This is a genomic window from Streptomyces sp. NPDC033221, from assembly GCF_055577005.1.
The window spans coordinates 1-113,865 of record NZ_JBVIQN010000032.1 but is presented as its reverse complement, the minus strand read 5'-3'; the positions used below and the strand labels follow the sequence as shown (position 1 = coordinate 113,865).

The 113,865-nt window shown below is 71.4% G+C and carries 103 protein-coding genes and 4 pseudogenes (1 of these 107 only partly in view); 66 read left to right on the top strand and 41 right to left on the bottom strand.

What is annotated here, in order from left to right; translation table 11 throughout:
- Both dhbC and ACZ53K_RS32600 read right to left on the bottom strand, forming a co-directional pair.
- On the bottom strand, positions 1-1,046 hold the 5' portion of the coding sequence (gene dhbC, locus ACZ53K_RS32605; protein WP_468843779.1) for an isochorismate synthase DhbC. It extends 160 nt beyond the left edge of the window; the window shows 1,046 of its 1,206 coding nt (coding positions 1-1,046); the start codon lies at positions 1,044-1,046; the stop codon falls past the left edge of the window.
- Between the two features lie 140 nt (positions 1,047-1,186).
- Positions 1,187-1,975 (bottom strand): 2,3-dihydro-2,3-dihydroxybenzoate dehydrogenase, encoded by a 789-nt coding sequence (locus ACZ53K_RS32600; RefSeq protein WP_468843777.1) that lies wholly within the window; start codon positions 1,973-1,975, stop codon positions 1,187-1,189.
- A 109-nt stretch (positions 1,976-2,084) separates the two neighbouring features.
- Here ACZ53K_RS32600 and fhuB point away from each other — a divergent pair, with 109 nt between their 5' ends.
- Both fhuB and fes read left to right on the top strand, forming a co-directional pair.
- Positions 2,085-4,424 (top strand): Fe(3+)-hydroxamate ABC transporter permease FhuB, encoded by a 2,340-nt coding sequence (gene fhuB, locus ACZ53K_RS32595; protein ID WP_468843775.1) that lies wholly within the window; start codon positions 2,085-2,087, stop codon positions 4,422-4,424.
- A 51-nt stretch (positions 4,425-4,475) separates the two neighbouring features.
- Positions 4,476-5,693: an enterochelin esterase gene (gene fes, locus ACZ53K_RS32590; protein WP_468843774.1), complete on the top strand. Its 1,218-nt coding sequence runs from the start codon at positions 4,476-4,478 to the stop codon at positions 5,691-5,693.
- 73 nt (positions 5,694-5,766) lie between these two features.
- On the opposite strand, the gene ACZ53K_RS32585 is transcribed toward fes, so the two are convergent.
- Both ACZ53K_RS32585 and ACZ53K_RS32580 read right to left on the bottom strand, forming a co-directional pair.
- Entirely contained in the window at positions 5,767-7,191 is a 1,425-nt protein-coding gene (locus ACZ53K_RS32585) for a DHA2 family efflux MFS transporter permease subunit (protein WP_468843794.1), read from the bottom strand.
- A gap of 37 nt (positions 7,192-7,228) precedes the next feature.
- Positions 7,229-14,986 (bottom strand): amino acid adenylation domain-containing protein, encoded by a 7,758-nt coding sequence (locus tag ACZ53K_RS32580; protein WP_468843772.1) that lies wholly within the window; start codon positions 14,984-14,986, stop codon positions 7,229-7,231.
- 147 nt (positions 14,987-15,133) lie between these two features.
- On the opposite strand from ACZ53K_RS32580, the gene ACZ53K_RS32575 reads away from it, so the two are divergent.
- The gene (locus tag ACZ53K_RS32575) at positions 15,134-16,315 is read left to right on the top strand and encodes a M20 family metallopeptidase (protein ID WP_468843770.1); all 1,182 of its coding nucleotides are present in this window, start codon (positions 15,134-15,136) and stop codon (positions 16,313-16,315) included.
- 66 nt (positions 16,316-16,381) lie between these two features.
- Here the strand turns inward: ACZ53K_RS32575 and ACZ53K_RS32570 are convergent, their stop codons facing one another.
- Complete coding sequence (locus ACZ53K_RS32570; protein ID WP_468843769.1) at positions 16,382-17,380, bottom strand: ABC transporter substrate-binding protein; 999 nt, start codon at positions 17,378-17,380, stop codon at positions 16,382-16,384.
- A gap of 154 nt (positions 17,381-17,534) precedes the next feature.
- Between ACZ53K_RS32570 and ACZ53K_RS32565 the strand changes: the two genes are divergently transcribed.
- Positions 17,535-18,332 (top strand): ABC transporter ATP-binding protein, encoded by a 798-nt coding sequence (locus ACZ53K_RS32565; RefSeq protein ID WP_468843767.1) that lies wholly within the window; start codon positions 17,535-17,537, stop codon positions 18,330-18,332.
- 120 nt (positions 18,333-18,452) lie between these two features.
- Here ACZ53K_RS32565 and ACZ53K_RS32560 read toward each other — a convergent pair whose 3' ends face one another.
- Positions 18,453-19,658, bottom strand: coding sequence for a glycosyltransferase (locus ACZ53K_RS32560; RefSeq protein ID WP_468843765.1), 1,206 nt, complete (start codon positions 19,656-19,658; stop codon positions 18,453-18,455).
- Between the two features lie 263 nt (positions 19,659-19,921).
- On the opposite strand from ACZ53K_RS32560, the gene ACZ53K_RS32555 reads away from it, so the two are divergent.
- The 3 genes from ACZ53K_RS32555 (at position 19,922) to ACZ53K_RS32545 (ending at position 21,816) form a co-directional block, all read left to right on the top strand.
- Positions 19,922-20,689 carry a 2OG-Fe dioxygenase family protein gene (locus ACZ53K_RS32555; protein ID WP_468843763.1) on the top strand — a complete coding sequence of 256 codons (768 nt, stop codon included), beginning with the start codon at positions 19,922-19,924 and terminating at the stop codon, positions 20,687-20,689.
- A 157-nt stretch (positions 20,690-20,846) separates the two neighbouring features.
- A complete protein-coding gene (locus ACZ53K_RS32550; protein WP_468843762.1) occupies positions 20,847-21,509 on the top strand; it encodes a HemK2/MTQ2 family protein methyltransferase in 663 nt (220 codons plus the stop codon).
- A complete protein-coding gene (locus ACZ53K_RS32545; protein ID WP_468843760.1) occupies positions 21,490-21,816 on the top strand; it encodes a CDGSH iron-sulfur domain-containing protein in 327 nt (108 codons plus the stop codon). Before ACZ53K_RS32550 ends, ACZ53K_RS32545 begins: the two co-directional genes overlap by 20 nt.
- On the opposite strand, the gene ACZ53K_RS32540 is transcribed toward ACZ53K_RS32545, so the two are convergent.
- Both ACZ53K_RS32540 and ACZ53K_RS32535 read right to left on the bottom strand, forming a co-directional pair.
- Positions 21,796-22,773, bottom strand: coding sequence for an iron-containing redox enzyme family protein (locus ACZ53K_RS32540; RefSeq protein ID WP_468843759.1), 978 nt, complete (start codon positions 22,771-22,773; stop codon positions 21,796-21,798). The genes ACZ53K_RS32545 and ACZ53K_RS32540 overlap by 21 nt on opposite strands.
- Positions 22,774-22,927: 154 nt before the next feature.
- Complete coding sequence (locus ACZ53K_RS32535) at positions 22,928-24,223, bottom strand: FUSC family protein (protein ID WP_468843758.1); 1,296 nt, start codon at positions 24,221-24,223, stop codon at positions 22,928-22,930.
- A gap of 274 nt (positions 24,224-24,497) precedes the next feature.
- On the opposite strand from ACZ53K_RS32535, the gene ACZ53K_RS32530 reads away from it, so the two are divergent.
- Together ACZ53K_RS32530 and ACZ53K_RS32525 are read left to right on the top strand one after the other, a co-directional pair.
- Positions 24,498-24,758: a hypothetical protein gene (locus tag ACZ53K_RS32530; RefSeq protein WP_468843757.1), complete on the top strand. Its 261-nt coding sequence runs from the start codon at positions 24,498-24,500 to the stop codon at positions 24,756-24,758.
- Between the two features lie 147 nt (positions 24,759-24,905).
- Complete coding sequence (locus ACZ53K_RS32525) at positions 24,906-25,562, top strand: hypothetical protein (RefSeq protein WP_468843755.1); 657 nt, start codon at positions 24,906-24,908, stop codon at positions 25,560-25,562.
- Between the two features lie 10 nt (positions 25,563-25,572).
- On the opposite strand, the pseudogene ACZ53K_RS32520 reads toward ACZ53K_RS32525, so the two are convergent.
- From ACZ53K_RS32520 to ACZ53K_RS32500, 5 genes and pseudogenes are all read right to left on the bottom strand, one after another.
- Positions 25,573-26,403: pseudogene (locus tag ACZ53K_RS32520) on the bottom strand (cytochrome P450); the annotation flags it as partial.
- 190 nt (positions 26,404-26,593) lie between these two features.
- Positions 26,594-27,592 (bottom strand): DUF2637 domain-containing protein, encoded by a 999-nt coding sequence (locus ACZ53K_RS32515; RefSeq protein ID WP_468843754.1) that lies wholly within the window; start codon positions 27,590-27,592, stop codon positions 26,594-26,596.
- 88 nt (positions 27,593-27,680) lie between these two features.
- Positions 27,681-27,875 carry a hypothetical protein gene (locus tag ACZ53K_RS32510; protein WP_468843752.1) on the bottom strand — a complete coding sequence of 65 codons (195 nt, stop codon included), beginning with the start codon at positions 27,873-27,875 and terminating at the stop codon, positions 27,681-27,683.
- Between the two features lie 326 nt (positions 27,876-28,201).
- On the bottom strand, positions 28,202-29,026 hold the full coding sequence (locus ACZ53K_RS32505) for a helix-turn-helix domain-containing protein (RefSeq protein ID WP_468843750.1): 825 nt from the start codon (positions 29,024-29,026) through the stop codon (positions 28,202-28,204).
- Between the two features lie 52 nt (positions 29,027-29,078).
- Positions 29,079-30,080, bottom strand: coding sequence for an ABC transporter substrate-binding protein (locus ACZ53K_RS32500; protein WP_468843748.1), 1,002 nt, complete (start codon positions 30,078-30,080; stop codon positions 29,079-29,081).
- Positions 30,081-30,274: 194 nt separating this feature from the next.
- Between ACZ53K_RS32500 and ACZ53K_RS32495 the strand changes: the two genes are divergently transcribed.
- Genes ACZ53K_RS32495 through ACZ53K_RS32485 form a run of 3 tightly spaced genes read left to right on the top strand, consistent with a single transcriptional unit; the run spans position 30,275 to position 33,194 of the window.
- Entirely contained in the window at positions 30,275-31,219 is a 945-nt protein-coding gene (locus ACZ53K_RS32495; RefSeq protein ID WP_468843747.1) for a FecCD family ABC transporter permease, read from the top strand.
- A gap of 14 nt (positions 31,220-31,233) precedes the next feature.
- On the top strand, positions 31,234-32,316 hold the full coding sequence (locus ACZ53K_RS32490; protein ID WP_468843744.1) for a FecCD family ABC transporter permease: 1,083 nt from the start codon (positions 31,234-31,236) through the stop codon (positions 32,314-32,316).
- Positions 32,317-32,351: 35 nt separating this feature from the next.
- Positions 32,352-33,194, top strand: a complete 843-nt coding sequence (locus ACZ53K_RS32485; protein ID WP_468843743.1) for an ABC transporter ATP-binding protein — start codon at positions 32,352-32,354, stop codon at positions 33,192-33,194.
- Here ACZ53K_RS32485 and ACZ53K_RS32480 read toward each other — a convergent pair.
- The 6 genes from ACZ53K_RS32480 to ACZ53K_RS32455 all read right to left on the bottom strand — a co-directional run bounded on the left by ACZ53K_RS32480 (position 33,181) and on the right by ACZ53K_RS32455 (position 40,791).
- Positions 33,181-34,212, bottom strand: a complete 1,032-nt coding sequence (locus ACZ53K_RS32480) for a UDP-N-acetylmuramate dehydrogenase (protein WP_468843742.1) — start codon at positions 34,210-34,212, stop codon at positions 33,181-33,183. The two genes, ACZ53K_RS32485 and ACZ53K_RS32480, sit on opposite strands and share 14 nt — an antisense overlap.
- A gap of 245 nt (positions 34,213-34,457) precedes the next feature.
- The gene (locus ACZ53K_RS32475; protein WP_468843741.1) at positions 34,458-35,861 is read right to left on the bottom strand and encodes a hypothetical protein; all 1,404 of its coding nucleotides are present in this window, start codon (positions 35,859-35,861) and stop codon (positions 34,458-34,460) included.
- A 140-nt stretch (positions 35,862-36,001) separates the two neighbouring features.
- Entirely contained in the window at positions 36,002-37,267 is a 1,266-nt protein-coding gene (locus ACZ53K_RS32470) for an MFS transporter (protein WP_468843739.1), read from the bottom strand.
- A 229-nt stretch (positions 37,268-37,496) separates the two neighbouring features.
- Positions 37,497-38,132 carry a serine O-acetyltransferase EpsC gene (epsC, locus tag ACZ53K_RS32465; protein ID WP_468843737.1) on the bottom strand — a complete coding sequence of 212 codons (636 nt, stop codon included), beginning with the start codon at positions 38,130-38,132 and terminating at the stop codon, positions 37,497-37,499.
- A 3-nt stretch (positions 38,133-38,135) separates the two neighbouring features.
- Positions 38,136-39,161 carry a pyridoxal-phosphate dependent enzyme gene (locus ACZ53K_RS32460; RefSeq protein WP_468843735.1) on the bottom strand — a complete coding sequence of 342 codons (1,026 nt, stop codon included), beginning with the start codon at positions 39,159-39,161 and terminating at the stop codon, positions 38,136-38,138.
- 250 nt (positions 39,162-39,411) lie between these two features.
- Complete coding sequence (locus tag ACZ53K_RS32455) at positions 39,412-40,791, bottom strand: MFS transporter (protein ID WP_468843734.1); 1,380 nt, start codon at positions 40,789-40,791, stop codon at positions 39,412-39,414.
- A 58-nt stretch (positions 40,792-40,849) separates the two neighbouring features.
- On the opposite strand from ACZ53K_RS32455, the gene ACZ53K_RS32450 reads away from it, so the two are divergent.
- Entirely contained in the window at positions 40,850-41,377 is a 528-nt protein-coding gene (locus ACZ53K_RS32450) for a CGNR zinc finger domain-containing protein (RefSeq protein WP_468843732.1), read from the top strand.
- Positions 41,378-41,425: 48 nt separating this feature from the next.
- Here the strand turns inward: ACZ53K_RS32450 and ACZ53K_RS32445 are convergent, their stop codons facing one another.
- The 13 genes from ACZ53K_RS32445 to ACZ53K_RS32385 all read right to left on the bottom strand — a co-directional run bounded on the left by ACZ53K_RS32445 (position 41,426) and on the right by ACZ53K_RS32385 (position 58,454).
- Positions 41,426-44,497, bottom strand: a complete 3,072-nt coding sequence (locus tag ACZ53K_RS32445; protein ID WP_468843730.1) for a type I polyketide synthase — start codon at positions 44,495-44,497, stop codon at positions 41,426-41,428.
- Positions 44,494-45,693 carry an FAD-dependent oxidoreductase gene (locus ACZ53K_RS32440; protein ID WP_468843728.1) on the bottom strand — a complete coding sequence of 400 codons (1,200 nt, stop codon included), beginning with the start codon at positions 45,691-45,693 and terminating at the stop codon, positions 44,494-44,496. Before ACZ53K_RS32440 ends, ACZ53K_RS32445 begins: the two co-directional genes overlap by 4 nt.
- Positions 45,694-45,744: 51 nt before the next feature.
- Positions 45,745-46,503, bottom strand: a complete 759-nt coding sequence (locus ACZ53K_RS32435) for a thioesterase II family protein (protein ID WP_468843727.1) — start codon at positions 46,501-46,503, stop codon at positions 45,745-45,747.
- Positions 46,504-46,586: 83 nt separating this feature from the next.
- On the bottom strand, positions 46,587-48,281 hold the full coding sequence (locus ACZ53K_RS32430) for a (2,3-dihydroxybenzoyl)adenylate synthase (protein ID WP_468843726.1): 1,695 nt from the start codon (positions 48,279-48,281) through the stop codon (positions 46,587-46,589).
- Entirely contained in the window at positions 48,278-48,538 is a 261-nt protein-coding gene (locus tag ACZ53K_RS32425) for an acyl carrier protein (RefSeq protein WP_468843724.1), read from the bottom strand. The genes ACZ53K_RS32430 and ACZ53K_RS32425 overlap by 4 nt, the downstream gene beginning before the upstream one ends.
- 101 nt (positions 48,539-48,639) lie before the next feature.
- Positions 48,640-49,779, bottom strand: coding sequence for a ParB/RepB/Spo0J family partition protein (locus ACZ53K_RS32420; RefSeq protein ID WP_468843723.1), 1,140 nt, complete (start codon positions 49,777-49,779; stop codon positions 48,640-48,642).
- Positions 49,780-49,794: 15 nt separating this feature from the next.
- Complete coding sequence (locus tag ACZ53K_RS32415; protein WP_468843721.1) at positions 49,795-51,045, bottom strand: DegT/DnrJ/EryC1/StrS family aminotransferase; 1,251 nt, start codon at positions 51,043-51,045, stop codon at positions 49,795-49,797.
- 253 nt (positions 51,046-51,298) lie between these two features.
- Entirely contained in the window at positions 51,299-53,125 is a 1,827-nt protein-coding gene (gene asnB, locus ACZ53K_RS32410; protein ID WP_468843720.1) for an asparagine synthase (glutamine-hydrolyzing), read from the bottom strand.
- A 109-nt stretch (positions 53,126-53,234) separates the two neighbouring features.
- A complete protein-coding gene (locus ACZ53K_RS32405; protein WP_468843719.1) occupies positions 53,235-54,455 on the bottom strand; it encodes a cytochrome P450 in 1,221 nt (406 codons plus the stop codon).
- A 45-nt stretch (positions 54,456-54,500) separates the two neighbouring features.
- A complete protein-coding gene (locus ACZ53K_RS32400) occupies positions 54,501-55,736 on the bottom strand; it encodes a multidrug effflux MFS transporter (protein WP_468843717.1) in 1,236 nt (411 codons plus the stop codon).
- 234 nt (positions 55,737-55,970) lie between these two features.
- Positions 55,971-56,984: a helix-turn-helix domain-containing protein gene (locus tag ACZ53K_RS32395; RefSeq protein ID WP_468843716.1), complete on the bottom strand. Its 1,014-nt coding sequence runs from the start codon at positions 56,982-56,984 to the stop codon at positions 55,971-55,973.
- A gap of 4 nt (positions 56,985-56,988) precedes the next feature.
- A complete protein-coding gene (locus ACZ53K_RS32390) occupies positions 56,989-57,381 on the bottom strand; it encodes a hypothetical protein (RefSeq protein ID WP_468843715.1) in 393 nt (130 codons plus the stop codon).
- 161 nt (positions 57,382-57,542) lie between these two features.
- Positions 57,543-58,454 carry an EamA family transporter gene (locus ACZ53K_RS32385; protein ID WP_468843712.1) on the bottom strand — a complete coding sequence of 304 codons (912 nt, stop codon included), beginning with the start codon at positions 58,452-58,454 and terminating at the stop codon, positions 57,543-57,545.
- Positions 58,455-58,558: 104 nt separating this feature from the next.
- Here ACZ53K_RS32385 and ACZ53K_RS32380 point away from each other — a divergent pair, with 104 nt between their 5' ends.
- The 9 genes from ACZ53K_RS32380 (at position 58,559) to ACZ53K_RS32340 (ending at position 69,476) form a co-directional block, all read left to right on the top strand.
- Positions 58,559-59,488 carry a LysR family transcriptional regulator gene (locus tag ACZ53K_RS32380; protein WP_468843710.1) on the top strand — a complete coding sequence of 310 codons (930 nt, stop codon included), beginning with the start codon at positions 58,559-58,561 and terminating at the stop codon, positions 59,486-59,488.
- Positions 59,489-59,924: 436 nt separating this feature from the next.
- Positions 59,925-61,451 (top strand): PqqD family protein, encoded by a 1,527-nt coding sequence (locus ACZ53K_RS32375; protein ID WP_468843707.1) that lies wholly within the window; start codon positions 59,925-59,927, stop codon positions 61,449-61,451.
- Positions 61,448-62,800 (top strand): ATP-grasp domain-containing protein, encoded by a 1,353-nt coding sequence (locus tag ACZ53K_RS32370; RefSeq protein WP_468843705.1) that lies wholly within the window; start codon positions 61,448-61,450, stop codon positions 62,798-62,800. Before ACZ53K_RS32375 ends, ACZ53K_RS32370 begins: the two co-directional genes overlap by 4 nt.
- A 6-nt stretch (positions 62,801-62,806) precedes the next feature.
- Positions 62,807-63,577, top strand: a complete 771-nt coding sequence (locus ACZ53K_RS32365; RefSeq protein WP_468843702.1) for a class II glutamine amidotransferase — start codon at positions 62,807-62,809, stop codon at positions 63,575-63,577.
- On the top strand, positions 63,564-64,373 hold the full coding sequence (locus tag ACZ53K_RS32360) for a 2OG-Fe(II)-dependent halogenase WelO5 family protein (protein WP_468843700.1): 810 nt from the start codon (positions 63,564-63,566) through the stop codon (positions 64,371-64,373). The genes ACZ53K_RS32365 and ACZ53K_RS32360 overlap by 14 nt, the downstream gene beginning before the upstream one ends.
- Complete coding sequence (locus tag ACZ53K_RS32355) at positions 64,370-64,942, top strand: YbaK/EbsC family protein (RefSeq protein ID WP_468843697.1); 573 nt, start codon at positions 64,370-64,372, stop codon at positions 64,940-64,942. Before ACZ53K_RS32360 ends, ACZ53K_RS32355 begins: the two co-directional genes overlap by 4 nt.
- An 859-nt stretch (positions 64,943-65,801) precedes the next feature.
- The gene (locus ACZ53K_RS32350; RefSeq protein WP_468843695.1) at positions 65,802-66,164 is read left to right on the top strand and encodes a hypothetical protein; all 363 of its coding nucleotides are present in this window, start codon (positions 65,802-65,804) and stop codon (positions 66,162-66,164) included.
- Positions 66,165-66,445: 281 nt separating this feature from the next.
- The gene (locus ACZ53K_RS32345; RefSeq protein WP_468843692.1) at positions 66,446-68,449 is read left to right on the top strand and encodes a hypothetical protein; all 2,004 of its coding nucleotides are present in this window, start codon (positions 66,446-66,448) and stop codon (positions 68,447-68,449) included.
- A 382-nt stretch (positions 68,450-68,831) separates the two neighbouring features.
- Positions 68,832-69,476: a DUF6461 domain-containing protein gene (locus tag ACZ53K_RS32340; RefSeq protein WP_468843689.1), complete on the top strand. Its 645-nt coding sequence runs from the start codon at positions 68,832-68,834 to the stop codon at positions 69,474-69,476.
- Between the two features lie 752 nt (positions 69,477-70,228).
- On the opposite strand, the gene ACZ53K_RS32335 is transcribed toward ACZ53K_RS32340, so the two are convergent.
- The 3 genes and pseudogenes from ACZ53K_RS32335 to ACZ53K_RS32325 form a co-directional block, all read right to left on the bottom strand.
- Positions 70,229-71,317, bottom strand: coding sequence for a tyrosine-type recombinase/integrase (locus ACZ53K_RS32335; RefSeq protein ID WP_468843791.1), 1,089 nt, complete (start codon positions 71,315-71,317; stop codon positions 70,229-70,231).
- A gap of 60 nt (positions 71,318-71,377) precedes the next feature.
- Positions 71,378-71,590 (bottom strand): annotated as a pseudogene (locus ACZ53K_RS32330) (helix-turn-helix domain-containing protein); the annotation flags it as partial.
- 227 nt (positions 71,591-71,817) lie between these two features.
- Positions 71,818-72,447, bottom strand: coding sequence for a tyrosine-type recombinase/integrase (locus ACZ53K_RS32325; protein ID WP_468843687.1), 630 nt, complete (start codon positions 72,445-72,447; stop codon positions 71,818-71,820).
- 586 nt (positions 72,448-73,033) lie between these two features.
- On the opposite strand from ACZ53K_RS32325, the gene ACZ53K_RS32320 reads away from it, so the two are divergent.
- Both ACZ53K_RS32320 and ACZ53K_RS32315 read left to right on the top strand, forming a co-directional pair.
- Entirely contained in the window at positions 73,034-73,357 is a 324-nt protein-coding gene (locus ACZ53K_RS32320) for a hypothetical protein (RefSeq protein ID WP_468843685.1), read from the top strand.
- Positions 73,358-73,383: 26 nt separating this feature from the next.
- Entirely contained in the window at positions 73,384-74,130 is a 747-nt protein-coding gene (locus tag ACZ53K_RS32315; RefSeq protein WP_468843682.1) for a 2'-5' RNA ligase family protein, read from the top strand.
- Between the two features lie 368 nt (positions 74,131-74,498).
- Here ACZ53K_RS32315 and ACZ53K_RS32310 read toward each other — a convergent pair whose 3' ends face one another.
- On the bottom strand, positions 74,499-75,896 hold the full coding sequence (locus ACZ53K_RS32310; protein ID WP_468843680.1) for a helix-turn-helix domain-containing protein: 1,398 nt from the start codon (positions 75,894-75,896) through the stop codon (positions 74,499-74,501).
- 211 nt (positions 75,897-76,107) lie between these two features.
- Between ACZ53K_RS32310 and ACZ53K_RS32305 the strand changes: the two genes are divergently transcribed.
- Genes ACZ53K_RS32305 through ACZ53K_RS32295 form a run of 3 tightly spaced genes read left to right on the top strand, consistent with a single transcriptional unit; the run spans position 76,108 to position 79,630 of the window.
- Complete coding sequence (locus tag ACZ53K_RS32305; protein WP_468843677.1) at positions 76,108-76,797, top strand: PIG-L deacetylase family protein; 690 nt, start codon at positions 76,108-76,110, stop codon at positions 76,795-76,797.
- Positions 76,794-78,344 (top strand): glycosyltransferase family 2 protein, encoded by a 1,551-nt coding sequence (locus tag ACZ53K_RS32300; RefSeq protein ID WP_468843674.1) that lies wholly within the window; start codon positions 76,794-76,796, stop codon positions 78,342-78,344. The genes ACZ53K_RS32305 and ACZ53K_RS32300 overlap by 4 nt, the downstream gene beginning before the upstream one ends.
- Before the next feature lie 14 nt (positions 78,345-78,358).
- Entirely contained in the window at positions 78,359-79,630 is a 1,272-nt protein-coding gene (locus tag ACZ53K_RS32295; protein WP_468843671.1) for a glycosyltransferase family A protein, read from the top strand.
- Here ACZ53K_RS32295 and ACZ53K_RS32290 read toward each other — a convergent pair.
- On the bottom strand, positions 79,617-80,633 hold the full coding sequence (locus tag ACZ53K_RS32290) for a phosphotransferase (RefSeq protein ID WP_468843669.1): 1,017 nt from the start codon (positions 80,631-80,633) through the stop codon (positions 79,617-79,619). The two genes, ACZ53K_RS32295 and ACZ53K_RS32290, sit on opposite strands and share 14 nt — an antisense overlap.
- Before the next feature lie 89 nt (positions 80,634-80,722).
- On the opposite strand from ACZ53K_RS32290, the gene ACZ53K_RS32285 reads away from it, so the two are divergent.
- The 5 genes from ACZ53K_RS32285 to ACZ53K_RS32265 all read left to right on the top strand — a co-directional run bounded on the left by ACZ53K_RS32285 (position 80,723) and on the right by ACZ53K_RS32265 (position 84,399).
- Positions 80,723-81,382 carry a nucleoside/nucleotide kinase family protein gene (locus tag ACZ53K_RS32285; RefSeq protein ID WP_468843667.1) on the top strand — a complete coding sequence of 220 codons (660 nt, stop codon included), beginning with the start codon at positions 80,723-80,725 and terminating at the stop codon, positions 81,380-81,382.
- Complete coding sequence (locus tag ACZ53K_RS32280) at positions 81,379-82,275, top strand: phosphotransferase (protein ID WP_468843665.1); 897 nt, start codon at positions 81,379-81,381, stop codon at positions 82,273-82,275. The genes ACZ53K_RS32285 and ACZ53K_RS32280 overlap by 4 nt, the downstream gene beginning before the upstream one ends.
- On the top strand, positions 82,272-82,910 hold the full coding sequence (locus tag ACZ53K_RS32275; RefSeq protein WP_468843662.1) for a methyltransferase domain-containing protein: 639 nt from the start codon (positions 82,272-82,274) through the stop codon (positions 82,908-82,910). Before ACZ53K_RS32280 ends, ACZ53K_RS32275 begins: the two co-directional genes overlap by 4 nt.
- 34 nt (positions 82,911-82,944) lie before the next feature.
- Positions 82,945-83,637, top strand: a complete 693-nt coding sequence (locus ACZ53K_RS32270; protein WP_468843660.1) for an HAD family hydrolase — start codon at positions 82,945-82,947, stop codon at positions 83,635-83,637.
- An 87-nt stretch (positions 83,638-83,724) separates the two neighbouring features.
- A complete protein-coding gene (locus ACZ53K_RS32265) occupies positions 83,725-84,399 on the top strand; it encodes an HAD family hydrolase (RefSeq protein ID WP_468843657.1) in 675 nt (224 codons plus the stop codon).
- Between the two features lie 100 nt (positions 84,400-84,499).
- Here the strand turns inward: ACZ53K_RS32265 and ACZ53K_RS32260 are convergent, their stop codons facing one another.
- A complete protein-coding gene (locus tag ACZ53K_RS32260) occupies positions 84,500-85,117 on the bottom strand; it encodes an HAD family hydrolase (RefSeq protein ID WP_468843655.1) in 618 nt (205 codons plus the stop codon).
- A 166-nt stretch (positions 85,118-85,283) separates the two neighbouring features.
- Between ACZ53K_RS32260 and ACZ53K_RS32255 the strand changes: the two genes are divergently transcribed.
- From ACZ53K_RS32255 to ACZ53K_RS32235, 5 genes and pseudogenes are all read left to right on the top strand, one after another.
- The gene (locus ACZ53K_RS32255) at positions 85,284-86,516 is read left to right on the top strand and encodes a helix-turn-helix domain-containing protein (RefSeq protein ID WP_468843653.1); all 1,233 of its coding nucleotides are present in this window, start codon (positions 85,284-85,286) and stop codon (positions 86,514-86,516) included.
- Between the two features lie 77 nt (positions 86,517-86,593).
- Positions 86,594-86,833, top strand: a complete 240-nt coding sequence (locus ACZ53K_RS32250; RefSeq protein WP_468843651.1) for a hypothetical protein — start codon at positions 86,594-86,596, stop codon at positions 86,831-86,833.
- Positions 86,830-87,489 (top strand): ATP-binding protein, encoded by a 660-nt coding sequence (locus ACZ53K_RS32245; RefSeq protein ID WP_468843649.1) that lies wholly within the window; start codon positions 86,830-86,832, stop codon positions 87,487-87,489. Before ACZ53K_RS32250 ends, ACZ53K_RS32245 begins: the two co-directional genes overlap by 4 nt.
- Positions 87,489-87,776: pseudogene (locus ACZ53K_RS32240) on the top strand (DUF6302 family protein); the annotation flags it as partial. The gene ACZ53K_RS32245 and the pseudogene ACZ53K_RS32240, both read left to right, overlap by 1 nt.
- 232 nt (positions 87,777-88,008) lie before the next feature.
- The gene (locus ACZ53K_RS32235) at positions 88,009-88,725 is read left to right on the top strand and encodes a hypothetical protein (protein ID WP_468843646.1); all 717 of its coding nucleotides are present in this window, start codon (positions 88,009-88,011) and stop codon (positions 88,723-88,725) included.
- Positions 88,726-88,777: 52 nt separating this feature from the next.
- On the opposite strand, the pseudogene ACZ53K_RS32230 reads toward ACZ53K_RS32235, so the two are convergent.
- Positions 88,778-89,023, bottom strand: a pseudogene (locus tag ACZ53K_RS32230) (IS110 family transposase); the annotation flags it as partial.
- Positions 89,024-89,314: 291 nt separating this feature from the next.
- Between ACZ53K_RS32230 and ACZ53K_RS32225 the strand changes: the two are divergent.
- Positions 89,315-89,827, top strand: a complete 513-nt coding sequence (locus tag ACZ53K_RS32225) for an STAS domain-containing protein (RefSeq protein ID WP_468843643.1) — start codon at positions 89,315-89,317, stop codon at positions 89,825-89,827.
- 162 nt (positions 89,828-89,989) lie between these two features.
- Here the strand turns inward: ACZ53K_RS32225 and ACZ53K_RS32220 are convergent, their stop codons facing one another.
- The gene (locus tag ACZ53K_RS32220; protein WP_468843640.1) at positions 89,990-90,145 is read right to left on the bottom strand and encodes a hypothetical protein; all 156 of its coding nucleotides are present in this window, start codon (positions 90,143-90,145) and stop codon (positions 89,990-89,992) included.
- 292 nt (positions 90,146-90,437) lie between these two features.
- Here ACZ53K_RS32220 and ACZ53K_RS32215 point away from each other — a divergent pair, with 292 nt between their 5' ends.
- From ACZ53K_RS32215 to ACZ53K_RS32095, 25 genes are all read left to right on the top strand, one after another.
- A complete protein-coding gene (locus ACZ53K_RS32215; RefSeq protein ID WP_468843638.1) occupies positions 90,438-91,949 on the top strand; it encodes a sensor histidine kinase in 1,512 nt (503 codons plus the stop codon).
- The gene (locus tag ACZ53K_RS32210; protein ID WP_468843635.1) at positions 91,946-92,347 is read left to right on the top strand and encodes a roadblock/LC7 domain-containing protein; all 402 of its coding nucleotides are present in this window, start codon (positions 91,946-91,948) and stop codon (positions 92,345-92,347) included. The genes ACZ53K_RS32215 and ACZ53K_RS32210 overlap by 4 nt, the downstream gene beginning before the upstream one ends.
- Positions 92,344-92,688, top strand: a complete 345-nt coding sequence (locus ACZ53K_RS32205) for a DUF742 domain-containing protein (RefSeq protein WP_468843632.1) — start codon at positions 92,344-92,346, stop codon at positions 92,686-92,688. The genes ACZ53K_RS32210 and ACZ53K_RS32205 overlap by 4 nt, the downstream gene beginning before the upstream one ends.
- Before the next feature lie 16 nt (positions 92,689-92,704).
- Positions 92,705-93,295: a GTP-binding protein gene (locus tag ACZ53K_RS32200; RefSeq protein ID WP_468843789.1), complete on the top strand. Its 591-nt coding sequence runs from the start codon at positions 92,705-92,707 to the stop codon at positions 93,293-93,295.
- Positions 93,288-94,544, top strand: a complete 1,257-nt coding sequence (locus ACZ53K_RS32195) for a cytochrome P450 family protein (RefSeq protein ID WP_468843630.1) — start codon at positions 93,288-93,290, stop codon at positions 94,542-94,544. The genes ACZ53K_RS32200 and ACZ53K_RS32195 overlap by 8 nt, the downstream gene beginning before the upstream one ends.
- Positions 94,545-94,566: 22 nt before the next feature.
- Positions 94,567-95,862: a cytochrome P450 family protein gene (locus ACZ53K_RS32190; RefSeq protein ID WP_468843628.1), complete on the top strand. Its 1,296-nt coding sequence runs from the start codon at positions 94,567-94,569 to the stop codon at positions 95,860-95,862.
- A gap of 2 nt (positions 95,863-95,864) precedes the next feature.
- On the top strand, positions 95,865-96,458 hold the full coding sequence (locus tag ACZ53K_RS32185; protein ID WP_468843625.1) for a hypothetical protein: 594 nt from the start codon (positions 95,865-95,867) through the stop codon (positions 96,456-96,458).
- A 1,011-nt stretch (positions 96,459-97,469) separates the two neighbouring features.
- Positions 97,470-98,033: a hypothetical protein gene (locus ACZ53K_RS32180; RefSeq protein WP_468843622.1), complete on the top strand. Its 564-nt coding sequence runs from the start codon at positions 97,470-97,472 to the stop codon at positions 98,031-98,033.
- 237 nt (positions 98,034-98,270) lie between these two features.
- On the top strand, positions 98,271-98,843 hold the full coding sequence (locus tag ACZ53K_RS32175; RefSeq protein ID WP_468843620.1) for a DUF6624 domain-containing protein: 573 nt from the start codon (positions 98,271-98,273) through the stop codon (positions 98,841-98,843).
- A 50-nt stretch (positions 98,844-98,893) separates the two neighbouring features.
- On the top strand, positions 98,894-99,385 hold the full coding sequence (locus ACZ53K_RS32170) for an NUDIX domain-containing protein (RefSeq protein ID WP_468843617.1): 492 nt from the start codon (positions 98,894-98,896) through the stop codon (positions 99,383-99,385).
- A 14-nt stretch (positions 99,386-99,399) separates the two neighbouring features.
- Positions 99,400-99,855, top strand: coding sequence for a hypothetical protein (locus tag ACZ53K_RS32165; RefSeq protein WP_468843615.1), 456 nt, complete (start codon positions 99,400-99,402; stop codon positions 99,853-99,855).
- A gap of 320 nt (positions 99,856-100,175) precedes the next feature.
- On the top strand, positions 100,176-100,370 hold the full coding sequence (locus ACZ53K_RS32160; protein WP_468843613.1) for a hypothetical protein: 195 nt from the start codon (positions 100,176-100,178) through the stop codon (positions 100,368-100,370).
- A gap of 176 nt (positions 100,371-100,546) precedes the next feature.
- The gene (locus ACZ53K_RS32155; RefSeq protein ID WP_468843611.1) at positions 100,547-101,239 is read left to right on the top strand and encodes a hypothetical protein; all 693 of its coding nucleotides are present in this window, start codon (positions 100,547-100,549) and stop codon (positions 101,237-101,239) included.
- 49 nt (positions 101,240-101,288) lie between these two features.
- The gene (locus tag ACZ53K_RS32150) at positions 101,289-101,765 is read left to right on the top strand and encodes a LuxR C-terminal-related transcriptional regulator (RefSeq protein ID WP_468843608.1); all 477 of its coding nucleotides are present in this window, start codon (positions 101,289-101,291) and stop codon (positions 101,763-101,765) included.
- A 113-nt stretch (positions 101,766-101,878) separates the two neighbouring features.
- Positions 101,879-102,868 (top strand): hypothetical protein, encoded by a 990-nt coding sequence (locus ACZ53K_RS32145; protein WP_468843606.1) that lies wholly within the window; start codon positions 101,879-101,881, stop codon positions 102,866-102,868.
- Positions 102,869-103,011: 143 nt separating this feature from the next.
- Positions 103,012-103,254, top strand: a complete 243-nt coding sequence (locus ACZ53K_RS32140) for a hypothetical protein (protein ID WP_468843604.1) — start codon at positions 103,012-103,014, stop codon at positions 103,252-103,254.
- On the top strand, positions 103,226-103,750 hold the full coding sequence (locus ACZ53K_RS32135; protein WP_468843602.1) for a DUF6879 family protein: 525 nt from the start codon (positions 103,226-103,228) through the stop codon (positions 103,748-103,750). Before ACZ53K_RS32140 ends, ACZ53K_RS32135 begins: the two co-directional genes overlap by 29 nt.
- Before the next feature lie 33 nt (positions 103,751-103,783).
- Positions 103,784-104,632, top strand: a complete 849-nt coding sequence (locus ACZ53K_RS32130) for a helix-turn-helix domain-containing protein (protein WP_468843599.1) — start codon at positions 103,784-103,786, stop codon at positions 104,630-104,632.
- Positions 104,633-104,694: 62 nt separating this feature from the next.
- The gene (locus ACZ53K_RS32125; RefSeq protein ID WP_468843597.1) at positions 104,695-105,096 is read left to right on the top strand and encodes a DUF6415 family natural product biosynthesis protein; all 402 of its coding nucleotides are present in this window, start codon (positions 104,695-104,697) and stop codon (positions 105,094-105,096) included.
- Positions 105,093-105,260, top strand: a complete 168-nt coding sequence (locus ACZ53K_RS32120) for a hypothetical protein (RefSeq protein ID WP_468843594.1) — start codon at positions 105,093-105,095, stop codon at positions 105,258-105,260. Before ACZ53K_RS32125 ends, ACZ53K_RS32120 begins: the two co-directional genes overlap by 4 nt.
- Positions 105,261-105,330: 70 nt before the next feature.
- The gene (locus ACZ53K_RS32115; RefSeq protein ID WP_468843592.1) at positions 105,331-106,905 is read left to right on the top strand and encodes an asparagine synthase; all 1,575 of its coding nucleotides are present in this window, start codon (positions 105,331-105,333) and stop codon (positions 106,903-106,905) included.
- A gap of 25 nt (positions 106,906-106,930) precedes the next feature.
- On the top strand, positions 106,931-107,485 hold the full coding sequence (locus ACZ53K_RS32110) for a GNAT family N-acetyltransferase (RefSeq protein ID WP_468843787.1): 555 nt from the start codon (positions 106,931-106,933) through the stop codon (positions 107,483-107,485).
- Positions 107,482-107,793, top strand: a complete 312-nt coding sequence (locus tag ACZ53K_RS32105) for a DUF6087 family protein (protein ID WP_468843589.1) — start codon at positions 107,482-107,484, stop codon at positions 107,791-107,793. Before ACZ53K_RS32110 ends, ACZ53K_RS32105 begins: the two co-directional genes overlap by 4 nt.
- Before the next feature lie 48 nt (positions 107,794-107,841).
- Entirely contained in the window at positions 107,842-108,120 is a 279-nt protein-coding gene (locus tag ACZ53K_RS32100) for a hypothetical protein (RefSeq protein WP_468843587.1), read from the top strand.
- Entirely contained in the window at positions 108,117-110,105 is a 1,989-nt protein-coding gene (locus tag ACZ53K_RS32095) for an ABC transporter ATP-binding protein (RefSeq protein ID WP_468843585.1), read from the top strand. Before ACZ53K_RS32100 ends, ACZ53K_RS32095 begins: the two co-directional genes overlap by 4 nt.
- 14 nt (positions 110,106-110,119) lie before the next feature.
- On the opposite strand, the gene ACZ53K_RS32090 is transcribed toward ACZ53K_RS32095, so the two are convergent.
- Positions 110,120-110,812, bottom strand: a complete 693-nt coding sequence (locus ACZ53K_RS32090) for an MmyB family transcriptional regulator (RefSeq protein ID WP_468843582.1) — start codon at positions 110,810-110,812, stop codon at positions 110,120-110,122.
- Between the two features lie 371 nt (positions 110,813-111,183).
- On the opposite strand from ACZ53K_RS32090, the gene ACZ53K_RS32085 reads away from it, so the two are divergent.
- The 3 genes from ACZ53K_RS32085 to ACZ53K_RS32075 all read left to right on the top strand — a co-directional run bounded on the left by ACZ53K_RS32085 (position 111,184) and on the right by ACZ53K_RS32075 (position 113,803).
- Positions 111,184-111,921, top strand: a complete 738-nt coding sequence (locus tag ACZ53K_RS32085; RefSeq protein WP_468843580.1) for an SDR family oxidoreductase — start codon at positions 111,184-111,186, stop codon at positions 111,919-111,921.
- Between the two features lie 512 nt (positions 111,922-112,433).
- Positions 112,434-113,447, top strand: coding sequence for a hypothetical protein (locus tag ACZ53K_RS32080; protein WP_468843578.1), 1,014 nt, complete (start codon positions 112,434-112,436; stop codon positions 113,445-113,447).
- Positions 113,444-113,803 carry a hypothetical protein gene (locus ACZ53K_RS32075; protein ID WP_468843576.1) on the top strand — a complete coding sequence of 120 codons (360 nt, stop codon included), beginning with the start codon at positions 113,444-113,446 and terminating at the stop codon, positions 113,801-113,803. Before ACZ53K_RS32080 ends, ACZ53K_RS32075 begins: the two co-directional genes overlap by 4 nt.
- Positions 113,804-113,865 lie beyond the last annotated feature (62 nt).

Sequence of the window (113,865 nt, the reverse complement as noted above, 5' to 3'; positions counted from 1 at the left end):
CCGTCGCCGGACGCGTCGCCCCAGCCGATCATGCCGGTGAAGAAGCCGCGGTCGAACGGTTCGGTGTCGGCTATCACCTGGCGGGCGGTGTCGGTGGGGGTACCGCAGACCGCCGGGGTGGGGTGCAGGGCGCAGGCCAGCTCCAGGGCGGAGGTGTCCGGTGCGGCGAGGGTGGCGGTGACGGTGGTGGACAGGTGCCACATGGTGGCGGTGCGCAGCAGGGTGGGCCGGTCGGGGACGTCGAGGTCGGTGCAGTACGGGGCGAGTGCCCGGTGGACGGCGTCCACGACGACGGCGTGCTCGTGCAGGTCCTTGGCGGACTCCAGGAGCGCGGCGGCCCGGCGGACGTCCTCGGCCAGGTCGTCGCTGCGGGGGATCGAGCCGGCCAGCGGGTTGGCGACGACGCGTTGGCCGCGCCGCGAGACCAGCAGTTCGGGGCTGGCGCCGAGGAGGGTGCGGCCGGGCGCGGTGGGCAGCGCGAAGGTGTAGCCGGAGGGGTCGCGGCGGGCCAGGCGCTGGAGCATGGCGGGGATGTCGAGCGCGTCCGGGGTGGTCAGTTCGAGGGTGCGGGCGAGGACGACCTTGCTGAACTCGCCGCGCCACATGCGCTCGACCGCGGCGGCCACGCCGGCGCCGTAGACCTCGGGGGCCGGTACGGGTCTGATGTCCCAGTGGGCCACGGCGGGCGGGTCGGCGGGCAGTGCGATGAGCGGGTCGGCGGTGAGCGGCGGCGCGGTCCGCACGGTGGCGGGCACGGTGAGCGCGGCGGGCGCCGTCTGGTCGAAGGGCACGGCGCCGACGACCAGGGGCGCGCCGTGTCCGGCGGCCTGGGCGGCGCCGAGGGTGGCGGCGACGCGCTGCGGCAGGGGGCGTTCGTCGTGCGGGACTTCGCTGTGGGTGCCCTGTGCGAGGAGGGTGCGCGTGGGCGTGCCGAGGAAGCGGGCGCCGGGGGTGTAGGCGCCCAGGAGTGAGGTCGCTGCTCCTACGGCGGGGTGGGCCGTCTCGGCGAGGGGGACGTGCGTGGCGACTTCGGGTGCCGTCGGCACGGGAGCTCCAATTCTCGGAAGGCTGCGAGGTTCCGGGGGATGACTGATACGGGTGGTGGTGCGGAGGGGGCGTTCGGTGAGCGGGTGTGCGGTGGTGCGCGCGGGTCCGGCGGCCGGTGGGCGGCGGGGCGCGGCGCGGGTCACCGCAGGGTGGCGCCGCCGTCGACGTACAGCTCCTGCATGGTGATGTGCCGGGCGCGGTCGGAGGCGAGGAAGACGACCGCGTCGGCGATGTCGGACGGGTCGGCGATCCGGCCGAGGGGGATGCCGGTGCGGTACGTCTGCGGGTCGCCGGCGATCACGCGGCGGGGTGCGTCGTCGTCGGTCCACAGCGCGCGTTGCATGGCGGTGTCGGTGGAGCCGGGCGCGACGATGTTGCAGCGCACACCGCTGCGGGCGAGTTCGAGCCCGAGGCATTTGGTGTACATGGCCGCCGCGGCCTTGGAGGCGGCGTACGCGGCCATTCCGGTACGGGGGATGCCGGCGGCGTTGGAGCCGACGGTGACGATGCTTCCGGAGCCCCGTTTGACCATGTGCGGTGCGACGGCGCGGGACGTGTGGAAGACGCCGGTGGTGTTCACGGCGAAGGTGTCGGCCCAGTCCGCGTCGGACAGCTCGGCGGCGGCTCCGGGGCGCAGGACGCCGGCCACGTTCACCAGGATGGAGATCGGCCCGAGTTCGCGTTCGACGCGTTCGACGGTGGCGTCGACGGCGGTGCGGTCGGTGACGTCCATGGCCGCGGTGGTGACCGTTCCCGCGACGCCGTCCTCGGCGGGCGGGTTGGCGGGTGCGGTGCGGTCGGTGGCCACGACGTGGGCGCCCTGTCGCGCCAGGGCGGCGGCGACCGCGGCGCCGATGCCCTGCCCGGCGCCGGTCACCAGCGCGATGCGGCCGGTGAATTCGGCGCGGCCCGGTATGTGCTCAGGCATGAGCAACCTCCCCATTTGTTAGGCAAGCCTAACCTAATATAGGACAGGTGCCCAGCCACTCCGCCATTCCGCCCGTACGCTGCAGTAATGGTTAGGCTAGCCTCACCTTATGCAAAAGCAGCGTACGGGTATAGCCGCCCCGCCCTCCGAACACGGCACCGAAGGCGTCGCGTTGCCGGGCGCGGTGGCGGAAAAGGATGCCCGACCCCCTGCGGATGACCCGCGCTTTGCCTCTGGGCAGCCCGCGCCGGACCCCGGCGGCGAGCGCCCCGCGGGCACCACGAGGCGCACCGTCGCGCTCGCCGTGGCGGGCTTCGCCGCCGCCGTCCTCGTGCTGGCCGCCGTATCCCTGTGCGTGGGCGCCGGCGAGGTCGGCGCGAGCGGCGTCCTGGACTATCTGCTCGACCGCGGCGGCGCGCGCAGCGACCCGCGCCTCGCCCTCGTCGTCGGCGACCTGCGGCTGCCCCGTACGCTCACCGCCCTGCTCGTCGGCGGCGCGCTCGGCGTCGCCGGGTGCCTGCTCCAGGCCGTCACCCGCAACCCGCTCGCCGAGACCGGCCTGCTCGGCGTCAACGCCGGGGCCTCGCTCGGTGTCGTCGCGGGTATCGCGCTGCTGGGCCTGGACAGCGGCTACGCCTACCTCGTGTGCGCGTTCGCGGGCGCGGTCGTGGCCAGTGGCCTGGTGCTGCTCATCGCGGGGCGCAGGGGCGGCGGTTCGCCGATGCGGCTGGTGCTGGCCGGGTCCGCGCTGGGCGCCACCTTCGGCGGGCTGACCAGCGTGATCGTGGTGAACTCCGCCGAGACCTACGACCGGTTCCGGTTCTGGGTGCTCGGCTCGCTGGCCGGGGTCGAAGGCTTCGGCGAACTCGGCCGCCTCGCGCCCGTCCTCGTCGTCGGCTTCCTGGTGGCGCTGCTGGTCGCCCGGCCGCTGTCCGCGCTGGCGCTCGGCGACGACCTGGCCCGCAGCCTCGGCCACCGGCCGCCGGTGATCCGTACCGTGGTCGCGGTCGGGGTGACGCTGCTGACCGCTGCGGCGGTGGCGCTGGCCGGTCCCATCTCGTTCCTCGGGCTGCTGGCGGGCTTCCTGGCCCGGGCGGTCGCCGGGACCCGGCTCGCCGCCCGGCTGCTGCTGGCCGGGCTGATCGGCGCCGCCGTCCTGGTCCTCGCGGATGTGGCGGCCCGGGTGGTCTCCCGCCCGTTCGAGGCGCCCGTCTCCGTCATCGTGGCGCTGATCGGCGCGCCCGTGCTCATCGGCATCGTCCGGTCCCGGCAGCTCAGCGCGATGGGCATGACCGAACCGGCCACCGAGGAGCGCGCTTCGGGCAAGGCGGCGCGCGGTGTGCTGCGCGCGCTGCGGGAGCGCCTGACGCGCCGTACCCCGGAGCGCCGTGCGCCGAAGCCCGGCCGGGTGCGCCCCGCCGACACGTTCGTGCTGCGCCGCGGCCCGCTCTCCTTCCTCGTCGCCCGGCGTGCCACGTTCGCGGCGCTGCTGCTGGCCGCGCTGCTCCTGCTGGCCGTGGTGCTCTCCGCGTACGCCGGGCAGAGCGACATGGGCGTGACCCGCACCTTCCAGGCCATCTTCGGTCAGGGCGACCGGTTCGACGTCCTGCTGGTGCAGAAGTTCCGCCTCGGCCGGATCGTGGCGGGGCTGGCGGCGGGCGCCGCGCTGGGTCTGGCCGGCTGCCTCACCCAGACGCTGGCCCGCAACCGGCTCGCCACCCCCGAACTGCTCGGCGTCAACGACGGCGCCACCGCCGCCGTCCTGCTGTCCGTCACGCTCAGCGCGACCGGCACGTTCGGCGCCTGGTGGGCGGGTCCGCTGGGCGCGCTGGTCGCGGCGGTCGTGGTGACGGTCGTCTCCGGCGGCCTCGGCCAGCGGGGCTACCGCGTGCTGGTCGTGGGCCTGGCGATGTCCGCGCTGGCCTCCGCCGCCACCCAGGTCGCGCTCTCCCGGCGCTCGCTCAACTCGGCGAGTTCGCTGTACGTGTGGACCTCGGGCAGCCTCAACGGGCGCAGCTACGCCGTCGCCGTACCCGTCCTCATCGGCCTGGCCGTGCTGGTGCCGCTGAGCCTCGCGGTCGCCCGCCACCTGGGCGTGCTGCGCTTCGACGATGCCACCGCCTCCTCACTGGGCTCCGCTCCGGGCCGGACCCGCGCGGTGTGCCTGCTGCTGGCGGTGGCGCTGGCGGGCCTTGCCGTCGGGATCTGCGGGCCGGTCGGGTTCGTGGCGCTGGCGTCGCCGGTCATCGCGTCGCGGCTGGCGGGGCCGCTGCGGGTGCCGCTGGTCGGCACGATGCTGACGGGTGCGCTCCTGGTGGTGGCGGCCGACACGATCGGGCGGATCGTTTTCGCGGGCACGGAGGTGCCGGTGGGCGTCGTGACGACCGTGCTGGGCGGGCCCTTCCTGCTGTGGGTGCTGCTGGGCCGCTCGGCGGCAACCCGTGTCTGACGAACGCGACGAACGCGCCGTGCTGACGACGCTCCCGGAAGGAGTACGCAAGTGACCGCTGTCCGAAGTCCCCTGCTGTGCGGGCTGGCCGCCGAGGTGCGGGCCGGGCGGCCCAGCGCCGAGGAGGAGTTCTGGCGCCACGCCGCGGCGGCCGGTACGCCCCTCGTGGAACCGGACCCGGACGGCGTCCCCGGCCACGTCCTGGTCACCTTCGTGTGGCGGGACGACCCGGCGTCCCCGGCCACGGGCGTGCTGGCGCTCCTGCACACCGTCACCGACCGGGACCGGCACGCGGGCGACCTGACGCCGCACCTGATGACCCGTATCGAGGGCACCGCGGTCTGGGCCCTCAGCCACCGGCTGCGGGCCGACCACCGCGCCTCCTACCAGTTCCTCCCCGGCACCGGGCCGCGTGAGGAGCTGCTGCGTACGGACCGGGCGGCGTGGCTGAAGGTCCTGGACAGCGCCGTACCCGACCCGTTGAGCACCGCACCCGTCCTGCCGTCCCGGGACGGCCGCCACCCCGCCTCCGTCATGGAGCTGCCCGGCGCGCCGGCGCAGCCGTGCACCGGACGCAGGCCCGGCGTGGCACGCGGCACGTCCGTGAGCACCGAGGTGGACGGCAGGAACGTCACGGTGCACCTGCCGCCCGGCCACCGCGCCGACGGCGGCCCGTACGCCGTGGCCGTGCTGCTGGACGGCGAGATGTGGGGCCCGGTCCTCGGCGCCGGCGACCTGTTCGACAATCTGCACGCCGACGCCTCCGTACCGCCCACCGTCGCGCTGCTCGTGGACACGATGGGGCGGCGGATGGAGGACCTCAGCTGCAACGGGGAGTTCGTCGACTGGCTGGCGGACACGCTGCTGCCGTGGGCGGACGCCGCGTACGGGACCGATCCGCACCCGGAGCGCACGGTCGTGGCGGGGCAGAGCGCGGGCGGGCTGACCGCGGCGTACGCCGCCTTCCGCCGGCCGGACCGGTTCGGGCTGGCGCTCTCGCAGTCCGGCTCCTTCTGGTGGCCGGACGACGAGCGCGGCACCGAGTGGCTGACCCGCCAGTACGCCACCGCCGAACGCCGCCCGGTCCGGCTGCGGCTGGAGGTCGGCCTCCAGGAGTGGATGCTGCTCGCGGAGAACCGCCGCCTGCGCAACGTCCTGCGGGCGCGCGGCTACGACGTGGCGTACGAGGAGTTCAACGGCGGCCACGATTACGCCTGCTGGCGCGGTGGCCTGGCGACCGGGCTGGGGGCGCTGCTGTCCGGCAGCTGACTCCTCGCCGACGCACTGCGCCCCGGACCCGAGTGCGGGCCCGGGGCGCGGCCGTTTCCGGCGGGGCGGCTGATCAGCCCGCCGCCGGGGCTTCGGCCCCCTCCCCCGCCTTCTCGTCCCCGTCGAAGTCGTCGTCGAACGGCGGCGGCTGCGGCGGGTCCTTCGGCAGCCGTACGGCGATGAGTGCGCCCACGGCGACCAGTGCTGCCGTCACCCACACCGCGACCCGGTACGGGCCCGGGCCGGTGCTGCCGGTGCCGTGCACGCCGATCACGCCCGCGCAGACGGCGATGCCGAGGGCGCCGCCCAGGGTGCGCACGATCTGGAAGAGGCCCATCGCGCGGCCCATGTCGGGCGGCGCCACGTTCTCGAAGCCGGCGAGCTGGACGGTGAGCACGGCCGTGCCGAGCACCAGGCCGATGGCGAACATCAGGCCGCGTACCAGCCAGGCGTTGTCCGCCGCGCCCGGCACGGCGAGGGCGGCGAAGACCACCGCGGCGAGCAGCAGCGCGGGCACCACGAGCCGTCGCGGGCCGATGCGCGGCAGCAGCCGGTCGACGACCTGGGAGGCGAGCATCAGGCCGATCGCCTCGGGGAAGACGCTCAGGCCCGCGTCCAGGGCGGAGGCGCCCAGTGCCGCCTGGTAGAGCAGCGGGAAGACGAACAGGACGCCCATCAGTCCGGCGGCGGTGAGCACGGCGAGCGCGGTGCTCGTGCCGTACGCGCGGTCCGCCAGCAGCCGCAGCTTCAGCAGCGGCTCCGGAGCACGGAGCTGGTGGACCACGGCGGCCACCGCCAGCACCACGCCGAGTACGGCGGCGGCCGCGACGGCGGGCTGCGTCCAGCCGTGTGACGGGCCGAATCCGAGCGCGTACGTGAGCAGTCCGAGGCCCGGGGTGGCGAGCCAGAACCCGGCCCGGTCGAACGGCCCCGGTACGCCCTCGACGTGCTCGCGCAGCCCGAGGACGCCGAGCAGGACGGCGGCGATGCCGATCGGCACGTTCACGAAGAACAGCCAGTGCCAGGACAGGTGCTGGGTGAGGAAGCCGCCCAGCGGCGGTCCCAGCGCGGGCATCAGGGCCGTGGGCACGATCAGGACCTTGCCCAGCTTGGCCCGTTCGTGCGGCGGGAACGCGCGGAACAGCAGGGTCATGCCGACCGGGGTCAGCAGGCCGCCCGCCAGCCCCTGCACCGCCCGCGCCACGACCAGCGCGGACAGGCCGGGGGCCAGGCCGCAGGCGGCCGAGGCGGCGGTGAAGACGGCGAGCGCGCCGAGGAAGACGCGCTTGGTGCCGTAGCGGTCGCCGAGCCAGCCGGCGACCGGCAGGGCCAGCGCGAGGGCGACGAGGAAGGCCGTCTCCACGGTGTTGGCGGCGGAGACGGGCTGCCCGAAGTCGCCCGCGATGGTGAACAGGGCCGGGTTGACGATGGTCGAGTCGAGGCCGTTCATGCACATGGCGGCCGTGTAGACGAGGACCACGACGGTCCTCGGATTCATCCGGGGCCGGGTTCTCGGTTCGGTGGTGGTCACCGGGTCACCCCTCCAGTTCGGTGAGGCGGTCGGCCACCACACGCGCGATGTGCGCGATGGGCTCGGGCAGGGTCATGTCCTTGTGGGAGCACGCGACGTCGGTGTTGTCGATGCGGCCGGTGACGTAGGGCGTCCAGGTGTCGGGGGTGAGGGTGTCGTCGATGGTGTCCACGACGGCCCGGAAGAAGAGCACATCGCCCCGGAAGACGCGGTGGTCGTAGGCGCGTACGAGGTCGTTGGTGTTGAGGTAGATGGCGCCGAGCGCCTTGATGGTGTCCGTGGACAGGGTGGACAGCGGGCTGCCTTCCCGCTGGAGGACCGCCACCACGTTGACGGTGGTCAGCGGCTTGCCCGCCAGGCTGTCCGGCCCGTAGCCGCCCATGGTGAGCAGCGATTCGAGGGCTTCGGCCTCGTCGGGTACGGGCAGGCCGCGGAAGCCCTCGGCCGGGTAGGCGTCGAGGATGGCGAGGAGTTCGACCTCGTGGCCCTCGTCCTGGAGGTGGGTGGCCATGGCGTGCGCGATGATGCCGCCGGTGGACCAGCCGAGCAGCCGGTACGGGCCTTCGGGCTGCACCTCGCGGACGCGGGCGGCGTAGTGGGCGGCCAGCTCTTCCAGGGTGGCGGGCAGCGGCTGGTCGGCGGTGGCGGCGCCGACGCCCTGTGCCTGGAGTCCGTAGATCGGTACGTCGGCGGGCAGGTGGCGGATGAGTCCGGCGTAGCACCAGCTCAGGCCGCCTGCCGGGTGGACGCAGTGGACGGGGGCGCGGCCGCTGCCGGTGCCCTCGGCGGCGGGGCGCAGCGGCAGCAGGACGTCGAGCGGGTCGTCGTGGCGTACGGCGTCCAGGGCGGCGTCGAGCGCCGCGACGGTCGGCGACTGGAAGACCGTACCGATGGACACCTCGGTGCCGAGTACGGCCTTGACGCGGCCGGCCAGCCGGACCGCGAGCAGCGAGTGCCCGCCGAGGTCGAAGAAGTTGTCCTCGACGCCGACCCGGTCCAGGCCCAGCACCTCGGCGAAGACCGAGCAGAGCAGTTCCTCGCGGGGAGTCCGGGGCGCGCGTCCGGTGGCGGCCGGGCGGTCCGGTGCGGGCAGTGCTGTGCGGTCCAGCTTGCCGTTGTTCGTCAGCGGCAGCCGGTCGAGCAGGACGACGGCGGACGGGACCATGTGGACGGGCAGTCCGGCGGCGGCGTGGTCGCGCAGGGCGGCGGGGTCGGGAGCCTGCCCGGCGGCGGGGACGGCGTAGCCGACGAGCCGCTTGTCTCCGGGGGTGTCCTCGCGGACGACGACGGCCGTGTCCGCGACGGCGGGGTGCGCGGCGAGCACCGCCTCGATCTCGCCCAGCTCGATGCGGAAGCCGCGCAGCTTGACCTGCTGGTCGGCGCGGCCGAAGTACTCCAGGGCGCCGTCGGTACGGCGCCGGGCGAGGTCACCGGAGCGGTACATGCGGCTGCCCTGCTCACCGAACAGGTGGGCGTACGGGTCGGCGACGAAGCGGGTGGCGGTCAGGTCCTCGCGTCCCAGATAGCCGCGGGCCAGGCCCTCGCCCGCGACGTACATCTCGCCGGTGACGCCCGGCGGTACGGGCTGGAGGCGGTCGTCGAGGACGTAGACGCGCAGGTCGGGGATGTTGACGCCGATGGTGCTGGAGGTGGCGCCGGCGGCGGTGGCGCGGTCGAGGGGGAAGTACGAGACGTGCACGGTGGTCTCGGTGATGCCGTACATGTTGACCAGGACCGGCGCGTCGTCGACGTGCCGCTCGTACCAGTCGTCGAGCCGCCCCAGCTCCAGCGCCTCGCCGCCGAACACCACGTACCGCAGCGCCAGTCCGGAGCCGTCGCTCTCCCGGTCGGCGGCGGCGAGCTGGTAGAACGCGGACGGCGTCTGGTTCAGGACGGTGACCCGTTCGGCAGCCAGCAGCTGCCGGAAGGCGTGCGGGTCGCGGCTGGTCAGATGCGGTACGACGACGACCTTGCCGCCGTACAGCAGCGCGCCCCACAGCTCCCAGACGGAGAAGTCGAAGGCGTAGGAGTGGAACAGCGTCCACACGTCGTCGGGGCCGAAGCCGAACCAGTGGTCGGTGGCGGTGAACAGGCGGGTCACGTTGTGGTGGGTGACGACGACGCCCTTGGGGCGGCCGGTGGAGCCCGAGGTGTAGATGACGTACGCGGCGTCGTCGAGGCGCAGCGGCCGGGTGCGGTCGGCCTGGGTGAGCGGCGCCGCGTCGTACGCGTCGGCCGCGCCGCCGTCCACGGTGATCAGCGGCAGGGTGTGGGCCGGGAGCCGGGGCGCGGTCACGCTGTCGGTGATCAGTGCGGCCGGGGCGGCGTCGCCGAGCATGTAGGCGAGGCGGTCCGCCGGGTAGTCCGGGTCGAGCGGCAGGTAGGCGGCTCCGGCGAGGGAGACCGCGAGCAGGCCGGTGACCAGGTCGACGGAGCGCGGCAGGGCGAGCGCGACGATGGAGCCGGGGCCGATGCCGCGGGCGGCGAGCAGCCGGGCCAGGCGGTGGGCGCGGCCGGACAGTTCGGCGTAGGTGAGGGACTGCCCGTCGCAGCTGACGGCGGTACGGCCGGGGTGGCTGCGGGCGGCGGCCTCGTAGACCTCGGGAAGCGTGGCCGCGGGCCGTACGGCGAGAGGCTCGGCGGGCGTGTTCCACTCGACGAGGGCGCGGTGGCGTTCCTCGTCGCCGAGCAGCGGCAGCAGGCCGAGCGGGGTGTCCGGGGCGTCGGCTGCCGCGATGAGCAGCCGGGTCAGCCGGTCGGCGAGGCCCTGTACGGTCGCGCGGTCGAAGAGGTCCGTACGGAACTCGAAGAAGCCGCCGATACCGCCGCCGGGCAGTTCGCCCGCGTTGAGGGTGAGGTCGAACTTGGCCGTACCGGACGGCACCGCGGTCAGCCGGGCGGTGGCCTGCGGGCCCAGCGCGAACGCGGCGTCCGGCACGGACTGCCAGGCCAGCATCGCCTGGAACAGGGGGTGCCGGGCGAGCGAACGCCGCGGGTTCAGCTCCTCGACGAGGTGGTCGAAGGGCAGCGTGTCGTGCTCGTACGCGGCGAGGGTGGTCGCCCGTACCCGCTCCAGCAGCGTACGGAACGCGGGGTCGCCGGACGTGTCGGTGCGCAGCACGATCGTGTTGGTGAAGAAGCCGACGAGGGCGGCGGTGACGTCGTCGGCACGGCCGGCGACGGGGGTGCCGAGGGGGATGTCGGTGCCGCAGCCATGCCGGGTCAGGAGGACGGCCAGACCCGCCTGCACGGTCATGAAGACGCTGGTGCCGGTGGCCCGGGCGAGGTGCTGGAGGGCGGCGTGGGCCGCGGCGTCGAGGGCGAACGGGACGGTGTCGCCCGCGTGCGAGGCGACGGCCGGGCGGGGCCGGTCGGTGGGCAGTTCGAGCTGGTCGGGCAGCCCGGCGAGCGCCTGCTTCCAGTGCGCGAGCTGCGCGGCGGCGAGCGGGGTGGGCTCGGCGGGCGTGCCGAGGAGCTGCTGCTGCCGCGCGGCGTGGTCGGCGTACTGGAGGGGCAGCGGGGCGAACTCCGGTTTTCGGCCCGCGTGTCTGGCGGTGTAGGCGGTGGCGAGGTCGCGGGCGAGGGGCGTGGTGGAGGCGCCGTCACCGGCTATGTGGTGCAGCAGCAGGAGCAGGGTGTGGCGGTCCGGGCCGTCGCTGAACAGCGTGGCGCGGAGCGGGGGTTCGGCGGCCAGGTCGAAGCAGTGGCGTACGGCCTCGGTGAGGTCGTCGCCACCGGGCTCGGCGAGGTGCACCTCCGGCCGGGCCAGCGGGTGGCCGGCGGGCAGAATCCGCTGGCAGGGCTGCTCCTCACCGCCGTTGTCAGTGGTCGGATATACCGTTCTGAGTGTCTCGTGGCGGGCGGTCAGGTCGCACAGGGCGAGCTGGAGCGCGCCACGGTCGACCGGTCCGTCGATGCGCAGCACGAGCGGGATGTTGTAGGTGGGGCTGGGGCCTTCGAGCCGGTGGAGGAACCAGAGCCGCTGCTGGGCGGGCGAGAGGGGGAGGTGTCCGGTGCGAGGTACGGGGGACGCGGGCAGGGCCGCGGACGGATCGGCGGTGTCGTCCGCCGCAGCCGCGGCGTGGACGAGTGCGGCGAGCGCGGCCGGGGTGGGGTTGCGGAAGACGTCCGCGGTGCTGACGGGCGCCTGGAAGATCTCCCGCATACGCGCGGCCAGCCGGGCCGCCAGCAGCGAGTGACCACCCAGGTCGAAGAACCCGGCGTCCGCCGGGGGGCTCGTGTCCAGTGAGAGGAGATCGGCCAGGAGACCGCGGATGATGTCGGTGTGCGGGCTGTCGGAGACGGTGGTGTCCGTACCGCCCAGGCTGATGCTGAAGCCGGTACCGGAGCCGGTACCGAGGCCGATGCCGGTATCGGGGCCGCTGCCGGTATCGGGGCCGCTGCCGGTGTGCGGACCGGTGCCGTTGGCGCCGCCGTAGCCGCCGTGGCCGGGGACGCCCGGCTCGGGGTCCGGCAGGGCGCGGTGGTCCAGCTTGTCGTTGGCGGTGCGCGGCAGTTCGGCAAGCAGCGTCACCGTGGCCGGGACCATGTGCGCGGGCAGCGCCGCGGCGAGGTGTGCGCGCAGGACGGCGGGGGTGGGAGCGGGGGCGGGTGGGGCGGGGGCGGGGGCCCCGGGGGAAGAGGCGGAGACCGTGCCCCCGGCCTCCTCGCCACCGCGCCCGGCACCCGCGCCGGTCCCGGCAGCGCCATCGGCTCCGGCCGTGCCATCGGTCCCGGCAGCGCCATCAGCCCAGGCAGCCTCCTCGGCCTTCACACCATGGCCACCCGCCCGCAGCACCGCGTACGCCTGCAGTCGCTTGCCGTGCGGGGTGTCGCGGGCGATGACCGCGGCCTGGGTGACGTCGGGGTGTTCGGCCAGCTTGGCCTGGATCTCGCCGAGTTCGATGCGGAAGCCGCGGATCTTGACCTGGTCGTCGCTGCGGCCCAGGAATTCGACCGTGCCGTCCGCCCGGCGCCGTACGAGGTCCCCGGTGCGGTACATCCGGCTGCCGGGTGCGCCGTGCAGCGCTCCGTACGGGTCGGCGACGAAGCGTTCGGCGCTCAGGTCGGGGCGCCCGAGGTAGCCGCGGGCCAGGCAGGCGCCCGCCACGTACAGTTCGCCGGTCACGCCGTCCGGCGCGGGCCGCAGGCAGGAGTCGAGGACGTAGGCCCGGGAGCCGCGCACCGGCCGCCCCTCGGGGGCCGCGGTGCCGGTGTCCCTGCCGCCCGCCGCCGGAGCGGTCCAGTAGTACGCGTCGACGGTCGTCTCCGTCGGCCCGTAGAGGTTGACCGCGTGCAGCCCCTCGGTGCTGGTCAGCCGCTCCCACAGCGGTACGGGTACGGCCTCACCGCCGACGACGATCACGGCCGGGCGGTGCCGTCCGTCGTCCAGCAGCCCCTCGGCGAGCAGGGCTTCGGCGTAGGACGGGGTGACGTCGAGGTAGTCGATGCGGTGCTCGTCCACGTACCGGGCGAGGGCGGCGGGGTCGCGGTACGACGCGTCGTCGAGGAGGTGCAGTTCGTGCCCGTGGACCATCCACAGCACCGGGTCCCAGGACGCGTCGAAGGCGAACGACGCGCTGTGGGCGACCCGCAGCCGTTCCCGGCCGGTGCGGGCGACGGCGGGTGCGACGTGGTCGCTGCCGTGCCCGGCGTACAGGTTCGCGAGCGAGGCGTGGGGAACGACGACGCCTTTGGGGCGTCCGGTGGAGCCGGAGGTGTGGATGACGTAGGCGGCCTGGCCGGGCGCGGGCGGCGCGGCGGGCGCCCCCGTGGGCTGCGCGGCGAGCGCTTCGGCGGTGGCGGTGTCGTCCAGCGCGACGGTGGGCAGGCCGTGCGGAGGGAGTCCGGTCAGTGTCGCGGTGGTGCCGATGACGCAGGCCGGGCGGGCGTCTTCGAGGACGGCCAGCGTCCTGGCCGCCGGGTGGCCGAGGTCGAGGGGCTGGCAGACGCCGCCCGCTTTGAGGACGGCGAGCAGCGACACCATCATGTCGGTGCCGCGCGGCAGAGCGAGGGCGACGGCGCGTTCGGGGCCCGCGCCCAGGCCGGTCAGGTGGTGGGCCAGCCGGTCGGCGGCGGCGTCCAGTTCGGCGAAGGTCAGCGCGGTGTCGCCGGTGCGGACGGCCACGGCGTGCGGGGTGCGGCCGGCCTGTTCGGCGAAGTAGGCGGGCAGGGTGCGGCCGGTGTGCGGCTCGTCCCGCCCGGTGGTGGCCCGGCGTATCGCGTCGGCATCCAGCAGGTCGATGGTGCCGATGGGGCGGTGCGGGTCGGTCAGCAGCAGTTCGGCGAGCCCGTCGAGGTAGCGCAGGAACGATTCGCGATGCCGGGCGATCTCGTCTCCGGCGTACCGTGCGGCGTGTGCGTCGAGGCTGATGCGCAGCCCGCCGTCCGCGTCGGGCGAGGCGGTGACGGCGAGGTCCTCGACGGGGCCCGCGGCGAGGTTGTGGACCGTGCCGGGCAGGTCCGCGAAGCCGAGGTCGCCGTCGAACGGCTTGATGTTGACCATGGGTCCGGTCAGTGGCACGGCGGCCGAGGAGAGCGCGAGATCGCGGCGGATGTCGGCCTGCGGGTAGCGCTGGTGGCGGCGTACCGCGCGCATTTCGAGGACGATGCGGCGCAGCAGTCCGGCGCCGGTGTCCTGAGGGCGTACGGCGATGCGCAGGGGCAGGACGTTGACGGTCATGGCCGGGGTGCGCAGGGCGGCGGGGCCGCGGCGATTGGTCACCGGTAGGCCGAGTACGACGTCCTCGGTGCCGGTGACACGGTGCAGGTGGCCGGCGGTCGCGGCGATGACCAGTTCCGCCCAGGTCGCCTTGACCGCTTCGGCGGCCCGGGTCAGCCGGTCCAGCGCCGCGGCGGGCAGGTCGGTACGGGTGCGGAGGACGTCGCCGGAGGCGATGGCGTCGGCGAGCGAGGCGGCAGAGGCGGGGGCCCCGGTGCTTTCCATACGAGCCCCGGTGTCCCCCATGCAGGCCCCGGGAACACCGGTGTCCGTGGCACGGTCTTCCAGGCCGGTCGCCGTCCCACTCGCCATCCCACTCACCGACCCACTCGCCAGGGTCACCGGCTCCGGCCGTCCCGCCATCCGGCCGGCCCAGAACTCCCGGTCGGCCGTGTACTGCTCGCTCTGCAGGTACCGCGTCTCGTCCTCGACCAGGTCGCGCAGCGGCGCGAAGCGGGCGGGCGCGGGCTCCTGTCCGGTGGCGAGGGCGGTGTACAGCTCGGCGACGCGGCTGCCGACGAGTTGGAGGGCGTACGCGTCGACCGCGATGTGGTGCACCCGCTGGTACCACCAGTACCGGTCGTCGGCGACGCGGAAGAGTGCCTGGGTGGTGACCTGTCCGGCTTCGCCGAGGTCGGCGGCCCGGGTGAGGTCGGTGCGCATCCAGTCGCGTGCCGCCTCTTCGGCGGGCCGGCCGGTGCCGCGCAGGTCGATGCGGTGCAGCAGCCGTTCCGCGTCCGGTGGTGTCACGTGCTGCCGCGGAACGCCGTCCGTCTCGCTCACACAGACGCCGAGCGTCTCGGCCTCGGTGACCGTACGCAGCAGGGCGCGCTCGAACAGCGCCTCGTCCAGGGCGCCCTGGATCTCGACGACGTCGGCCGTGTTGAGTGCCGGGCTCTTGGGATCCAGTTGACTCGCGTAAAGGATACCGGCCTGTGCGGTGAGCAGGGGGAACGCAGCGGGCTCCGTGGGCCGCGGCGAAGGAGTGCCGGGGCGTGACAGTGCCGCGGGGACAGCCTGGTCGACCGGACGCTGATGCATGTGTGTGACAACTCCCAGGGAGGAATCCGACCTTCGCGGACCGGCCGGCAGCCCGCGCACAAACTTAGGGAAGCCTAAGTTATTTTTACTCTTCTGCGGTGCCGCCGACCGCCATCGGCACCGGCCACCGACCCCGAAGAGGAGACGATGACGTCCGCCCCCAGCCCCGCCCCCGGTCCCGCCGCCCCGCTCGCCGCCCTCAAGGACGCCGTGCGGCTGCACATCACGGGTAAAGAAGCGGCTCTGACCGGCCTCAGCCGCCGCATCCACGGCCATCCGGAGACGGCCTTTACCGAGCGGAAAGCCGCCGCCTGGTGCGCCGGACTGCTGCGCGAGCACGGCTTCGAGGTGACCGCGCCCGCGTACGGGCTGGACACCGCGTTCGTCGCGACCGCCGGGTCGGGCCCGGTCACGGTGGCCATCGCCTGCGAGTACGACGCCCTGCCGGACCTCGGCCACGCCTGCGGCCACAACCTGATCGCCGCGGCCGGGGTGGGCGCGGCGCTGGGCCTGGCCCCGTACGCGGCGGAACTGGGCCTGACGGTCCGGGTCGTGGGCACACCGGCCGAGGAGCGCGGTGCCGGCAAGGCGCTGCTGCTGGAGGCCGGTGCGTTCGACGGGGTGGACGCGGCGATGATGGTGCACCCGTGCCCGTTCGAGATGTCCGACTTCCGGTCGTTCGCGCTCGGCACCCTGTCCGTCGCGTACACCGGCCGTACCGCCCATCCCAGCCTCAATCCGCACGAGGGCCGCAACGCGGCCGACGCGCTGACCGTGGCCCAGGTCGCCCTGGGCCTGCTGCGTCAGCAACTGCCGCCGCAGTGGCGGGTGCACGGCGTCACGACCTCTGCGGGTTCCGCGCCGAACGCGATACCGGATCGTGCGACGGCCGAGTACGAGATCCGCGCCGAGGCCGCCGAGGATCTGCGCGAGCTGCGGGAGCGTGTCGAGGCGTGTTTCCGGGCCGGTGCGCTGGCGACCGGCTGCGAGGTGACCCTGGAGCGCCCGGAGCCCGACTATCTGGACTTCCGCGGCGACCCGGGACTGATCGGCCTGTGGGAGGCCAACGCGCGCGCCCTGGGCCGTCCCGAGCCGGTCGAGCGCGGGCCCTTCGCCTGTACGGACATGGGCAACGTGTCCCATGTGGTACCCGCCATCCACCCGGTGCTGGACATCAGCGGGGGTGTCTGCGGGCCGCACGAGCCGGAGTTCGCGGAGGCGGCGGTGTCACCGCGGGCCATGCGAGCCCTGCTCGACGGCGCGGTGGGCCTGGCCTGGACGGCCGCGGACTTCGCGTACGCCAAGAGCGGCGGCGCGGCCGGGGCATGACACGGTGCCGGTGGCGCCCCGAGGGGGTGCCACCGGCACCGCAGCGGCCGTGCGGGCCGCGCCGGCTCAGGACTTGCTCAGCGCCTTGCTGATGTCGTTCATGACGACATCGCTGGCCAGCGGGCCGCCGCGGGTGGACCAGACGGATCCGTTGACCGTCACGACGTGGTCCTTCTTCACCGCGCCCAGCTCCTTGTAGGCGGGCTTGGTCTGCACGTCCTTGAGGGCCTTCTCGCCGTCGGAGGTCAGGGTGGACAGGAAGAGCCAGTCGCCGTCGATCTCGTTGATCTTTTCCAGGCTGAGCGACGGGGCGTGCGCGTTGCCGTCCTTGTTCTGGTTGTCGGGCCGCTTGAGGCCCATTTCCAGGGCGACGCCGCTGGCGAACTGCTTCTTCTCCATCCAGCTCGGCCCGTCCGGGTTCCAGCGCACGATGGAGACGGCGGCGCCCTTGTTGTCGCCCAGCTGCTCGCCGGCCTTCTTGGCGGCGGCCTCGTGGCCGGCGATGACCTTGTTGGCGTCGTTCAGCTTGTTGACGGCGTTGCCGATGCCGCGGAAGGAGATCTTCCAGTCGTCGGTGGGCGCCATGGTCACCAGGGTGGCGGGGGTGATCTCGCGCAGCTGCTTGAGCACCTGCTCGTCCTGCATGTCCCCGGCGAGGATCAGGTCGGGCTTGGCCGCGACGACCTTGTCCATGACGGGCTTGAGCAGTCCGCCGACGATGTCGATGCCCTTGACCTTGTCCTTGAGGTAGGCCGGCGGCTCGTCCAGTCCCTGCCCGTTGGTGATGCCCACCGGCTTGATGTCCAGGGCGAGGACCGCGTCCAGGTCTTCCTGGGTCAGCGTGACGATGCGCTGGGGGTGCGCGGGCACCTCGACGACCTTGCCGGTGGCGTCCTTGACCGTACGGGTGCCGGAGGCCGCGGTGTCCTTGCCGTCCTTGTCCTTGGCGTCCGCGCCGGCGTCCGAGCCGCAGCCGGTCAGCAGGAGCGCCGCGGCACCGAGGGCGGCGACGGCCGATGCGGTACGGCGTCGGGCGGTGAGAAGGGGGCGGCGGGACACGGTCATCGAGAACTCCGGGTTCAATGGGACATGACGTGACGAGGCGTGCGTACGGCTGCCGGGGCAGCCACACTTCCGCCGATTAGCGTTAAGGTTAGCCTTACCTTATGACAAATGGGCAAGAGGTGTGACCTCTGGCCCCGGGGAAAGGCCGGCCTCAGTGGAACTCCGCGTCGAGCAGCTCACCGCCGGATACGCCGGGCACCCGGTCGTCGACCAGGTCGATCTGACGGTGGAGTCGGGTCAGGTGGTGGCGGTGGTCGGGCCCAACGGCTGCGGCAAGTCCACCCTGCTGCGCTGCATGGCCCGCCTGCACGAGCCCGCTTCGGGCCGGGTGTTCGCGGGCGACGCCGACGTGTGGCGGCTCAAGCAGCGGGAGGCGGCCCACCGCATCGCCCTGCTCCCCCAGTCCCCGCAGGCCCCCGAAGCGGTCACCGTGGCCGGCCTCGTACGGTACGGACGCCACCCGCACCAGGGCCTGTTCCGCCAGTGGTCCCGCGAGGACGAACGGGCCGTGACCCGCGCCCTGGAGGCGACCGGCACCACCGGCCTGGCCGGCCGCCGCCTCGACCAGCTCTCCGGCGGCCAGCGCCAGCGCTGCTGGCTGGCCATGGCCCTCGCCCAGGAAACCCCCGTCGTCCTGCTCGACGAGCCGACCAGCGCCCTCGACATCGGCCACGCCGTGGAGGTGCTGGACCTGGTCCGCGAGGTCGCGGCGGCCGGGCGGACCATCGTCATGGTGGTGCACGACCTCGCGGCGGCAGCCCGTTACGCGGACACCGTCATCGCCATGCGGGCGGGCCGCGTGGTCGCCGCGGGGCCGCCGCGCGAGATCATCGACGCGGCGCTGGTGAAGGAGCTGTACGGCGTCGACGCGGAGATCCTCTCCGCACCCTCCGACGGCGCTCCGGTGGTCGTGCCGACGGCCCGCGCGACGGCGGGCTCCGTACGGTCCTGACGCGGTGGGCCCGCGAGCCCCGTGTCCCCGTACGGCCGGAACACCACCGGGCACACAGCCGAAAGCGCGGCGCGCCCGCCCGATGACGGACCCGCCGCGCTCCCGGCCTGTGCCGCCGTCTCAGGCGATGAGCTTCTCCAGGTCGTCCACGACCTGGCCGACGTCCGGCAGGGCGAGGCTCGCGAGCTGGGCCCGCCGGATCCGGGCGGCGATGCCCCGGTCGTCCAGGATCTCTTGGCACACGGCGGCCACGGCCTCCGGCGCGGTGTCGGTCACGTACCGGCCGAGGCCCAGCTCCTGCACACGCTCGGCGTTGGGCAGCTGGTCACCGAAGTTCGGCAGCACCGCCATGGGCGTGCCGGTGCGTACCGCTTCCCGGATGCTGTTGTAACCACCGTGGGTCAGGAACAGGTCGGCGCACTCCAGCAGCAGCGGCTGCGCGAGCCGGTCGGTCAGGTGGACGTGCGGAGCGGGCTCCGCGCCGGCCGGTTCGATGCCGCCGGTCGCCACCACGGCCGTGCAGTCCAGCCGGGACAGGCCCTCGATGATGATGCCCAGCTGCTCCGCCGGGTCGGTCATCCCCACCGGCAGCGGAGCACCCTCCGGCAGCACCTCGCGGAACATCGGCAGCGCGGTGCCCACCGCGGCGAACACCAGCGGCCGGTCGGTGGGAAGTTCGGCGACCCAGCCGGGCAGCCCCGCGGTGCGGTCCACGACGGTGGTCTGGCGGTAGGCCAGGACCGTCGCCGGGAACTGGGCGAAGGACAACTCGGCGGGCAGGTAGTCGAAGCGGCCGTGCGGGTAGAGCGACCCGGGCGACTCCTGTACGGGCAGGCCCAGTTGCTCACGCAGCCGGTTCATCTCGGGGAGCAGGGTCGCGGGATCGAGGGTGTTGACCGTGCCCGCGGGGATGGGCAGCTGGGGCACGCCGAGCTGCTCGGCGAGCAGGCACGCGCCGAAGTCCATACCGTCCCGGATGATGACGTCCGGGCGTACGGTACGGGCCAGTTCGGCCAGCACGCCGTGGGTCTCGATGGCCAGGTCCCCGCCGAGCCGCTCGATCATGACCCGCAGCAGCGCGTCCTTGCCGGGAGCAGCCTCCGCGTCACCCGGCGCGCCGTCACCGGCGTCCTGCCAGCCCGCCGACCCGAAGTCGATCCGCGGCAGGCAGGTCTCCACCATGACCGGGTCGGCGGCGAAGACGGGCGCCACCTCGGGCGTCGTGACCACGGTGACCTCGTGTCCGGCCCCGGCCAGCGCGCGGGCCAGGGGCAGCAGGGCTCTGCCGTGCGACGGTGAGCCGGTCGCGGTGCACAGGACGCGCATGGTTCCTCATTTCTGGGCGGGGGGCGGTGCGATCACCGTAGGAAGCGCCGAAAAGGCATGTCAAAGCAAGGTGACGACATACGGCGACATTGAGTCATCCCGCATGAAAGAGCGTTCGGAAGGGCAGTGCCCGGCCCGTGCCCCGCGACGGCGCCGCGTACCGCGTACCGGGTGCGCGCAAGATGCGATCAGCGGCGGGCCGCCACACGATGGGACCACGCAGGCGCTGCGGCGCACGCCCGGCAGGAAGGCGGACAACCGACGTGGAGCACATCGACGACCGCTCGGCGCCCTCCGGCACCGGCGGCGCGGCCGGGGCCGGCTCCCCGGTCGAGGCCGCCCGCTCGTGCCTGACCCGCTCCGCCGTCTGTCTGATGTCCCCGGCCTCGGTCCTGGGGCAACTGGGCGCCGACGACGACGCGTGGGCGCGCTTCGCCGCGCACTGGGACGAGCTGGGCGAGGACCGGTACGCGGCCGAACAGGGCACCCGCAGACTGCGCCGATACGGCCGGTTCTCCCTCACCCCGGCCACCGGCGAAATCGTCCAGCTGCCCCACACACCGTTCGTCCAGCCGAAGGACACCAACCCGCTGTACGAGACGGTGGACCGGCACTTCGACCCGCTGACCGAGGCGTTCGTCTCCGACCCGCTGCTGCACCCGCTGTTCGGCCTGCTGGGGCAGGCGGCGGCCGCCCTGGACGACGCCGGACGGTGGATCGTCAAGGTGCACCCCTTCCGGGTCGTAGCGACGGCCGACGACGCGGGCGACCCGACCCCGGAGGGCCGCCACAAGGACGGCGTCACGCTGGTGTCCTCGCTGCTCGTCTGCCGCGAGAACGCCACCGGCGGCCAGAGCAGCGTCTACACCCACGACGGGCGGGAACTGCTGTCCACCACCCTGTACCGGCCGGGCAGCCTGCTGCTGTCCGACGACCGGGACTCGCTGCACTGCGTCTCCCCGATCCGGCCGATGGACGTCTCGCAGCCCGCGTACCGCGACGTACTGGTGACCACCCTCACCGCCGCGTGACACGCACCCGCCGACGTCGAGGACGGCGTGGGCGGCTCGTGCGCCGTTGTCACCGCCGTCCCCGTTGTCCGAGGCTGTACAGCAGGCCGGGCACCGCGCTGAACAGCTGATGTCGTCCGTCGTGAAAAGAACGATGTTTCCGGGGTACTCGTGCCGCGTGTTCTTCATCAAACCCCCTGGCGTGTACGCGCCCCAGGAAGACACCGGGATGCTCGCCGCGGCCCTCCGGCGCGAGCAGCTGCGGCCCGGTGCCGAGGTGCTGGACGTGGGCGCGGGCAGCGGTGCCCTGGCGGTCGCCGCGGCGCGGCACGGGGCCGGGCGGGTCACCGCGACGGACGCCGCGTTCGCCGCGGTCCTCACCACCCGGCTGAACGCCTGGTTCGCCGGGCACGGGGACCGGGTGCGCGCGCACCGCGGCGATCTGCTGCGGCCCGTGGCCGGACGCCGCTTCGACCTGGTCATGGCGAATCCGCCGTACGTGCCCTGCCCGGCGTCCGTGCCGCCGCGCGGTGGCCGGGCGCGGGCGTGGGACGCCGGGCCGGACGGCCGGGCCGTGCTGGACCGGCTGTGCGCGCAGGTGCCCGCGCTGCTCGCCCCGGACGGTGTGCTGCTGCTCGTGCATTCGCAGCTCTGCGCCCCGGACCGGACCGTGGAGCTGCTGACGGGCGCCGGGCTGGAAACCTCGGTCACCGACCGGAGGTTCATCCCTTTCGGGCCGGTGATGCGGCAGCGCGCCCCGTGGCTGGAGGCCCAGGGGCTGATCGCCCCGGGCCAGGACAAGGAAGAGCTGGTGGTGGTCCGTGCGCAGCGACCCGCGTGAGCAGGAGCCCGTAGATCGACAGCGGCCCGTACCCGGGCGCGAGGAGACCGTACGCAGGGAGGCGCGCCGGGTCGTCCAGGACCCCGGAGGGCCGGTGCTCATCGAAGGTCCGGTCGAGGTGGAGCTGGACGACGGGACGACGGCCCGTTCGGACCGGCCGTTCGTGGCGCTGTGCATGTGCCGCCGCAGCCGGACCTTCCCGTGGTGCGACACCAGTCACCGCGGCCGCCGGCGGCCCCCGGCCGCGCGTACGGCCAACGATGCCGCGCCGCGGGACGGCGGAGCGTCACAGCGGGGCGAACAGTGAGGACTCGCCCGCCTGCCAGGCACTGAGCAGGTGCTCGCCCAGCCGGTCCTCCAGCAGTTCGGTGGCCGCGATGCCGAACGCGACGTCCGGGGCGAGCGCGGGCTCCTCCCGCAGCAGTCCCCGCACGAGCTGGTGGCGCACCACCTGTTCGTGCACGGCGTCCGCCTCGACGTGCTCGGCGTAGAAGTGCACGGCCGCCGGTCCGGCCTCCAGCCGCTCCAGCGCCTGCGCGAGGCGGCGTGAGCCGGGGGACGAGGTGACCTCGACCCAGGCGAAGTGCCCGACCAGGGCGCCGCGATGCACGCGGTGCAGCCCGAAGAGCGACATCAGGTTGTTGACGGCGAGCATCTGCCGCGGACAGACGCCCAGGTAGCGGCCGTACCCGGTGTCCAGGCCGAGGTCGGCCATCAGGTCGGCGAAGAGCTGTGCGTGTACCCGTTCGGCGCGGCCCGCGCCGAATTCGTCGTACTCCACCGCCATCATCGCGGCCTTGGCCTGGCCCCACAGGCGCGGCACGACCCACAGGTGGGGGTCGGCCTCCTTGAGGTGGTAGAGGGACCGCTGGGCCGCGTACTCGCGCAGCTGCCAGAGTTCGCCCTTGTCGCGCAGGAAGTGCGAGACGCCGTCGCCGTCCGCGGGCTCCACCTGGAGGCCGTCGAGGAGCGTGTCCACGTCGTCCGGTCCGGGGACGTCGGCGCGCAGCGCGCCGAGGAAGGCGTGCTCCAGGGCGGCGCGGAAGCGCAGCAGTTCCGGGTCCCACTCCCAGGTGTCGGGGACGGCGTCGAAGCCGCGGTAGTGCAGTTCGTAGCAGAGGGCGAGGGCGAGGTGCAGATCGTCGCCGTACGGGTCCGACGCCGCCGCCGTACGGCTGTCCGGCAGCCGGACGGTGCCGGGTGGCTGCTCCAGCGCGGAGACGACCGCCGCCGACAGGTCTCCGCGGGCCGGGGGGCGTTTCACGTCGCGGACCTTCCCTTCACCCGTTCGGGGCACGGTGTGCCAGGTGGCTCACGAGTGCCCCCGGGGTCCTCGGGGAAACGCACCGCGGTGGCCTGCCCGTACGCTGCCAGCATCCGGCCCGGATGCTGCCCGTACGCGGATGACGCGGGCGGGGTCAGCCGGCGTCCGACGGCCGGGCGGGGGCATCGACTGGGGCGCCGGTGGCACGCTCCCGGCCCCACGGCTTTCCCGGCCTGCCCTGCCGCGCCGGCCTGTCCCGCTTGTCCTGCTTCCCCGTGTGCTCCGGCGCGTCCGGCTCCGCGAAGTGGGTCAGCTCGTGCAGCAACTGCTTCATCTCGACGAGCAGCTCACCGCTCGCCGCGGCCGCCGGCGGGTCGCGCTGCTCCCGGAAGTCGTCCGCGAGCCCGTCGTACAGCTGCTGCGCGCGCTCGCGGGCCTTTCGGTAGCGTTCCCCCGCTTCCGCCCGCTCGCCGTCCGCGATCAGGTCCGCCTCGGCCTGGCACAGTGTCGCCGCCTCGTCCGCGAGGTCGGCGTACCGCCGCAGGAAGGCGGCGCCGGGCGCGGTCAGGCGGGCCTTGTCCCCGGTGGTGCCGGCCAGCGTGCGGGTGATGGCCGCGAGGTGGGCGGCGGCCCGCTCCCACACGGCGTCGGCCTTCTCGGGCGGTGGCGGAGGCGGCCCGGTACGGCGCAGCCGGAAGCCGGGGTTGAAGCGTGAACTCTCGGCGTTCCATTCGCGGGCGCTGGCCAGTGCCCGCAGCACCTGGCCCAGGCGGCGCGCCCGGTCGTGCCAGGCGGCGGCGTCGGTGGCGCTCCACTCCTCGCCGCGCAGTCCCTCGGCCATGATCTGCAGCAGTTCGGCGCTCTCCCGGGGCAGCCGCCGGAGCTGGTCGTGCACATTGCGCAAGTGCACCGGCGGGAGGACCAGCGCGTTGACGGCGATGCCGATGACCGCCCCGATCATCGTCTCCATGAGCCGGTGCCCGACCTCGGTCAGCGAGTAGGCGCCGTAGGTGATGACGAACAGGGCGGTGGTCGCGCCGTAGATGCCCTGGGCGCCCAGTCTGCGGTGGGTGCCGATCAGGGTCATCACCGGCAGCACGATCAGCATGGCGCCCAGTGTGCTGCCGTCGGTCGCGGCCATCGCCGCGGAGGCCAGCAGGGCGCCGAGCACGATCACCACGAGCTGCTGGAGGCCGGAGCGCAGCGAGCGGTAGACGGTGGCGTCGACCAGCGCCAGCGCGGTCCAGGGCGCCATCAGGGCCAGCGGCGCGTTCAGCCACCAGCCCGTCAGCGCCCAGGCCAGGACCGCGGCGCCGGCCGCTTTGAGCGACTGGACGACGGTGTCCCGCTCGGGCCCGGAGTGCCGCACCGCGTCGCGCACCGTCCGGCCGACCGCGGCCACTTCCCACCACAGCCACCGCCAGCCGACCGCGCCCCTCGCCTCCGCCAACTCCGCCTCCCGGGCTCACTCCTGTACGGGCCGTCCCGGCTGCGATCTTCGGTGGCCCGGCGCGCTGGGTACCCATGATCGACCGGGCTAGTCGCGGCGGCCTCGAACACGTCTGCCGGACCATCGGCCGACCGGGTGATCCCGGGCACCCGTTGGAGTGGTCACGCGCATCACGGCGCTTCGTCGGCACGCCTGCCTGCCTTGACTGGGTGCGGTCCCCGCCCTGCCCCGCCCCTTTCGATGCCCTATTTCCGATCTTCGATCTCCGATTCCCGTGGAAGTTCTGAACCTGATGCGTATCCGTTCCGCAGTCGTCACAGCGCTCGCCGCGGCCGGCGCGGTCTCCCTGGTCCCGCAGCCCGCCGCCGCCGACTCGGCATCGAGTCCGGCGATCGCCGCCCTCACCGAGTCCAAGGCCGTCAAAGTGCTGCGCATCCCGCTGAGCGAGTCCAACGTCAAGGCGGTCCTGAACATCGCCGAGCTGGCCGCGCGGCCGCTCAACATGGAGCAGGGCGCCTCGCTCACCGGAAAGTGACGGCCACGAGGGCGGCGCCCGCAGGGCGCACGCACGTACGAGCCATCACGCGCGTGTGCGCCCCCGTCTGCGCCTGCCCGCCCCCTCGCCGCGGCGGCACCGTGGAGTACCGGACCGGTACCCCGGGCCTTCGACGAGGAGAGCGAAGTGATCCACATCAGCGAGACGCTCATGCTGCAGACGGTCGAGGAATTCCTCACCTCCGAGGAGATCTCCCGGCTGGTCAAGATCATGGACAGCGAGGCGGCCGGCTGGCGGCCCCGCCACCAGGCCGAGGTGCTCCCGGTCCCGGCGACCGCCCAGGACGTGCTGTCCGACGCCACACGGCGGGCGCTGCCCGCGATCCGGCGCAGCATGCCGTCCATCGCCGGGTCCGGTCACTGGGGCTACACCGAACTCGCCGTGGGCCAGGGCGTGCCCACCCACCTCGACGGAATCAGCAGCCCCCGGACGCCGCCCCGGCGCATCGGCCGGATCGGGGTGACGATCGCGGACGCGGCGGAAGGCGGCCGGTTCTACATCGAGACGACGTCGGACTCCGCTCCCTGGACCGACACGATGCTGGGCGCGGCCGACGGGTACGAGCCGGGCACACCGCTGAGCCGCAGCCTGCCGCACGGCCCCGCCGCCCACGAGGAATCCCCGCAGTGGCTGAGCGCGCCGCGCAAGAGCCGGTGGCTGACCGACGCGGGGCCGGGGGTGGCCGTCGCGTACGGAGCGCAGGTCATCCACGGTGTCACGCCGGTGCTCCGCGGGCGGGTCCGCAAGTTCGTCACCGACCTCGTGGACACGGCGGCGGCCTGAGACCGCCGGTTCAGCGCCGTACGACCTGTATCCGCGACACCCCGAGCAGGCCGGCCAGTGGCACCTCCGCCGACGTCTGCTCCGGGCTCACCGCGAGGCCCTGCTCGCGTACCAGGTCCAGGAGGCGTTCGGCCAGCGGCATGACCATGTGCCGTCCCCAGCACCGCTCGTTGGCGTGCCCGAAGGGGAGGTAGCCGGGCTGGTCGTCGGGGTCCAGCGCCTCCCAGCGCTCTGGGCGGAACTCGTCGGGCGCGTCCCACAGGGCCGGGTCGCGGTGGCTGAGCAGCGGGAGCAGCAGGATGTCGTCGGCCGGGCCGATCCGGTCGTCGAGAGCCGCGAACTCCGGGGACGCCCCCCGCAGCAGATTCCACGACGGCGGGCCCATGGCGTACCGCCGGTCACCGTAGCCCGCCGCGGCGGCGGTGAGCCCCGCCAGCCGGGAGACCGGCGCACCGGCTCCGGGGCACCCCGGCAGTGCGGCTCCCGCCGCGATGACCGTCCAGGTCAGTTTGGGGGTCCATTCCAGTTTGCGGTCCACCAGCACCTGGAGCCGGAAAGGGTCGGACCCGAAAACCCGGTCACGCAAATACGGATGTCCCGCCCGCGGCCATTCCCCGGAAAGGTCGGCCGTGTTTCCGGCGGGGTTTTCCGGCTTTTCCAGCGCCGCGCGGACGTCCAGCGAGACGGCCCGCATGACGGCGGATGACTCGGGGCGGCTGATGTCCCTGCCCTGCAAGGGTTTGAAGGTCGGCCGCTCGGCCGCGTTGGCCGGCCTGCGGCGCAGCACGGCGTCGATCAGGGCGGGTCCGGCGACGCCGACGGTGTCGGGTTCCAGCCGGAAGTCGCGCGGAGGGCCCGCGGGGCGGAAGCCGGCCGCGCGTACCGCCGTGCGAAATCGACAATGCAGGAGGCCGGGCCGGTCTGTCGACCATGGTGGAGGGGATGGCGATGAAATCGCCGCACATTGTCGGGGGGCGTCCCGGTACCGGGACGCCCCCCGACGGGTGGAATGCGGCCCGGGACGCGGGCCGTCATCCGCCGGAACGGTGGCGGTGCTGGCCCCGGTTGCTCTGCGCGTGCCGGGCGACGGACTGCGGCGCGGTGGCCAGGTCGAGTTGGCGTACGAACTGGTGGAAGCAGAGCAGGACGGTCAGCGGCGGCAGCCCCGCCACGGCGATGCCCGCCGGGGAGGGGTGCACACGGGCGATGCACAGCAGCGTGGCCACCGCGGCGAAGAAGATCACGACGGCCCAGGAGTGCAGGGTGCGGCGCCGGTAGGCACGGGCGCGCAGGATGGACAGGGTGGCCACGACCCAGGGCCCGTAGATCAGCAGCGGCCACAGTTCCGCGATGTCCGCCGGGGCGACGCCGTCCGCGATCGCACGCAGGGACGGGTAGGAGGCCACCGCGCCCAGCGCCGCGACGGCGACCGCGATCACCCCCGTCATCAGGACGGACGTCACGCTCAGCAGACGCTTCCAGGACCAGCTGTCCGGCTCGGCACCGGCGTCCGCGCAGACGTCGTCGGCGGCTCGCGGAACGCGGTCGTCGGCGGCGGCACCGACGGGGCAAAAAGCGGTCTCGTCCGGAGGGAAGACGCTTCCGGAGAGGTGGAAAGAGGCTTCCCCGGGGTGATAGACGACCTCGTCGGGGTGGTAGACGGCCTCGTCGGGCTGAAAGACGGCCTCATCGGGGTGCCGGACTGTCTCGCCGAGGTGCCGGACGGCCTCCCCGGTGTGAAAGGCGGCCTCTCCGGGGTGGAACACGTAGGCGCCGCCCGGGAACGCGGCTTCCGGGCCGCCGGGCAGGGGGTACTGCTCGGCCGTGTCCCACAGCTCCGCCAGTTCGGGGCCGAGTTCCTGCATGACGGCGGCGTCCCACCCGTCGTCGGCCAGCTCCTGGCCCATGGGCCCGTCGTACGGGTACGGGACGCCGACGCCGGGAAAGGCGAAGGGCTCCTCCGTACTCTGGCGTGGCAGCCGGTGCCGGCCGGTACCGGGTGGCACGGGGGCCCGCGGGTTGTCGTTCACAACAGCTCTCACAGGAATCGGTGGTGGCCGGTGGGGAAGGGGCCGGCCGACGCGCCGCCCCGCGGGGCGGCGGGCGCCGGTGGGGCCGTTACCGGTCGTCCGTGCTGCCGTCGAGGGTGGCCAGCAGCTGTTCCAGCAGGTCACCGGTGTATTCCAGCCGGACGCGCTGGCCGGGGCGCAGCAGGTGGACGTCGGGCCGGACGTCGGGCGCGCTGCGGGGCACGGTCGAGCTCAGCTGCCAGGCGCCGAGCCGGCGCGTGGGGGAAACGATCGTCTCAGTCATACGTCGTCAACGAATGCGCCTCACAGCGGGTGACTGCGGCATACGGGCGAATGAGAATTAAGATAACTAATTCCTCATAACGGTCCTTCACCGGCGGAACCGGAAGCAGCCGCACCGGCACGAGTCGAGCAGACCGGGCGCCGTACGGACCCCTCTTCGTTCCGTCACAGCATGACGCGTCGCTGACCAGCGACAACACCATAAAGGGAGAGTCGTGGACAAAGAGTTAGAATTCCCGGCGAATCCGGCAAATTCTTCTCGCTCCTCGGTCTCCCCCGTCCACTCCCCCAGCGGCTGCACCCTGCGGGCCGGCAACGACCCGCCGGTTACGCGGCGTTCACCCGGCCTCCGCACTCGGCGCGCTCACGCAGGACGCGCGCGGTGTGCTGATCCATCGGGAAGAACAGCTCGATCGCCAGCTCCGAGAGGGTGACGTCGGCCGGTGCGCCGAAGGTGGCGATGGTGCTGAACATCGCCAGTTCGCCGTGCGGGGTGCGGAACCGCATCGGCACCACCGCTTCGCGCGGGCCGCGGTCCTGCGGCGGCGACGGCTCCTCGTGCGCGGGCACCTCGTAGGCACTGACCTCGTCGTACAGCGCCCGCAGCGCGGGGGCGCCGGTGCTGTGCGCCTGCTGCGACAGCCCGCCGAGCAGGTACGCGCGCACCGGCCCGTAGTCGACCGCGTGCGCCGGGAAGCCCGTGGGGTGCAGGGCCAGCCGCATCACGTTCGGGGTGGGCTCCCGCAGCTCCGCCGGTGCCACGTCGAGCATGACGTTCATCGCCCGGTTCGCGCGCACCACGTTCCACAGCCGGTCGACGACGACCGCCGGGTACGGCTCATGGCCTTCCAGCAGCATGTCCACCGCCGAGCGCACCGCGGCCATGTCCTCGCCCTCAAGGGGCCGCTCCCGGTACACGGGCGCATAGCCGGCGGCCATCAGCAGGCTGTTGCGCTCGCGCAGCGGTACGTCCAGGTGGTGGGCCAGGCGCAGCACCATCTTCTGGCTGGGCCGGGCGCGCCCGGTCTCCACGCAGGACAGGTGCCGCGACGAGGTGTCGGCGCGCAGGGCCAGCTCCAGCTGGCTGAGCTTGCGCCGCAGCCGCCATTCGCGCAACAGCGCACCGGCCCCCGGCAGTTGTTCGGCTTCCATGCGGCCGACCCTAACCGGCCCGCCGAAGCCCGGCCATGAGGGGTTCACACGGTCATGCGACACCCGCCCGGGCCCCCGCCAGCGTCTTGACGAAAGCGTCGTAGACCTTCTTCATGCCGTGGTGGCTGAGGCTCGGCTCGGGGTACCACGGGCCGAGCTGTCCGGCGCGGACGGCGGGGAGGCTGCGCCACAGGCCGTTGTTGCGGAGGCCCGCCGGCTGGAGGCTGCTGGCGCGTACGTCGAAGAGGATGAGGTCGGCCGGGTAACGGTCGACCAGTTCCCAGGAGAGCTTCTCGACGTAGAGGTTGCCGCCGGTGGGTTTGACGATGTCCAGGCCGAGGCTTTCGAAGTCGCCGATGGAGGACCACCCATTCTTGCTGACCCGGATGCCGTCCTGGTCGGCGGAGGCGAACATCACCCGCAGTCCGGGCTTGCCGCTGATGGTCCGGCGCACCTCGTCACGGGCGGCGGAGTAAGCGGCCTTCCGGTGCCGTAACTCCGGTGCGGTGAAGTCCGCTCCGAGGGCGGCGGCCAAGTCGGCGTAGCGCTGTACGGCGGTGTCGACCTTGGCTCCGTACACCTCTATGGACACCATGGGGGCCAGCCGCTGGACGAGTTCGAGACCCGCCGGGATCATCTGCTGCGATCCGTACTGGAGCGGGTCGACGACGAGGTCCGGGTGCAGCTTGCCCATCCGCTCGATGCTCACATGGCCCCAGGTGCTGCCGACCACGGTCAGCCGGTCGAGGTCCACCTCGCCGAGCACGGTGAAGTCCTTGCCGCCGCCCTGCTTCTGCAGCGAGCCGTACACACCGACCGGGCGGATTCCGTAGTCCCACAGGGCCGCGGCGGCGGTGGAGTGCGCCACGATGCGGCGCGGGCGGCGGTCCAGCCGGACCGTGCGCCGGGCGTCGTCGGTGAAGCTCCAGGCGGCCCGGCCGCGCGCGGTCTGCCGGCGGTCGGCCTCCGGGAGTGAGCAGCCCGCCGCGCCGAGCGCGAAGAGTCCGAGGGCACCGGTGGTCAGGACCTGTCGGCGGCCGGGCAGGGGTGGCATGTGTCTCCTCGGTGTCACAGGGGTGTTCGGGATGCGAATATCGACACGAGCGATAAGTAAGGTTAGCCTTACAGAAGTTGAAGCCACCATGCACGTCGCACTGCGCCGTCAGCGGGAACGGGGAAGTCAGAGTGAGAAGCAGCCGCGGGAAGCTGCTGTCCGGCTTAGGTGCCACGGCGTGCGCCCTTGTCGTGGTGGCGGCCGTCAGCATGGGCCTCGGCGCGCGGACCGTCCCGCTCGGCACGGTCGCCGACTCGCTGTTCCACTTCGACCCGGACGACGTGGACCACTTGGCCATCTGGGAGTTACGGCTCCCCCGCACCGCCCTGGGGATACTGGCGGGCGCGGCACTGGGCATGGCCGGCGCGGTGATGCAGGGAGTGACCCGCAACCCGCTGGCCGACCCCGGCATCCTGGGGGTGAACGCCGGCGCCGCGCTCTTCATCGTCGTCGGCATCGACGTCTTCGGCATCACCGCGCTGACCGGCTATGTGTGGTTCGGCCTGGTCGGTGCCGCACTGGCGGCCTGCCTGGTCTACGCGGTGAGTTCGCTGGGCCGCGGCGGCGCCACCCCCGTCAAACTCGCGCTCTCCGGAGCCGCGGTGAGCGCCGCGCTGACCTCGCTGACCACCGCGGTCCTGCTGCTCGACGCGAACGCCTTCGACCAGTTCCGGTTCTGGCAGGTGGGCTCGCTGGCCGGCCGGGACGGTACGGTCGTCGGCCAGGCGCTGCCCTTCCTGGCCGTCGGCGCCGTACTGGCCCTGTTCTCCGGACGGATGCTCAACGCGCTCGCGCTCGGCGAGGACACCGCGCGTTCCCTGGGCCGGCGCACCGGCCGGGACCGGGTGGCGGCGGCACTGTCGGTGGTCCTGCTGTGCGGTGCCGCCACCGCGATGTGCGGTCCGATCGCCTTCGTCGGCCTGGCCGTACCGCACCTGGCCCGTCTGCTCACCGGCCCGGACTACCGCTGGATACTGCCCTATTCGATGCTGCTCGCCCCCGTGCTGGTGCTCGTGGCGGACATCGTGGGCCGGCTGGCGATCCGGCCCACCGAGCTGCAGGTCGGGCTGATGACCCCGCTCATGGGCGCCCCGGTGTTCATCCTGCTGGTACGCCGCCGCAAGCTCGCGGAGCTGTGATGGGCGGCCGGAGCATGAGCGAACGGACGGTTGCGGCCGAGACGGCGGCCGTGGACACCGCGCGGCAGATCGTGGCCGCGGCACGCCGCCGCGGCAGGAGGCGCACGTACGCGGTGACCGGCGCGCTGGCGCTCGTCGTCCTCGTGGCGTTCACCGCCGCCCTGACGCTGGGCGACTACGACCTGTCGCTGCCGGACGTGATCCGGTCGCTCACCGGCTCGCTCTTCGGCGACGCCTCCTGGGAGAGCGACTTCTTCGTCCTCGACGTACGGCTGCCGCGGGTGCTGACGGCCATGCTGGCCGGCGCCGCGTTCGCGCTGTCCGGCGCGCTCTTCCAGAGCCTGATCCGCAACCCGCTGGCCAGCCCGGACGTCATCGGCATCACCTCCGGCGCGAGCGCGGCGGCCGTCGTGTGCGTCCTGGTCCTCGGACTGGGCGGGCTGGCGGTCTCCTTCGGGGCGCTGGTGGGCGCGCTGGTCACGGCCACCCTCATCTACCTGCTCGCCTGGCGCAACGGCGTCAGCGGATACCGCCTCGTCCTCGTCGGCATCGGGATCGCGGCGGTACTGTCCAGCCTGATCTCCTACCTGATGACCACCGCACGCGTCGTCGACGCGCAGCGGGCACTGGAGTGGCTGACGGGAAGCCTGGACAGCCGCACCTGGCTGCACGCCGGCACGCTCGCGCTGTGTCTGGTCCCGCTGCTGCCCGCCGCGGCGGTGCTGGCGCGTTCGCTGAGGGCGCTGCAGTTCGGCGACGACACCGCGACCGGGCTCGGAGTACGGGTGGCGCCCCGCCGGCTGGCGCTGCTGGCGGTGGCGGTGGGGCTGGCCGCGGTGGCGACCGCGGCGGCCGGCCCGGTCCCGTTCGTGGCCCTGGTCGGCGCGCCGATCGCGCGCGGGCTGCTGCGCGGGCGCGGGCCCGCGCTGACGGCGGCGGCACTGGTCGGCGCGGTCCTGATGCCCGTGTCCGACTTCATCGGGCAGCATCTCTTCGCCGCCACGGAGTTGCCGGTGGGCGTGGTGACCGGTGTCGTGGGGGCCCCGTACCTGCTGTTCCTGCTGGCAAGCACCAACCGCTCGGGGCGTGTCGGATGACCAACACCGGAGCGGGAGACGGAGGACCGGGACGGATGACCGCATCGCACGTGCTGCGTGCCGAGGAGGTCCGGCTGGGGTACGACGGGCGGCAGGTCATCGACGGCCTGTCGTTCGAGGTCCCTCCGGGCGAGGTCACGATGGTGGTGGGCCCGAACGGCTGCGGCAAATCCACCCTGCTGCGCGCGCTGGCGCGGCTGCTGCGCCCCGCTTCGGGCACGGTGTGCCTGGACGGGCAGGACATCCGCACGATGTCGACCCGGCAGGTCGCCGCCGTCCTCGGCATCCTGCCGCAGTCCCCCGTCGCGCCGGACGGCATCCGCGTCGGCGAGCTGGTGGGGCAGGGCCGCCACCCGCACCAGAAGCTGCTGCGGCGGTGGGGTGCCGAGGACGACGAGGCGGTCGCGCAGGCCCTGCTCGCCACCGACACCCTGGGGCTGGCCGAGCGCCCGGTGGACGAGCTGTCCGGCGGGCAGCGGCAGCGGGTGTGGATCGCGATGGCGCTCGCGCAGCGCACCGGGCTGCTCCTGCTGGACGAGCCGACGACCTTCCTCGACGTACCGCATCAGGTCGAGGTGCTGGACCTGCTGACCGACCTCAACCGCAAGGACGGCACCACCGTCGTCGCGGTGCTGCACGACCTCAACCTCGCCTGCCGCTATGCCGATCACATCGTGGTGATGCAGGACGGCGCGATCGCCGCCGCGGGCCCGCCGTCGCGGATCGTGACCGAGGAGGTGATGCGGACGGTCTTCGGCATGGACTGCCGGGTCATCCCCGACCCGGTCTCGGGCACCCCGCTGATCGTGCCCATCGGGCGGCACTACTGCACGGCGGCGGGCACCGGGCCGGCGGCCGGCGCGGTCAGTCCCCGATGAAGTCGATCTCCGGCGTGAGGAGGACACCGGTGCGGTCGTGCACCTGTCGCAGCACGATGCCGACCGCCTCGCGGAAGCCGGCCGCGCTGGCTCCGTCGTCGGCGACGAGGGTGTGGTGCACGGAGGAGATCCGTACGCCGCGGGTGAGGGGGTGGTTGAGATCGAAGCCCGCCTGACGGATCAGCCAGCTGGCGCTCACCCGCGTGGAGCCGTCCGGGAAGCGGGCCACCGGCGCGCCGAGTCCCCGCAGTTCCGCGGCCGTCGCACCGCCGACCTCCGGGCTGAAGAAGACGCTGCCGATGGAACGCCGGTCCTTCGCGCAGGAGTCCAGCACCATGCCCTTTCTGCGGCGCACCGCCAGGACCGCCTCGGCGACCTGGGCGGGGGGCACGCTGCTGCCCAGCGGTACGTCCAGCTCGTCGGCCACGCTGCGGTAGGTCACCGGAGCGCTCAGCCCGGCGCGTCTGAGCGTGAAGCGGAGGGACAGGACGGTCCAGCGACGCGATCCCTTGAAGATGCTGGTGCGGTGGCCCAGTGCGCACTGGGACGCGTCCAGGGTGACCCGGCGGCCCAGCTCCCAGTCCCACGCCTCCACGCTGTGCAGGGTGTCGGACACTTCCTGCCCGTACGCCCCGACGTTCTGCACCGGCGTCGCGCCGGTGGTGCCGGGGATGCCGGCCAGCATCTCCATGCCGACCAGGCCTTCGGCGATCAGCGTCGCGACCAGTTCCCGCAGCGGGTGCCCGGCCTGCACCTCGACCCGTACGTGCCGGCCGTCCACTTCTCGCACCCGATATCCTCGGGTGGCGATCCGTAGGACCGGAAAGGTGCAGCCCCGGTCGTCGACGAGGACGTTGCTGCCTTCTCCCAGACATATCGGCGGGGCGGGCCGGTGGCGCATCTCCTGGACGAAGTCGGGGAAATCGGAGAGTGCCTGCAATTCGACCAGGGACGTGGCCTGTCCGCCGATACCGAGGGTCGTCAACGGGGCGAGTGGCACCCCGAAACTGACGCGCATGGTGGGCTCCTCATAAGCAGTCCGGGACATCACGAAATGCAGTCGATCTTATACAGGGAGCCCGATTCCCTCGACCGGTCGGGAGTTTCCCGGCGGCGCGCGTCAGTATCGCTCGCCGTGGGGGTGTTCGGCCACGCGTGAATGGCTCGGCGACGCGTGAATGTTCAGCGTCGCGTCATTGGCCGGCCACCGGCCCGGGGCAGTATTCTCCTCCGACCGGGCGGGACCTCATCCCCGGCGCTACCTCATCGGCGGGTACGGCCCAGTACGTCGTCGGTCCGCTGGACGATCCGGCGGGCGTCGGCGGCGTCATGGCGCTGGAGCTGCCGGCGCAGCCCGGACAGGCGGGCACGGCCGCGCGCCGAGGCCGACCGGCCCGCGAGGTCCAGTGCCGCCTCGGCGGCCTCCGCTGCACCGTCGATCTCCCCCAGTGCCAGCCGCGCCTCGGCCAATGATGCGTGGTGCAGCAGGCGGTTGCGGGGCTGGCTGCCGTCGAACAGCTCCAGGCCGCGCGCGAGGTCGCGGGCGGCCTGTCCGGGCCGGCCGCCCTCCAGCCGGGCCCGGCCGGCGTCGCCCACCAGCACGGCGGGGGTGACCCAGTAGGCCCAGGGCTCCTGGCCGCGGAACTCGGTCACCCGCTGGGCGCCCCCGACGGCCTCACGGATGGCCTGCGCCTCCTCCAGCGCGCGCTCGCAGCCGGCCAGGTCCCCGAGGCTGGCGTGTGCCCTGGCCTGACGGCTGGCCAGCAGTGCCTGGCCAGGGCTCGGGGCCAGGCCGACGGTGCCCTTGCGGGCGATCTGGATGAGCCGCAGTGCCTCCTCGCCCCGGCCGTGCCAGACGGCCTGGTAGCTCAGGCAGGAGATGATGTGCGCGGCCAGTCCGCGGTCGCCCGCCAGGCGTGCGGAGCGCAGGGCATGCAGCAGATAGTGCCTGCTGTGGGCTTCGTCGCCGAGGTCGCCGGCCATCCAGCCGACGATCTGGCCGAGTTCGGCGACGAGCCGGTGCAGCCGGATGCCGGTGTCCTGGTCGTAGGAGCAGGAGTCGACGAGCATGACGGCCCACCGCAGGTCCTGGGCGGCCCAGTCGAGGAGCAGCCGGCCGCCGCGGTCGTCGTCGAGCAGGCGGAACTGGTTGACGCGCTCGCCGATCAGACTCAGTGCCGCGGCGTCGATCTCCTCGCCGCGCCGCTGGGCGGGCGGCGGGGTGTCGGTGTTGAGCAGCCAGTCCACGGCCGCGGTGATCAGGTCCGGTTCGCTGACCGCGGTGGCCGGCGGGGCCGGGCGGCGCTGTACCGGCGGGACCGCCCACCCGGGGTCGTGGTGCGCCGACGGCCCCGGCAGGGGCTCCTGGCCGGGTGCCGGCGCCGGGGGCGGGAACCGGTCGGGCCACAGCGAGTGGACCGGCACCGGCTCGCCGAGCCGGGCGCCCAGGATTTCGGAGACCACACGGGGCAGGTCGCGGCGCGGACACGAGCCGTTCAGCCAGTTGTACGGCGCCTTGGCGCTTATGGTGCCCGCGCCGCACACCCTGTTGATCTCCCGGGCCAGCCGGTCCGGGGACCAGGACAGCCGGCGCAGGCAGGCGGCTAATACTGAGCTGTTGTTCATCCGCTTACGACGCCCCGTCTCGATGTGAACAGCCTTCGCCACTGGAGTACTCCGGCCCGTGGTGCTACCGAGAAGGCCGATACCCAATCGCCGTGCACATGGACCGCATTACCCAGGTGACTCCAGACACATAGAGGGACGACGGGTAATGACCATGGAATGTCCGAGAACTGCCGTAGATTTTACTTGAACGCCTTACTTGTTTCCGCCGGGGCGGCCGCGGATGTACGGTTCGTCCGCAGTACCGGCCAGTAGAACAAACCGCCGACAAACAGCACCAGGACGGCACACAGGAAGGGCGCGCCGAACGACCCGGTGACGTCGGCCAGCCGGCCGGTCAGCAGCACCCCGCCGGTGGTGGCCGCCGTATTGGCGAAATTCATCAGGCCGCCGACCGCGCCCACCGAGCCCGGCGGGGCCAGCAGCCCGGGCAGGCTCCACGCCACGGGCGCGGCCACCGCGAGGCCGCCGAGGGACAGGGACATCCAGAAGACCGCGCCGAGGGGCGTTTCGGCCCACCCCACACAGCCGATGGTGGCGCCCAGCGCGAGTCCGCACAGCAGCACCGGCCTGCGGCCGCCCACGGCGTCCCCGCCACCACGCACCCTGCGGTCGACCAGCCAGCCCCCGAAGACGACCTCGGCCACGGTCGCCACCAGCCACGGCACCATGGCGTACAGGCCGGCCGAGCCCAGCGCCACGCCGAACTGCCGCTGGAAGAACACCGGCATCCAGGTGAGCACCACATTGATGGTGTAGCCGTAACAGGCGAACCCCAGGGACATGGCCCAGATCCGGCGGGAGCGCAGTACGTCGCGCAGGGCGCCGGCCGTGCCGCCGCGCACGCGGTCATCCTCCGCCCCGGTAGGCCCGGAGTGCTCGGCCGGGTCGCGGTATCCCCACCACCACACCACGGCGAACAGCAGGCTGAGTACGGCGGTGAACAGGAATCCCGACCGCCAGCCCCAGGTGCTGATCACCCAGGCCAGCAGCGGGAAGGCCAGTACGTTGGCGAACTTCGTGGCGCCGTCGAACAGCGCGGTGGCCCGGCCCCGTTCGACGGTGGGGAACCACGCCGCGGTCGCCTTCGCGGCGCCGACCATCGACGGTCCTTCGGACACCCCCAGCAGCACCCGGGCCAGGACGACCGGCCCCAGGCCGGAGGCCACCGCCGTCAGCAGGCTCGCCAGCGCCCACAACGGGACCGCGATCCGGTTCAGCCACTTCACGCCGATCCGGTCGGCCAGCAGGCCGGAGGGCAGCTGGACCAGGCAGTAGGACCAGCTGAAGGCGGCCAGCACCACGCCGAGTTGGCTGAGGCTGAGCCCGAACTCCGCGGCGAGCGGGGTGCTGGCCACCGACAGCACCGTACGGTCGAAGAAGTTGACGAGGATGCCGCCGGTCAGCAGCGAGCCGATGGCCCAGCGGGTGCGTCCAGGGGAGGTCATGGAACGTGGTCGGTCTTTCGTCGGGACGGTGGGGACCACCGTGACGCCGGGTGACTCCGATCAAGATCCACGCTAACCATGTCCGGACCGCCCCCGCCGCGGACCGGTGCGTTACCGGCCAACCCCCGTTCGGTCGGTGCCTCCTGCACCGCTCCGGCCCCGGCCGCCGCCGGCGGGGAACCGGCTCGGGCAACGGCCGCTCGCCGGAGCACGGACGGCCGGGCACCGCTCAGGCCCGGTCGGCCCGGTGCTCCGCCATCTTCCGGGGGCGGGCGACGGTGGGCTCGCCCATGATGCGGCTCCCGGCCGCCACATCACCCAGCACCAGCGCGTGCGCGCCGATCAGCGCGTCGTCGCCGATGACCAGCGGGCCGAGGACGGTCGCGTTGACGCCGAGCGTGACCCGGTCGCCGACTTCCGGGTGCCGCCGGTCGCCGCTCGGCCGCAGTTTGTCCCGCCACCACCCGACAGCCCCGAGTGTCACCTGCTGGTAGATGGTGACGTCGTCCCCGAGCACCGCGGTCTCACCGATCACCACGCCGGTGCCGTGGTCGATGAAGAGCCGCCGGCCGATCCGCGCCCCCGGATGGATCTCGATGCCGGTCAGCACCCGTGCGCAGCTGGTCAGTACGCGGGCGGCGATCCGGTGCCGGCGCCCGTACAACCGGTGTGCGACACGGTGGATCCACAGCGCGGGCAGCGTGGAGTGGAACACCGCTTCCGCCCGGGAGGTGATCGAGGGGTCCCGGGCCAGCGTCGTGTCGATGTCTTCGAGCATCCGGGACAGCGGTCCGTCCCCGGCGCGCCGGCCGCCGAACGGCACGGCGGCCGCTCTCGGTTTCCGGTCGGGCTGCGGCTGGAGCATGGCTCAGTTCCCCATGCTTTCTGCCCTCTCCCAGTCCTCCTTCGACCCGGAGTCCGCGAAGACCGTGACGACGGTGTCGTCGGGGCCCAGGTTCTTCGCCTTCTCACGCGCGATCAGCCAGCTCGCGCCGGCCGACGAGCCGATCCTGGTGCCGGTCTCCTGCCAGAAATCGTACATCGCCGTGAGCGCTTCGCGGTGCGAGACCTGGGCGCTCTCGAACTCCGGCAGCAGCTTGTCCACGAAGGGCTGGCGCATCCCGTACGTCAGCCCGCCCGCCCCGGCGAACTTCGGTTCCCCGTTCGGTGGCTCGGGCGTTCCGTAGGGCAGCTCTGCGGGGGTCACGCCGATGACGGCGAGCCCGGGGGCGATGCCCCGCAGCGCGCGGGCCACGCCGGCGAGCATGCCTCCGCTGCCGACCGCCGCCACCACGGCGGCGGGGCGGGCGCCGTCGAGCTGGCCGACGATCTCCCGGCCGGTGGAGAACTGGTGCGCGGCGACGTTCGCCATGTTCCGGTGCTGTGCCAGCAGCGTCCAGCTGGGGTCCTCCTCGGCGATCTCGGAGGCGCGCCGCATGATGGCGAGCGGGAACTCGGACGCCGGCACCAGGTCGATGGCGGTGCCGCCCTCGGACAGGTGGGTCAGCAGGCTCTGCGGTACGGAGTCCGGCATCACGGCCCGCATGGGGATTCCGGTGACCTTGTTGAGTCCGGTCAGCGCGCGGGCCATGTTGCCGCCCGAGCAGTCCACGAGCTTCAACGGCGTGCTGCTGCCCGCGTGTTCGTTGATGGCGCGGCAGAGCATGGAGTACGCGGGGCGGTCCTTGGCGGAGCCGGACGGGTTGCGGAGTTCGTACTTGGCCATGATCCTCGCCCCGCCGGGCGGACCGGGCACCTCGACGAGCGGCGTGCCGCCCAGGGTGGCCCGGAATTCGCGCAGCCCCGGGTACTGGGCCAGCGCGGTGGTCTCGTCGACTGCCGTATCCAGCGGCTCGGTCACGGAGAGGTCGATCTGGGGCGGTTGTGTCGCCATCGGGCTCACGGTCCCTTCACCAATTCGCGGTCTGCTCGGCCGGTTCCGCGCCGCCTTCGGGCGCTGCGCGCAAACGTTCGGCCGGGTAGATGGTCAGCGAGCCCGGCAGAAGGTGTCAACGAAACCCAGGTGTTCAAGCACGCTTCCCAACAGCCGTGCCGTAAGGGGTGGTTAGGCACTGGGGCTCGTTCCCGGGGGAGCCGTACATCAGCCCCCCCCCGGGTGAACCGCCCGCCGCGACGAGCGGAAGTCAGGCCGGCTGGGCGACGGGACGCCGTGCCTTGAGAAGCCACAGCGCCAGCAGTCCGCTGCCCAGCCCGACCACGGCGGCGACGGCGAAGACCGCGGACAGCCCGTGGGCGTACGCCTCCCGCAGGCCGGTGCCGCCGCCGGACGAGAACTGGTGGAACACGGAACCGAGCACCGCGATGCCCAGCGCCAGCCCGAGCTGACGCGCGCAGTTGGCCGCCGCGGCGGCGACCCCGCTCTGCGACTCGGGCGCGGCGGACATGGCGATGGCGGGCAGCACGGGCGAGACGACGCCCGCGCCGATGCCGGTGATGACCAGTCCGGGTATCAGTGCCGTCCAGGACGATCCCGCGTCGACCGTCAGCATCAGGACGTTGCCCACCCCGACGGCGACCGTGCCGCCGCCGAGCGTCCAGTACGCGGGAAGCCGGTGCAGCGCGCTGCCGACCAGGGCGGAGGTGGCGAAGAACGCCACCGGCTGCACCGTGATGACCAGCGCCGTGGGCAGTGAGGTGAGCCCCATGCTGTCCTGCAGCCAGATCGACATGACCGGCAGCGCGCCGAACGCGGCGAGGTAGTAGCCCATGGCCGCGACCAGCGTTCCGTTGAACTCCCGCTTGCGGAACAGGTCCAGCGAGATCATCGGCTTGCTGCCGGACCGCTCGACGAGGATGAACGCGACGAGCATCACCACGCCGACGGCGAAGCCGAGCAGCGCCGAGGTGGCTCCCCAGCCCTGTTCGCCGCCGCGGATGATGCCGAAGGTGATGCCGATCGCGGACAGGGTGAAGGTGACGATGCCCAGGTAGTCGATGCGGGTCGAGGTGGTGGTGTCGTCGATCAGCACCACGGCGGACAGCGCCAGCGTGACCGCGCAGAGCGGGACCCCGCCGAAGAAGATCCACTGCCAGGAGAGGAACTGGGTGAGCACGCCTCCCGCGACGTTGCCGATACCGGCGGCCGCACCGGCCACCGCGCCCCAGACCGCGAAGGCCACCCCCTTGTCGCGTCCGGTGTAGGTGAGGGCGATCAGCGGCAGCAGGGTGGAGAACATCGCGGCACCGGCCAGGCCCTGCACCGCCCGTGCGGCAATCAGTACGCCGACGTCGCCGGCCAGTCCGCAGACCAGCGTGGAGACGCCGAAGGCGCCCAGGCCGGCCAGGTAGAGGCGTTTGCGTCCGAGGTTGTCGCCGAGTGAGCCCATGCCGAGCAGCAGCCCCGCGAGGGCGAGGGTGTAGACGTCGACGATCCACTGCAGGGAGCCGAAGTCCGCGTGCAGGTCGTGGGCCATGCTGGGGAGCGCCACCGTCACGATCGTCGAGTAGACGAGGAGCATGAACGTTCCCAAGCAGGTGGCGGCCAGCGGCAGCCATTTGCGCATGACAGTGTTTCCTTCCGGGGGCCGAGCGCCTTCCGGATCATGCTGATGTAATACCCTTGTGCAACAGAACCCTTACGGTGAAGATCCCGTACGGCTGATCCTCGATCTCGCGGCCACACCGCCGCGCTCCCCCGGGGAATTCGCCGAACGCTGCGTCGCCGCGGGCATGGCGATCGACCGCCCGGTGGACGACGAGGACCTGGCGGAGATCCTCCGCTTCATCCCGCGCTGGCTCGCGGTGGTCGACGCGGACACCGACGAGCGGCGGGCCGCCCTGCTCAACGACCTGCTGACGGCTTCGTCCACGCACCCCCGGCTGACCGACCACGCCGACGGCGGCTGGCACATCCACTACCGCGCCGACGACCTGGGGCTGGCCGGTGTGGTGCGGGCGGTGGTCAGTGTGGGCACCGCCCTGCACCTGACGGGCCGCGGCATGGACCGCCTCGGCCGCTGTGCTCTGGCCGAGTGCGGCCGGGCGTACGGCGACTTCACCCGGGGCGGCCGTCAGCGTTACTGCTCCCACGCCTGCGCGAACCGTGACGCCGTACGCCGCTTCCGCGCCCGGCAGACGCAAAAGCCGTGAGGCCGGCGGGAGGGGGAGCCGCCGGCCTCACGGTCATCACAGTGGCTTCTACGGCGTCGTCGCCTCCCCTGCCGCCGGGGCCGCCGAGGCGGCGACCAGCGCGGCGAGCTTCGCCGGTGACGGGTGGGACAGCAGTTCCCGCAGGGACACCGTCGCACCCAGCTCGTCCTGTATCCGGTTCACCAGCTGGGTGCCGAGCAGCGAATGCCCGCCCAGCTCATAGAAGTCGTCGTCGACCCCGATGCCCTCGAAGCCGAGGAACTCCTCCCACAGCGCCACGATCCGCTTCTCGGTCTCGTCGCGCGGGGCGGTGTAGCCGGAGCGCAGCCCGGGGGGCCGCGTCGGCCGCTCCCGCGACCCGCTCTCCTTCGGTTCCGCAAGGGTGGCCCGTACGTCGGCGGCTTGCGCGGGCGCGCCGGCGCCCTGCTCCCCGCTCGGCCCGATCCAGTGCCGCTCCCGTTCGAACGGATAGCCGGGCAGCGGGACCTTGTGCCGCGGCCCGTCGTGCAGCGCGCTCCACCGCACCTCGCCGCCCGCCAGCCACAGGTCCCCGACCCCGAGCAGCAGCGTCTCCAGGTCGTCGCCGGCCTCCCCGGGACGGCGCATCGTCCGGACCGTGGAGATGCCCCGCCGTCCGGCCAGCGTCGCCTTGGCCAGGGTGGACAGCGTGGTGCCCGGCCCGACTTCGACCAGCACGGTACGGCCCTTGGCCGCCGCCGTGCCGACCGCGTCGGCGAAGCGCACCGGCCGCCGGGCATGGCCGCCCCAGTACGCGGGGTCCGTGGCCTGCTCGGTGGTGATCGGCCGCCCGGTCACACCGGAGACGAAGGGCCGCTCGTACGGAGCCGGAGCGGCGCCGCGTACGGCCTCGGTCAGCGGGCCGACCACCGGGTCCATCATCGCCGAGTGGAAGGCGTGCGAGGTGTGCAGACGCCGCGCGGTCACCCCCGCGCCGGCCAGCACCCGCTCCAGCGCGGCCACGCCCTCTTCCGGGCCGGCCGCCACGCACAAGGCGGGCGCGTTGACCGCGGCGACGGTCACCCCCGGCGGCAGCAGCGGCACCACCGCGTCCTCGGCTGCCTCGACCGACAGCATCGCCCCGGGCGGCTGCTCGCGCATCAGCCTGCCGCGCAGCGCGACCAGGTGCAGCGCGTCCTCCAGCCGCAGCACCCCGGCCACACACGCCGCGGTCAGCTCGCCGACGCTGTGACCCACCATGTCGTCCGGCGTCACGCCCCAGCGCATCAGCAGCCGCGCGAGCGCGTACTCGGTGGCGAACAGCGCGGGCTGGGCCACCTCCGTCGACGTGAGCCGTTCCGCCGTCCCGGCGTCCGCGCCGTACAGCACCTCGCGCAGGTCGAAACCGAGCTCGGCGCGCAGCAGCTGGGCCGAGCGGTCGATGTCGGCGGCGAACCCCCGGTCCGCCGTGTACAGGCCATGGCCCATTCCGGGGAACTGCGTGCCCTGGCCGGGGAAGAGGAACACCGTGCGCGGTGAGCCGGTGCCCGCGTCCCCCTGGCGTGCGCGGCCGGGGTCGGCGCCGCCGAGGAGCGAGGCCACCGGCACCGGGCCGGGCGGGACCAGGACCGCCCGGCGGTGACGCATCGGCCGCCTGCCGGTCTGCAGGGTGTACGCGGCGTCAGCGGTCTCCGGGGTGTCCGGCGCGGCGAACCGTCCGGCCAGCCGGTCCGTCGCCGCCTGGAGTGCCTGCGGTGTCTTGGCGGACAGCAGGAGGAGCTGTGGCCGGCCCCCGCCCCGGCCGCCGTCCGCCGGCCCGTCGGACGGGCGTGCGGCCGGGGCCTCTTCGAGGATCACATGGGCATTGGTGCCGCCGATGCCGAAGGAGCTGACACCGATGCGGCGCGGGCCGCCGTCCGGCTCCCAGGCGGTCCGCCGGGTGTTCACCCGGAAGGGCGTCGCGTCGAAGTCGATCCGCGGGTTGGGCGTACGGAAGTGCAGGCTGGGCGCCAGCTCGCGGTGCTGCAGCTGGAGTACGGCCTTGATCAGGGCGGCGATGCCGGCCGCGGTCTCCAGGTGACCGATGTTGGACTTCACCGAGCCGAGGGCGCAGTAGCCGGTGTCCTCGGTGAAGTGCCGGTGGGCGCGGGTCAGCGCGTTGATCTCGATGGGGTCGCCGATGGGGGTGGCGGTGCCGTGCGCCTCGACGGCGGTGACGGTACGGGCGTCCACGCCGCTCGCGCGGAGCGCCCGGTGGATCACCCGCTCCTGCCCGGCGACTCCGGGTGAGGTGTAACCGACCTTGTCCGACCCGTCGTTGTTGACCGCGGAGCCCTTGAGCACGGCCAGCACCCGGTCGCCGTCCCGTACCGCGTCCGTCAGCCGCTTGAGGACCACCACGCCCACACCGCTGCCGAAGACGGTGCCCCGGGCCTCGGCGTCGAAGGGGCGGCAGTGGCCGTCCGGCGAGTAGATGAGTCCGCGTTCGTAGCGGTACCCCACCCGGTGCGGCACCCGTACGCACACGCCGCCGGCCAGGGCGATGTCGCAGGCCCCGGTGTGCAGGGACTGGGCGGCCTCGTGCACCGCGACGAGCGAGGTGGAACAGGCCGTCTGCACCGACAGTGCGGGTCCGGTGAAGCCGAGCTGATGGGCGGTGCGGGTCGCCAGGTAGTCCTTGTCGTTGTGGATCTGCAGTTCGAAGACGGCCGAGTCGAGGACGATCCGGCGGCCGCCCAGCAGGTTCGACATCAGGTAGGCGGGCATGTTGGCGCCCGCGAAGACCCCTCCGGAGCGCGCTGCCGCCGGATCGATGCCGGCGTGTTCCAGGGCGTGCCACGCGCACTCCAGGAACAGGCGCTGCTGGGGGTCCAGCAGCGCCGCTTCCCGCGCGCTGAAGCCGAAGAACCGTGCGTCGAAGAGGTCCACACCGTCCAGGAGCGGGGCTGCCGGGACGTACTCGGGGTGGCCGAACTCCGCCCGCCCGATGCCTTCGGCGAGCAGTTCCTCCTCTTCCAGGCGGGTGATGGACTCGACGCCGTCCCGCAGGTTGCGCCAGAAGGCGTCGATGTCCTCCGCACCGGGGAACCGCCCCGCCATCCCGACGACCGCGATGCCGCCGGGGTCCGGGGCCGCGGTGAGGCCGCCGTCGTGCAGGGTCATTCGATGATCCCGGACGGTCCGGCGGGCGTGAGGGCGTGCCGGCCGATGTCGTACCCGGTGGTCCCGTCGAGGGCCAGGTCGGCGCAGATCTTGCCCCACAGCGGGGTGAACTTGAAGCCCCAGCCCGCCACCGACACCACGACGTTCTCACCGCCGTCCACCAGGGCGCCGGCGTCTCCGAGGAAGAACTGCCGGGCGGAGTTGGCGGGCAGCATCGCCAGGCAGGTGGACAGCTCGGCCGGCTGCGGGTCGGCCCAGGGCATGTGCGCGCCGGCCCAGTCGGTCACCCGCTGCACCGGCCGCGCGGCCGGCAGCCCCTTCGCGTCGTCGGCGTGCTCCAGCGGGTCGGTCTCGAAGACCGGGCCGAGCCGGATGTCGTGGCTGGTCGACCAGGGGTTGGGCGGGAAGCCGTAGAAGAGGTTGGTGTCCTCTTCCGTGGGCTGCTGGAAGGCGAACCAGAACGGCCTGCCGGGTTCGGCGCGACGCTGGCGGAGGGTGACCAGCGGCAGCTCGTACAGACCGACGCCCAGCCGTGCGCCCCACGCTCCCACCAGGTCGTTGGCGTGGCCGCCGTTCGCCAGGACGACCTTGTCCGCACGGTAGGTCGCCTCCGCCGTCCGTACGGTGACGCCGTCGGGGTCCGGTTCCACCGCGAGCACCTGCTCGTTCCCGCGCAGCACCGCGCCGTGCTGCTGGGAGAGCTGGAAGACCGCGCCGAGCGTGCCGCGTACGTCGATGGCGCCACCGTCCCGCTGGAGGAAGCCCTCGTAGTGGCCGGGCAGGCCGGTGAAGCCGTAGCGTCGTTCGATCTCCGCGCCCGTCAGCCACTCGTAGGGCACGTCCAGCTCCTCCATGGCCCGCGCGGTGCCGGAGATCTGGCCCTCGTTGGTCTCCACCTCGGTGTCGCCGAACCACAGGCTGCCCACCGCGTGCAGGAGCTTGCGGCCGGTCAGCGACTCCAGTTCGCGCCACATCGGGAGGGCTTCGAGGGTCAGCGCGAAGATGTCCCGCTCGGTGTACTGCAGACGCCAGTGCCGCTCGGCGCCGCTCGTCCCGCCCCGCTCGTTCATGAAGCCGTACCGCTCCAGGACGAGGACCTTGCGTCCGCCGCGCCGGGCGGCCTGCCATGCCGTGGACAGGCCGATCGGCCCGCCGCCTATCACGATGAGGTCGTAGTGCTGATTGCTGTCGCTCACGGGTGTCTCTTTCTCTTCTTCACGGGAGGGGGCGGGCAGGCGGGGAGGGCGTCAGCGGACGGGCAGCGTGAGCAGTCCGGTGACCGCGGCCACGGTCTCGGCGAGCCGTTCGCGGAGGTAGAAATGTCCGCCGTCGAAGATCCGGTCGGTGAAGCCGGCCCGGGTGAAGTCCGACCATTCGCGCACGTCCCGCGGTGTCACCGCCTGATCGTCCGCGCCGCCGAACGCGGTGATGGGCAGGCTCAGCGCCGGGGCGTCGGGGCCGAACCGGCAGGAGTCCACCACCTGGTAGTCACTGCGTACGACCGACACGATCAGCCGTGCCAGTTCCGGGCTGTCCCGGACGCTCGCGGGGATGCCGCCCAGCCGGACCAGCTCGTCGAGGACCCCGTCGTCGTCGTGCCCGAGGAGGTCACCGGCATCGATGCGGGGCGGGGCGAACTGGCTGGAGACGATCAGCCGGTCCGGGACCGGGAAGCCCGACTCCTCCCACCGGCGGGCGATCTCGTACCCCACCGCGGCGCCCATGCTGTGGCCGAAGAACGTGAACGGCAGGTCCAGCGCCGGGGCGAGCTGGGTGGCGACCAGATCGGCCAGCTCGCCCATGTCGTCGATCAGCGGGTCGTCGATGCGTTCCTCGCGGCCGGGGTACTGCACCGCCAGCAGGTCGACGTCCGGCGGGAGTTCGTCGCGCCAGGGGCGGTAGGAGGACGCGCCGCCGCCGGCGTACGGGAAGCAGACGAGCTGGTGGCGGGGTGGTGCGGCGCCGGCGGCGTGTTTGATCAGCGGACTCGTGCGTCCCGGGTACATGGATTCACCTCATGACGGTGTGCGAGAGGGCGGGCCGTGGCGCACGGCACGGACGTGGGGGCGCGTGGGGCCGACACGCGGGGTCATTTCGCCTCGGCTGCCTGCCGGCCGGCGATGTCCTCCCGCAGGGCCTTCTTGTCGATCTTCCCGATGCCGGTCAGCGGCAGGGCGTCCACGATCTCCAGCCGCTCGGGGAACTTGAAGGCGGCCAGGCCCTGCTGCTCCAGGAAGCGGCGCAGCTCCCGCAGTCCGACGGCCCCCTGGCCGTCGAGGACGGCGTAGAGGCACACCGCCTCGCCGTAGAGTTCGTGCGGCATGGCCACTCCGGCCGCCTGGACGATGCGCGGGTGGCGCTGGGCCATGGTCTCCAGTTCCTCCGCGGAGATCTTCTCGCCGCCGCGGTTTATGGAGTCCCGTACCCGGCCTTCCAGTACGACGTTGCCGTCGGGGTCCACGCGTACCAGGTCACCGGTCCGGTAGAACCCATCGGAGGTGAACGCCCCCGCGGTGGCTTCGGGATTGTTGTAGTAACCGGCCACGGTGTACGGGCCGCGGGTCAGCAGCTCGCCCATGGAGCCCTGGGGCACCGGCTGCCCGTCGGCGTCCACCACCCGGAGTTCGTCCACCGCGCTGGCCGGGCTGCCCTGGGTGGTGTGGATGACCTCGCCCGCCGCGTCGAGGCGGGTGAAGCACAGGAGTCCCTCGCTCATGCCGTAGCACTGCTGGAGCGTGGCGCCCAGTTCCGTCCGGACCCGGGCGGCCGCTTCGGCGCCGGGCCGGGCGCCGCCGACCTGGATCACCTCCAGGCTGCTCAGATCGGCTGCGGAGCCCGGCGCGGCGGCCAGCCACTGGAGCATCAGGGTGGGGACGAGCGTGCAGTGGGTCACCCGCTCCCGCTCGATCAGTTCGAAGGCGGCGCGGGGGCTGTTGGGGTTCGCGAGGACCACCCGGCCGCCCGCGATGAGGGTGCCGAGCACGCCCGGGCAGTTCATGACGAATCCGTGGGCGGCGGGCATGACCGCCAGGTTGACCGTCTCCGGGGTGACACCCGCGATGTCCATGGCGGTACGGATCATGTAGCCGTACCCCTCGTGGGCCCGCGGTATCGCCTTCGGCAGTCCGGTGGTGCCGCCGGAGAGGAGGAAGACGGCGGCGTCCCGCGGCGAGGCGCCGGGGGCTGCCGCGGCGGTGCCGTGGTCCTGCGGCGCCGGGCCGGCGGTCCCGGGCCGGCACAGCTGTCCCAGGTCCCTCTCGCCCTCGGTGAGCTGGTCCGCTCCCCGTACGAGCAGCAGGCGCAGGCTCTCGTGCCGCTCGCGCAGCCTGCGGGCCAGCCCGAGCCGGTCGGCGCGGCGGGTTCCGCTGTCCACGGCGAGGGCGACGGGCCGGGTGACCGACACGATGTGGTTCAGCTCGTGCTCGCGGAACGCCGGCAGGATCAGCACCGGCGGCGCCCCGACGTGCAGCAGCGCCAGCACCAGGACGACATACTCCAGGCAGTTGGGCAGCTGTACGCAGACCCGGTCGCCGGGGTTGATGCCTTCGGCGCGCAGCCGGCCGGCCGCCTCGTGCACCGCCCGCGCCAGTTCCCCGTACGTCATCCTGCGGTCACCGTCGACGACCGCGCACCGGTCCGGTAGCGCGCGGCACCGGTCGAGGATCAGATCGCTCACCAGCTCCGGCCGCCACAGTCCCGCGTCGCGGTACGCCGCAGCGCGGTCGGGGGCGATGACCGGAACCGCCGGGTCCAGCGCGGAGCGCTCGCGCACCGGCGCCGTCATGACCCGCTCCGCTGCTCGGCGATCAGCTCGGCCAGCCGTCCCAGCGTGTAGTCGTCCTGGTCCCACAGGTCGACCGTCACACCGAACCGCTGTTTGAGCGCGAGCTGCAGCTCGGTGGTCTCCACCGAACTGAGTCCGAGCTCGGTACGGAGCGTCCAGTCCGCGGTGGCGTCCGCCAGGTCCGTTTCTTCGAGCCCGATCTCGGCCAGCGTCTCGGTGACCGCGCTCAGCGGGCCGGCTGTCTCTTGAGTCGACAAGGGGAAATCCCTCCCACATCCGTTGTCAGTCAGGGGGCGCCGGGGCGCCTGAAGGTTCCAGGGGTGACGGTGTCCGGGGCGGGGCCGTCCGGCCCGCGAGGTCAGGACTCCGGGGCGCGTCCGGCCATCTCGCGCGCGAACTCCTGCCAGATGCGCGCGCATTGACTGGCGATGTCGGCCACCGTTCTGGCGCAGTGCGGCGGGACCCCGTCGACGAGGGCCTGCCAATGGGCGAGCGGGACCTCGTGCGAGCTGAGCAGCCGCAGCAGTGCGCGCCCGGTGTCGGTGGAGCGCAGCGCGGGGTCCTGCCGCAGCGGCCGCAGCCGCTCCGGCAGCGACGGAAGCCGCACGTCCGGGCTGGTGCGGTGCTGCCCGGCCCCAGCCCCTTCCCTGCCGGAGCCGTCCGGGCTGGCCGCTCCGCCTTCGGCGCGCCAGGAGACGACCGGCGGGCGGTGCGCCGTCCCGACCGCCCGGTGCGCCCCGCCGCGGGGCGCGGGCAAGGGCCCCTGGCCGTTCTCCAGACGTTTGCGCACGTCCTGGGCGGTGCCCAGGGAGATCCCGGCGGAGCTGGCGATCTCCCGCAGCGAGGCGTGCGGCCGCTCGCCGATCAGCTTGCCGGCGTAGAGCCGCCCCTCGGTCACGCTGGACGGACGCGTACGGCCGTCCCGGCCCAGCCGGCCCGTACCGTTCAACCGAGGATCTTCCTCGGCTGAACGGCGCCGGACGGCGGCCACGGTCTTCGGGGACAGCCCCGACGCCTCGCCGATCGCCCGGTCCGACCACTGCGGGTAGGCGCGCAGGATGCGGGCGGCCGCCGTCTTGCGGTCGGCCAGTGACAGCGGCAGTCCGTGCCCGACGTTCGAGCGGACCGCCAGGACGAAGCACTCCTCCTCCGTGCCCTCGAAGAACGCCGCACGGATCTGCGTACCGCCGCGCAGGAGTTCGGCCCGCACCCGGTGCACACCGTCGAGCACCCGCATCGTCGGGTGGTGCACCAGGATGGGCGGCAGCAGCGAGGTGTCCAGCGCGGCCAGCGTCCTGACGTGCTCCGGGTCCGGCCCGCCGCTACGCAGCGGGCCGGAGACGTCCAGTGCGCCGATCGGCAGCGTGACGGTCCGGTCGAACCGCGCGGCGCCGGGTACGGGGGTCGTCTCCGGCGCCCGTAAGGCCGTGCCAGGGGCCGTCCCGGGTGCCGGGTCCGGCGTCCGTAAGGCCGTCCCGGCGGTCATGCCCTCACTCATGGTCACCCCTGGACGTCAGCCGGCCGCCAGCACGACGCCCCGCGCGGGTGCCGCCGTACCGTCGGTCATCGCCTGCACCTCGGCCAGTGACTCGTCCAGCGCCTCGACGAGGTAGTCCACCTGCGAGGGCCGCAGCCCTGGGTGGCAGGGGAGGTTGAGGTGCTGGTCGAACCACATGCTCTCGGCGACGGGGCACTCGCCGCGGCCGTGGCCGCGGTGCCGCCACTCCGGGGTCAGGTGCAGCGGGAAGTAGCGCAGCTGGATCTCCACGCCCCGCCGGTCCAGGGCCAGCAGGAGCTGGTCCCGCAGCTCGCGGCGGGCCGCGAAGCAGGTGTAGAGGTGGTGGGCGTGGGTGCTGTGCGCGGGCGCCTGCTGGGGCCGTACCCACGGGTAGCGTTCCAGCACCGCGTCGAGCCGGGCCGCGATCGAACGGCGGGTCGCCTGGAGGCCGTCCAGCTTTCCGAGCTGTGCCAGGCCGACGGCCGCGGCGGCCTCAGACAGGGTGGCGTTGGTGCCGGCCCGCCGGATCCGGGTGACCCGGTCGCTGTACACCGCGGCGGAGTACTTCATCCACGGCAGCACCAGCGGCTCGTCGGGGTCGATCCGGGTCTCCGACTCGATCTGCGCGTCGACGTCGTTGCCGCGCAGCCGTTCCAGGCGGTCGGCCCAGTCGTCATGGTCGAAGGTGACCATGCCGCCCTCGCCGAGGGTGGTGATGTTCTTGGCGTTCTGGAAGCTGAAGCAGCCGATGTCGGCCAGCGAGCCCGGCCGGCGCCCGCGGTACTCGGCGCCCAGCGCGTGCGCGCAGTCCTCGACGACGAGGATGCCGTGCCGGCGGGCGATCGCCATGATCTCGTCCATCTCGGCCGGGCAGCCGCCGTAGTGCACCAGCAGCAGGGCCTTGGTGCGCGGCGTGATCAGGGCCTCGGCCGCGGCCGGGTCGATGGCGAGCGTGGTGGGGTCGATGTCACAGAAGCGGACCGTCACATCGCGGTCCAGCAGTGGCATCACGGTGGCCTGATAAGTCTGGGGCGTGGCGATGACCTCGTCGCCGGGCCGCAGGTCGAGGAGCTGGATCGCCAGCTCCAGTGCGACGGTTCCGCTGGTGGCCGTCATCGCGTGCCGTGCGCCGACCAGTTGGGCGAAGGCCTGCTCGAAGCGGTCGCGCCAGGTGCCCATCGACAGCGGGTCCTGGCCCCGCACCAGTTCGGTGAGCGCCGTGACCTCGGTCTCTCCCAGTACACTGCCCCGTTTCGCACAGGGCACTACGTAGCTCCTGTCCAACATGCGTCCCATCAAAGCCGTACGCCGCATACGACCCCAAGGGCCGGCGGCGGTCAGCTGGGTCAGGACACGGTCAGAATGGTCATCTGACACTGACCACGTTCTGACGGTCGGCGGTCCGCCCGCCGTGCGGGCCGCGGACCGGTGCTCACGGGACCGGTGCTCACGGGACCGGTGCTCACCCGGGTGCCCGCGCCGGGCCGTCCGATGCCGGCCGGCCGGCGCGGGCCCGGCGTCAGAGCTTGAGTTCGTGGTGCTCCAGCCAGCTGTTGAGCTGCACCATGAACTCCAGTCCGGTACGGGACGGCCAGCCGTCCGCACGTTTCCCGGGGGCACCACCGCGGTCGACGAAGGCGTGCACCGGCGCGCCGGGGTCGGCGGCGAGCCGGTCGAACTCGGCGCGCAGCGCACTGTCGTAGCGCGGGTCGTGGCTGATCGGGTACGCGCTCTTCTTGCGCTCCACGATGCTCTCCGGGAGCAGGTCGCGGGTGGCCGCCCGCAGCAGGCTCTTCTCCTTCCCGTCGAAGAACTTCATCGACCAGGGGACGTTGAAGGCGTACTCGACCAGCCGGTGGTCGCAGAACGGCACCCGCACCTCCAGGCCGACCGCCATGCTCATCCGGTCCTTCCGGTCGAGCATGAACGGCACGAAGCGGGTGACGGCGAGGTAGTGCAGCTCGCGCATCCGCCGTGCCGCCGCGTCCTCACCGGGCAGTACGGGCACTTCGGCCAGCGCTTCGGCGTACCGCTGGGCGCGGTACTCAGCGACGTCCAGCTCGGCGATCAGGTCCGGGTCCATCAGTCCGGAGAGCGTCGGGATCAGGTCGTACCCGGCGGCCACCCAGGGGAAGGTGTCCGCATCCCGCAGCTCGGGGGCGTGGAACCACCCGTAGCCGCCGAACAGTTCATCGGCCGCCTCCCCGGACAGGGCCACGGTCGAGCGTTCGCGGATGGCCCGGAACAGCAGATACAGCGAGGCGCAGCCGTCGCCGAGCAGCGCGGCGGGAGCGTCGTGCGCCTTGGGCACCATGGCGCGGGTGCGCGGGTCGGTGAGTTCGTCCAGGCCGATCACCAGGTTGGTGTGGTCGGCGGCCACGTGCCGGGCCATCTCGGCGGCGAACGGGGCGTCCGGGGAGTGGTGCACCACGTTCGCGGTGAAATCACGCTCGTTGTCGGCGAAGTCGACGGAGAAGGAGCGCACCGGACCGGCTCCGCGCGCGGCGAGCGAACGGGCGGCCAGGGCGGTCACCACGCTGGAGTCGAGCCCGCCGGAGAGCAGGGTGCACAGCGGGACATCGGCGATGAGCTGGCGCTCGACGATGTCTTCGAGCAGCTCGCGCACCGTCCGTACGGTCGTGTCCAGATCATCGGTGTGGTCGCGGGCTTCGAGCGCCCAGTACCGCCGGATACGCAGTCCCGTGCGGCCGAAGCGGAGCAGATGGCCGGGGCGGAGTTCGTACATGCCCTGGAAGATCGCGTGCTCCGGCGTCTTGACGCCCGACAGCAGTTCGCGCAGACCGTCCTGGTCCACGACCGGACGCACGTCGGGATGCGCGAGGATCGCTTTGGCCTCCGAGCCGAACAGCAGCCCGCGCTCGGTCGGGTAGTAGTACAGCGGTTTGATGCCGAGCCGGTCGCGTACGAGTACCAGTTCCTCGCTGCGGGCGTCCCAGACCGCGAACGCGAACATCCCGTTCAGCTTGTCCACCATGGCCGCGCCCCACTGCAGGTAGGCGCGCAGGACGACTTCGGTATCGCTTTCGGTGCGGAACCGGTGCCCGAGTGTGCCCAGCTCCGCGCGCAGCTCGCGGTAGTTGTACACCTCGCCGCTGTACGTGATGGCCGCCGCGGTCCGGCCGTCCTGCTCAGCGGTCATCGGCTGGGCACCGCCCGGGAGGTCGATCACCGCGAGGCGCCGGTGGCCGAAGCCGGCCCTGGTGTCCGTCCAGTACCCCTGCGCGTCCGGCCCGCGGCAGGCCATCGTGTCGGCCATGTCCCGCAGCACGCCCCGCGCGCCGCTCATGTCCCGTTCGAAATCCACCCAGCCCGTGATGCCACACATGAAATCGTCACTCTCCTCGGTAAAAGTTGAGTTGGTCACCATGTTCTGTGCAGGTATGCGCGTGGGGGGGTACGGAAATACAAGGTCGGGGCGGCTGGGCGCCCGCGCATCACCAGGTGACGGGGAATTCGTGAATTCCGTAGATGTCCGCGTCGTGCTTGAACGGCAGTTCCGCGGTCGGTATCGCGGAGCGCAGGGTGGGGATGCGCCGCAGCAGCGTCGAGTAGACGATCTCCAGCTCCATCCGGGCGAGGTTCTGCCCGAGGCACTGGTGTGCGCCGAACCCGAAGGCCAGTTGGTGACGGGCACCGCGCGTCAGGTCCAGTTCGTCCCCACCGGGAAACACCTCGGGGTCGCGGTTGGCCACATTGCAGAGCGCGACCAGGACGTCCCCTGCCTTGATGAGGGAACCGCCGAGTTCGACATCCTCGGTCGCCACCCGCGTGGGAATGAACTCGGCGATGGTGAAGTAGCGCAGCAGCTCCTCCACGGCGACCGGAATCCGGCTCGGGTCCGCGCGCAGGGCGTCCGCGTCGGCCGGGCGGTCGACCAGCACCATGGCGCCCAGCGAGATCATGTTCGCGGTGGTCTCGTGCCCGGCGACCAGGAGCAGGAACGCCATACGGGCCAGGTCCTCGTGCCGGTATGTGCCCTCTGCGCGCAGCCGCACGATCTGGCGGCCGAGCAGATCGTCGGTCGGGTCGGCCTCCTTCTTCGAGATGAGGTCTCCGAGGAATTCCAGGAGTTCGTCGAGCGCCCGCAGCCGTTCTTCGGCCGAAGCGCCGCGCAGCAGCAGCGTGTGCGAACGGGACTGGAAGAACTCGTGCCCGTCGTACGGCACACCGAGCTGCTCGCAGATCACCAGAGAGGGAACGGGCAGCGACAGCGCACTGACCAGATCCGCCGGTTTCGGGCCGGCCAGCATCGCGTCGATACAGCCGTCCACGATCTGCTGAATGCGCGGCTGCAGGGCCCGCATGCGCTTCAAGGTGAATTCCCCGGTCACCGCGCGGCGCGCGTCCCGGTGCTCCGGGCCGTCCATGGAAATCATCGTCCGGCGGAAATTGCCCGGCTGCCCGTCGACCTGGAACGGGAAACCCTGCTGCTGCCGGTCGGCGCTGAACCGTTCGTCGATCAGCATGGTGCGGATATCGGCGTGGCTGCTCACCGCCCAGACCGGCGCGCCGGGCGGCAAGGACGCCAGCGTGACCTTGACGGGGCGGCCCTGCTGCTGGAATGCGAGGTGCTGTGCGTTCGGTGCGTAGGGACAGCCACGGGCGATTTCCAGCTTCTGCGCCTGGGCCGTCGGGACACTTTCCGTACTGGTCACGGGACTTCCCTTCTCGGGTACGTCGTGGGACACGGTGCCGAACACTCAGGACTGGCGGGCCGGCTCACCGTGGCCCTGCCACGGCCGGGCGAGCACGACCAGGGCGATCGCGGAGAGGACCACACACCCCAGCACCACGACGGCCGTCGACATGGCGGTGGTGTTGCCCAGCGCCCCGGGCAGCGGCGCGGCCGCGGCACCGAGCACGAACTGGGCGCCGCCGAGCAGCCCGGAAGCGGCTCCGGGGGAATCGCCGCCGACCGCGAGGGTGATGGTGGTCGCCGCGGGCAGCAGCAGCCCGAAGCCGGACGTCAGGCCGAACAGGCAGGCCCACGTGGTGGGGAACGTGTCGACGCCGAGGGCGAGCAGCGCCACCAGCGTGGCCAGGGACAGCACGGTGATGACCACGCCGAGGGCCAGCAGGGAGTTCAGCCGTACCCGCCCGGCCAGCCGTCCGAAGATCGTGCCGGTCACCACGGTGCCGACGGCGTTGGTGGCGAAGACGAGGCTGTACTGCGTGGGCGACAAGCCGTAGGTGCCCTCGAAAACGAACGGCGAGCCGGTGATGTAGGCGAACAGGGCGCCCAGTCCGAGGCCCATGACGAGGAGGTAGCCGACCATTTCGCGGCGGCGCAGCAGGCCGCCCATCGCGGCGAACGCGGGCCGCAGGCCACCGGTCCGGCGCTGTTCGACGGGCAGCGATTCGGGGACCCACGCCCGGATCGCGGTCATCAGCAGTAGCCCGGTCGCGGCCAGCGCCACGAACACCAGCCGCCACGAGGCGACGCCGAGGATGAGGCCGCCGGCCACCGGCGCCAGCACCGGCGCGGTCGATCCGATGACGCTCAGCGTGGTCAGCTGGCGGGCCGCGTGGGCGCCGGTGAACAGGTCGCTGACGACCGCCCGTCCGATGACGATCCCCGCGCTGCCGGCGATCCCCTGCAGCAGCCGGGCCGCGTCGAACACGGCGATGGTCGGGGCGATCGCGCAGACCAGGGAGAACACGGTGAACAGCCCGGAGCCGGCCAGGAGCAGGCGTCGCCGCCCCATCGCGTCGCTGACCGGGCCGAGCACGATCTGGCCGACGGCGAGCCCGATGAGGCAGGCCGTCAGGGAGGCCTGGACGGCCGTTTTAGAGGTGCCGAAGGCGGTGACGATCTCGGGGAAGCCGGGCGCGTACATGTCGATGGCGAACGGCGACACCGCCGAGAGTCCGCCGAGGACGATGATGAGTCGCGCCGCTCCGGTCCGCGGGGGCGCGGATTCGATGCTGACGGTCATCGCTCTCCATCCGAGGATTCCTGAAGGATGCCGGGGAAGTTAGGCAAGGCTACCCTTACTTTTTTTGCTGATGGCATGGCCGCACGACGGGAGCATCGGAGGTCCGCCGGGCGGCGACAGGTCGGCCGGTGCGACCGCTACCTGCACCATCTTCGGCAACGGAGCCGCTCAGCGGTGTGGAGCGCCGGGCCCGCCGATGTGGAGCGCGGTGCCGGCCACCCGCGCGTCCACGGGTCAGGAGTGCGCCCGCCTGAACCGTGCGGGCGTGGTGCCCCGGTCGCGCCGGAACGCGTAGCCGAAATTGCTGGGCGAGGCATAACCGACCTCGTGCCCGATCCGGGCCACCGGCCAGTCGGTCTCGACGAGCAGGGCCGCCGCCCGGTCGAGGCAGCGACGCCGGTGGTACTCCATCACCGAAGTGCCGTACAGCACACGGAAACCGGTGGTGAGGCGCCGGACCGACATCGACGACGCGCGGGCCAGCTCGGCCAGCGACGGCGGCGCGTGCCGTGCCCGCCAGAGCAGCTCGGGGACACGGCGCAACGCGTCCACCTCATGCTCCTCCAGGGCGGGTTCGCGCGCGTCCGTGGGCGGCACAGTGGCCGTGAGCCCGTCGATCAGCGCGCCCAGCGCCGCCACCAGCCGCGACTCCATGAACAACAGGCGCCCCGGGGACGAACGCCGGTGCAGGAAGATCTCCTCCAGCGGCCCGGCCGCCGGGCGCAACGCGACGGACCGGCCCAAATACCGCTCACGCGCGACCTTCTCCGGCCCGATGGCCGGCAGCACACCGGCACCGAGCCCGCCGAGGTAGGACTCCAGCCCGGTCCAGGTCCCGGTGACCGACACCGCGCGGTACCGCTCACCGTCCCCGTGCTCGACCACGCCGTCGGTGGGGCACCGGGGGCTCAGCGACACCGAACGGGCTTGCAGGGCACCGGCGCCGGTGCTGTTCTCGCTGATGCGCATCCGCCCGTCGACGCAGTGCTCCAGCTCGAAGTGGTCGTCCGGGAAGGCGAAATTGACCTGGTGCCCTCCGGCGAACGCGACGTCGTAGCGGACGATGTGGAACCCGCTCCGCAACGCCGTCACCTCGATCGTGCCGTCTCCGATCTCCGGCCGGAGCCGGTGCCGGACGGTACCGTCGCGGCCCTCCTCGGCCTGCGCGATCGACGCGAAGTAGGCCGCGTGGGTCGCGTCGAATGCGGAGGTACCGGCCGAGCCGGCAAGCTGGTGAACCCGGGTCACATGATCAGGTTAGCTCCGCCGCGCCGCCTTGCACACGCGCTGCGGGTGTACGCGCGGCAGCGAAGAAGAGGGGGTACCGCTCCACGGAGAGGGAGTTGGGGATCAACAGGACGTCACCGTAGTTCTCGGTGTTCATCCGGATCTTGGTTTCCCCCTCATAGTCGGTCAGCCCTTCGAACTCGACCTTGACTCGCGGGTACACCGTGCCGAACTCGGCCGCGTACTTCTCCAGCGTGCCGTCGGCCAGCTGATCGGTGCGATTGGTCAGCACCGTGATCTCCCCCGACACCTGCGCCGGATCACTCGGAGCAGCCGCGGTCTCGCCGTTCCCCCCGCCACCCCGGGCCGTGGCCACCACTATGACCCAGGCCGCCACAACCACCCAGCTTCGCCGCATCCGTCACCCCTCGCTCCGCGCTGTCGCCGGCGCTCGACGTAGACGCGCGTTCGCGGGGATGCGCATAGACCGGTCCACAGGGATTTCCTACACAAGCAACACTCTGACCAGCGCCTTTTACTAAACCTTGACTAAACCGGAGAGGGGCTCGGCGCCGGACCTCAGGGCGCCGCGGCCGGTACGGCCGATCGCTCGGACTCGGACACGACCGGATTCTCCGTACGGCGCCGGCGCAGCATTCCGACCGCGATGCCGGCGATGACCAGCGCCGTGGCCCAGGACGTCAGTACGGTCATGCGCTCACCCTGGAACACCCAGGCGGACGCCAGGCCGAAGACCGGGACGAGCAACGAGAACGGGGCGACGGTGGGCGCGTCATAGGTCCGCAGGAGGTATCCCCAGGCGGCGAATCCGAACAGCGTCGCTCCCCACGCCACGTACAGCGCGGCGCCCACTCCGCTGAGGTTCAGGTTCTGCAGAGCCCGCAGGTCCGCGTCCCAGCCTTCGAAGGGGATGGAGATGAGCGCGAGCGGGATGGGCGGTACGACGCTCACCCAGACCATGAACCGGAAGGTGTCCGGCGGACTCGCCTTGCGCATCGCGATGTTCGACAGTCCCCAGCACGCCGCCGCACCCACGACCAGCAGGAAACCGGCCAGTGTGCCGGCTGTCGAGTCCAGCCCGGCCAGCACGATGCCCACCGCGGCGATGGCCATGCCGACGACCTGGGCCCGCCGGGCGCGCTCCTTCAGCAGTACCGCGGCGAACAGCACGGTGAACACCGCCTGCCCCTGGAGCACCAGAGAGGCCAGCCCCGGAGGCAGCCCCGCGTGCATTCCGACGAACAGCATCCCGAATTTCATGATGCCGAGTGCGACGCCGACCGCAATCACCCAGCGCCAGGCGACTCTCGGCCGCCCGACGAAGAAGACCGCGGGCAGCGCGGCGAGGAGAAATCGTACGGCGGAGAAGAGAAGCGGCGGGAAATCGCGCAGCCCCACGTCGATCACGACAAAGTTCGCGCCCCATACGGCGGCGACGATCACCGCCAAGACGACGTGTGCGGGCTTCATGCCAATGGCTCCTGGGCAGCGCTCCTTCGGGATGTTCCATCACAGCAGTCGCCGTCCACAACGGCCAGCGAAGGTTTCTGAAGGTGGGGTATTAGCATCGCTTCATGTTCGACCTCAATCGCCTGCGGGCGCTGCGCGCCGTGGCCACCCACGGTTCGGTGACGGGTGCGGCCGCCGCCCTGGGCTACACGCCGTCCGCCGTCTCCCAGCAGATCGCCAAGCTGGAGCGCGAGACCGGCTCCGAACTGCTCGACCGGCAGGGCGGCAAGGTGGAGCTCACGCCCGCGGCCTGGCTGCTGGCGGAGGCGACGGACGAGGTCGTGGCCGTACTGGAGCGGACCCGTTCACGCCTGGAGGAACAGCGCGACCAGCCCACGGGGCGGCTGGTGCTCGCCGCGTTCCCCACGGCCTGCCGCGGCTTCGCGGCCGCCGCGCTCGCCGACCTGGTCGGACGCCACCCGGCCCTGGCCTGCCGGTTGGTGGAGTCCGACCCCAACCGCGCCATCAGCCTGGTGGTACGGGGTGAGGCGGATCTCGCGGTGGTGCACGACTGGCACAACACTCCGCTGACGCTGCCCGCCTCGCTGTCCGTCGCCGAACTGGGTGAGGACATCGCCGACGTCGCCCTGCCCGCCGGGCACCCGCTCGCCGACCGGGACGCGGTGACCCCGTACGACCTGCGGAAAGAGCGGTGGATCGGGCAGGCCTCCGGGGCCATGTGCCATGAGTGGCTGATGCGTTCCTATGCCGACCTGGGCATCGAACCAGACATTCCCTATCAAATAGAGGAATACGAGTCCCAAATAGCGCTGCTGGCCGCCGGTTTGGGTGTCACGATGCTGCCGCGACTCGGCCGCGGAGTCCTGCCGCCCACCGTCCGCGTCGTCCCGATGCGGCCCACGCCCGCCCGCCGCCTCTCGGCCGTCTGGCGCTCCCAGGCCGACCGCAGGCCCGCCGTCCACGTCGCGCTGGCGGCGCTGCGCGGGCGCTTCCCGGGCCGGGAAACCGCCCGGGAGGCCCGCGAAACCGTGTGAACGCCGGGCCGGTCACGCCATGATGTTCAGGATTTGACGACCGGCCGGCTGGCCCACTTTTTGGAACCAGTTGATTGACAACGCTATTAACGGTGATCAAGAGTATCCCCGGACAGCGAAGTCCGTAGGCGCTGAAGTTTCCGGGCGGGGGGAAGTTCCGGATGGGTTTTCCTTTCTCATGTACGGCTGATCGGATGCCTCCACAACACACCGGCGGATCCGTCGGCACACCGTCGGGCATTTCCCGCACGGACACCCGGCCGCGCTGAGTTGAATTCCCTTCTTCCGGAGTACTGACCACCGGCCGGGGCAGCCCGCCCGCTGCCCTTTCCCTGTCTTCCTGCGCACCCCGGGCCCACCGGCCCCGTCTCCGCGCGCCGCGCGCCTCTCCGGCACCGGCCCACCCCTGTTCGGTTGAAAGAGGTACTTGTCTGCCATGGCAATTGACGCGTCCATGTCTAAACGCTCGGCGGGCCCCGACCACGCCTCGGCCCTCCATGAGCTGCGAACCGTCCTGTCCGCGGAGAACTACGAAGGCGCCGTCCGCTGCGCGGGACGCCTGTACGAAGCCCTCCCCGACAAGGAGCAGCTCTCCCGGAACGTCGTCCTGGTGGCCTACGGCGGCGGCAAGGACAGCTCGTACACGCTCGCCTTCGTCCGGACGATGCAGCTCATCCTCTCCCAGGAGCACGGCGCGACGTTCCGGATGCGGGTCGCCACCAACCGGCACGCGGGCATGCCGCAGGCCGTGATGGACAACATCGACCGCGCCTACCGCGCCCTGCGCCTGCTGAACGACCCCGACTGCGAGCTGCTGCTGATCGACGGGCAGCAGGTGCGGACCTTCGACGCCACGCTGCCGCAGACGGACGACGTCGTGGGCCGCAACCGCCTCGACATCCTGATGACCGGCCACCGCACGGCCGCCGACGCCCGCCCGACGTTCTGCAACGCCTGCAACCTGAGCATGGTCAACTCCTTCGGCCTGGCGGCGGGGTACGGCGGCGGCGTCGACCTGATCATCACCGGCGACTCCCAGCGGGAACAGCGGGACTACTACCTGTGGGTCACCCGGCTCGCCCGCCAGTTCGGGCTGCAGCCGCCGCGCGACATGCGCACCGGCTTCCAGGGCTTCCTCGCCTCGCTCAACAACATCTCGCAGGCGTACTTCGCCGACATCCACGGCCCCGACGCGCCGGACGTCGTCGCCGAGCACGCGATCACCACCGACGTCCGCACCGGCCTGCAGTTCTTCTCGATCTACGACGACACGGCGTACGCCTCCGGCGACCACTGGGAGCTGCTCACGGACCACCTGGGCTTCCGCTTCGACGACATCGCCTTCAGCTTCACCGAGTCCGACTGCGGCAACCCCGCGCTGATGGCGCACCTGCGCGCCCTCAAGTGCGAGCACCGTTACGGCCAGACGTACGCCGAAGGCCTGGCCGGCTACGTCGAGTTCGCCATCTCCCTCATGCACAAGAAGGAGTTCCCGCCGCAGCTCGTGGAGATGATGCGGGAGCGCTACGAGGGCCGGGCCGACCGGATGCGGGCGGCCATGGACGCCTATGCCGCACAGGCGTACGGCTTCACCGAAGAGCAGCTCGTCGCCATGGTCCACGCGCCGTTCACGGAGAAGGGCACGAACCTGGAGACGTACCTCGCCGCCGAGCAGCCGGACCTCCTCCCCCACATCCAGCTCGTGCACGGGCTCCTGGACGGTACGGTCCCGGCGACGGACGGGGAGGCCGCCCCGGTCGCCGAACGCCTGGAGAAGAGCAGCGGTTTAACGCTGCCGCAACTCCAGGTGCTGTACACCAGCTCGCTCCGGCTCCCGAGCCTCACCCCCGCCGGCGGCGAACTCATCGACGCCATCCTCGAAGGCGACCCGCACAAGCAAGTGGTGCACACCCGGCACAGTGCCGACGGCCCCGTGGTGCCCGAGCTGCTCTCCGGCCGGTGACCGTGACGGCCGGCAGCCCCCCGGGGGACTTCGTACAAGTAGGCGCCACCCGCGACGGCCTGGACCCGTACCTCGACTGCGCCCGCCGCCGCGGCATGCGGGCGGTGCTGGTGGAGACACCCGCGTACCTGCGCTGGCGCAGGCTGCTCGGGCGGCGGGAATTCGATGTCGAGGTGGCGGTGGACCGCCCGCAGGACCCGGACGCCATCCGCGCGGCGCTAACCACCGCCGCGGTCGCACCCGCACTCGTTCTGACCGGGTTCGAACGCTATGTGTACGCCGGGTTCGCCCTGGCCCGCGCACTGCGCGTGGCACCGTGGCCGGACGCCGGCGCCGATTTCCGGCCACTGGACAAGCGCGAACAGCGCGAGGCCCTGCTGCGCAACGCTCCGCAGGTGGCCCAGCCCCGCTTCCTGTCCCTGACCCCCGACGACGGGGACGCGGCGGACCAGCTCGGCTTCCCGCAGGTGGTCAAGCCGGCGGACGGTGGCGGTGGGCTCGGCGTACTGCTCGTGGACGGTGCCGCAGAGCGCCGCCGCGCCGTGGAGCGAGTCCGCGCTCTCGACAATTACGGGGGTGGCGCGTTCTCGGGCATCGTGGCGGAGGAGTTCGTCAAGGGCCCCGAACTGTCCCTTCAGGGCGTCGCCCACGAGGGCAGCGCCGTGCTGCTGAGCGTGTGCGAGAAGCTCACCTGCCTGGAAGAGGTACCCGGCGAGTCCGGCCTGTCGGGCTTCCGCGAGGTGGGCCATGTGGCCAGGCCCGGCGACAGCGCCCCACCCGCGCTGCACGAACTCGCACAAGCCTGCCTGAACGCCACCGGCTACCGCGCAGGGCCCTTCCACGTCGACATCATCCAGGGCCCGGCCGGCCCGGCCTTCGTGGAGATGGGCTTCCGGCTCTCCGGAGGAGGCCTGGTGGCACTGGTCGCCAAGGCCACCGGTGCCGACTGGGCGGACCTGGCCTTCCGTACCCACCTGGGCGAGGCGACACCGGCACGGCCGTCGGCCCCGTGCGCCCCGAAGCCCACGACCACAGACAACACAACCTCCCCGAACATCACAAACGCCACCACCCCCACTGGCATCGCAGCAGCCGGCCAGGTCTCAGCCGTGTCGGAGCACGAACTGACGGCAGCCGAAGCCCTCCGGGAACCGGGAGTAACGGTCGAGATCCAACGCGCCGCGGCACCGCCGGACCCCGCCGCGCTCCCCGCGGAAGATCTGCCCGTACTCGCTTCCGACCTCGCCCGGCACACCGGCGCGGCCGGCCGGGTCGTCATCAGCGGCAGCCCCGGCGACCGGATCCCCGCACTGCTTCATTCACTCGTTGCCCACCGATTGCGAGGCTGACCTTCCATGTGCCGACTCATCGTTGCCGCAGGGGACTTCCGCGCCATGGACATCCTTGCCGCAGCCGAGGCGATGAGCTGTGGCCGTACCGCCGACCACGACGGTCCCACCGATGTGCATCCCAACGGTTGGGGCGCGGTGTGGCGCCAGGACGACGCGCCGTACGGCCTGGGGCGACATCGGGACGTACGCCCGCTCACGGAGAGTCTCCACGAATCGCCGCTACCCGGCATCTCCACCGACTTCCTGGCCGTGCACGCGCGCCACGCCACCCTGGCCAAGAACCACGGCCCGCACTTCACCCACCCCCTGGAACGCGGCGGCGGTCCCTTCCCCTGGCTGTTCATGCACAACGGCTTCCTGCCGACGGTGCACCGTCTCCTCGGCATGGAGGAATCGGAGTTCGACTCCCAGGAGTACTTCGACTACATCGTGCCCGAAGGCGCCCGCCGACTGGACGAGGCGAAGACCCTCGAACGGCTCAACGCCATCCCCAGGGGCGGGAGTTCGGGCAACGCCATCGCGGTGAACCCCTACTCCGCCTACGTCATCCACTGGACCTCTCCGGACACCGTCTCACCGCGGTACTTCGGCATGTTCCGGCTGCGGACCGAGCGCTGCACGGTGATCGCCTCGGAGGTGATCCCGGACCTCGCCCCCGCGGTCCACTGGGAGCCGCTGAAGCCGGACACCGTCACGGAGATCCCGTGGACCACGGGCCTGACCCCCCGCAACCGTTATGACCTCGAAGGAGCCCCGGCCCATGCCCACGACTGACACCTGGACCCGCGTCGTCGTCGACGCCGCCACCGAGCGCCCGGACGCCGATCTGCTGCGCCGGCTGGCCCACGGCGAGACCGCCGTGGTCGTGCTGCGCAACCTGCTGTCCGCCGAGACCTTCGCCGACAACCGGACCCGCATCGGCAAGCTCTTCGCCAACGCCTCCACCACGAGCTACGCCAACGGCGCCCTCACCACCATCGGCCCCTACCTGGCGAAGTACCTGCAGGACCTGGACGGCTACTTCCAGGCCGCCGGCGAGGCCAAGGACATGCTGGACACCGCCGGCTTCGACCTCGCCGACCGGGTGCGCGCCGGGCTGCGGGACGCCTTCGGCCTCGACGCGGTGTCGGTGGCACAGGAACCGGACGGCCGCGAGTACGCGGCGTCGGTCGTACGCATCCACGCCGACGGCGTCCGCAACCCGCTGCACAACGACAACATCATGCGGGACGCCCAGGGCACCGGCATCGCCCTCACCGACCTCGCATACCAGCTGAGCTGCGTGGTCTGCCTGCAGGAGTGCGACGAGGGCGGCGAACTGCGGATGTACCGCAAGCCCTGGGAGCCCGCCGACGAGACGTACAAGATCCAGAACGGCCTCGGGTACGACGAGGCCGTGGTCGACGGCACCCCCTGCCACGCGTTCAAGCCGCAGACCGGGGACGTCTACCTGATCAACCCGATGCAGTACCACTCCATCGAGCGGGTCAGCGGCAACGACCGGCTCACCATGGGCTTCTTCATGGGCTTCGGCGACGACGCGTTCCGGTCCGCGGCGGTGTGGGGATGACGGCACCGACACCGCCGCTCGACACCCCCGTACAGACTGTTTCCTCCCCGCAACCGGCCGGCACACCCGGCACGGTAACGGACCGCCTGCTGACCCTTCTCCAAGACGCACAAGCACGCCACCGACTACTCGAACACGCCCCGGAGGGCCGTACCGACGTGGTCAGCACGCTGCGCGGAAACGCCTTGAACCAGGCGGCGAAGTGCATCGTCATACGCATCAAGGTCACCAAGAAGACCTCCCGCTACGCCCTGGCCGTCGTCCCCGGCGACCGGCGAGTCAACCTGGACCGCCTCAAAGAACTGTACGAAGCCCGCCACGTCTCCTTCGCCGACCCACCCACCGCAGAACGCCTGACCGGCTGCGTCAGCGGCTCCATCGTCCCGTTCTCCTTCGACCCCACACTGGAACTGGTCGTCGACCCGGACTTGTTGGAGCACCGTGAAATCTTCTTCAACGCGGGCGAACTGCACCTGTCCCTGTCCCTGGATACGGAGGACTACCAGCGCCTCGCCCAGCCACGGGTGACATCCATCGCGGAGCCTTTGCCGGAGGTGGCATCCGCCTGAGCCAGGTGAAGGCCGGCCTGTGGGCGGCAGGAGCGCTCCTGCCGCCCGTGGGTCCGTCGCGAGGCCCGCGTTGTGCCTCACACACACGCGTGGAACCGCAGTTCAGGCTCCCCTGGCAGCCTTCTCCAAGGTCATCACGCACTCCACATGATGCGTAACCGGAATCGTGTCGCCTCGGCCAACGGCCAGGAAAGGTGCAGGTCAGGTGCCGTTTCTTGGCCCATGAGGCAGGTTGCCGAAGGTCCGGAGCGTCAAACGAGCGTCACGGCCGCCGTACGCCTTCGAAACCGCCTCGCTTCACACCGTGTCGTCTGCCATGGAGATGGCAGTTGACTCTGCCACGAGACGTGAGCGGTTCTGCACTGAGATGTGTCAGTAGGTAGTCGTCTGGGCGGAGTCGATGAGGTATGGCCTTGTCGGCGCGGACGGCCGTGTCTCTATCAGTGCCCACCAGGAGGTTGGAGACGACGAGCCCCGCGATGGCGGCGGCCCACTCAGGCGGGCCCCCTGTCGCGCGGGGGACGGTTCCAGCGTGGTGCGCGTGGAAGTGCACTGAGACATCGATGCCCGTGAGGACTTCGCGCTCCAGGGGCCGGCGGGGTTGCGCCAGGCCGACTTGCTACTCGTCGAAGGACGCTGCCGCGGGGTCGTGCACACGCGGCCACCCACGGACACAGGGCCGGGGCCCAGCCGGGGATGTAACTCCATTTCGGCCCGCCGCTCCATATGCGCGTCCACGGACGGCGTGCAGTCGAGCACCGCCCTGCTTCCGTTTGCACAGCCAGTCGGTCAAGGCCGCGGAGACCGTGGGCCGGGCCTCGCGCGGGTTCGATCCGGGCAAACGGATCATCGGCCGCAGGTGCCAGCTCGACTGCGCCCCCTCGGCCTGCTGCTGGCCGTGCTGGGCACCGCGGCCAGCGTGTCCGACACCGCGGCCGAGGTGACCCTGCTGTCCCAGGTCTCCGCCGCCCATACACGCGTGACCAAGGCGTGGGTGGACGCCGGCTACCGCACCACCGCCGTCGACCACGGCGCCCGGCTCGGCAACGACGTCGAGCCTGTCTCCCGCCCACCGGGCAGCCGCTCCCACCCGCACCACTCCGAAGCCATGATCCAGCTCGCGATGATCGACCTCATGACCCGCCGTCTCACCGGCGAAGCCACCCCAAAATGGCGCGAGTCCAAGTGCCCAGTTAAGGCGAGTGGGCCTTCATCACCATAAGAGATGCCTTCTACCCGGCCCTGCCGGGCGCAGTTCCGAGGCGTCCACCCTTCGTGTGCATGCTCCGGCCGCCAGATTCCCTGCGCTCTTTACACTTCGAGTCACTTCAGTTCCAGTGGTAACCGGACAAGCATCGGACGACCTTCGGTCAATACGTGCTGCTGTTGCTGAGGTCCGGCCCGTCCCCACCGTAAGATCCTCGCCTTGAGCGCGATTCGCACAGAGGTTTGAAGGATCCTACGAGAAGGATGCGAGTCTTCGTGCATAGAACCAGACAGTGGATGACTGGCTCCCGTTTCATATCTCGCGCCGCCATCGGCGTGGCGCTCCTGGCCATCGTCCCCTTCGCCACACCAACGAACGCTTCCGCCACCTCAACTACGGTAGATCCGCATCCGGGGATCACCGCGCCGCCATCGGCGACTCCCGCAGCGGGACCGGAAGCCAACGCGCTTGCCGCTCCAGGCGGGGGCAGCCGACCGGTGTCGGGCAAGAATCTCCAGGCCGGTCCCACGTTCACCAAGGACTCTGCCGGCATCTGGCAGGCCAACCGCACTAACGTCACCCTGCGCAACACCGTGACCGACGCGGACGGCGACGCGGCTAACCTGTCCTTCCAGGTCTACACCACCGACGCCAGCGGCAACCCGAAAACCCAGGTCCAGCTCACCAACCCCGACACCGGCAAACCCGCCGCCTACGGCGTGGTGGTGTCCGACTTCGTGGCGTCCGGCGGAACGGCGAACGTCACCATCAGGTACGGGGACCTGAAGCCGAACACCACCTACGCCTTCCGCACCAGCGCCTACGACGGTGCCCTGTACGAGACCCAATGGTCGTCCTGGGCGAAGTTCCACACCCGCGGCCGGGCGGTGGACATCAAGCTGCCCGAGCCGAACAAGAATGCTCCAGTCGTCAATCAGGACGACTTCCAAGAGCCCCAGAAGATCCCTCAGCCGACCATGACATCGGTGCCCCCGGCAGAACCGCCCACCGGTCTCAGCCCCCAATCAGACTGGGACTGCGGCAAAATCAACCCGAAGACCGGGATCCAGCCGTGCTCACGGATCGTGCCCGGCGTCAGCAAGAGCGCGCGCCAGTCGCTCGCCGAGCAGGCGCGTTCAAGTCTGCCCCATCTGGTCGACTGGTGCGAGCGCTACAGCTCGCACATCAAGCGGTACGAGGCATGCATATCGGGCTTCACATACGAGTACAAAGGCATCGTTGTGAAGGACGGCAAGCCCACCGGGGAGATCCTGAACGCCTCATGGGCCGTCGGCCAGGAGATAAAGCTTTCTGGAAACGCCGGGACGTTCACGCAGCAGCTCATCCTCGTGCCGGTGGAAGTCGACCCGAAATTCGTCTCGGTCACGCTCGACGTGCAGTTCGACTGCCTCACGGCCGACAAATGCTCGAACGGCCCGCAGGCTTGGGACGGCGCTTTGGAGTGGACAGGTGCGGACCCGATCTCACACAACGCGATCGGAAAGGTCAATCACACCTGGACTCCGGCAGACAGCGTCGACCTGCTTGACCTGTCCACGAAGATCACGGCCTACTCGCCGGTGGCGAACCCGGCCGCAACCCGCTGGCAGGCCGCCGGCGCGCAGATCCGCTGCGAAACGATCGCCTCCACCACGCCGGGCTGCGCCTTCTACAAGTACATCCCCACGTGGGTGATGAACTTCGCCAAGACTCCGCCGGCCGTCGCGCACGCGTGGCTGATCCAGTCCAAGCTGCCCAACCACCCCGGCAGCAAGGCCGCCAACAAGCCGATGTTCTTCCTGCCCGCCAAGGACAAGAACGCCCCCGGCCGCAACCCTGACGACAACCGCAAGGTGATCTGCCCCGACGGCTGGGCAGCCACCTACGGCAACCCTGACGCCACCGCCGTCCCCGAGATCATCACCGGCGACACAGCATCCTGCGACGAGTTCGCCTACGCGTCCAGCTACAACTCCGGCGGCATGCCCTCCGGCATCGGCGGCATGAACGAGGTCGACACCGGCAACGACTGCGCACAAACCTATGCCACCCGCGTCAAGCAAGGCGAATGGCACCTGTACGACGACATCCGTCAAGCTGCTCCGACCTGGAAGGAAGTATGCGGCCGCTCGGCCATGTCGGGCTGGATCAACTCCACCTCGATGGGCGGGGCCTTCAGCTCGGGCTTCTCAGGCAAGTACCGGCTGCTGGACAAGGACCCGTACTGGGTGGACTTCCCGCAGTTCACGCACTGCAACGCATCCAAGGCGACCGTAGCCTGCACGATTCCCAAGCCCTGACTGGCTCTGTCGATGACGAGAAGCAGCGTTTCTCGGGCAGTTCGGGAGGCGCTGCCCGCGTCGACTATCGATGGCTACGGGCAGCAGCTCGGTGCCGACCGGTGAGACGCCGTGTGCCGCTCGTCCGGTGCCCGGGACAAAAGCGCTGGCTACGGGCGTAGGTGGCGGCCGTCGTCCCGCCGTTGCCGAGTGCCAGCGGGTGCCTCCCGTTCTCGTCCACATCGAGATTCGGGCGCGGTGAGCGCCTCCCGAGGTCTTCGACAACTGCTGTCGTGTGACGTCGATAGAGCCACCCTGACCGATTACTGACCGCCGGCGGGGCACAGCACACGTTCTACGCTGTGCCCCACCCGCTCTACGTCACGAACAGAGGGAACCAGCAGTGCCCGAAGATCTTGCCTGGATCGCCGACGCCTGGCACGGCACCCACCTGAACGCCCGCGACCTCTACATCACCTGCGCCCGCGGCCTCAGCCCCCAGCAGCTCGCCGAACGCATATCCGACCACGAACCTGTCGAGATCGGTGCCGCCCTCTCCGGCCGGGAAGCATCCGCCCTGGTCGACCTTGCACAGATCTACTGCGTCGGCCGCCTCGGCCAAAGCGGCGATTGGTCGTTCATCGTGGAGTCCGGAGGCAGCGAAGGGTGGGCTCTCGATCCAGCAGTCTCCCGATACGGTGCCGAGATCCTGATCTTCGACCCGCGGCCGGACGACCCGCCCTCCTTCTTCCGCTACCTCGCCGATGGCGAGCTGCAGCTGCACTTCGAGCTGGGCGCCGGCTACTACCCCAGCGGCGCCCAGCCCGACCTGCTGCGCCCGGCCCTGGAAGCCGTCGGGGCCATCGCGCCGGAAGACTCCCTCGAAGACCTGCTCGGCGACGACGAGGAACTATCGCCTCACGAAGCCAAGCGCAGGGCTCTGCAGGCCATTGGTGAGCATTTCGGTCTGGCCCTGTCGCGGCAGGTGCTCGAAAGCGGGCAACTTCCTTCCGTCGTCACCCGCACCTCGCCCCCCTCATCTTGGTAAGCCTGAATGGGCCTGTCCGGAGGGATGGACCCGATGCGGTCCGATCGCCCACCCCACCGCGGGCGTGCCCCAGCCTGATCACCGCCCGTATGCCGCAGCTGGACACCGACGGGGATCACACCTCCGGTCGCAGACGTGCTCACACAGCGGCTGTCGTCGCGCAGTCTGGGATAGCGCGGTAGTGGCCGGCACCGAAACAGGAGCCCACCGAGCGGGGCATGCTCGACCAAGGCGTGACCGTACGGCTCGGCCAGGGCTACCCCCTGCGCGTCGCCACCGCCGATACGCCCATGGCGACCACACAGGGTGACTTCATAACCGACCGCAACGAGGAATACGCCAGCCGCAACACGCGAGCCCGGCGTCATAAGGCCATGCTCGGCTGGGCGTGGCCCAGGTGGCCAAGGCGCGGCTGCGTCGGCCGTAGTTGGTACGGTCGGGGGCGGCCTCCGGGCGGTCGGCGATCTGGCCGGTGGGGCCTTCGAAGCCGGGTCACGGCGCGGCCAACTGCAGACTGGGGCCGAGGCGGGTCAGAGCCTTGGAGGCGATGCTGGGCGTGGAGCCGAGGGCGGGGGTGCAGGTGCCCCAGGGGCTGCCGGTGGCGAGCTGGGCCAGGCGCGAGGAGACCCCACGAGCGGGCGATCTACTCGCCGCTCCTACGGGCGCGAGTACACCTGTCTCCGCCCCGCCCCGCCCCGCCCGCGGGTGCGGGGCCGGGGGCCGGGCCGGGACGGGACGGGACGGAGAAACGCTTATGCGGCGATGGTCAGTGGCGCTTCCAGGCGCTGCCAGGCACTGAGGACGGCCTTGTGCGCGTCCGGCTGCAGGTGCGCGTAGCGCTGTGTGGTCTGGAAGCTCTCGTGGCCGAGGAGGTGCTGGACCTCGTAGAGGGAGACGCCCTGCTGGACCAGCCACGAGGCACAGGTGTGGCGCATGGAGTGCGGCGGGTAGAGCGGGACGGGTTGCTGTTCGCCGTCGGTGTCGAAGTAGTAGGCGTTGCCGACGGCCGGCCACCAGGTCTGGCGTCGCCAATTGCCGTCGTCGAGGCGACGTCCGGCACGTCCCTTGGTGATGGTGGTGAACACCAGCGCGTCACGGTCGAGGCGGTGGATGAAACGTGCGAGGGCCTCCAGGACGTGGGGCGGCAGCGGGACTTCCCGACGGCTCTTGGAGCTCTTGGGGTACTCCTTGATGCCGCTTTTGGTGTTGACCTCCACCACGAACAGCCGTGAGCGGCGCTCGTCGATGCGGTGGCGGTGCAGGCCGGAAAGCTCGCCCCAGCGCAGGCCGGTGTAGAACCCGAGCAGGCACATCGTCCGCCATTCGGTGGGAAGTTCGTCGAGGATGTTCTGGGCCTGGTCGAACGTGAACCACTGGGGCGGCTTGACCGCGACCGGAGGCAGATCGATTCTGCGGCACGGGCTCACCGCCAGCACATCGTCGTCGACAGCCGCGCGCATGATGGACGACGTCAGGTTGTAGGCCCGCTGGATCGCGGCGGCTCCGGTGCCGTTTTCGACCAGGGTGCGGATCCAGGTTTGGATGTCCATGCGGGTGATGGCCCGCATCTCCCAGTCGGACCAGTAGGGCAGCACATGGTTCTTGATGCTGGAGGCGTCGCCACGCAGGGTGGTGGGCTCCACGATGCGCGCCTTCCACCAGCGGTCGTGCCATTCACGGAATGACGTGGCGCTGGCCCGGGGGTCGCGTAGGGCGCCCCGGGAGAGCTGTGTTTCCGTCTCGGTGCCCCAGGCGCGCGCCTGCGCCTTGAGGGGAAAGGTCTCGCTGAACCGGTCTCCGGTCCGGTTGCGTACGGTCGCCTGCCACTTGCCGGACTTCAGCTTGCGGAGGTACAGGTTCTACTCCTTGTTCGGTGATGACGGAGGCCGCGAGGGCCGGGGTCAGCGGCGGGCGGTCGGCTGTGCGACGGTGCGGCGGCTGATGAACTCATCGAGGCCAGCCGCTGGAACCCGTACACGGGACCGGCCTGGTCCAGTACGGAGGTCGATAACAGGCAGGTCGCCGGCCGCGATGAAGCGATAGACGGTGCGGCGGTCGACGTCCAGGGCCGCGGCGACGGCGGGGACGGACAGCAAGCGTGCAGGCATGAAGAAGACCTCGAGGCGAAGTTAATGGGCGCCCAGCGAGTCGGCAGCTGGACCACCGGCGGTCCAAGGCGGTCAACTAGCCCCGTCATGAGCAGTTGACCGCGCTCCGCGCGTCATCGACCAGGCGGGCATTGATCACGCGGCGTCGCATTTGAGTGGGAACCACCGGCGCAGAAAGAGATGAGCTGAGTGGCGGCTGGGCTCTGGCCGTCAACCAGAGCCCGGGCCGGGGATCACGAGGGAAGCGAGCCTGGGAGCGCTGTCACCTTCGTCAGGTGCTCCGAGCCGACTTCGGCCTCCTCCGTGCGGAAGCAGTACGGGTAACGCAGCGCAAGCCACTTCGGGCTCACGCCAGCCCACTCGGCAACCGTGACCGGTGAGATGCCCAACTTCAGCCACATCACCAGGCACGACTCACGAAGAATGGCGATGGGCTCCCCCAGGCGCCACGTGTACAGCTCGTCGCGCGGTAGAGCGGCTTCCTGAGCCTGCTCCCAGATCCGCATGTACGTGGAAGCCGTGAGCGGGCGGTCATGCACGCCCGGGAACAGCAGTTCGTCTTCCTGGAGACCGGCCTCGTTGATCCACTCGCGCAGGAACTCAACGATCTGCGGCTGAAGGGGAACCTTCCGCTCAGTCCCCTTATGGCGGGCCGTCAAGCTTGCCTCGCCGCCCTCCGAGAGAACCACGTCACTCACTCGCAGAGCGTGAGCCTCACTCGGACGCAGAGCCAGGTCGGCGACGGTGCGCATGAAGGGGTACACCGAGTGATGGCCACCCATGTTTCCACGGATCGCCTTGAGCAACGAACAAATCTGCTCTGCGGAAAGCAGCCATTCTTCGTCCATGACGTCGACAGGCACAGCTATGAACTCCGAACTCCTCGGCGGAATACCTCAATGAGCCACACGGAGAACCGCGCGACAGATTCAATGATCCGCGGAATCACCGGTTTGGCTAACCGGCGATCGTCGGCTATGTTGCCCCGCCTACCCAACGCTTAGGTGCACGCAAAAACAGCAGGGCATTACCGCGCTTCTCCGGACTGTTCTAGGTTTGCTTGCTTCGCCGCCCTGTTCCAGTCCGTTGCCGACTCGATGTGTCTGCCGTCGGCGAATCACCACGGCTGCAGCGTCACAAAGCTCCCCGTCGGCAGGTTCGCCCGTTGGCGCCGAGGAATCGGGCAGGTGCCTTCAAAGCACTTGGCCGCAGGTTCGAGTCCTGCCGGGGGCGCCATCGACCTGCCGTCGTGCGCGCGACGTTTCTGCAGGTCAAACGGGGTGCGGCCGACGTATCGGGGCGACGGGCTGCGGCGCTGCCGCTTCCCCTTCAGTCCGGGTGGCACCGGCCGCATCCGGGATTCTACGGGTATCTGTCCCCCAAGGGGTGTAGCGCAGACCGGTGCCGCACCATGAGGATGGGTAGGACACGCGTGAGGGAAGGACGTAGATGGAAGCGCAGTACGAGGTGCGGGCAGCAGGCACGGCGGACTATATCGACAGCCAAGCAGGGTACTTCTCCCGTGTGCAGGTGAGCTGCCGTGAGTGCGATGCCCGCACCGGACTGACCCTGACCGCGCGGGGCGACGACACGCAGATCACGTGCCCGGCCGGGCACGTGACCCGCGACTGGAGGCTGGGCTCCGAGGCCGTACGCGACGTCGCCGCTGCGGTCGCCGACGCCGGTGTCGAGGTGGTGCCGGCCGACGCCGAGATCCGGCTCCGGGTTCCGACCCGGACGGAAATCCTGCCCGACTACGAGGACATCATCTGATCATCGGCTCGGTAGGTTGATCGGCTATGAAACCGATCGCCTTCCGGCAGGGGCAAGACCTATGGGCAGAAGGGGACACCCCGTCCCTTCTGCACGCCTACGTGGTCGTTGACCTCGGACGTCACCCGGACCTCGCCGACCTCATCCGCGGTGTCCGTACCGCGACCAAGGACGACCCGCTCGCCCACGTCGGCGACTTGTGGTTCCACATCACCCTGTACCAGCTGAGCCAGAAGCCCGCCGCGGCGGTTTCCGCGGCCGAACGGCATGCGCTCATCGAGGCCCTGGCCGCGGAGATGCGCTCCATCGAGCCCTTCACCATCACGGTGGGCAGTGCGCTCCCGTACGGCTCGGGGATCATTTTCGATCTCAGCCCCGACGAGCCCCTGAATGCTCTGCGCGCTGCCACCACGCGCGCCTTCGAGGCCGTGCTGGGCGCCGACGCCACTTCCTATGACACCGCCGTCCTCCACCTCACCGAGTCGTACGCCACCGCCGAGGTCGCCCTGACCCACTTCCACCAGATCCACCGACGGGTACGCCGCGTGCGTCCCAGTCACGCACCCCTACACATCGACACCGTCGACCTGGTCGACGTCACCGCCGACACCGAGGCGAAGACCATCACCTGGGTGCCTGTCGCCGCACCGATCCCTCTCGGACAAGCCCATGGGCTGTCAGCCCCGTCTGCCATCCGCCCTGCGGGCATCCACTACCCGCGGCACCGGCCAGGCAGCGGTGCGTGCTTGTGCCACTCGCATCATGGTCGCTGAGGCCCCGATCAACGTAAGCCAAGCCGGACCCGATCACCCGCCACGATGCAGCGGCCCGGAACGGTGCGCACTATCCAAGTGCACGCTAGAGGCTGGTGGATGGAGTGCGCCCGACGTCCCGGCCTCGTTGTTGCGCGCCGGTGCGGCACCCCGCGCAGTGCCGTTGCCGTCGGCTTTCGACTTGGTCGGCAGGTCGACTGCATAGCCCGCGGCTTTCGAAAGTCCTCCGAGGCCGTGCCGGGCCTCGGCCGCTGAGGAGTCGCGCTGCTGTGGAGGCAGGTGCGCGAACCGGGCCTGGAACGGAGCGGGGTGGCGGTAGTAGACCGATCGAACTGTTCGAACTTCGGTAGCGTGCGCCGCGGTACTGCCTAAGAAGCAACGGCTCCGGTGCGCCGTGCGAACTCCTTGAGCCCGGGGAGAGCGCGAGGGCTGTACAGAAGATCAGCTGTCAGGGCCTGGATCGCCGGACGCCGGGCTTCTTCGGGGGCTTCTCGTTCGACGGCGCGCAGTGCGGTGTAGGCGCGGTGGGAGTCGCCGATCTGGTGCCACATGCGGGCGGTGTCGGTGAAGTAGCGGGCGCGGCGTTCGGCGGTGGGCAGTTGTGCGGGGATGACGCTGGTGACGTGAGGTACGCCTTCGTCGGGGGTGTGCAGGGCGTTGTGGGTGCTGATGGAGTACATCGCGCATTCGGCGGGGCTGGCCTGGATGGTGAACAGCCCGAGCGGTCGGCCGGTGGGGAGGCGTGCGGAGGTTTCGGTGGCCTCTTGGAGGAGGTCGAGGGCGGTGCCGCGCTGGCTGGTGGAGGCAGCGGTATAGGCGGCGGTGAGCATCAGGCAGGTGCGGGCGGCCAGGGCCTCGGGGGCGGGGGTGCCGCGTTCGGCGCCGAGGGAGGTCGCGGTGTTGGTCAGGAAGTCGACGGCGGCGGGGCTACGGCCGGCCCGGCGCATGGTGATGGCCGTGACCCGTGCTGCCTCGGCGATCGGGACGGGGTCGCCGCTGGCGCGGGCGGCGCGCAGGGCGAGGACGGAGGTGGCCCAGGCGGAGTCGGCGTGCTGTTTGACGGCCAGTTCGGTGGCCAGAACGTACGCACGGGCGACGAGGATCTGGGCGCGTTCGCGCGCGCGGCCGGTGGCCGCATCCCGGGTGGCTTCGGCGGCGGCGATCAGCGGAGGAAGCATCTGCCCCAGGGCAGCGTAGTGCGCTGCTGCGAAGTCGTCGCGGGCGGCGGCAAGCGCGGCGACGAGCTGCTCGTAAGGGGCGGGCCGCGCGTTCGGCGGGTTCAGCAGCGCGTGTTCGAGGGCGGCGGCCGGGTCTTCAGGGATGGCTGCGGCTGTTCCGGTCATCAGCGAGGCGCCGATCCCCAGCGCACTGGCCATCATGGTGCGGCGTCGCACATCGTCCTCCTGGGCCTGGGCTGCCGGCGTCAGCCTAGTCTCCTCGTCCGGCGTCTTGGGGTGCGAACTCATCACCGTGGCGGGTGAATCGCTGAGGCCGAGCAGAGCGAGCGGTATGTGCAGGCCCTCGGCGATGCGGATGAGCACGCTGAGACTTTGCACTTGGCGCAGGCCCCGCTCGATGTCGGAGACATCGGACTGAGCGAGTCCGATCAAGGAGCCGAGCCGGGTCTGGCTGGCGCCGGTATGCCGGCGGACGAACCTCAACAGGGCGCCGATGTCGCGGTCCCAGAGCACCCGCCGGGCGTCTTCCCGCTCCCACAGGCCATCCGGGACCTCGATGTGCTGGGCGGTGTCGTCGCTGAGCCGCATAGTGTCCCCCTTCGAGGGGTGAGTCACGAGCCAGCCCGTTCAGCGTAGAGCCGGGGTGACGCCTCGCCAGGGGGCGTGCGGGGGCGTATCGGGGCGTCCTATAGGCCGCCGGGATGGCACTGTGCGCCGCCGGACTCGCACGCTGTGCAGGCAAGGACGAGAGCCGCCCGGCCTTCACCGGGACGGCGGACGCCGAGCGTTCGGAGGTCCCATGTCCATACTCATCTTCGCGCCCCACCCCGACGACGAAGTCCTCGGATGCGGCGGCAGCACCGTGCGCCACACGGAAGAGGGCCGTCGCGTGCAGATCGCCCACCTCAGCTCCGGCGAGCACGGCGTATCCGGCGCCGGCCAGCAGGAGGCCGTGGTACTGCGGGAGGGCGAGGCGCGGCAGGCGGCCGGGGTGCTAGGCGTGCACGAGCAGGACCTGCACTTCCTGCACCTGCCCGACGGCGGCCTCGACCCCACGGACGCCGGGCAGTTCCGGGCGGTGCTGAAGCTGGTGCGCCGGGTACGGCCCATGGTGGTCTTCCTGCCGCACCCCGGCGACGGTTCTTTCGACCACCGGCAGGCGTATCTGTTGGTCTGGCGGGTCCTGGAGATGTCCGGGAGTCGGAACTACGCCGACTGCGGGGAGGCGCACTGGGTGCCGACCGTGCTGGGGTACGAGGTGTGGGAGCCGGTGGCGCGGCCGGCGCTGCTGGTCGACCTCGGCCCGGCAGCCGAGCGCAAAGAGCGGGCGCTGGCCTGTTACGGCTCGCAGCACAAGGGTCCGGGCCAGGCCGAGCACACCGGCTCGGGAGCGTTGGCCCTGGCCCGGTGGCGAGGTGCGGCGACCACCGGCGGGTGTCGGGAGGCGTTCGCGGTGCTGCGCTTGGATGCGCGGGCGGTGGCGTGGTGAGCGGCCCGGCTGCGCGCACGGCCGCGGTGCTGGCGTGGGCCGGTGCGGCGGCGGTGACGGTGCGGGGTGCAGGCGGGGCGGTTCGTACGGCGCAGTCGCTGGCCTGGCTGACCGCCGTGTCCCCCGCGGGGATCACGGCACGGGCCGACGCGAGCGGGACTCGGTTCGTGCTGGTGCTGCCGCTGCTGCGCGAACAAACGATCATCGGGGAGGCGCTGGACCACTTCGAGAAGACGGCGGCGGCCCGGCCCGGCACAGTGCTGCTGGTGGTGACCACCGCGCGGGAGGAGGCCGAGCGCGCCGGGCACGAGCGGCACCTGTCGGACCTCGCGCACGCGGTGGCCACCGGCGTCTCGCCGGGACGGGTGGCCTCCCGGTTCGCGGGCCTGCTGCCGCGCGATCAGCTCCTGGCACTGGTCGACCGGTGCTCCGGTCGTCCGTACGCCCAGTGCGCCGAGCGGGCGCGCCAGGCGCTCGACGCGTTGCCGACGACCGCCGAGCTGGCCGACGCGTTGTGCGCACAGGCCCGCGGCCGGGGCGTGGACGTGCGGCACCTGCACTACCCGCACTCGCAGGGGGCGATGGCGCACCAGGTCAACTACGCCGCCGACCGCGTCCTGGCCGAGCTGGAGCCGGAGGAGCGCCGCCGGTGGTGGATCGGACTGTACAACGCCGACTCCCGCCCGCACCCGGACACTGTGGCCGCGGTCGCGGCCCGCGCCGCCGATCCGCAGACCTGCATCGTGCAGCAGTCCGCCCTGTTCACCGGCAACTTCGCGGAGATGCCGCGCGGCCTGGCGGGGGCGACGGCGGTTGGCGCGGCGTGGCTGCAGTCGCGGTGGACGCTGGCGCGGGAGATCCCGCGGCTGCGCCGCCAGGCTGCCGCCGCCCGCGCCGGTCACCGACCGGTGCTGGCGCACTGCGTCGGGCACGGCCTGTTCGTACGCGGCGATGTGTGGGCGGCGTGGGGCGGGCTGCCGACCGAGACGATGAACGAGGACCTGGCGCTGGGCTTTGTCGCCTGCGCCGCCGGCGTGCCGATCGACCCGCTGCCGGTACTGGAGATCGGCGATGCCCCCACCAGCCCGCTCGCCTTGGTCCGGCAGCAGTCGCAGTGGTTCTGGTCCTACGCCCAGTACCCGGCCATGGCCCGCCTGGCCGCCGCCCGCGGCCTGGGCACCCCGGCCGTGCGGTGGCGGCTGGCCGCGGCCGGCCTGGGGCGCGGAGCGCTGTGGCTGGGCCAGTCTCCGGCTGTGGCCGCCACGCTCGCGCTGCCGATGCTGCACCGCCGTGCCGGAGGGTCGCCTCGCTCGACCGTGACCGCCGGATGCGTTTCGGCGCTCGCGCTGGGCACCTACCTGGGGCTGCCCGCCCGGGCCCTGGCCGCCCGCGAGCCCGCCAGTGGCAGCGCACCCCGGTGGCGGGCCGGGGCGGGGATGGTGCCGGCGGCGCTGCTGTTCTCCGCCGGGCCCTGGCACTGCCTCGCCCGCGCCGCCTGGTGCCGCCTGACCAGGCACACCACCTGTCACGCCAAGACCGAACGGTGAAAGGGGGCCGGGCGATGCACACCACCTCGGACAAGACGGCCCTCACGAGTGTCCTGGACACGCTCCGTACGGAGGAGGAACTGCTGGCGCGGGTGCTGGAGAACGCACCGCCCGCCCTCGGCCCCGCCTCAGCGATGCTGGCCACCTACAACCGGTGCCCCTTCGACCCCGACGGTCCCCGCGGCGGAGACAACCCGCTCGGCTGGGCGCTGGACTCCTTGCGGGACCAGGCCGGTACGGCGCTGGCGGAGATCGTCGTCGTCGACGACGGATCCAGCGACCACACCGGCGCAGTGCTCGCCCGCTACGCACGTCTGCCCGGCCCGGTGCCGGTGCGGACGGTTCGGCTGGACGGGCACCGGGGGCCGGCGGCGGCGCGGACGGCCGGTGCCGCGGTGGCCCGGTGCCGGTGGCTGCTGTATGCGGACGACGACTGCGTGATGCCGCCGCTGTGGGCCGCCGGGGCGAACGCCACCATGGCCGCCGCCCGGCGCCGAGACGCGCGCGCGGCCGCCCTGATGCTGCCGGTCTACTACCGCGCCCTCGCCCCTACCGAGGCCGCCCCCACGGCCACCATCGGACGGCTGGACGTGGAACGCGCCCGATTCTCCACGCACTTCGACTGCTGGCCCACCGGCCACCTGCCGCCCCGCCGGCTGCCCGGCGTCGGCGGGCTGCTGGAGCCGCTGCGGGTGGACCTGGTCGGCGGGGTGCTGCTGCTGGACCGACAGGCGCTCGCCGACGTCGGCGGGTGGGCCGACCAGAGCGTTTGGGCCACCTCGTACGCGGACCAGATGACGCTCTCGGCCGATCTCACCGGCGCCGGGCACACGCTGTACTTCACGCCGGACCCGCGGCTGGGCTCGGCGCACTTGAAGTTCGGCGCCGTGGGCCGCTACCCGGACGCCGAGCGCGAGCGGCCGGTGCCCGGCTGCGGGCGGCTGCTGGGAGACCTGGTCGACATCTGCGCCGTCCCCCGTACGGACACCGGCTGCCGCACCACCCCGGAGGTGTTCTTCGAGGAGGAGACCGGGGCGCTGTTCGCCTTCTTCGCCTCTCGCAGTGCACGCGGCGCCCGGGCGTGGGCGCTGCGCACGTACCGCGACTTCGTTGTACGCGGCATCGTGCACTCCAAGATGATGCCCACCGGCCCGGCCCTGGCGGAGCGGCGCGTGCTTTGGCGCCGTGGCCTGGCCCGCGGCGCCGCCGTCGCCGGGGAAAGAGCCTGGCGGATCGCGCAGGAGGCGGTGGCCGCCGTCGGCGAAGAGCCGCTCAGCCGCCCGTGAGGGCGTCGGTGACCAGCTCACGGTTGCGGCACCACCAGCCGATCAGCGCCGAGGCCCCCAGGAACAGATGATCACACGAGGGATCGCCCTTGTCGTAGTGCATCTTCAGCTGCCACACGTCGCAGATCCGCTCCCAGCGCTGCCGCTCAGCGGCCTCCGCCAGCACCACGGCAGGCAGATGGCACGCCTTGCGGTAGCCGCCGGCGAACGCGGCCACCAGCTCCAGGTCGAGGCCGTGCTCGTCTCCGGCGCCGAAAACCAGCGGCAGCGTGGCGGTCCGTACGACCTCGTCCGCATACGGGCGCACGCCCAGCCGGTCCCAGTCCAGCACCGCACTGACCGTCGATCCTTCCCACAGGAGGTTCAGATCATGGAAGTCACCATGCGTCCATCCGGCCGGTCCGCGCTCACCGTCCTGCGGGCGGTGCTTGGCCCACCGGTCCAGCAGGACGCCGCGATCGGCGAGCGCGCGCTGCGCCTGGGCGTCGAAGGCGGTGCCGCCCGCGGCGGCCTGGCGGCGGTAGTTCTCGATGCGCGCGAGGGCCTTGGCCGGGGAGGTGACGGTCACCGGCACCGTGTCCGGTGCGGGGGGAAGGGCGGCGGCGAGTGCGGTGTGCAGCTCGGCGAGCAGCACACCGACCGAGGCGGCCTGCTCCCGGCTCCAGGAGCGGGCGGGCACCATCTGTCCGGATGCCCAGGGCGTGAGCGCGTACAGCCGACCGCCCACCGCGGCGAGGGTGTCCCCGCCGGGGGTGGCCTGCGGCGCAGGGACGGGAAGCCCGGCGGCGGCCAAAGCGCGAGTGGCCGCGTGCTGGCGCCGCGCGGCGTCGGGCCCGACGTCGAGGACTTCCTTGAGCGCGTACCGAGCGCCACCGACGCGGACGTCCCAGTTGCGGTTCATCAGCCCCTCGGGGATCAGCCGCACCGCCTGCGGCGCCGGAAGGCCGAAGCCGGCCAGAGCCTCGGCGCAGACCCGCTCATCCGTACGGTCTGCCTGCTCCATGCCCTAGCTCCTCATGCGTCTCGCCTGCTCTTTCCCGCCCCAGGACGCCCGAGCGTACCGAGTGCCTGCAAGATCACGCGGAGGTTCCGGTGAAACCCTCCCTGATCGAGCGATCCGGCTCCGCCCAGACGCTGCGGCTGGCGGTCGAGGGCCTGTGCCTGGCCGGGAAGTCCACCCTGGCTGCCGCCCTCGCCCCGCACCTGGGCGCGCGCCTGATCCCCGAGTACGCCGATCTGGCGCCCCTGCCGCCGTGGCCACCCGCCGACGCGACAGCGGTCCACACGGCTCTGGAGCATCTCGCCGCCGTCGAGCACGGGCGGCAGCTGACGGCCGAGCGGCACCGCATGGTGGTCTTCGACCGGTGCCCGTTGTCCCTTGCCGCCCACGAAGCGGGGATGCGCGCATGGGGCGTCCCGGCCGACGGGGCGTATGCGGCCCGCCTTTTCGACAAGGCCCCCGTGCCGGACGCTGTGCTGCACCTGACGGTGCCCGAGCCGGTCGCCCGCGAGCGGCTGCTCGCCCGTGGACCGCTGCCGCCGCATCTGATCGCTCCGCCCGTACGGGCGGCGATGGCCGGCTACTACACCGCGGCGCTCGCCCGCCTGCCCGGCCGGGTACTGCGCCTGGACGCCACCCGTCCGCTGCCGCAGCTCCTGCATCAGGCGCTCGACTTCCTTCACCACCTGCCCTCGCCGGCCGCCGAGTGCTGGGCACTGCCGGTTCCGCAGAGCACGGGGAGGTATTCGTGACCACCGCCCCGGCTCTGTCCGCCGCAGCGCTCGCCGTGGCGCAGGCCCGCGCCTGTACGCCCGGCTTCACACCCGCCGGTGCCCCGCTGGCGACCGAGACGTCCCTACTGGTGCCAGGCGCCGTCGGCCACCGTGCCGCCTTTGCGAAAGTGCCGACGGACCGGCGCCCGTTCTGGCTTGAGCGGGCCCGGCACGAAATCGGCATATACCGGCTGCTGCGCACCCGCCGTCCCCCTGTGACGGTGCCGGAGCTCCTCGGCGCCGACGAAGACGCCCCCGTGCTGGTCATCTCGCGCCTGCCGGGCGTGCCGCTCGCCGCCCACCGCTACCCCCGCACGCCGCTGCCGGCGTCCGCGCTCGCCGCGCTGCTGAGCGCGCTCGATGCGGTGCACGCCTGGCGGCCGGACGGCGTGTGGCCGGACGACAGTGACTACCCCGCCCAGCTCGCCGAACTCACCCTCCTGACCCCCGCGCACCTGGCCACGGCCACCCGTGCCTTCGCGTTCGCCCGGCAGCGGCTGCCTCTGCGTCTCGAATTCGGTGACGGGCACCCCGGCAACGCCCTCGCCGTGCCGGGCGGCGGCCTGCCGGCCCTGGTGGACCTGGAATTCCTCGCCCGTCGGCTGCCCGGCTACGACCACGCGGTGCTGTGGGTCCTGCTCGGCGACCACCCGGCCAACCGCCGCATCAGCCTCGACGCCGCCGGCCAATCGGATGCCGCCCGCGCGGCGTTTTGGACCGCCGCGACCCTGTACGCCGGCCGTGAGCTCGTCTCCCACCAGCGGTGGGCCCCCGCCCCGTCCCGGCGGCGCCGCATCCCGCGCCTGCACGCGGACCTCGACCATGCCCTCACCCAGCTCCACACCCTCGACACCGAAGGACGCCTCCGATGACACACCCCACCGCCGCGGTCACCTTGCCGGCCACGCCCGTCAGCAGCTTCTACGGCTACGACCGCGGCACCCCCGTCGACCGGTACTTCATCGCCCGGTTCCTCGCCCAGCACGCCCACCTGATCCGCGGCCATGCCGCCGAGGTGAAGGACGACGGCTACCTGCGCGCCTTCGGCACCGGCGTGACAACGACCACGGTCATCGACATCGACCCTGCCAACGAGCATGCCACCCTGCACGCCGACCTCACCGTCCCCGGCTGTTTGCCGGACGGCACCTTCGACGCGATCGTGCTCACCCACTCTCTCCAGCTCCTGGCCTACCCCGAGACCGCGCTGGACAACTGCTACCGCGCGCTCGCCCCCGGCGGCGCCCTGCTGCTGACCGTCCCCACCGTCGGCCGGCTCTCCCTGAGCACTCCCGGCAGCGACTACTGGCGCCTGACCCCGCCCGGCCTGGTGCGGTTGCTGTCCACATGGGAGGGCGAGGCCACCGTGACCGGAGCCGGCAACCTCACCACCTGCCTGGCGATGCTCCTGGGCTACGCGGCCGAAGAACTCACCCCCGGAGCCCTGGACCAGGACGACCCCGGGTGTCCCCTGCTGGCCTGCGCCGTCGCGACGACACCCCGCTGAACCACCCGCCCACCACCGGGAAGGACACCAGCGCATGAGCCTGATCAGCCTGCCGGAACAGCGAGCCCCGCACGCTGCCGTCGTCTTCGACTGCGACGGACTCCTGGTCAACACCCAAGGCGCCTGGGACCGCGCCTACGAAGCCCTCTTCGCCCACTACGAGCGCCGCCTGGCCCGCGCCGACCGGCACAGCCTCGTCGGACTCCAGCTCGTCCCCCTCGGCCACCGCCTCGCCGACCTCCTCGACCACCCCGCACCTGCGCACGTCCTCGGCCAGCAGCTGTACAACCTCGTCCAGAACAACCTGGGCGCCGGGCACGCCCCGATGCCCGGCGCCGTCGACCTCGTCCACGCCCTCGCCGGCACCCGGCCGCTGGCCGTCGCCTCCAACACCCCCGCACCGATCGTCCGCGCCTACCTGGAAGAGCACTTCGACCTCGCGGCCTTCGATGCCATTCGCGGCAGTGACACCGCCGCCCGCCCCAAGCCTGCCCCCGATGTCTACCTCGACGCCTGCGCTGCCATTGGCGCCGCCCCCCACCGTACGATCGCCTTTGAGGACTCCCCCACCGGAGCCGCAGCTGCCCTCGCGGCTGGCCTGCATCTGATCGCCGTCCCGTCCGCCCCCGATCTCCGCTTCGACGCCCACCTGCGCGTTCCCGACCTCATGGCACCGGAGCTGTGGGACCACCTCGGCATCCGGCCCAGGCCCGCGCACACCGCATGACCCCGGACACCTATCGCAGATCAGCCGCCAGGCCCAGCAAACCGGCGCTGCTCTGCCCCCCCCCGCCCAACTGCTGAGGAGGCACAGATGGCACGGATTGTGCTCTGGGACATCGACCACACCCTCGTGTCCACGCGCGGCGTTGGACGAGCCCTGTGGGCGCAGGCATTCCGCGAGGTCACCGGCATGGAGATGAAGGGACAGGTGAGGATCGACGGTCTCACCCAGCCGGTGATCTTCCGTGGGACGGCAAAGCTGCACGGCCTGGTCACCAGCTGTGCTGCTTTCGAGGCGTTCGCGCAGACGCTCGGCGAAGGGCACAGGCGGCACGCAGTCGAACTGCGAGAGCGAGGGTGCGTCCTGGACGGCGCTGCTCGGGTCCTTGCCGAGCTGGCCGCTCGTGGCCACAAACAGACCGTGGTGACCGGCAACATCCGGGTCGCAGCAGAGGTGAAGGTCACCACTTTCGGTCTTGACCAATACCTCGACCTGGCCGCCGGCGCCTACGCGGAAGATGCTGAGGAACGCACCGAGCTGGTGTCGATCGCGCTGGAGCGCTCGGAGCGCCAGCCTGCTGATGCCGTCTTCATCGGCGATACCCCGGCGGATGTGGCAGCCGGACTCAGTGCTGGTGTTCGCACCGTAGGCGTCGCAACCGGGCGGAGTAGCGCCGATGACCTGCGTGAGGCCGGGGCGCACGTGGTGCTATCCGACCTCTCTGACACATGCGGCACGGTCCAGGCGCTCACTACCGAGTCGTGACCCGTCCTGCCAGGGGCCGTGGCCAAGCGGAGGCACCTCGGCGACCAGAGACCAGGTCCCGGTGGACGGGCCAGAGCTTACTGGTGGGCGCACTACGGGGTTACACAGCACACTGCGTGAGTGTTTCGTCCAACCGCGCGGCCGTGGCGGAGGCATCGGTGTGGTGGATGGTGCGGATGCCCAGCGCTTCGGCCGGGGGGAGGTTCTGGGCGTGGTCGTCTACGAAGACGCACTCCGGTCCGGTGAGCCCGAGAGCATCGAGTGTTCGCTGGTAGATGGCCGGGGACGGCTTCCTCACTCCCTCGACCTCCGACAAGATCACGGCGTCGAAGCCCTCGTGCATCCCCAGTGCCTCATACGGGTTGAAGGGGCGTCGGCCGAAGCTGTTGGAGAGCATGGCGACCTTGATCCCGGCTTCACGTGCCTTCTGAGCTGCACTGACGATGGCCGGCTCGGGCCGCAGATTGGCGAGGGCCCGGCGCATCAGGTCAGTCGGGTCGATGCCGAGGATGCCGCCGATCACCTGGTTCCAGTCCTCCTGCGTCGCCCGGCCCACTTCGAGGTCTGCGTAGACCTGTATCCCGTCCGGGTGCTCTTCGAGGGCGTGGAAGTAGGCACCAGGGGAAAGCCCTTCCGACTTCTCGAACGCGATGCCATTGAACCGCATCCGCGTCGTGAGGACGCCACCGAAGTCGAGAATCAATCCGCGATAGGACAAAGCAGCTCCTTGCGTAACGTAAGGCGTAAAGCGGCCTCCCGCTGCGCGCCGCGCGTAGGGAGACCGCTGTACCTCTCACACGTGAGGGACTCCAGTATTACGCCTCGGGTGCCAGGCGGGCATACGCTCAAAGAGCACCCCGGACGACGCGACGAGAGGTCAACCGATGCCGGAAACAGTGAAGTTCACGCTCGGCCAGCGCATCAAATACTTCCGGGAGAGGGCAGGGCTGTCGCAGAACGCGTTCGCCCAGCTGGTGGGCCGCACCGAGAACTGGGCATGGAAAGTCGAGCACGACCAGATCCCGATCGACAGCTTCTCCATGCTGATCAACATCTGCGAGGTCCTCCACATCAAAAACCTCGCGGACCTGACGGGCGGCTTCGTGTCCGGGACCACGACAGGCACGGCCCAGGAACACCCGCAGGTCCCCGAGGTCCGGCGCACACTCTCTTTGCCGGCCTCCCTTCTGTCCGACTCGATCGGTGCGGCGGATGTGAGCGCCGTGGCTGACGATGTGCGCGATGTGTGGAGCGTGTACGAGAAGCAGACGAAAGACCGGTACACCCAGGTGGGGAAGCGTCTGCCGAGGCTGCTGCGCACGGCGCACGCGGCGCTGCGTGACGCCGGGAACGACGAGGAGGAGAGGCAGGCGCTCCGGTTCCTCGTCAGCCTCTACGGGCTCCACCAGATCTGGCTGCGGCGCGTGGGCGAACCCACGCTGGCCCGTATCGCCGCCGACCGCGGGCTGTCGGTGGCCGAGGACGCCAACGACCCGGCACTTCTCGCCGCAGCAGCCTGGAATCTCTCGTGCGTGCTGACATCCGCCGGCGACGTCGAGGACAGCGTCGAGCTGGCCCGTCAGGCCATCGACCGCTGCCACCCCGGCGAGGAGGCGACCAAGGAACACGTGTCGGCGTACGGGGCCCTGCACCTTCAAGGCGCTGTCGCCGCCGTGCGAGCTACCGACCGCCCGGTCGCCTGGGACCTGTTCCGCAATGCCGAGCGGATCGCCGAGAGGCTCGGGGCAGACCACAACCACTGGCACACCTGCTTCGGCCCGACCAACGTCGCGATGCACGGCGTCCACCTGACCGCGGAAGAAGGCGACACCAGCGAGGCCCTGCGCCTGGCAGATCAGGTGAACGTCCCGACGGACATGCCGCTGGAACGCCAAACGCGGTACAACATCGAACTGATGAACTGCAACCGCATCCAGCGGGACGACTACGCGACCGTGCACATCCTGGGCAAGCTCAAGAAGCAGTCCCCCGAAGAGACCGCCTTCTCACCGCTGGTCCGCGTAGCCGTCACAGATCTGCTCAAGCGAGAGCGGCCCACGTTCCGCCAGGAGCTGCGCGACATCGCCCAGCACATCGGAGTGGCCGCGGCTTCATGATCAAACAACCCTTACTGCCGGTCAGGGTTGCATCTGAGTAAGGGGGCGCACGTCAAGTCCCTCCTATGGTCCAGTGCATGACGGAACGTCAAGCACTGGACCATCGCCGTGCTCTCGACGGTTTACGGGTCGATCTGCCCCCCGACGCGCGAGTGCAGCACACGCACGCCGGACGCATCGCGATCCCCCTCGGGCTGACGCGAGGACGTGAGCCTGTCGGTGATGCCCTTCTCGTCATAACGGCGGAGCTCGCGGAGAAACTGCACGCCAACCTCGGTCACCTGCTGTTCCCCAGTGCCGAGGAGTCAGCGTCATGAGCGCAAGCCGCCGCACCGTTGCCGACCGTGTCCGGCGCCTTACGCTCGCCGACGCGTCCATCACCCCGCTGGTTGGGCTGATCTCCTGTGCCCCCGGCCCCGCCCGGCGTATTCCCGGGCAAGGTATCCGCCGCCGCGCCCAGCTCCGGGAGTCGCTGTCCGGCGTCCGTGCTCCGGAAAGACGGCCCGAGATGAAAGACGCCTCGATGGAGCTGGTGATCCGTGAGCTCGGGGAAAAGCTCACCGACGAGCATTTCCAGCTCGTAGCGGTTGCTCGCGAGGCCGGCCGCCTCTTCGTCCAGGAGCGCTGGCCGGCATCCACCGATCTGATCGATGCGGTGCAGTGGGTGATCGCTGAGCTGGGAAGCAACGCCCTGCGGCACGGAGACGGGCGGGTGAGCGTTGACATCGGCTACCTCGCCTCTGAGCACCAACTCCGCATTACGGTGACAGACCAGTCGAGCAAGAGGCCCGTCCTCGCCTCTTCCCCTCCCAACGTGGACGCTGTGAGCGGACGAGGGCTGTGCATCGTGGCGTCCTTCGCGAACGAGCACCATGGGCGGCTGGACGTGCACGCTGGGTCTTCCGGCAAGGCGATCTTGTGGAGAATCCCGGCTCCCACCGCTGTCGCACGCAGCGGGAGGCGGAGCGCGTAATGCTCGACTTCTCCTCGGGGCGGCCCCCCTCGACACCGAGCCCGACCGGGCCGAAGGCATCGGTTACGCCACATCAGCGCCGGGGGCTTGAGCGACCGCTCGGGCGTGAACTCGACGTATCGTCGCAGCCCCTGAAGGTGAGGGTCGTACCGGTGGCCCAAGCCCTGGACTACACCTACTTCCAGCACCGGCTGGCCGACCCGGCGCTCCTGCGCCGCAGCCTGGCCCTGCACATCCACAGGGATGCGACGCTGGCCGTGCCAGTCGGCGGTACCCGTCGTGGCGGTTTCACCTCCTCCTGTTGTCTGCGCTGCGGCCTGATGATCCAGCAGTCCCACGGCAGGAGCCGCCCCGCCCCGCTGACGCCGCCCGGTGCAGCTGGTTGCACCTGCCAGACCGGTCCGGGCCCCGGCGCCTGTGGTTCAGCCCGCGGCACGACGCGGCGGGAGCCGGTGCTCGATGCTCGTTCGAGACCCACACCCCACTTGCCCCTCCCCTTCTATCCGGGAAGCCGACCACATGACCACGGACATCCCCGCGCCGCCCGGTGTGGCGGGCCCGGCACACCGGCAAGACCCGCGCCAGGCCGTCGTCGCGGCGCTGGAAGCCGCTGGCGCCACGGTGGAGCCCCCCGGCCCGGGGGCACCGGCCTTGGAGATCACGGCGCGCTTGAGGTATTCGGGACTGCCCTTCGCCAGCGTGAACTTGTCGCCCCTCCGAAAGGAGCAGGCCGCCGAGATTCTGCGCCAGGCGCTGATGCGGCGCGGCGTCGTCGCGCACATCATCGCTCTCGACGGGCCGGACGGTGCCTGGCGCACGGTGGTGCGCCCGAGCAGCGTGCAGGACGCCGTCCGCCTGGCCGAAGTCGTCGTGAAGCATCTGCCGCCGGTGTACGCCGCCGCGCACCGTCTGCGCACCGTGCTGCGCGCCGCCGGACTGGAGCAGCCCTGTGTCACGGTCGACGGCTCCTGGGAGGTCCCGGCCAGCCGGGTGGTGCTGGGCCGCATCCGGGCAGACCTAGCGGGCCGGCTGCTGGCGCTCCTGGAAGCCGCCACCGACGCCGTTTCGGAGAACGAAGACCAGCTCGGGGACCTGCCACAGCGCTTACTGCGGCTCGCCGCGTCGTCGGACGCGAGCTGCGGGCATTGCGGTCAGGCGACCGGGCTGGACCTCGGCGTTCTGGAGCCTGCTCAGGCTCTGCGGCTCGCCGAGGCCGTGGCCGCGCGCCTGCCCTGATGAGCGTTTCTACCGCCTGCCAGCGACGGACCGAGGAGTCTCAATGACGAAGTCAAGCCGCCTGCGTGACCGGCGGGGCGGAGGTGAAGATCCGTCCGTCACGCAGCAGCGCCCACAACACGCTCGCTCGTCGACGGGCCAGGGCGATGACGGCCTGGACGTGCTTGCAGCCCTCGCTGCGTTTCTTGAGGTAGAAGTCCCGGTTCGGTCCTTCGCGGATGATGCTGGTCTGCGCGGACATGTAGAAGACCCGTCGCAGGCGGCGGCTGTAGCGCTTGGGCCGGTGCAGGTTGCCGGTCTCGTCGACCACAGCCGCCCAGTGGTGGCCCTTACCGGCATCGACACCAGCCCAGACCTGCTCTTTCCGCTTGCTCACGTGCCCCTCCTCGTCCCACACGGCATGCCGTCGGCCCGAGGAACACCCCGCTGTCATCTCCGTAATCAGCGACCGCACACAGCGCGCACATCTCAATCAGCAGCCAGGGCGCCCCGGAGAGCCGGACGGCCACTCCTCGGGAGCCACAACTGGCAAGAACCCGTCAGCCACATCCGGCCCTCCCGGGCCGCACAACAACTTACGGAGAAACCCGTGGAACGGACCTCGCCGAGGGAGTTCCTTGACGCCGACGGTACCCCGGCGATCGCCGTCGACGGTGTCCGGATGTCGTACGCCTGCCGCCCGGAGTGCACGGTGGTCACCTTCACCGGGATACGCGGAGGGCTGGATCTGTACAACGCTCCCGTCTTCCGGGACCGGCTGCGGGACCTGGTGGCCGGCGGCTGCGGCGACATGGTCATCGTCTTGGTGGACATCGGCTACGTCGATGAGACCGCCCTCGGTGCCTTCGTCTTCGTCCACAAGCGCCTGCGCCCGACGGGCCACGGCGTGCGCATCGTGGACGCCGATCCCGGCAGCCACATCCGCAAACTGGTGCGCCAGACGGGTATGACCAGCATCTTCCCGCTGTTCGACCGGCTGGAGGACGCTCTGGCGGAGCTGGCGGGAAGCGGCGCGGGGATGGGTGAGGCCGCCGGCGCGCGGGCCGGTCGGACAGCTCCCACCGAGCACCGTGCGCACAGCGGCGGGCCGCCCGGCACCTGACCCGCACCCCTTCTGTTTCTGGCACCACTCATCTTGTCCGCGGCCCGGCTGGCCGGGCCGCGGCCTCTGTACCGGAGAGACTTCATGTCAGCCGCCACCACCACGTTGCCCTGGTTCGTCCGCTTCGACGATCGGGCCGCGGCAGTGCACCGCACGCCGGAGTTACCCCCGGCCACGGTCCAGCTCGGCTTGCGAATAGGGCTGCAGGCAGTTGAGGACCTGCTCGCGTTCCACCACCGTGTCGGGCCTGTGCTGTGCTGTCTGGTCCACCACCAGGTGCTGGTGCCCGTGCCGGCGCAGGCCGCCGACCGATGGCACGCGCCGCAATCGGTGTGCAGCCCCCTGATGCGCTGCGCGACCGCTCCCGCCGGATCCCGCTGCCACCGGCTGTGGCTGGACCCCGGTCGAGGAAACAGCACCACCACCGACAGCCGGGCGTTGCACGACGCCTACCTGGCCCGGCGTGGGCGGCACGAGGGAGGGCACCGGCCCCCGGCGAGCCACTTTGAGCGCCGTCCGGCCCTCGCAACAGGCAGACCCCCTGCCTGGTAACGCCCGCAGTACCGCTGTTCGTCGCTCGTGCTCATCTCAGTTCGTCCGTGAGGTTGTCATGCCTGTCCCTGTCCCGACGACGGCTACCGGTGCGCCCTCCGCGCGCCATCGGGCGCCGCACACCACCGTCCCTTTCCGGGCGCTCACCGCCCTCGCCCTGGTCCTGCTGGCCGGAGGGACAGACGTGCTTTCCGCGCCGCCGGCGGCGCGGGAGGCCGTGGCCTGGTGCGCCGCGGTGGCGGGGGCTGTGGTCGTCGTGCTGGTCGTCGTGATGGAGCGCCGGGTGGCCCGGATATCGCGCGAGCGTCGGGAGGCGTGCGCCCGGGCCGCCCGGCGGCAAGGAGAGGTGGCCCGGGTTCGGGATGAGGTCCGCTGGCTCGGTGCCCGGCTGCTTCCCGAGGTGCTTCAGCGTCTGGAGCAGCGCGAGTCCGCCCGGACCATCATGGAGCGGCTCGGTGCCGAGCGTGCGCTGGCCGAGGACCAGGAGGTGCGGGATCTGGTCGAGGCGGTGGTCACGGCGGTGTGCCGGGAGCGGCGTGAGCGTGATGGGGCCGTGGACGTGCTGCGTACTTGTGCCACCCGGGTGCAGACCGCCGTGACCGCGCTGCTCGCCCTGCTCTCTGACCGGGCGCGGCCGTATCAGGATGGCCGGCTCGAAGTGATCAGCTGCGCGGACGTGCTTGCGGATTTCAATGCGCTCGATGCCCGTTTGTCGCGGCTGGGACGCCACAGCCAGGCCCTGCTCGCCTTGACCGATGCCCGCACCGTCGGCCGCCGGTGGCCCCGTCCCATTGAGGTGGAGCGGATCGTGCGGGCTGCGGTCGGGCAGAACGAGGGCCACCAGCGGGTGCGGTGGTCGATCCCCCAGGACGCCCGGCACGCGGTGCACGCCCGAGCGGTCAACGCCGCCGTTCACACCACGTCTGCGCTGATCGAGAACGCTCTGCAGTACAGCCCCCCGAATACGCAGGTCAGTGTGAGCGTCATACCTCTCGCCGCCGGGCTGTCCATCCGCGTCGAGGACAGCGGGCTGGGTTTGCCTCCCGAGACACGGGAGCGGGTGGCGCGCACGGTGGACCTGGACCGCTGCCCGCGCACCTTCGCCGAGCTGTCGGGAGCCCAGCTCGGGCTGGCCAGCGCCCGCAAGTCCGCCGACCGCTTCGGCATGAGGATCGCCTTCGGCATCTCGCACCGGCTGGGCGGGACCGAGGCCAGCGTCCTCATCCCCTGGGAATGGGTGACGGCCGTGCCCTCGGACCGTCCGTCGCCGCCTGCCGCACCGCCGCAGCAGCTTCCCGCCGCATCCGAACACACCAGCCGCCCCCTCCCGCTGCCGCCCGCCGACGAACGCTCGCACGCAGCGTCGCACCCGCCCCCTTCCAGCTCCGGCCGGCGGCTGCCGGTCCGCAAGCGGGGCGCCACGAACCCCCCGCCGCGCCCGCAGGCCACCCCCGCCGCCGAAGTCCCGCTGCGGCCGGACACCGCCCAGCGCATGGGCGCCTGGCGTGCTGCCGTGCGGCCCGTACCCCCCTCTGCCCCCTTCACCGACACACCGGAGACCTCCGCATGAGCACCCCCGACCTGGCCTGGCTGATGACCCAGCTGCGCAACGACCTGCCCGGCTGCCACAACGTGCTGCTGACCAGCAGCGACGGGCTGCTGAGGGCATCGGACGACCGCTTCGAGAGGGACACGGCGGACAAGCTGGCGGCGCTGTGCAGCAATTTGATCTCCACCAGCCTGGCCGCCGGCGGGCTCTACAACGACCGCTCCTTGCGCACGGTGGTCATCGACCTGGAGCGCCACCAGCTGGCGGTGGTCAACGCCGGAGACCGGTCGATCCTGGCCGTCGTCGCCGACGCCGATGCGGACCCCGCGCTGATCGGCACGGCCATGATGCAGATGGTGGAGAAACTCGCGGAGCACCTGGGCACCGCGGCGCGGGCCCCGGAGCACACCTCGTCATGAGCCGCCCGGACGTGGACGTGCCCGACCGCTGGTTCGTCGTCACGGGCGGACGCACCAGCCCTGACCACGCCCTCGATGCGATCACGCTCATCGTCACCGACCGCGGGGACACAGCCGGGTTGCAGGGCGAAGAGGCCCGCATCATCACGATGTGCCACAAGCCGCTGGCGGTGACGGAGATCGCCGCCCGCCTGGGGGCGCCGCTGGGCGTGACCAAGGTGCTCATCTCCCGCCTGCTCGACGAGCACCGGGTCCACGCCCGGGCCCCGGCCCTCACCACCGCTTCCGACGACAAAGCCCGACTGTGCGAAAGGCTCCTCCGTGGTTTGCAAAAGCTCTGATCCCGCCCCGGACGTCCTGTTGCCGGCAAGCACCAGCGCGGCGGCCAAAGTGATCGTCGCCGGCGGCTTCGGCGTCGGCAAAACCACCTTCATCGGTGCCGTCAGTGAGATCACGCCGCTGACCACCGAAGCGGAGATAACCGAAGACAGCACCGGCATCGACGACGTCGCCGGCGTCCCCGACAAGACGACCACCACCGTGGCGTTCGACTTCGGCCGCAAGGCCGTGGACGACGACCTCGTGCTCTACCTGTTCGGCACACCGGGACAGGAACGCTTCTGGTTCCTGTGGGACGGCCTGTTCGACGGCGCGCTGGGAGCCATCGTGCTGGTCGACACCCGCCGGCTCAAGGACGCCTTCGTCTATATCGACCGCTTCGAGGCCGACCAGCTGCCCTTCGTGGTGGCGCACAACGTCTGGTCCGGGGAAGACGACGCCCATCCCCTCACGGACATCCGGGCGGCGCTGGACCTGGACAGCGGGGTACCGCTGATGCGCTGCGACGCCCGGGAGCCGGACTCCGCACGGCACGTCCTCATCAACTGGGCCACCCACGCCGGCGAGTACTACGCGGCCCCGGCCGGTCAGGAGCCAAGCCGTGTCTGATCCCACCTCGTTGGACCCTGCGCTGGTTGAGCTGCCCGCCACCCACTACGGCACGGTGCGCCTGGGAGATCCGCACTACCAGAGCGATTCCAAGACCGTCTTCCGTACGCTGCGCCAGGCCCACGGTCCGGTCGCCCCGGTACTGCTGCACGGCGGCGTCCCGGCCTGGCTGGTCCTGGGCTACCGCGAGCTGCTGCGGGTGACCGATGATCCGGACACCTTCGCGCGCGACTCGGCCCGCTGGCGCCTGGGGAACCACCTGCCGCCCGACTGGCCGCTGTGGCCGCTGCTCGGCGGCGGCCCGGCCGGCCACTCACTGATGTACGCCGAGAAAGAGGCGCACCGTCGGCGCGCCGGAGCACTCAACGCCGCCCTTGATGGCATCGACCGCAAGGAATTCGCGGCACGCTGCGAGGAGTTCGGTGAGCAGCTGGTGCGCCGCTTCGCCGCGGTGGGCCGCGCCGAGCTGATGGCCGACTACGCCATGCAGCTGCCGGTCATGGCGATGAGCTGGGCCCTGGGGGTGCCGGCCGAGTACGGCCCGCATCTGGTCGAGGACTTCGTCACCATGATCGCTGGGGGGCCGGAGGCAGTCGCTGCGCAGCAGCGCTCGCGCGAAATGGTCGCCCGGCTCGTCGACGACAGCCGCGGCCGACCCGGGAGGCACGTCACCGCGCGGCTCGCGGCCGACCCCGCGGGCCTGAGCCGTGAGCAGCTCGTCGAGGACCTGCTGGTGACGCTGACGGCCGGGCACCAGACCACGGCCTACCTCATCGGCAACGCGCTGCGGCTGATGCTCACTGACGCGCGTCACACCGATGCGTTCCTGCGCAGCCACCTGCCCGTGCAGGAGGCGATCAACGCGGTGCTGTGGGACGACACTCCCACCCAGACCTACGCCGGCCGGTTCACCGCCCGCCCGGTCACCCTGGGCGGCTACACCCTGCCCGAGGGCGACCTAGTCCTGCTCGGCTTCGCCGCCGCCAACCGCGATCCGTTCATCCGCCCCGACGTTACCGCCGACCTGGACGGCAGCCGGGCCTATTTGTCCTACTCCCACGGTGAGCACAGCTGCCCGCACGCCGCCCGGGACCTGTCGCAGGTAATGGCCACCACCGGCATCGACGTGCTCCTCGACGCACTGCCGGGCGTGCGCCTGGCCTGCCGTCCGGAGGAACTGCGCTGGGATCCCTCGATCTGGATGCGGGGCCTGAAAGCCCTGCCCGTGTGCTTCTTCCCCGCCCCGTAACCCCACCCTTGCGGAGACCTCCATGGACCTGTCCCCCCCCATACCCACCACGGCCGACCAACCGCTGAGCCTGAAGCGGCCCGTGCTCCAACTCGACCCGGCCAGCCCCGACATGCACCGCGACGCCGCCCGGATGCGCACCGCCGGGCCGGTCGTGCCGGTCGAACTGCCCGGTGGCGTCCGATGCTGGGCCGTCACCCGCAACGCGACCGCTCGCATTATCCAGAGTGATCCCGGCACCTTCAGCGCGGACCGCTGCCACTGGCGGGCCCTGAAGAACGGCGAGGTTCCGCAGGACTGGTCTTTGCGGGGGCTGGCCGTCCCGCGCCGCAGCCTGGTCACCGTCGACGGCGTGGACCACCGCCGGCTGCGCAAGCCGCTTGCCAGCGCCTTCACCGCGCGCCGAGTCGAAGAGCTGCGGACGTACATCGAGGCCACCACCGCCCGGCTGCTGAACGTGCTGGCAGCCACCGCCGCGGACGCGAGCGGCGGCGTGGTCGACTTCCGCAAGGTGCTGGCGTGGCCGCTGCCGATGACCGTCATCAGCCACCTGCTGGGCGTACCGCAGCGCGACCACCGCAACGTGCATGACTGGTGCCAGGTGATCTTCGATGACACCCAGGACCCGGCCGACGCCCTCACCGCGTTCCATGACTACCTCACCCGCCTGGTCGCACTGCGGCGCCGCGCCCCGCAGGACGACCTGATCAGCGCACTGCTGAGCCTGCCCGCCGACCAGCAGCTCACCGACGAGGAACTGATCCCCACGGCGCAGGTCCTCATGATCGCCGGGCACGAGACCACGGTGCACCTGCTGGTCAACGGCGTCCGTGCCCTGTGCGCCAACCCAGAGCAGCTGGACCTGCTACTGCGCGGCACGGTGAGCTGGGAGACGGCGGTCGAGGAGATCCTGCGCTGGGATCCGCCCACCGCGAACTTCCTCGCCCGGTTCGCCACCCGTGACGTCACCGTGGACGGCGTGGATATCGCCGCCGGGGACATGGTGATGCTCTCCTACATCGCCATGGGCCGCGATGAGGAGCGCTACGGCCCGGACGCCGACCGGTTCGACATCAACCGCGTTCCCCGCAGCCACCTTTCCTTCGGGTACGGGACGCACCGGTGCCCCGGAGAGCGTCTGGCCCGCCTCGAAGGGGCCGTTGCCCTGCACGCGCTGTTCAAGCGCTACCCCAGCCTCACGCTGGCCGACCCGCCGCCCCGCTCGCCCAGCGTGCTCATGAACTCATACCCCACCCTGCTCGTCCGTCTGACGCCGGCCGACGACCGGCCGACGGCCGACGTCCCCGCGGAGGTGTGACGATGGCCCGCACCCCGGCCGGTATCGCGGCGACGGTCAACGGGCCCCGACGGCCGCACTGCGTCATCCGCCCGGCGGAGTACGCCGACCGCCACGCCGTGGAACAGGTCGTCGCGCGGGCGACGCACTGGATGGACCACCAGCCCCGGCCCGCCACGCCCGGCGGCTGCCCCCTGCTGTCGATGCTCGGCGCGGTCGACCGGGAGCACCCGCTGACCTGGCTGGCGCTGGACGGCCCCACGATCCGCAGCTGCGCGCTGGTGATCAAGAGTCCGATGCGCGATGAGCGCGGGCGGGACATGCCCGGCGGGGCGCTGTGGATCGACGACCTGTACGAGGACCGCGACGGGTACGGGCCGCGTCTGGTGGGCTGGCTCGTCGACTACGGCGCGCACGAGCACGTGCAGTGGCTGGCCGCAGACACCGCCGATCAGGCGGTCGCCGAGGACCTCGGCGACCGCTACGGCCTCGAAGTCCTGCGCGGCACCCCCATGTCGGCCTTTCTGCTGCGCCGCCGCCCCCGGCGTCTGCCCCGTCTGACCGACAGCGTCCACGCCCAGCTTCCGCCGTGTGTCCGAAGACGAAGACAGCCCTGACGAACTTCCGCAGGCGGTGGGGCCAACCACCGTCGCGCGGGCGGGCACGGCAAGTCCGTGCCCTGGCGGCCGTCTCCCCGTGACGGCTGCCGCCCTCCCGAAGACCACGCCTGCCCCGAGGTGGGCGTGCCCTTCGGGAGACAGCGGCTGTGTCCCGCACCGCGAGAGCGGGAACAGCCGCGCCGCAGCCGTCCCGGCCGACGACGTCCGGGGCGGCACCCGGCCGCTCCGCCGTGGGGACGGGCTGGCCGGGTTGGCGCCGGAACCTGGGTTGGGGGGCTGTCCGGCGCTGCGGCACACGGGCCGGCCCCGGCAGGGCTGACAGCAGGGGACACCCCTGGCCGGGGCCGGCCCTCCCCTCCCCCTTCCTTTTCCGCCTACGAGGAGTGCGCGATGACAGGCCACGTGATCACCAGCCTCACCGGCACCGGCCAGCGCGCCCTTCCCGACTTCCCGGACGGGCGAGAGCACCGTCGCGGGAAGGGCGCGGGCCTCGTGCACCCGCGCCGGGTACGGCCGGCCGACCGCCCGTACCCACCGCCGCCCCCGGTTCGTGCCGCTCCCGCCTTCGCTGAGGCGGGAGGAACCGGGACGGCACCGTGCGGCTGCCACCTGATCAGGGCCGGGCTGCAGCCAGGCCGAGAGGGGCACGCTCGGCCCGTCGGCCCGCCAGGGCTCATCACCCTGGCGGGCCACCACGGCCCCAGCCACACACCCGTACGGCTTCCCGGACGGCCGCTGCCCACCGGCGCCGCGCTGTCCGGGAGATGCGGTGAGGCGGCACAGCGCCGTCATCGCGCCCGCGCGGCTCCTTGCGGGTTACATCCGTCCGGGCCCGGCCCGAAGGAGCAGCCGGCCTGCGCCCCCACGGTCTCAGGGAGCGGGCCGGCGCGCGGGATCACCGCAGCACACCTCGATCCGGCGGGCCGTCCTGACCGCACTGCCGGTACGCCGCCTGCCCGCCCAATCCCCCAGCCGCCCACAGCCTCTATGCCGAAAGGGACCGCCACGGTGAAACCGCGCGATGCGCTCCGGCCGAAGCCCCGGACCCGCGAGTCCGCTCCGGAGGGCGCGCTGGGCCCGTGGCGGTTCGGCCCGGGGGCGTCGGCCGCCGACCAGGAACGCCGGGTTCTGGGCCTGCTGGCCAGCGGAGCCGGTGACAAGGACCTTGTCGCACACGGCCTGTGCGCCAACCAGCGGGTGGCCCGGTTCACCGTCGATGCTCTGGGCGCCGCCCTGTCTGGCGGGCAGCTCGTCACACGTCCGCGTCTGATCCACCTGGCGGACGTACGGGGCCTGTATACCGGCCCTCCGGCCATGAACGTCACGCTCCAGCCGGCCCAGGGCTGTCTGCTGGCGGCACTGGCCGCGGGATGGACGCTCAGGAAACTCGCGGTCGCCTCCCCCCTGTCCATGGCCAAGGCGCAAGAACTGCGCGTGCTGATGCGCCTTTCGCTGCACGCCCGGACCGACGAGCACGCGCTCGTCTGCGGCCACCGGGTCGGTGCGCTGCTCCGGCGCGAGGACCTGATCGTCGAACCTCTCCTCCCGGCGAAGAAGGGCCGAGCGGCATGACCACTCGCCTTCCGGACCCCACGCCGCGAGCCCAGCGAGCGGCGCAACGGCTGCGAAACCTGCTGGGCTTCGGCCCGCCGTCCCCGGCCCCAGCACCCGTCGAACACCCGCGTCAGGACGGCGCACCAGACAGCTCCCAGGCTCCCATCGCACCGCGCGACGGCCGGTCCCCCTGAGCCCTACGCCGACCACCAACTCCTCCCGTACTGCCTGCATCACCTCTGGAGAGCGTTCACAATGTCCCACTCCGCCGAGCCGGCACCCGCGCAGCAGGCCCCGCGCGCCATGTCGCCCCAGGTCCGCGATGCCGTGCGCCGTCAACTGACGGTCATGGCCACGGAGGACGACCGGCTGATGCGGGAGGTGCACGCTCTGCCGGGCGCCGCCCACCGCCGCCGGCACCTGGAAGACGCCTGCGCCCAGCACACCGCGGAACTGCGCCACCTGGTCAACCATCACGGCTGGCCGACCGCCGTCCTGGTCGGCGGCGGGGCATCCGTGGCCGCCCTGAAAATCCTGCTGCACGCGCCCGAGACCGACCGGGCCTTCGTGCTCTCCTGCTGCGACCTGATCCAGGCCGCGGTGGCCAGCGGCGCCTGCGACACGGCCTACGGCGCCTACGCCCACGACCTGTCCGCCGTCCTCCAGGACCAACCACAGCGCTTCGGCACCCAGTTCGTCCCCCGGCTGCTGCGGCCCTATCCGATCGAGGACCCCGAGGGCGTCGAGGCACGTCGCTCCGCCGTCGGGCTGCCGCCCTTGAGGTATGAGCTGGCTGCCCACCACAGGCGCCGCCTCCTCATCTCCTGAACCATCGCCCCGCCTCTTCACCGGCTTTCGAAACGCAAGGAGCGAGGTCCATGGACCACTTGCCACGTACGGACCACTTCACCAACCCGCCTGGCCGCCGGATCGGCAGCCAGGCCCTCATCTCCAACGGCAAGGGGCAGTTCCTGCTGCTGGAGGTACGCCGCCGCGTCGAGCGCGGTGACACCCTGACCTGGAACCTGCCTGGCGGCTGCGCCGAAGTCGGCGAGGACCCGCAGGACGCCTGCCGGCGCCGCATCCGGGAGAAGACGGGTCTGGACATCGAACTCGGCCGTCTCCTGGTGGTGCACTGGCAGCCGCCCACCGGGGAGACGGCCGAGGGCTACAACTTCGTGTGGGAGGGCCCCACCCTCCACTCGTACGCCGACCTGGAGCTTCGGCCCTCGGAGGTCACCGACTGGCGCTTCGTGTCCCGCAAGGACATGACCGGCAGGATCCCGCCGTACCTGGAAGAACGGTTCGACGCCGCAGAGCACGCCCTGCGCAAGAAAACGACCGTCTTCCTGCCCGGTCATGCGGCGTGAGGGAGGGACCTGCCATGTCCGCCGCGCTGCTCCCCGAGCCGCCCGCGCCCGCTCCGGACGGCCCCGGCCTGTCCGCTGACTCCCGGGCCCTGTATGCCTGGCGCACCCGCATCAACCAGGCCGCCCGAGACCGGTTGCGCCCCGCCGGCTTCCGTGTGGTCCTCTACGCACTGACGAGGCCGGGCGGCGACCCCGCGCACGACCTGGCCGCCGCCCAGGGCCTGGCCGCGCAGCTCCGCTTCGACGTCGCCGAGCGGATCTCGGACGACCAGGGAGACAGTGCCCCACGACTACGGCCCGGCTGGTCCCGGCTGTGCACCATGCTGGCCGACCCCGCCGGTGGTGTGCACGGCATCGTCGCCGCCTCCCGCACGGCCGTCAGCCGGGACCGGCTCTACCTCACCGAGCTGGTCTGGCTCACCACCCATGGCGCGGGGTTGTGGCTCGTACGCCAAGAGACCGACCTGTAGCGAGCGTCGTAAACATCTAAGCGAACCGCGCAGGGGCAGTCGGCGAGCAGCCGCTCGGATTGCCGGAAGTCCGCGCCCGGCATCGCTAGCCATAGACGAGGCGCTCGCATGACCGGCCACCAGCAACTCGGCAAGAGGACGAACAGCTCGATGCAATGCCCGTACCGGTTTGTGGCACGCGGATGCCCCTGGCGCAGCGCCAGCGCCGGCCTTGTGATGTCCGCTTACTTCCTGACGAGACGAGATTTCGGTGAACGACCAGGCCCGCCACCCGAAACCATCGCGTCACAGCGGTGCCGTGAAGGAGGTCGGCGCTCTCCGTGATGGTGCACGTGTCACTCGTCGTCGTGCTCCTGGCCGTCGTCTGGGTCTTGATCAAGAAGTGCGGGCTGAAGACGGGACACGCCCTGGCTGCCATCGTGTTCGGCTTCTTCTTGCGCGACACCCAACTGGCGGCTCCCATCGAACGGTTCGTAGGCGCTATCGCGCAGGCGCTCGGCAACTGGCGATGGTGAACCGGTCAGCCGACGACGTCGTCAAGAAGCCCCCGGCGCGGACGTCTCCAGGATGCCGGCCCACGCAGCCCCTCGAAGGGCTCGGCGGCCACCAAGTTGCCCCCGGCCGCGGAGCCACCACCCGGTCCCGCCACTGGGGCATCTTTCCGTCCCACGTTCGTATTCCAGGCAGGAAGATGCTCACCCCACCCAACATCTCATCGCCCGCGCGCTTTGCCCAACTCCGTGCGTCCCAGGCGCACCGGCAGCACCGCGACGCCTACATCACGCTGCGCACCGGCGAAGGCCCGGTCGTCAAGGAATTGGACTTACGCAGCGGCGACAACGGATTGTGGGCCCTGGCCTACGTCGGTGAGTCCCCCGCCGACCGGGACAGCCACGATGTCCTGTGGCGGCGCTACCATCAGCGCCGCGACGGCGCGGGCAGGCTTGCCGGCGATCCGGTGTCCGGGCGGATCCATCCGGACCGGCTCCGGGAGGCGATGAGCCTCCTGAACTGCCCTATCGGTAACTGTCCAGGCCACCGGACCACTGCGGGTTGGTTGTTCCTGGTGCCGCGGGGCCAACGCCGCGTCGAAGGCCAGCTGACGATGTGGCCCCCAGTGTGCCTGGCACACATCGCCGCCTACGCGCTCGCCCGCCCCGACCTGCGGCACGGCTTCGCCGCGGCCCGGTCGCTCGATCCCGTCCTGTACGGCGTGCGCGGGCAGCGGTATCGATTCGCCGACGCCGCTTTCGAGCCCGTCGGCGCCGCTGTCGTCCTGCCCTACCAGCACACCCGGGGACGCTGGGTCATCGCCGACCGGCTGGCCCGGACGCTGACACAGACAACCGTCGTGCTCCAAGGCGCCGACATCGCCGCCCGGTGAGCCAGGAATCGCCTCGTTCTCAGTCCGCCTCGCATCTCCAGGAGCCGCTGTGAGCAGCAGCCTTGTCCCCAGTTACGCCCGCTTGACCACCGGCGAAGTCAACGTCCTCAAACGGGTCGCCAAGGGGCTCCCCACCAGCGAGGTGGCCCAGGAACTGCACGTCGAGCCCGCCACGGTTCAGGAGCACCTCCGCCAGATCGGCCTCAAATTCACTGTCCGTACCCGTGCGGCGAAGGTGCATCTCGGCATCGTGACGGGACAGGTCGACATGCCGATGTTCGTCGAGCCACCGAGGGAGTTCACTGCAGAAGACCGCAGGGTGTGGGAAGCGCTCGCCACCTGCCCGACCCCGGTCCAAATCGACACCGCCTTGCGGTGGCCATCGGAGTTCCGCAAGCGGCGGATCACCCAGCTCGTGAAAAAGGCCGAGGCCACCAACCACCCCCATCTGATCACGCTCGGCCACACCTATCGCCTGCTGCCTGCCACTCCGAGCTTCCCGACGCAGGCAAGCAACCGCTCATGAACCTCGCTCACGCCCGGTCACCGCCCTGCCGAGAACGGGCCGGAAGGCTGCGCCGTCATGCCCGCACCCCCCACGGACGTCATGCCTCATTCCCATACGCAACAGGAGCCTCAATGACAGCAACGTTCCGGTTCGGCACCTACAACCTCTTCAACCTGGGCCTTCCCCGCTCGGCCGAGGAGAAGGAACGCTACGGCTGTCTCGTCGAGACAGTGACCGAAGCATTCCGCAACCACCGGGGAGCACTGGCGGTCCAAGAGATCACCGGAGACAGCCGGGCCGATGCCGCCCGCGTCCTTCGCATGTTCGCCGACGACACCGGTCTGGTGGCGCAAGCCTCCCGGCCGCGGGGCCGCCGCATCATCCCCGCCCTGGCCAGCCAGCACCCGGGAACCTGCGACAGCGTGCGCTTCCACGTCGCCCTGCTGTGGACCCCCGACGTGGAAGCCGTACCCAACACCTTGCGCCGCTACGACGGCGGAGTGGACTTCTGGCACGGCATGGTGACGGTGATGCTCGACGCCGGCGGCCCGGCCCCCACCAAATGGGGCTCGTTCCATGCGAACCCGTTTTCTCCGTCCCGCCGGCTCGAAGAGGCGCGTCGCGTCCTGTCCGCTTTCCAGGGCGAAGACGACAAGGGGGCGATCGGAGCCGACTGGAATAGTCTGGACGCCTCCCGGCGATCCGACGGTTCCTACTACGACGCAGACCGATACGCCGATCAGCGGCACCGCAAACTGCGATTCCAGGTTGACTTCGACCCGGCACGCCCCGATGCACCACCGGTGGCGAACCGGGATGCGGCCGTCTTCCTCAGCCAGGAACCCGGCGGTCTGCACGACATCGCTCCGCTGCTGGACGTCCCCTGGGAGGCAACCTGCGGCCACTGGCCCGACGAGCGGGGGCGCCTCGACCCCTACGGCCCTGGCCGCATTGATACCGTCCGCGCCACGCTCCGTCTGGCCCGCACCGCCTACGCGCACACCACCCACCACGGGCCAGATGCGGAAGCCGCCAGTGATCACCTGCTGGTGACCACCGACTACGACCTCGACCGGATGTCGGCAGACCCGGCGCAGCCGGGACCGCCTCCCGCCTCCTGAGCACACACCGTGAACACCACGAGGGTGCACCCCACATGCTTCATGGCGGTCACCAAGCCCACGCGGCATCGAAGCTCACGCTAGGTCCCCCGATATGGCGACCAAGGCACGTCAAGCAGTACACGGACGTAGGGGAGGCAGTAATGGCATTACGGTTCATCGGTATCGATCCGGAAACGGGCGGCGGAAACTGCCCCGCGGTGTGGGTGGACGAGGACAGAGGGGAGATCATCGTGCAGGGCTGGCTTCCCGACGTGGCGACCGTCGAAGAGTGCGCGCAAAACAGCCCCCGGCCCGAGAATGAGGCCGTGGTCCGTATCCCCGCCCGTATGGCGGCCCAGCTCAGGGAGGCGTGCGATGTCGCAGACGGTGCCCGGCTTCGCTGAACTGCTCGACTGTGCGCGGCACTCGGCCGTGCACCTGGAGATGCGTGATGTCTACGCCGTCGAGGAGGAGACGGCGACGGTAGACGCCTGGCGGCGCGACGGAACGGTGCCTGCAGCCGACTCGGAGTTCTGGGGCCCGTGGGTCGATCTGGTGAAGCGAACCACCGTCCGCGGGGTCACGATGCGCCGGGCACGGATCGTCTCGGAGCCGGTGAGCCACTACATCCGCTTCGAGCATGCGATCACGCCGGTCAATGTGGCGGCCGGCGAACAGGTGCGCTGGCTGCCCCGGGCGCGCGCCTCCGGTCTGGCGCTGCCGGGCAACGACTTCTGGCTCATCGACGAGCGGGCCGTGCGCTTCAACGTCTTCTCCGGTGACGGCCAGGCCGTCGCCCCGCAGTACACCGAGGACGCGGCGGTGGCCCGGCTGTGCACGCAGGCGTTCGCCGCCGTGTGGGAGCGGGCCGTGCCGCACGACGAGTACACGCTGACCTGATCTCGCCCTCTCGCCGTCACTGGAACGCCGCACGTGTCCGCATCCCCGTCCTCGGCCGCGCAAGAAGCCCGCCGTGCCCTGGCGGTGCGCCTGCGGGAGGTGCGGCGTGCCAGTGGCCTGACCGCCGGCGAGCTGGCGGCGCGGTGCGGCTGGCACAAGTCGAAGTCGTCGCGGCTGGAGAACGCCCGCACGCCGCCCTCGGAAGCGGACATCCGGGCCTGGTGCGCGGCGTGCGGGGCGCCCGAACAGGTGGACGATCTGCTCGCGGCGGCGCGTACGGCGGAGTCGATGTACGCCGAGTGGCTGCGCCTGCACCGCAGCGGCATCCGCCGCCACCAGGAGGCGGCCGTGCCCCTGTACGAGCGCACCCGGCTGTTTCGGGTGTACTGCTCCAACGTCATCCCCGGCCTGCTGCAGACCCACGCCTACGCCGCCGCCCTGCTGTCGGCGATCAACCGGTTCCAGGGCACTCCTGATGACGCCCGCGAGGCCGCGGACGCGCGGCTGGCCCGCTCGCACGTCATCCGCGAGGGCCGCCACCGCTTCCTGCTCCTGGTGGAGGAAGCCGTCTTGCGCTACCCCCTCACCGAGCCGGGTCCGATGACCGGCCAGCTCGACTTCCTGCTCGAAGCCATGGCGTTGCCCGCCGTCTCCCTGGGCGTGATCCCCGGCAGCGCACGGCGCTCGATGTGGCCCCTGGAAACGTTCATGGTCTTCGACGAGGAGCGGGTCCAGGTCGAAACCCTCTCCGCCGAGATCAACATCACTGCCCCCGGTGAGATCGGCGTGTATCTCCGGGCGTTCGACCAGCTGCGGCAGATGGCGGTGTACGGCGACGCGGCCCGGCGCCTGGTGCTCTGCGCCCGTGCCACTTTCGAGTGACGGCGTGCAACTCTGTAGAACTTCCTTGAGCCCCAACAGCGCGGTCTCCTAGGTTCATTGGCATGAAAGAGGTCGCCGCGTCACTCGCCTGCGAAGTTCCGGCCGAGGAAGCCGACGCGTTGCCGATCGATGTCGCCTCCATCGAGGCGACCTGCGCTCGCGCCCTTCGCCCTCTGCGGCTGCAGGCGGATCCCGGGCTGACCGAGACGGCGCAGGCGCTGCGCGGCCACCTCGGGCTGCTCATCCCGCCGGGCCCCGGTGCGCTGACGCGCTTGGCCCAGGGAGCCGCCCAGGATGCCACCCGGCTGCTGGAGCTTCCTGCCTGCGCGGATGCCGCGGCGGCACGGGACCGGACTCGCGCGTTGGCGCAGTTGTGTCTGATCCTCCTCGAAACGCACCGCACGCCGGTCCCGCCTGCTACGGCTGTCGGCCGGTGTTCCCCGTCTGCCCAGGGAGGTTTATGAACGACTTCGTCCCGCCCTTGCCAGGGCGCCGCATTTCGCGGGTGAACGCGCTGTTCACCACCAAGGTCGTGCGCCGGGTTCAAGCGCCTGGGGAGTGCCACGAGTACAAGAAGAAGGCCGGTTCCTCCGACGCGGCGAAGACCTACGACACGACCGCCGTCTGATCCTTGTCCTCGCCGGGGCGCAGTCCCCCATGACTGTGCCCCGGCCCTGTGGTTGTAGCCGGGAGGCTGCGTGATCAAGCTCCGGTTGACCCCGTACGTCGCCGACGGGTGCTGGCGGTGGGACGGCACCCGCTACGCCCTCAGCGGCGGGCACAGCGAGGTCGTGCCCTACGCTCACCCGCTGGTGGAACAGGCCGCCGTCAACGACGGCCACCGCACCCTGATCATGGTCCGGGAGCGGGTCGCCGGGCATGTGGCGTCAGCGGCTGACGTGCAGCAGGTGCCGAAGGCCGAGTACGACCAGGCCCGGCGGGCGGCCGAGCGGTGGCCGGCGGACTGGGTGCTCATCGAGTGGACGCCGGACGAGCCGGTACAGGTCACCGTAGGCCCGTGCCGCACCACCCCGCTGTATCTCGCCGCAGGCGGCAGCACGCTGCACGGTTCCTGGGAGATGGGCGACCTCGCACCGTGCGCGGGCAGCCTGGATGCGCGGGAGGTGGCGCGGCTGCTGCTGTACCGGCCCCGCTACAGCAGCGACACCGTCTTTACCGGCATCCACCGCCTGACCGAGCGGGCCACCGCCCACTTCGGTGGCGCCCTGTTCCTGCGCTACCCCGAGCCCGCCCTGCACAGCGGCCCACGCGAACTCGCCGACGACGCCGACGTACTCGAAGCGTTCGTGGAAGCAATGGACGGCGCCTGGGACCTGCGCCCCCTCGATACGGCGACAACCAGCCTGCATCTGACCGGCGGATTCGACAGCGGCGTCCTCGCCACGCGCGCCGCCGAACGCTTCCCGGACCGCTTTGCCACCGCGGCCCTGCTCATCGGCGGGCCCGGCCGCGCCCAGCAACTGCGTCGCCGCCAGCAGATGCGCGAAGCCGTACGCTTCGCCGAACCCGACCTCCTGCTCGACGCGATGGTCACCGCGCCGCTGCACCGCGACTGCGCCCGCGTCAACGGCGAGCTGATCAGCCCCTACGACGAGCCGCTGTACCACCCGTTCCAACGGCTGACCGAAGGGCTGGCCGCCCACGGCGCCCGCGCCGTGGTCACCGGCCTGGGCGGCGACGAGATGGTCGCCCTCTCCCAGGAGGAGTACCCCCACCAGCCGATGGGCGCACTGTCCGACACGGCCCGCCTTCCGTGGGTCGGCGAACGTGCCCGCAGTGCAGCGGAGTTCGGCGACGTCGGGATCGCCCCGCCGGCCGTGGTCAACAGCATGAGCCTGCTGTCCCTGGAGACCACCGCCCCGCTCCTCCTGCGCCAGGGCATCTGGCCGGTGCACCCGTTCACCGACCCGGTGATGGTCCAGCTCGGTGAGTGGCTGCCGATCGACTGGCGCCAGCTCAAGCAGCTCCAGCGCCGCCGCCTGGCCGCCCTCGGCCTGGACGAGGAGGTGACCCAGCCGAAGCTGCGGGAGTCGTTCGCCGAAGTCGTCCAGCACACCCTGACCGTCCACGCCCGACCGCTGTTCGCCCGGATGCTGCGCGAGGGCTCGCCCCTGTTCGACGACAAACTCGTTGACCCCGATGGGCTGCGCCGCGCCGTCGACCGGCTCCACGACGGCGTGTACCGCGAGGACGATGACGCGCAGCTGCTGGAAGTGACCACCTTGCACCTGGCTGCTGAAGCCTTCCTCTGACCCACCCGGAGAGCCCGTGTTCGCCATGCGCCCGGCCACCGCCGCCGACGCCCCCGCCCTGACCACCATGATCCTCAACCGGTCCCGGTGGCTGGAGGGCCGCGGTCTGTCGAGCTGGCGCGACGCCGCCGACGGCATTGCCCAGCAGGCGGGCGACGGCGAGATGTGGATCCTCGAAGACACCCGCTCCGGCTGCTTGGTCGGCTGCTCCACCGTTCAGTCGGCAGCGCCGCCGTGGGGCTGGACGGATCGGGAACTGTCCGAGTCGGCAGACTACCTGTATACAACGTGCACGGACCCGGCCTACCGCGCTCACAAGCCCGGCACCCTCATCGCCTGGTGGGCCGTCCACCACGCCGCCATAAACGGAAAGCAGTGGGTACGGCGCGGTTGCTTCCATCCCGCGTTGGTCCGTTATTACCAGGCGCAGCACTTCCACCTGGTCCGCGAAGTCCAGCGCACCACGAAGCGTGCCTACCTCATGAGCTGCCCCGCCAGCCCGGTCAACGCCGAGACGATCACCGAGGCACTGCTGCGCGCTGACTTCCAGCACCTCCGCTGGCCGGGGCTCGCCCGATGAGGGCCGAACACGGTCCCCCGGCCGAATCGTTGGCACAGCTCGCCGCACGCCAAGCGGAGACTCGCCGAAAGCTGGCGAGTCGGTTGCGGATCCTCGTGCTCGCCCCGGGCGCTCAGGGGGCCGCTCACCTGCACCCGCAGGCACCGCGGCTCATCCTGCGCCACGTTGGCTACCGGTGGGCGCCCCTGACGACGACCACCGACTACGCCGCCGCACAACGACTCGTCCACAGCCAGCCGCTCAGCGAGCCGCCTGCCCACCCGGACGGCAGGGCCGCGGGCACCGGCAGACATCGCAAGCCCGCCTGAGCGGCGCGGCACCACGTCTTGTCCCGGCCCCCGACAAGAAGGATGACCGTGGAACACACCACCCGCGACCAGTGGGACCGCCACTACGCCGACGGCCGCGGCTTGCGTCCGCTGATCGAGCCGGAGGGTTGCCTCCTCGCTGACTACCTGCCCGCCCAGCCCGGCGCCCGAGCCTTGGACGACCGCGAAGTCACCGTGCTGGCCGACGCCTGGGGCGAGGCCGAGGAGTACGACGCCGACCTCATGACCGTGCTGGTGCTACTGCATCCGCGCCCGGATGCAACCGCCGATGCCAGCAGGATTCAACCGGAGGAGGGCGCCGTATGAAGTGGCCGCGCCTACGCCCGGCGAAGGCCGGACCGTTCCCGGACACAGACAGGGTCACCGAGTCCGAGCGGCTGCTGTTCGGCGGCCGGCTGCGCCTGGATCTGGCCTGGCTGCGGCACGAAGACGCTTTGCTCGACCTGAACTTGCGCGGCATGGTCGTACGTCTCCCCCGCCTCCTGGCCCTGACCGTCCGCCTGGCCCGCCAGGCCAACGCGCGAGCCCTCCGGCAGGTCGTTGGTGCCGAGGTGGGGCGCGGGGCGGTGCAGGCCGCGAGCATGATCGCGATCAATCACGTCCTTGCCGCGCTTCTGGCTGGCGGGTCGACGACGCAGCGGTTGAGCGCCGCGTTGCCCGCGCTGGTGGCGGTCGCGGTGTGCAGCGTGCTCGGTGCCGGGCTGCGTGCGGTGTCCACCGCCGGCACCGGACGGCTGGAGCCCGCGGTGGAACGCGTGGCCACCGAGATCTACTTGACCGCCTCCGCCAAGGTGGAGATGGCCGCTTTCGAAGACCCCGACTATCACCGGCGTGCGGAGTCTGCCCGCTTCGGCGCCTCCTCGGCCCGCCGCATGATCCAGTACAGCACCTCGGTGATCAACGCCTTGATGTCGCTGCTCGCCTCCATCGGCGTCTTGACCGTGCTGCACCCGGCGTTGCTGCCGATGATCGTGATGATGACGCTGCCCAGCGCCTGGGCCACCCTCGTCATCGCCCGGCGCCGCTACCTGTCCTTCAAGGTGTGGACGCAGCACGCCCGCGCCGGACGCCTGATCTCGGAACTGCTGACCTCCACCCATGCCGCGGCCGAGATCCGGCTGCACGGCATCGCCGCCTTCCTGCTGCACCACTTCCGCCGCATGTCCGAGACCGCCGAAGAGGAACAAGCGCGCCTCGCCCGCCTCGCCGCCCGCACGGGGATCTTCGCGTCGGCCCTGACCGGCGTCGCGTACGCGGCGACCTTCGGCGTGCTCGGCCTGCTGCTGTGGACCGACGCCATGCCGCTCGCGGTGGGCGGCACCGCCATCATCGCCATCCGCACCGCCACCAGCTCCCTGACCACCCTCGTCCGCCAGATCAACTACTTGAACGAGGAAAGCTTGTTCGTGGGCGACCTGGAACACATCCAGAACGAGGCCGACCGGCGCGCCATCCCCACCACCGGCCGCCCCGTACCCGAGCACATCGGCGGAATCCGCTTCGAGAAGGTGTCCTTCACCTACCCGGGCAAGGACAACAAGCCCGCCCTCGACGGCATCGACCTGCACTTCCCCGCCGGGTCGACGGTGGCGCTGGTCGGGGAGAACGGCTCCGGCAAGACCACCGCCGCCAAGCTCCTCGCCGGCCTCTACGTTCCCGACGAGGGCCAGGTGCTGGTCGGGGACGTACCGACGAGCGAGATCGACCGGCAATCCTGGTTCTCCCGCATCGCCAACGTCTCCCAGGACTTCTACCACTGGCCGCTGACCGCCCGCATGAACGTCGCGATCGGCCGCACCGACGCGGCCCCGACCGAGGAACGGCTCACCGCCGGGATCCGGCACGCGGACGCCGAAGACCTGATCGAGGACCTGCCGCGCGGCTGGGACACCCTGCTGGCCCGCGGCTACCAGGACGGCCACAGCCTCTCCGGCGGCCAGTGGCAGAAACTCGGAATCGCCCGCGCCCACTTCCGGGACGGACAGGTTCTCGTAGTGGACGAGCCGACCGCTGCCCTCGACGCCAAAGCCGAGCAGCAGGCGTTCACCAACATCCGGGCCCTCGCGGCCGGCGGGCAGACCGTCGTACTCATCACCCACCGCCTGCACTCCGTACGCTCCGCCGACCTCATCTACCTCATGGAAGACGGCCGGATCGCCGAATCCGGCACTTTCCCCGAACTGATGGACCCGGCGACGGCCCCGGGCGGCAGGTTCCGGGCCATGTACGAGATCCAGCGCGCCCAGTTCGCCACAGACGATGACGAGCAGCCCGTACCCCTCCAGAGATGAGACGACATCCGGTTCTACGTCGGCATGGCGACAAAGAGTCGGTAGGGGGAAACTTCGGCAAGTTGCAGACGCATGAATGCCCCTTCGGGCTCTTGGCCCTTCTTGCGGGGGAAAAGCAAGCGTCGCGTCTGGGACTGCCCGGACTGGGCAGCCTCCGCCAGGCCGGGAGAGTCCCACAATCGGCGCACGGTTGGGTCAGCGCGCGCCACATCGACGACACCTTGCAGTCGAGAGTCCTCTGACCAAAGGTCTGCCTGCTGGCGAAGATGGCTGATCAGCCACAGCGCCCACTGCTCCTCCCAGTCAGTGAGCTGGCGGCGTGCCTCCTGAGCAGTCAGGGACCATTCCAGGAGGTTGTTCGTGGAATGCAGCCATGGCATTCCATTCAGCGCGGCATCGTTGTAGTGGACGACGTCCCATCGCTGGTCGCACAGGACCGCGGGCCACGGTTGCAGCTTTTCGACGAGCATACAGAGTTCGTCGGACGGTGGCTCCTCTGCTGAGGTGGGGAAGCGTTCTTCGGGTGGCGGCAAGCCCTGGTGGGTTTGCTTGTAGACGATGCTCCACTCGGCTCCGGTTAGCTCCAGCTCGTCCCGTACGCGGCCGAGCATTTCATCGGAGTAGTTCCCTGGTTCCCCTCGCTCCAGGTTGCCGTACCAGCGGCGGTTCTTACTGCCGATGAGCATGGCGACTTCCTCCTGAGACACGCCGTAGCCCCTTTGCCCGCCGGAGCGTGCTCCGGAACCGGGAATATCGCTCCGTTGGCGGCGCTTACGGGCATTCCTTAGTACGGACGTAATCAGTGGTTCGTGTCGCCTTCGTCCCATATCCGAAGAGAAAGCATGATCGAGAGACGTACGCCACACTCGACCTTGCCCGTACAACCTTCATGGGATGACGTTTTAGCTGGTCAGAGGGACAGGAGGGCGCCCCGGGCTTGGTTACCCCGAACGGTTGACGCTGAAGTGGGAAGTGGCCAGTTCCCGCACCGGTTACTGTCCGGTTCCCCTGCTGACCTGCGCGTTTTAGGGTCGTCGGCAGCAAAACGATCGTTCTTTATGTTCATCGGAGGCGCCTCGTGTCGCGCTCGGTTCTGGTCACCGACGGCAACTTCGGAGTAGGGCACGCCGTGGCCCGTTTGTTCGCTCAGGCGGGGGACAAGGTCGCGATCCTGTACTCCGTCGGCGAGCCCCCAGCCGACCTCCTCCAGCTAGGGTGCCTGCCCATCTGCTGCGGCACCACGGACACCGAAGAGGTGGAACTGGCCTTCAAGCAGGCGGAAGCTGCGCACGGACCTGTGGAGGTTCTGATCTCGCATGCGGACCTAGACGGTGACCAGGTACTCAACCGTATCGACGAGGCCGACTTCGCGGGAACTGTGGACACAGCGTTGACCGGCACGTTCCGAATGGTCAAGCGGGCGGTGCGCAGCATGCTGCCTGCGCACCAGGGCCGCATCGTTCTCATCGCCTCATCCGGTGCCCTGACCGGGGGCTGCCGACCGGATTACGCTGCCGCCAAGGCCGGCCTCATCGGCTTCGCCCGCTCCCTGACGCGCGAACTGGGCCGGCGCTCCATCACCGTCAACGTCGTCTCCCCCGGCCTGACCGAGGATGGGGTGGACTACCTGACGAAGACGCATAACGAGCTGAGCAAGGCGGCCTTCTGGGAGGAAATCCGGATGGACATCCCGCTGGGGCGCCCGGGCCTGTGCGCCGAAGTCGCCGCCGCCGTACGGTTCCTCGCCAGCGCCGAAGCGTCGTATATCTCCGGCGCGGTGCTGCCCGTTGACGGCGGTGCCGGCGCGGGCCACTGAGCTTCACGACCGTTCCCTTGCATCTCGGCCTGCCCTGCTCGTCAAGTCGACGTGCGCGCGCTGCAGTTAGCCGTCGATTCGGGTTCTGCAGAGCTAAGTATGGATCTTGGGCAGTTGTCTGCGTATGTTGCTGGTCCCCCTCCGGGCAACGGGCCCGCTGGATACGCAGAGAAAGGCAATTTCATGAAGGCCCCCTTACGGCAGCCCGACACCCGCAGCGTTGACGCACGGGACACGGGCGGCGTCTGAGAGAGGCAACTCTCAGACGCCGACCGCTGATGACCGTGGCGCCCAGGCAAGGGCGCGAGATCACCTACCAGCACCGCCCGGGCCTTTCCACAGGACCAACCGGAGCGGCGCTATCACACGGGAGAGTGTCGCATGTTGACTGCCCTGCGCAAAAGGCCGAAAGCCCCGGCCTCCGCAGCGGTCCACCCCCCTTCCTTGATTGCCGACCCCGCGTCGGTATCTCCTCAGCAGCCGTGGGAGCGGATGCGTGGGGGTGGTGCCTGATGGCACGTATCCGAACGATCAAGCCCGAGGCTTTCGAGTCCGAGGACCTGGCTTCGGTCAGCGTCACCGCGGAGCGCACCTTCTACGGCCTGCTGACGCTGGCCGACGACTCGGGGCGCTTCCGTGACCACCCGGCGATCATCGCCGGGCGGCTGTGGGCACTGCGCGCCGAGCACACCGCGGCCCACGTCGCCGCCGACCTGGAACAGCTCGCCGGCGCCGGGCTCATCTGCCGCTACACCGGCTGTGACGGGCGTACCTACCTGCACATCGTGACGTGGCAGCGGCACCAGAAAATCGACCGCCCGTCGGCCTCGCGGGTGCCCCGCTGCCCCGAGCACCAGGCGCGGCAGAAGTGCGGCGGGTGTGCCGGCGAGCCGTGCCCGGCAGCGGTACCGGCGGCGCCTGGTCCCATTCGTCGAGGGTTCGATCGCCACGTATCGTCCGGTTCGCCCGGTGAACCGGACGCAACCGAGGCTGAGCAGCCCTCCGATGTGAGCGGAACACGCGAACCGGCGGCACCTGGCGAAGGCGCCACGGAAGCGCCCGACGAACCTGCTGGTCAGAAGGTTGTCGCCGAAGGTTCGACGAGCCCTCGCGAGGGTTCACCGTCTGGACCTAGGATCTCGGATCCTGGATCAGTACCTTCGGGGCGCCCCGCGCCCGCACCCGATGCCACTGCGGAGCCGGTTACGGCCAAGCAACTGGTCGCCGAGTACGTCAGCGCCTGTGCCCACCGCCCGCCGAAGGACAAGCTCGGCCACCTCGGACGCCAGGTGCGCCGGCTGCTCGACGAGGGCTTTCAGCCGGAGCCGATCCGTACCGCCCTGGAGCGGCTGCGGGTCAAGGGTCTGCATCCGAGCGTCCTGCCGAGCCTGGTGGACGAGGTGCTCAACGCCGGGGTGCCGCCCTCCGCCTCCGGCGTGGGGCCCTGGGCCAGCCACCACTCCGCCTCCTACGTCCCGTACTTCAACGCCGCTCCCGCCCCGACGACCTTCGGAGGCCGCCCGTGACCCGCGCACGTCTGCAGGACCCCCAGTCGGCCGCCGAGAGCCCCGGCGTGACCTGGATGCGGGCCAAACTGGCCGCTCTCGGCATCGCGCCGGACGGGCCCGAACTGCCGGACACTCCGGAGCCGGTGCCCGCCTTGGAGGCCGCCCAGCGCCGCATCCCGTACGCCTACCGCGAGGCCGTCGCCGACCACCCCGACGTCGCCGCGTGGGTGCACACGATCGCCGCGGCGGCCGTCGCCCCGCACACCGACTCCCTGCACCCGCACCACGGCGGCGGCGGACGCCGGGTCGTCGCCCGCGGGCCCTCCCTGCTGCTGTGGGGCCCCGGCGTTATCGCCGGTTCGATCACAATCTGAGCTTGTTTCTGCATCTCAGAGTGTCCTTTCGATCGATGTGACGTGGTCAGCAGGGGCCGATG

Coding starts and splice junctions, on each gene's coding strand:
- ACZ53K_RS32600 (WP_468843777.1), bottom strand. CDS start 1,975: ATGCCTGAGCACATACCGGGCCGCGCCGAATTCACCGGCCGCATCGCG.
- fhuB (WP_468843775.1), top strand. CDS start 2,085: ATGCAAAAGCAGCGTACGGGTATAGCCGCCCCGCCCTCCGAACACGGC.
- ACZ53K_RS32585 (WP_468843794.1), bottom strand. CDS start 7,191: ATGAATCCGAGGACCGTCGTGGTCCTCGTCTACACGGCCGCCATGTGC.
- ACZ53K_RS32580 (WP_468843772.1), bottom strand. CDS start 14,986: ATGCATCAGCGTCCGGTCGACCAGGCTGTCCCCGCGGCACTGTCACGC.
- ACZ53K_RS32575 (WP_468843770.1), top strand. CDS start 15,134: ATGACGTCCGCCCCCAGCCCCGCCCCCGGTCCCGCCGCCCCGCTCGCC.
- ACZ53K_RS32570 (WP_468843769.1), bottom strand. CDS start 17,380: ATGACCGTGTCCCGCCGCCCCCTTCTCACCGCCCGACGCCGTACCGCA.
- ACZ53K_RS32560 (WP_468843765.1), bottom strand. CDS start 19,658: ATGCGCGTCCTGTGCACCGCGACCGGCTCACCGTCGCACGGCAGAGCC.
- ACZ53K_RS32510 (WP_468843752.1), bottom strand. CDS start 27,875: ATGACTGAGACGATCGTTTCCCCCACGCGCCGGCTCGGCGCCTGGCAG.
- ACZ53K_RS32505 (WP_468843750.1), bottom strand. CDS start 29,026: ATGGAAGCCGAACAACTGCCGGGGGCCGGTGCGCTGTTGCGCGAATGG.
- ACZ53K_RS32500 (WP_468843748.1), bottom strand. CDS start 30,080: ATGCCACCCCTGCCCGGCCGCCGACAGGTCCTGACCACCGGTGCCCTC.
- ACZ53K_RS32490 (WP_468843744.1), top strand. CDS start 31,234: ATGAGCGAACGGACGGTTGCGGCCGAGACGGCGGCCGTGGACACCGCG.
- ACZ53K_RS32485 (WP_468843743.1), top strand. CDS start 32,352: ATGACCGCATCGCACGTGCTGCGTGCCGAGGAGGTCCGGCTGGGGTAC.
- ACZ53K_RS32480 (WP_468843742.1), bottom strand. CDS start 34,212: ATGCGCGTCAGTTTCGGGGTGCCACTCGCCCCGTTGACGACCCTCGGT.
- ACZ53K_RS32470 (WP_468843739.1), bottom strand. CDS start 37,267: ATGACCTCCCCTGGACGCACCCGCTGGGCCATCGGCTCGCTGCTGACC.
- epsC (WP_468843737.1), bottom strand. CDS start 38,132: ATGCTCCAGCCGCAGCCCGACCGGAAACCGAGAGCGGCCGCCGTGCCG.
- ACZ53K_RS32460 (WP_468843735.1), bottom strand. CDS start 39,161: ATGGCGACACAACCGCCCCAGATCGACCTCTCCGTGACCGAGCCGCTG.
- ACZ53K_RS32455 (WP_468843734.1), bottom strand. CDS start 40,791: ATGCGCAAATGGCTGCCGCTGGCCGCCACCTGCTTGGGAACGTTCATG.
- ACZ53K_RS32445 (WP_468843730.1), bottom strand. CDS start 44,497: ATGACCCTGCACGACGGCGGCCTCACCGCGGCCCCGGACCCCGGCGGC.
- ACZ53K_RS32435 (WP_468843727.1), bottom strand. CDS start 46,503: ATGTACCCGGGACGCACGAGTCCGCTGATCAAACACGCCGCCGGCGCC.
- ACZ53K_RS32430 (WP_468843726.1), bottom strand. CDS start 48,281: ATGACGGCGCCGGTGCGCGAGCGCTCCGCGCTGGACCCGGCGGTTCCG.
- ACZ53K_RS32420 (WP_468843723.1), bottom strand. CDS start 49,779: ATGAGTGAGGGCATGACCGCCGGGACGGCCTTACGGACGCCGGACCCG.
- asnB (WP_468843720.1), bottom strand. CDS start 53,125: ATGTGTGGCATCACGGGCTGGGTGGATTTCGAACGGGACATGAGCGGC.
- ACZ53K_RS32400 (WP_468843717.1), bottom strand. CDS start 55,736: ATGACCGTCAGCATCGAATCCGCGCCCCCGCGGACCGGAGCGGCGCGA.
- ACZ53K_RS32390 (WP_468843715.1), bottom strand. CDS start 57,381: ATGCGGCGAAGCTGGGTGGTTGTGGCGGCCTGGGTCATAGTGGTGGCC.
- ACZ53K_RS32385 (WP_468843712.1), bottom strand. CDS start 58,454: ATGAAGCCCGCACACGTCGTCTTGGCGGTGATCGTCGCCGCCGTATGG.
- ACZ53K_RS32380 (WP_468843710.1), top strand. CDS start 58,559: ATGTTCGACCTCAATCGCCTGCGGGCGCTGCGCGCCGTGGCCACCCAC.
- ACZ53K_RS32375 (WP_468843707.1), top strand. CDS start 59,925: ATGGCAATTGACGCGTCCATGTCTAAACGCTCGGCGGGCCCCGACCAC.
- ACZ53K_RS32365 (WP_468843702.1), top strand. CDS start 62,807: ATGTGCCGACTCATCGTTGCCGCAGGGGACTTCCGCGCCATGGACATC.
- ACZ53K_RS32360 (WP_468843700.1), top strand. CDS start 63,564: ATGCCCACGACTGACACCTGGACCCGCGTCGTCGTCGACGCCGCCACC.
- ACZ53K_RS32355 (WP_468843697.1), top strand. CDS start 64,370: ATGACGGCACCGACACCGCCGCTCGACACCCCCGTACAGACTGTTTCC.
- ACZ53K_RS32345 (WP_468843692.1), top strand. CDS start 66,446: ATGACTGGCTCCCGTTTCATATCTCGCGCCGCCATCGGCGTGGCGCTC.
- ACZ53K_RS32320 (WP_468843685.1), top strand. CDS start 73,034: ATGGAAGCGCAGTACGAGGTGCGGGCAGCAGGCACGGCGGACTATATC.
- ACZ53K_RS32315 (WP_468843682.1), top strand. CDS start 73,384: ATGAAACCGATCGCCTTCCGGCAGGGGCAAGACCTATGGGCAGAAGGG.
- ACZ53K_RS32310 (WP_468843680.1), bottom strand. CDS start 75,896: ATGCGGCTCAGCGACGACACCGCCCAGCACATCGAGGTCCCGGATGGC.
- ACZ53K_RS32305 (WP_468843677.1), top strand. CDS start 76,108: ATGTCCATACTCATCTTCGCGCCCCACCCCGACGACGAAGTCCTCGGA.
- ACZ53K_RS32295 (WP_468843671.1), top strand. CDS start 78,359: ATGCACACCACCTCGGACAAGACGGCCCTCACGAGTGTCCTGGACACG.
- ACZ53K_RS32290 (WP_468843669.1), bottom strand. CDS start 80,633: ATGGAGCAGGCAGACCGTACGGATGAGCGGGTCTGCGCCGAGGCTCTG.
- ACZ53K_RS32275 (WP_468843662.1), top strand. CDS start 82,272: ATGACACACCCCACCGCCGCGGTCACCTTGCCGGCCACGCCCGTCAGC.
- ACZ53K_RS32270 (WP_468843660.1), top strand. CDS start 82,945: ATGAGCCTGATCAGCCTGCCGGAACAGCGAGCCCCGCACGCTGCCGTC.
- ACZ53K_RS32265 (WP_468843657.1), top strand. CDS start 83,725: ATGGCACGGATTGTGCTCTGGGACATCGACCACACCCTCGTGTCCACG.
- ACZ53K_RS32255 (WP_468843653.1), top strand. CDS start 85,284: ATGCCGGAAACAGTGAAGTTCACGCTCGGCCAGCGCATCAAATACTTC.
- ACZ53K_RS32250 (WP_468843651.1), top strand. CDS start 86,594: ATGACGGAACGTCAAGCACTGGACCATCGCCGTGCTCTCGACGGTTTA.
- ACZ53K_RS32245 (WP_468843649.1), top strand. CDS start 86,830: ATGAGCGCAAGCCGCCGCACCGTTGCCGACCGTGTCCGGCGCCTTACG.
- ACZ53K_RS32235 (WP_468843646.1), top strand. CDS start 88,009: ATGACCACGGACATCCCCGCGCCGCCCGGTGTGGCGGGCCCGGCACAC.
- ACZ53K_RS32215 (WP_468843638.1), top strand. CDS start 90,438: ATGCCTGTCCCTGTCCCGACGACGGCTACCGGTGCGCCCTCCGCGCGC.
- ACZ53K_RS32210 (WP_468843635.1), top strand. CDS start 91,946: ATGAGCACCCCCGACCTGGCCTGGCTGATGACCCAGCTGCGCAACGAC.
- ACZ53K_RS32205 (WP_468843632.1), top strand. CDS start 92,344: ATGAGCCGCCCGGACGTGGACGTGCCCGACCGCTGGTTCGTCGTCACG.
- ACZ53K_RS32190 (WP_468843628.1), top strand. CDS start 94,567: ATGGACCTGTCCCCCCCCATACCCACCACGGCCGACCAACCGCTGAGC.
- ACZ53K_RS32185 (WP_468843625.1), top strand. CDS start 95,865: ATGGCCCGCACCCCGGCCGGTATCGCGGCGACGGTCAACGGGCCCCGA.
- ACZ53K_RS32175 (WP_468843620.1), top strand. CDS start 98,271: ATGTCCCACTCCGCCGAGCCGGCACCCGCGCAGCAGGCCCCGCGCGCC.
- ACZ53K_RS32170 (WP_468843617.1), top strand. CDS start 98,894: ATGGACCACTTGCCACGTACGGACCACTTCACCAACCCGCCTGGCCGC.
- ACZ53K_RS32165 (WP_468843615.1), top strand. CDS start 99,400: ATGTCCGCCGCGCTGCTCCCCGAGCCGCCCGCGCCCGCTCCGGACGGC.
- ACZ53K_RS32155 (WP_468843611.1), top strand. CDS start 100,547: ATGCTCACCCCACCCAACATCTCATCGCCCGCGCGCTTTGCCCAACTC.
- ACZ53K_RS32145 (WP_468843606.1), top strand. CDS start 101,879: ATGACAGCAACGTTCCGGTTCGGCACCTACAACCTCTTCAACCTGGGC.
- ACZ53K_RS32140 (WP_468843604.1), top strand. CDS start 103,012: ATGGCATTACGGTTCATCGGTATCGATCCGGAAACGGGCGGCGGAAAC.
- ACZ53K_RS32135 (WP_468843602.1), top strand. CDS start 103,226: ATGTCGCAGACGGTGCCCGGCTTCGCTGAACTGCTCGACTGTGCGCGG.
- ACZ53K_RS32125 (WP_468843597.1), top strand. CDS start 104,695: ATGAAAGAGGTCGCCGCGTCACTCGCCTGCGAAGTTCCGGCCGAGGAA.
- ACZ53K_RS32120 (WP_468843594.1), top strand. CDS start 105,093: ATGAACGACTTCGTCCCGCCCTTGCCAGGGCGCCGCATTTCGCGGGTG.
- ACZ53K_RS32110 (WP_468843787.1), top strand. CDS start 106,931: ATGCGCCCGGCCACCGCCGCCGACGCCCCCGCCCTGACCACCATGATC.
- ACZ53K_RS32105 (WP_468843589.1), top strand. CDS start 107,482: ATGAGGGCCGAACACGGTCCCCCGGCCGAATCGTTGGCACAGCTCGCC.
- ACZ53K_RS32095 (WP_468843585.1), top strand. CDS start 108,117: ATGAAGTGGCCGCGCCTACGCCCGGCGAAGGCCGGACCGTTCCCGGAC.
- ACZ53K_RS32080 (WP_468843578.1), top strand. CDS start 112,434: ATGGCACGTATCCGAACGATCAAGCCCGAGGCTTTCGAGTCCGAGGAC.